The sequence below is a fragment of the Phyllobacterium sp. 01N428 genome, from assembly GCF_056399405.1.
Genome location: NZ_JBFTRH010000007.1, coordinates 1 through 113,410, shown reverse-complemented (window position 1 = coordinate 113,410; position 113,410 = coordinate 1). Strand labels below are relative to the sequence as shown.

The following is a 113,410-nucleotide window of genomic DNA, read 5'->3' as shown; positions in this document are numbered from 1 at the left end:
CAGTGGTCGGCCTCCGCGCAGCTCAGCTGGGACCGCGGCACCTCAACGGGCCTGACCACCCAGACGGATACCTATCTTCTATCGAGCGGTGTTGCCTACGCTCCCAACAAGAATGTCGAGCTGCGTGTGGGCGGCGCTGTTGGTATGCTTACCTCCGGTTCCTACGGCCCTACGGCATGCCCGGGCAATCAGACCTGCGGCACCGACGTGTCCTATGACTTCGGCGATGACCTTGTGACTGCTCTGTCCATCTCCGGCAAGGTCAAGTTCTGATCAGAACCCACGCACCCCAAAGAGCCCGGCCATGTGCCGGGCTTTTTGTTGCGCCATGTCCGCTAGGTCACTGATTTTGTGACGATTCAGCAACACTTGTCCGGCATGATCTTCCGCACGGGTTCGGGGAACAAATTTGCCCATTTTGCGCCACAAACCCAGCGCACCTCGAATGGGCGGCGGAAAAACATCGAGTAATAGTGCTGATGTTCCGCACGGGGAAATGATGGACGCATTACTTATTCCGCATGGCAGTTTTTCAGATCGTCGTCTGACGTTTCGCCATCATTTTACTGACAGCCCCAGTATTGCCGGAAATCTGTCAAATGATTGCTGGAATGATGTGCAGGATATTGAGGTTCCGGCCATGGCTGCCCTGTCAGAGCAGCGTGGCGGGGATTGGGCCCGCAAGGTTGCAATGGCGCGCATTGATGCGGCGACACAACTGATCCGGGCGAAGGAAGATTGCTGCCATGGTCATTGCTGATCGTCTTCGTGCACCCCTGATCGGGATTGGCCTTCTGATGAGCGCCATGACGGCGCCCTGCTTTGCATTCGATACACAGAATGAAGTGAAGGAGGATTCCAGTCCCTTCGCGCTCTTCAAATTCGGTTTTTCAGCCTATAAGAACGGCCACAAGGACGAGGCAGTCAAAGCGTTGCGCTTTGCGGCGGAAAAGGGCCATCAGGGCGCCAACTGGAAACTTGCCCGCATGTATGCCGAGGGCGACGGCGTCAAGGAAGACGACTACCAGGCCTACCAGATGTTCGAGCAGGTCATTCGCGAGGGCGCTGATCAGGGAACGCAGAACGAGAGCTACGTCGCTGACGCCCTTGTGGCGCTTGCAGGCTACCTGAAGCGCGGCATCCCGAATTCGCCGGTCGGCGCCAATCCAAGCGCTGCCCGCGACCTTTACATGCAGGCCGCATCCAACTTCGGTGATTCCGACGCCCAGTTCGAACTCGGCAAGATGCTGATGAAGGGCGAGGGCGGGCAGTCCAATCCCAACCAGGCTGCCCGCTGGTTCCGTCTCGCTGCGCAAAAAGGCAATGCCGGCGCGCAGGCCATGCTCGGCAATCTTCTGTTCCAGGCCGGCAAGACCGTACGCGGCCTCGCTATGATGACCGCTGCGCTCGAACATGCGAGCAAGCAGGATCGCGCCTGGATCGGCGATATACAGGAACAGGCATTCTCGATTTCCGACGAAGCCGACCGGCGGACAGCCATGGTGCTTGCCGAAGACATCATCAAGACCGGCGATTTCTAAAAACCTGCCCGCGCAAAATTGCCCGGGCAGGTCAATTCTCGCCTAAGCCGTCGCCACATTGTTGAAGGTCAGGAACGGGTCGGTAACGCTCGCGGCGCCCGTTTCGACATGACCTGCAAACCGGCGCAGATAGATGTCGTCGGACTTACCGCTTTCATTGACCAATTCCACCGTAATATCGTACCAGCCTGACCGGGTTTTGATCTCCTCGAACTGCGGGACGCAGGTCAGAAGCTTGAGCGGGCGCGTTCTCGTGGATGGGGTGCGATCGGCCGATCCGATCTTGTCATAAAGAACCGTAATTTTGAGAATCTGGTCCTTTGTTCCGGCATTGACCAACTTGAGCGTCACGTCACCATTTGTCTGATACAGGATTTCGACTTCAGGATCGACTTCGAGTTCGGCCGTCAGGGCGCCCTTGAACTGGCGCAGATAGCCGTTCGGCCCCTGGATGGCGAGGTTGTAGCCCTTGTCGGTCACATCCCACGCATCCTGCAACGGTTCACCCTTGATCACCGAATAGCGGCGCGGCTTTTGATCCTTGAGAACATAGTCGTAGGCATAGAAACAGCTTCCCGCTTTGCCCGCGTTGACGAAATCGACCACCAGCTGTTTTTTTGCAGCATCCAAATGCCCGTTGACGTGAAACTCGTAGGGGAGCGGCCGGGATCTCCGGGAGAAATCGGGATTGCTGGTATTGTCAGTGCCAAACGTCGTAACCGGGTTTTCCAGCTTTGGCATGGCATTGGTGAGCGGCACATTCGGAGGAAACTTTCCGCTCTTGTTTACGAATGGTCCGCCTTTCGGATAAGCCACGAAGGCAGCATCATTCTTGGCGAAGTCGAACGCCGAGGTAAGATCGCCGGCGATCGCCCGGCGCCAGGGCGTGATATTGCTCTCGTAGAGCGGGTTTTCCACGCCCGTCTTGTCGCTCTCCAGGCCGAAGCGCGCTTCGAGGAAGCGCAACGTGGAGGTGTGGTCAAATACTTCCGAGCACACCCAGCCGCCCTTGCTCCATGGCGAGACCACCAGCATCGGCACACGCGGTCCGAAGCCGATATATTGACCGACCCATTCATTCTCGTGGTTATACAGTTCGCGGTCGAGGCCATTCAGCAGCGAGGGCGACATCTTGCCCGGGCCCTATTCATCGACAGGCATGGGTGGCACGACGTGGTCGAACAGGCCGTCGTTCTCGTCGTAGTTGAGCAGGAAGATCGTCTTGCTCCACACCTCGGGATTGGCGACGAGAGCGCTCAGGACCTCGTTGATATAGTAAGCACCGTCGGTGACTGTCGCGGAGGGGTGTTCGCAGTTTTTATAGGGTGCCACGACCCATGAGATATTGGGCAACTGGTTGTTAAGGACATCCTCGCGCATCTGTGCGATCGAACGGTTTGTGACGCCGTTTCGGACAAGCGTCGAGAGATTGTCCAGGCTGCCCGTATATGCTTTGCCATCCTTGTAGCAGACGCCATCCACCCAGTAGCACCCCTTTACGGGCTGGTCGTTATAGGCAGCAAAATAGGCAAGGTTGTTTTCCTCGTAGCAATCGGTCGGCTCGCCAGGTTTGCCTGTGCCGCCCTGGTAGGTGCGCCAGGTAATTTTCCGTCCACGATCCGTCTGCTCTGCATTGAATTTCTCGATGCGCTCCGGATAGGTTGTCCAGTCGGAGACCACGCGCACGGCCGGCGTTCTGTCCCACGACGGCCAGATCACCTTTGGATTTTTCAAGGCAGGATTGGCAGCGGCGCCTGATACCAGAAATTGGCGGTTCGGTATCGTATCGCCATGGCAGGATACGAAGTAATGATCGCAAACGGTGAAGGCGTTGGCGAGATAGCGGTGATAGCTTACGTCCTTGTGGCGCAGGTAGCTCATCGTCAGGACATCGCCCTTTGCGGCGATCCAGTTGTCGTAGCGACCGTGATTCCAGCAGGACTGGCCGCTGTTGACGCCATGGTCAGTGCCGCGCAGGCCTTCGCCCGTCTTGTCGTAGTCGATCGGGTAGGGCAGGACTTCGCTCGTCCCCAAGGGCACGCCGCAGCGCTTGCCGTCCTTGTTGGAAAGACTGTCGGTAATCGGCTGACGGAACACGTCCTTGCCAGTAGCTGGAGAGACCACGGGCCGCGGGTCGGTAAAGCCGCGTACACCATTATAGGTTCCGAAGTAGTGATTGAACGACCGGTTCTCCTGCATCATGATCACGACATGCTCGACGTCCCTGATCGTGCCGGTCGCGTTGTTTGGCTCGATTGCCAGCGCCTGCTGGATGGCCGGTGGCAACATGCTCAGTCCCGCGACGCCGCCCGCGCTCACGCCCATCATTTCCATGAATTTGCGGCGGCTCATCTGCCTGTGCGTGCGATTATCGCTCAAGTTCAATCTCCAGTCGTCATAAAATTCAGATGCAAAATGCTTGCTTGAAATGAACGGCATAAACATTGCCGTAGTGTGCGAACCCCATACGGAACGGCACGTCAATGCGTCAATGCAACTATAGTTTATGTGGACTTGGAGACGTGCGTGATACGGCACGATTCTAAAAAAATTGTTTCAGAAATATTTCAGGATTGTTTCAGAAATATTATCCGTCTCGTTATCAATACATCAAGCTAGGCGATTGAAATCGCTACGGGGACGTGGTCGGAAGGCTTTTCCCAAGCACGCACATGCTTCTCGATGGTTGCGGATTCGAGGAGATTGGTTGCTTCCGGCGACAGCATCAGGTGATCGATGCGGATGCCGTTATTTTTTTGCCAGGCGCCGGCCTGGTAGTCCCAGAAGGTATAAATGCCCGCTTCTTCGCTGACATTGCGAACGGCATCCGTAAATCCGAGGTTTTCGAGGCGGCGGAACGCCTGACGGGTTTCCGGCTGGAACAGCGCATCGTTTACCCAGACTTCGGGGTTTTTTGCATCAATGGGTTCGGGGATGACGTTGTAGTCGCCAGCGAGGATCAGCGGCTCTTCGAGCGCCAGCCTCGCTTCGGCCCAGCGTTCAAGTCGCGCCATCCAGTTCAGCTTGTATGGGAATTTTTCCGTGTTGATGGGATTGCCGTTCGGCAGATAAAGCGACACGACGCGCAACGCGCCTCGCTCGGTCGAGAACACCGCCTCGATGAATCGGGCTTGTTCGTCGCTGTCATCGCCGGGCAGTCCGCGCGTCACTTCATCGGGCGATTTCTTGGAGAGAATCGCGACGCCGTTGAAGCCCTTCTGGCCGTGCGTTTCGACATGATAGCCGAGCGCTTCGATCTCGAAGCGTGGAAAGGAATCATCGACAGATTTGATTTCCTGCAGGCAGACGATGTCAGGATTGGATTCCTGCAGCCATGTTATCAGGACGTCGATGCGCGCCTTGGCGCCGTTGATGTTCCAGGTAACGATTTTCATGGGATCCGCTCTGGGTTGCGACGGCGGCAATGACGGGAGTTCAGATTGCGAAGCTCGTTCCGCAGCCGCAGGACGCCGTGGCGTTGGGATTGCGTATCTGGAACGACTGGCCCATGAGGTCATCAACGAAATCGATCTCAGAACCGCCGATATAGGGCAGGGAAATCGCGTCGATCAGCACCTTCGCGCCGAGCTTTTCAATGACGATATCGTCTGCATCCTGGGCATCGACCAGATCGTATTTGTAGGAGAACCCGGAGCAGCCGCCACCCTCGACCGAGATGCGCAGCGCCGTCTTCTCGGGATCGGATTTCAGGATAGCCGATATGCGCTTTGCAGCGGCATCGGATACGGAAATATTTACGGCTTCGGTCATTCGCTCAAGCTTCCTTCGCGGATTCCTCCGCACCCTGTTTGGCCGGCTCGACATTATCATGTCACACCTTGCCATTCATCATATAGCATAGCTAAGAATTGGCGACTGTGAAGTCAACGGCGCGCAGGTTCCTGCCAACTGGAAGCTGCGCGTGAGGGAAGTTCGAGAATGTCCATGCAGGGTATCGGGTTCGGTTATAGGGAAAGGGCGCCCTATGCCTGCGACCCCGAAAAGAGCCGCGGGAGGCTGGTTGCTGAAAGCGAAAGCCCGACGCGTACGGTTTTTCAGCGCGATCGCGACCGGATCATTCACTCGACGGCTTTTCGCCGGCTGAAGCACAAGACGCAGGTTTTCATCGCCCATGAGGGCGACCACTACCGCACGCGCCTGACACATACCATAGAGGTTGCGCAGATCGCGCGGGCACTGGCGCGCTCGATGCGGCTCGACGAGGATCTCGCCGAGGCGATCGCGCTGGTCCATGATTTTGGCCACACGCCGTTCGGCCACACGGGCGAAGATGCGCTGAACGAAAGGATGCGGGATTTTGGCGGCTTCGACCACAATGCCCAGTCACTGCGGATCGTGACGAACCTTGAAAAACGCTATGCCGATTTCGACGGGCTGAACCTCACTTGGGAAACCCTGGAAGGGCTGGTCAAGCACAATGGGCCGCTGACGAATACAAAGGGCGAGGGGCTTGGGCATCCTGTCCCCGCGCCGATTGTCGAGTTCAATGCAAGGTTCGACCTCGAACTTGCGAACTTCGCTTCGCTTGAGGCGCAGTGCGCGGCGATTGCCGATGATATCGCCTATAATGCCCACGACATCGATGACGGATTGCGTTCGGGCCTGCTCTCGCTCGACAGCCTGGAAGATGTTGCCATTACCGGCGGCATCCTGCGGGCGGTCCGGCAGAAATACCCATCGCTTGACGATGTGCGCACGTCGCACGAGATCGTCCGGCGTCAGATCACGATCATGGTTGAAAATGTCATTCAGGCGGCACAGGCAAACCTTGACGCGGTCAGGCCGCGCAATATTGGCGATGTCCACGCCGCGGGTCGTGCCATCGTCGGGTTCTCCGCTTCGATGCGGGAAGAGGAGAAATCGCTGAAGGCATTTCTTTACAAAAATCTCTACTTTCACGACAGCGTCATGCGGGTGCGCAAATCGGCGGACAGGATTGTACGCGAGCTTTTCGATGCCTACCTCGACGACCCGCAATCGATGCCCGAGGGCTGGCGGGAGGAGGGTGAACAGGGGGATGCGACGATGCGGGCCCGGCTCGTCGCCGATTTTCTTGCGGGCATGACCGACACCTATGCTGTGCGAGAACACCGACGCCTGTTTGACCATACGCCCGATTTAGCTTAATGCGGGCGCAAATTGCGGTAGCTAGCCGCTAGACCCTGCTAAAACCCAAACGAGTATGACGTCATGAACATCTTCGCCGATTTCGACGCGCGGATAAAAAAAGCCCTGCAAGCGCTTGAACTCAAGACTGCGCAAGGCAGCGAAATCGACCTGTCCCGCGTGGGCGTCGAGCCGCCGCGCGATCCGAGCCACGGCGATATTGCGACCAATGCCGCCATGGTTCTTTCCAAGGCGGTTGGGCAGAATCCGCGCGAACTCGCCGTGCGGATAGGCGAGGCGCTGAAGAGCGATCCCGATGTCGGCAGCGTCGATGTGGCGGGGCCGGGCTTTATCAACCTGCGATTGAAAGACTCCTATTGGCACCGGCAATTGGCGATCATGCAAGGGGCGGGCCTCAATTATGGACGCTCGCAGCTTGGCTACGGGCATCGCGTCAACGTCGAATATGTTTCGGCCAATCCGACGGGACCGATGCATGTCGGCCACTGCCGCGGCGCCGTCGTCGGGGACACCCTGGCGAATCTTCTCAAGTTTGCTGGCTATGACGTCACCAAGGAATATTACGTCAATGATGCCGGGTCGCAGATCGACGTTCTGGCAAACTCGGTGATGTTGCGCTACCGCGAAGCGCTTGGCGAGCAGATCGGCGAAATTCCCGCCGGGCTCTATCCGGGCGACTATCTCGTTCCCGTCGGCCAGGCGCTCGCCAGCGATTTCGGCACCAAACTCCTGGAAATGCCGGAAGAAGAGGCCCTTGCCATCGTCAAGAACCGGACGATTGATGCCATGATGGCGATGATCCGCGATGATCTTGCTTCGCTGAATGTGCATCACGACGTGTTTTTCTCGGAGCGGACACTGCATGCGAACAATGCGAAGCTGATCCGGTCGGCGATCAACGACCTGACGTTGAAGGGTCATGTCTACAAGGGCAAGCTGCCGCCGCCGAAGGGCCAGCTTCCGGAGGATTGGGAAGATCGCGAGCAGACGCTGTTCCGGTCGACCGATGTCGGCGATGACATCGACCGCCCGCTGGTAAAGTCTGACGGGCAGTTCACTTACTTCGCCGCCGATGTCGCTTACTTCAAGGACAAGTATGATCGTCATTTCGACGAGATGATCTATGTGCTGGGCGCTGATCATGGCGGTTATATCAAGCGGCTCGAGTCGCTGGCGCGCGCCGTTTCAGGCGGCACGGCCAAGCTTACGGTGCTCATCTGCCAGTTGGTAAAGCTCTTTCGCGATGGCGAACCTGTTCGCATGTCGAAGCGTTCCGGCGAGTTCGTGACACTGCGCGATGTCGTCGAGGAGGTGGGACGCGATCCCGTCCGCTTCATGATGCTCTACCGGAAGAACGATGCGCCGCTGGACTTCGATTTTGCCAAGGTGACAGAGCATTCGAAAGACAACCCGGTGTTCTATGTCCAGTACGCCTCGGCCCGCTGCCACTCGGTTTTCCGGCAGGCGATGGAGCAGATGAATATTGGCGAAGAAGCATTGGCGGGCAGTTCCCAGCACTTCGGTTTGCTGACCGACGAGAGCGAAATCGCGCTCATCCGCAAGCTGGCCGAGTATCCCCGGCTGATCGAGACAGCGGCGCTGCATCAGGAGCCGCACCGGCTCGCATTCTACCTTTATGACCTTGCCAGCGCGCTGCATACGCAGTGGAACAGAGGCACGGAAAATCCGGACTTACGTTTTATTAAGGTTAACGATCCAAACTTGTCAGAAGCCAGGCTAGGGCTGGTTCAGGTTGTTTCGAAAGTCTTGGCGTCCGGATTGACAATAATAGGTGCGGACGCTCCGACCGAAATGCGCTAAAAGCGGGTATAACACGGTATAAACCGCCGAAAAGCGTAGCAATTCTGACAACTTTTGCCCACATTGCGCTGGTAAGGCCAATGCGAGACGTTTGCGGACGTCCCACAGTTGAGTACAGGATTAACGCTATGGCGGACAATATTATTCAGCGTTCTCACCGGCAGGATGATTCGCGATTCGGCAATGACGATCCTTTGATGGAGCTTTCCCGCATCATGGGAACGCCCGATGAAGGTCATGATGCCGCGTCGAACGACGCCTTTGCCTTGGACCTCGAACGCGAACTCATGGGAGGCTTCGACGAGCCTGCGCCCGTGCAGTCCGCCGCGAAAGTTCCTGATCACCAGCAACTGGCTGATGACGATCGCCATGCGGTGGACGATTTTCAGGAAGCCATCGAGCGCGAACTCGCGAGCGATCCGAATTACGGCCGTCATGAAGCGGCGTCAGGACCCCTCGCGGCCTATGCCGAACCGGATTATGCCGATTACGAGCCCGACCTTTCTTATGCTGACAATGAGGCAGGTGAGGGCCGTTCGGTGGTCGATGCGCCATCGATGAGCCTCGAAGACGAACTCGAGAACCTTCTCGCTGGATCGCCGCAACCCGTGGTGCAGCGTTCGGCAACTGCTTCCTGGGGTTATGGATCGCAGGCGCAGATGACCGGCCGTGCGGAGCATCCCGCCCCGTCGATTGCCCGGGCGATGTCCTATCAGCAGCCGGCCGCTCACCAGCCAGCCCCGGAGCCTGCCGTTTACAGTGCGCCCGAACCGGTCGCCTACAGCGCGCCGGAACCAACGCGGCAGAGCTACGAAGCCACCGAGGAGCAGCCCCAGGTCGCTGAGGACGAGTTCGACTCTGAGGCATTGATGGCGGCGTTCGACGATTTCGACGTTTCGGCCGAAGCCGAGGAAGAAGTTGCCGAGAGCCAGCCGGTATTCCCGCTCTATCAGGCTGTCGAGCCGTCTGCAGAAGTGGCGCCCGTCCGCGAGCAACTCGAAGTTCCGGTAGCGATGCCGGTCGCGAGCGCTCCGAAGCTTCCCGAAGTTCACGATCTGCATGACTACGCAGATGAACTCGACCGGGCCGCATCGGCGATCGATGCTGCCCCTGACGTCGACACAATCTCGGTAACGGAAAATCGCGTCGATTTCACGGAAGCGCTCGACCTGCCGGAAGTGCATTACGAGGACGATGCTCCCGAACATCATGCGCTCGGCGAGCTCGAGAGTGAATTTGCCGAAGTCTTCGGATCGATCGAGGCCGAAGAGGTGCGTTCGAGCCAGTCAGTCGCTGAGGAACCTGCGGCGAAAGCCGAGCCCGAAGAAGACGAATACGCCGACATCTTTGCCGATGTGTTTGGCAACAAGGCCGAGCAGGGCCAGTATAGTCCGGCTGGTTATGCGGCCGCCGCTGGGGTCGCCGCCATGGGTGCGGCAGCCGCCGGTGCCCGCCAGCATCAAACGCCAGCCTATGGTCCCGAGGACGACAATGATTTCGGCTACGATCCGCGCCGCGACAATGTCGATATCGCCGCAACGCCTTACGGTGAAAAGCAGGCGAAGCGCCGCAGCAGCCTGTTCGTACCGGGTGTGGCCGCTGCCGTGGTGCTGGTTGCCGTCGCGGGCGCCGTTGCCTATAAATGGACCGGCGGCGCGGGCGGTGACCCGGTTGTGATCATGGCCGACAAGACGCCGATCAAGGTTCAACCCGAGACGACCAGTACGGCAATCGTGCCCAATCAGGACAAGGCAGTCTACGACAAGGACGCAACGGCTGCACCGACGGCGCCAAAGCAGGATCAGCTCGTGACCACTCGTGAAGATCCGGTCGATCTAGCCGCCGATGAAGATGCCGAGGATCCGGCGACCGACAAGGTCGATGCACGGGTCGATCCGGCCGAGCAGGATACCGCAGCCAACGATCAGCAGCCGGCGGCCAATACGAATACGCTGGCGCCGCGCAAGGTCCAGACCATGGTCGTCAAGCCGGACGGAACGATGGTTGCGTCGATCCCGCAGAATGATCAGGCGCTCAGCAGCGGTCCCGCCGCTGCCCCGGTCGATCGTCCGGCAGCTGCGGCCGTAGCGAGCGACGCTCCGACCGCGCCGCAGATGGCCGATACCTCGGGTGACGACGCCATTGGCGATCTGGTCGAGAGTAATGATGCACCTGCCGCCCCGGCGCAGGCCGCTGCACCGGAGCCGGCAAAGCCCGCCAAGGCGACTGTCGCTGCAAAAGTTGCGCCGAAGGCGGTCGAGACCAAGAAGATCACGCAGGAAACGGTCGCCTCCGTGTCGGCGGCGCCTCGGAATGCACCGGTTGTCGATCGCCCCGCCGATCAGCCGGTCGACATCGTCGATCGCGTGCCGCCAAAGAATGCCGCAGGACAGCAGGTCGCCTCCGCTGCCCCGGCAGCGGGCACCTACTTGATCCAGATCGCTTCGCAGCCTAACGTCGAAGGCGCACAAAAGACCTATGCATCGCTCTCGCAGAAATATGCGGGTGTGATCGGCGGTCGCGGCGTTGACATCAAGCAGGCCGAGATTGCCGGCAAGGGCACGTTCTTCCGGGTGCGCATCCCGGCAGGATCCAAGGCTGACGCGATCAATCTATGCACGAAATACAAATCTGCCGGTGGCAGTTGCTTCGTCACGCAGTGATCGGCACTACAATGAATGAGACAAGGCGGCTCCGGCCGCCTTTTCCTTTTTTGGATTGAGGAAGTAGACTTCTCGCATGAGCGAATCAAAAGCATGGATTGCCGGCACTGCCGGATTGAAACTGACCCCAGACGAAATTGCGTTTTTCCGCGATGAGCGCCCGTGGGGTTTTATTCTGTTTGCCCGCAACATCAGCGAACCGGCGCAGATCGAGGACCTTTGTGCGCACTTGCGCGATCTCGTCGATCGCGAGGATGCGCTCGTGCTGATTGACCAGGAAGGCGGGCGCGTGCAGCGCCTGCGTCCACCGCTGGCGCCCAACTATCCTTCCGGTTCGGCCCTCGGCGCGCTTTATCGCGAGAATGAGGAAGAAGGGCTGCGCGCTGCCTGGCTCTTGTCGCGCCTGCACGCCTTCGACCTTCTAAAACGCGGGATCGATGTTGACTGCCTGCCTGTACTCGATGTTCCAGTCGAGGGCGCAAACGACGTCATCGGAAGCCGTGCCTATGGCAAGGAGCCTGAGAGCGTCACGGCGATGGGCCGCGCCGCAGCGGACGGATTGATCGCCGGCGGCATGTTGCCGGTTATGAAGCACATGCCGGGCCACGGCCGCGCGTTTGCCGATACGCATCATGAGCTGCCGACGGTAACGACACCATTCGATGCGTTGGCCGAGCATGATTTCGCACCGTTCCGCGCTCTTGCGGATTTGCCGATGGCGATGAGCGCGCATGTGATCTTCGCCGCCATAGACCCGAAGAATCCGGCGACGACCTCGGGAAAGGTTGTCGAAGAGGTTATACGTGGCCATATTGGCTTCGACGGGCTGCTGATGAGCGACGACATCTCCATGAACGCACTTTCTGGGGATTATTTCGACCGCACCAAAGCAATCTTTGCCGCCGGACTCGATATCGTGCTTCATTGCCATGGCATCATGGATCAGATGCGGGCAGTTGCATCGTGTACGCCGGAGCTCGAAGGCAAGGCATTCGAGCGCGCAAAGCGGGCAATTGAATACAGGAAGCAGCCGGATGCCTCCAATGAGGAGGAACTCCGGGAAGAATTCCAGCGCTATTTCGAAGCGGTGGCATAGAAGCGTGAGAGATTTTTGGCAGCGACGGAACAGAAGCTAAACGGCAATAACGGAGCGCCCATGGAGGCGCTTTGGGAAAGTCCGTCCGATCGCGGCGTCAGTGAGCCTTTGCTTGTCATTGATATCAAGGGCTTCGAAGGCCCGCTTGATCTGTTGCTGCATCTGGCGCGCAACCAGCGCGTCGATCTTGCGCGCATTTCCGTGCTCGCACTCGTCGAACAATATCTCGTCTTCATTCGCCAGGCGCAGGCGTTGCGGCTTGAGCTTGCGGCCGATTATCTCGTCATGGCCGCCTGGCTTGCCTATCTGAAATCCAAGCTGCTGATCCCCAAGTCGCCGGGCGATGACGGCGAAAGCGGCGAGGAACTGGCTGCAACCCTGCAGTTCCGGCTGAAGCGCCTCGAAGCGATGCGCGATGCGGCGATGAAGCTCGTCAATCGCCCGCGGCTCGGGCGCGATATCTTTGCGCGCGGCATGCCCGAAGCGGTCATAGTTGACCAGACCAACACTTATGCCGCGACGCTCTATGAGCTTTTGACGGCCTATGCCTCGCAACGGCAGAAGCAGGCAGTGTCGCAGGTGCAGATCGCCCGGCGCAGTGTCTGGTCGCTGAAGGATGCCCGAGAAATCCTCATGCGCCTTGTCGGCGAAATGAAGGACTGGACTGCTCTCGACCAGTATCTCCTGGAATTTATCGTCTCGCCGGCAGAACGAGCAACCGCAATCGCGAGTTCCTTTGCGGCAAGCCTTGAAATGGTGCGCGAAGGCCATCTTGAAATTCGCCAGACCGGCGCCTTCACTCCGATCTATTTGCGCAATCGGCAGTCCAAGGCGACCGAGCCTTATTTCGAGCCGATGGAGGATGTGGTCAATGGCTGACAACATTCACGATACGCTGGAAGACGACGAAATCATGGAGCCGGGCGCGAGCTGGACAGCGCGGATCGGGATTTCCGAGGCGCTGCGCATGGTGGAAGCGATCCTGTTTGCGTCCGCTGAACCCGTTACCGAGAAGGCGTTGCAGGAACGGCTGCCATCCGGCGTCGATGTTCCAGCCCTCCTCGGCGAGCTTCAGGAGTTCTATGCAAAGCGCGGTATCAACCTGCGTCAGGTCGGCGGCGCCTGGGCGTTTCGGACCGCGGCGGATCTCGCCTTCCTGATGAACCGCGAGGCGGTGCAACAGAAGAAGCTGTCGCGAGCGGCGCTCGAAGTCTTGGCTATCATCGCATACCACCAGCCGGTGACGCGCGCCGAGCTTGAAGACATTCGCGGCGTCGAAACGTCGAAGGGAACGCTCGACGTTCTCATGGAAACAGGTTGGATAAAGTTCCGCGGCCGCAGGCGCACGCCCGGACGGCCGATAACCTACGGCACCACGGCGTCATTCCTCGATCATTTCGGCCTGCAAGAGGTGCGCGATCTGCCGGGCATCGATGAACTGCGCGGGGCAGGCTTGTTGTCGGCGCGCATGCCTGCAAATTTCGCGGTGCCCGTTCCAACCAATGATCCGGATGAGCTGACCGAGGATGAGGATCCGCTAACGGACATCGATCTTGAGGAGCTTGGTCTTTTGACGCCGCGCGTCGAACATGATTGAGACAAGCTTTGGACTTAAGGATAATGTGGCCTAAACAACCCGTCACGCAAGATTTTGCGCGGGTTTTAAACTTGGGCCTTGCGCGTCGCTTACATGAATGTGAAAGAGCAAGCAGCTCTAGTGTTTGAAAAGCACGGGGAAAAGGCATAGATCAGCCCGAACCATTGGGCGAATGTGAGGAAATTATGGGTAGTTTTTCAATCTGGCACTGGCTTATCGTGCTTGCAGTCGTGCTTCTTCTGTTCGGTCGCGGCAAAATTCCGGAACTGATGGGCGATGTTGCCAAGGGCATCAAGAACTTCAAAAGCGGCATGAGCGATGAAGACGAAGCAACGGCCGACGGCTCGAAGACGATCGACAACCAGACTGGCCAGCCGGTGAACTCGGTCAAGGAAAAGACGACCAAGTCTTGATCGGCAATGATTAGCCTCGTCATGGGCGCGGCGGATTTGCCGCGCTGGAGCATGTTGAATGTTTGAAGTCGGTTGGTCGGAAATCCTGGTTATCGTGATCGTCCTGATCGTGGTGGTCGGTCCGAAGGATTTGCCGAAGATGATACGCGCCTTTGGCAAGGCAACAGCGAAATTTCGTGCAACGGCCGGAGAATTCCGCCGCCAGTTCGACGAGGCGCTCAAGGAAGCGGAGCTTGACGATGTCCGCGACATCATCAACGACGCTAAAAGCCTCGATCCGCGCAGCGATATCCGCAAGGTCTTCGATCCGGTAAGGACGATGGGCGAGGATATTCGCTCAAGTCTCAAGGACGTGGCTGCATCAGCCAAGGATAACGTTGCCATTCCCGATCCGAGCGCGCCCGGCGCAGCTCAGCTCCAGCCGCAGGTGATGGAACCATTACCGGCAGCGACGCAGGCTGCTTCGACTGTCGCCGAGCCCAAGACTGAAGCGCCGGCAAAGAAACCGGCTGTGCGGAAGTCAAAGCCGGCGGCGCCCAAGGCAACCGAAGTGAAGGCCGCATCTGCCAAGACCGCCGCTTCCAAGGCTCCGGTAGCCAAGGCTGCCAAGGCGCCCGCAAAGACAACGGCCAAGCCGCGCGCCAAGACTGGCGATACGGGGAAACAATCTTGAACAAGTCCGACGACGAAATCGACAAGAGCTCAGCGCCTCTGATCGAGCACCTCATTGAATTGCGCCGGCGTCTGATCTGGGCGCTTGTTGCGTTCTTCGTCGCATTCCTCGGCTGTTTCCACTATGGCAAGCAGCTCTTCAATCTTCTCGTTATTCCCTATCAATGGGCCGTGGGCTGGGCGGGTTTCGATCCGGCCAAGGCCCAGCTGATCTATACGGCGCCGCAGGAATTCTTCTTCACTCAGGTGAAGATCGCCATGTTCGGTGGCATCGTGCTGGCCTTCCCGGTGATCGCCTCGCAGATCTACAAATTCGTCGCGCCTGGCCTTTACCGCAATGAGCGCATGGCATTCCTGCCTTTTCTCGTTGCGTCACCGATCCTCTTCCTCATGGGCGGGGCCCTCGTTTATTTCTTCTTCACACCGATGGTGATGTGGTTCTTCCTCGCCATGCAGCAGCAAGGCGTCGCAGGTGAAGTGCAGATCTCGCTCCTGCCGAAGGTTTCCGAGTATCTCAGCCTGATCATGACGCTGATTTTCGCGTTTGGCCTGGTGTTCCAGCTTCCGGTCGTTGCGACGTTGCTGGCCCGCGTCGGTCTCGTTGGCTATGACGGCATGAAGTCGAAGCGCAAATACGCCATCGTCATCGCCTTCATCGTTGCCGCCGTGATTACGCCGCCGGATCCGGTCAGCCAGATCGGTCTTGCGCTCCCGACGATCATTCTCTACGAGATTTCCATCTGGATGGTGCGTCTGGTCGAGAGGAAGCGTGCAGCGGCCGAAGCCGAAGCGCAATCGGGCTCAAGCGAAGTCTCCTCCTGACACTCTCCGATTTCGCCGGGTTTTCGGGCCCATTTTACCACGCATCCAAGACGGCTTTACTCCCATGCTCGACATCAAATGGATCCGCGAGAATCCGCAAGCGCTTGACGCAGCTCTGGCCAAACGAGGCAATGAGCCGGCGTCGTCCCGCCTGATCGAGCTCGACGAAAAGCGCCGCCAGCATATCGGCAAATTGCAGGAGGCGCAGGAGCGCCGCAACGCCGCGTCCAAGGAAATCGGCAAGGCCATGGGCGCCAAGGACCAGGCGACTGCGGATCGGCTGAAGGCCGAGGTCGCCGACATCAAGCTGTTCCTGCAGTCGGCCGAAGAGGAAGAGCGTCAGCTCGACCGTGCCCTGACCGATGCGCTCTCAGTACTTCCTAACATTCCGCTCGAAAGCGTGCCGGTCGGCAAGGACGAGTCCGACAATGTCGAGGTGCACCGCATCGGGCAGCTGAAGAACTTCGCCTTCGAGCCGAAGGAGCATTTCGAGATCGGCGAACAGCTCGGCTACATGGATTTTGAACGCGCCGCGCGTCTTTCCGGCAGCCGTTTCACGGTGCTGAAGAGCCAGCTTGCACGGCTCGAGCGGGCGCTCGGACAGTTCATGCTGGACCTGCACACGCAAGAGCACGGCTACATGGAAGTGAGCCCGCCGCTCCTCGTCAATGACGAGGTTCTGTACGGGACGGGCCAATTGCCGAAATTTGCCGAGGATTTGTTCCAGACGACCGAAGGCCGCTACCTCATCCCGACCGCCGAAGTGCCGCTGACAAATCTCGTACGCGAGGAAATCCTCGACATACGCGACCTGCCGCTGCGCATGACCGCACTGACCGCGTGCTTCCGTTCGGAAGCCGGGTCGGCCGGGCGCGATACCCGGGGCATGCTGCGCCAGCACCAGTTCATGAAGGTCGAGTTGGTGTCGATCACCGATGCGGAACGTTCGATCGAGGAACATGAACGCATGACATCCTGCGCCGAGGAGGTGCTAAAGCGTCTTGATCTGTCGTTCCGCACCGTGACGCTGTGCACGGGCGACATGGGCTTTGGCGCGCAGAAGACTTATGACATCGAGGTCTGGCTGCCGGGGCAGAAGAGCTACCGCGAGATTTCGAGCTGCTCTGTCTGCGGCGATTTCCAGGCCCGTCGCATGAATGCGCGCTACCGGCCGGAAGGGGAGAAGTCGACGCGCTTCGTCCATACGCTGAATGGTTCCGGTGTCGCGGTCGGCCGCGCGCTTATCGCGGTTGTCGAAAATTACCAGAATGAGGACGGCAGCGTTACGGTTCCTCAAGCACTCGTGCCCTATATGGGTGGGCTGACACGAATCGAAAGAGCCGTTTAACAGGCAAGGATAGGGCAATGCGCATACTACTGACCAACGATGATGGAATTCATGCGGAAGGTCTGAGTGTGCTCGAAGGCATTGCCCGAAGCCTCTCGGACGATATCTGGGTGATCGCGCCGGAAACCGACCAGAGCGGTCTTGCGCACTCGCTGACGCTCTCCAATCCGCTGCGCTTGCGCAGGATCGACGAGCGGCACTTTGCATTGCGCGGCACGCCGACGGATTGTGTGATCATGGGCGTGAAGCACCTGATGCCGGAGCCGCCTGACCTTATCCTCTCGGGCGTCAATGCGGGATCGAATACCGCCGATGACGTCACCTATTCGGGAACCATCGCCGGTGCCATCGAAGGCACGTTGCTCGGCATCAGGTCGATTGCGCTGTCGCAGGAATATGGCCTTGAGGGCGACGCCCGGGTGCTGCCCTGGGACGTCGTGGCAGCGCATGCGCCGGACCTGTTGAAGAAGTTGCTCGGCGTCGAATTGCCGAAGGGCGTCCTCATAAATCTCAATTTCCCGAACTGCAACGCCGGCGCCGTCGCCGGGACGCGGGTGACCGTACAGGGCAAGCTTTCGCATGGCCTCGCCATCGAAGAGCGTCATGACGGGCGTGGTCTGCCCTATTACTGGCTGCGCTACGGGCGGGGCAAGGATGTGCCCGCAGAAAACAGCGATGTCGCGGCGATCCGCAAGAATTTCATCTCGATAACGCCCCTCCAGCTCGACCTCACCGCGCACGAGACGCGTGCGGCGCTGGAGGATGCCTTCGCATGAAGCCTGCATTGTCCGAACGGGAGGGGTTTGCCGCGTTCGTTTTGCGCATGCGCTCGCTCGGCAATACCGACCAACGCCTGCTCGGTGCCTTCGAGGCGACGCCGCGCATGGCGTTCGTCAATGGCAATCTTGGTACTCTGGCCTATGGGCAGGGGATGCTGCCGATCGAGTGCGGCGAGTTCATGGAAGGGCTCGACCTTCAGGCGCAGCTGATCAAGTCGCTCGATCTCGAGCCGACGCACCGCGTGCTGGAGGTTGGTACTGGCACAGGCTTCACAGCTGCCGTCATGGCGCGTCTTGCGGGCCGTGTCCTGTCGCTGGAGCGCTACAAAACGCTTGCCGAGCTTGCCCAGCAACGGCTGCAAGCGCTGAAGATCGAGAACACCTTCGTCAAACATGCCGACGGCAGGCATGGCCTTGCCAATGACGGCCCGTTTGACCGGATCATTGTCTGGGGCTCGTTCGAGAGCCTGCCGCGCCAATTCGTCGACCTCTTGTCGTCGAACGGCGTGATGATCGCGCCGATCGGCGCGCTTGAGGGCAGGCAGGTCATGGCCCGCCTTTCCAAGATCGGCAGCCGTTTCGAGCGCCAGGACATGATGCCGGTGCGTTTCCTGCCGCTTCTCGAAGGCCTCTCCGCCGCGCTCTGATCTCCATCATCAACTACGTGCACTCGGCGCGGCTCGTAGCGCGCCCGCGTGGCTATTTATAAGCCGACGTAGGGCAACCCTCTACGGGTTTGGTGAATTTTTCGCAAATTTTATGAGCACTTTAACCGTCGGGTAACATTAACGCGATCTAATGGCGCCAATAAACTTGTATTGAGTACGGGCGGGACATGCGATGCGTTTGAGTACATTAGACAAAGCGTCACGGCGGCTGGCTCTAAATGCCGCTATTCTTACGGTTGCTGGATTGGCTGCAGGTTGCAGCTCAGGCGTGCAGCGCTTCACCAGCGCCGATTTCAGCTCCGGCTACAGCGATAACCAGCGCGCCGTCATGGCGCAGAACAACGGCCCGCAGCCCTATACGCCGCCGGTCGATTCGACGCAGACCGCTTCGGTCGGCAGCGGAAAAGTTCAGCGCGGCAACCTGCCGCCAGTTGGCGCAGCCAGTGCGTCGGCCTTGCCGCCCGTATCGTCGCAGCCCTCGCGTCCTGCGCTTGCTCCGGTTGCCAGCGCTCCGGCGCGCAGCCAGCAGATGGCATCCGCTGAACCGGTCCAGCCCATGCGGGCGGCACCGCTTGGCTCCAGCACTAACACTTTGAAGACCCCCGACGGACGTGAAGCACGCATGCCTGCCCAGCCAGCCCACAATTCTGCCAACAACGTTGCCGTAATGCCGCAAGCGCCGCAGGTAAAGGCAACGCAGCCCAACGCTTCTACGTCTGCAAAGACGCCGGCTAATAATAACGGTGCCTATACGGTGCAGAGCGGCGATACGCTGCATGCGATCTCGCGCAAGACCGGCGCCAATGTCGAGGCCATCAAGCAGGCCAACAACATGACCGACGGTACTGTCCGTATCGGCCAGTCGCTGATCATTCCGCCTTCCAGCGGTTCGCTTGCGCAGAATGTCGCCAATAACATGAAGTCGAAGGGCGCGGTCGACCAGGTCAAGACCGCATCGACGCCGCCCGCCGAACAGCCCAAGGTTGTCGCCAACGCCGCGCCGACTGCAGCAACTCCGGCCAATGCCCAGCCTGACGGCCAAGCTAAGCCGTATACGCCGCCGCAGGCAAGCGAGAAGGTGATCGACGATGCGGAGAAGGACGTGGCCGCAGCGCCATCGGCGACCGGCGTCACCGGCATGCGTTGGCCGGTGCGTGGACGTGTCGTCGCCAATTACGGCAAGGGCAGCGATGGCATCGATATCTCGGTACCCGAAGGCACGCCGATCAAGGCTGCCGAGAACGGCGTCGTCATTTACTCGGGCGACGGCTTGAAGGAGTTCGGCAATACCGTGCTCGTGCGCCACGACAACGGTCTTGTCACCGTCTACGGCAATGCCAGCAAGCTCAATGTCCAGCGCGGACAGAAGGTCAAGCGCGGCGAGGAACTCGGCAAGTCGGGCATGACCGGCAACGCCACCCAGCCGAAATTGCACTTCGAGGTGCGCAAGAACTCGACGCCGGTTGATCCGTCAAAATATCTAGAATCCTGATCAGGCTTCGACCGAGAGCTCAAAGCCGTTATGTAATTTGGCCCCTGAAAGTTGGATATCAACCTTCGGGGGTTTTGCATTTTAGATTGATGATTATGCTAGCATTCAATGCTTGCAAGCAATATATTTTAAGAGGTATTTTGATGAATAGCAGGCATAGGCGAACCCTGCTCGCTGTCTTTTCTGACCCGGTCTCTGGCTCGATAGCATGGTCGGATATGGAAAGCTTGCTGGTCAGCGTCGTGGCACGGGCGATCGAGGGCAGTGGCTCGCGTGTCAAATTTGAAAAGGATGGTGAACTGGAAAGCTTTCACAGGCCTCATCCCACCAAGGAAGCAAAGCGCTATCAAGTCCGCGCCGCCCGGGCCTTTCTGGAAAGAATTGGAATCGAACCATGAACGTCATGCACTACAAGAATTACACTGCGAGGGTAGAGTATGATGACGAAGATGAAATCTTTTTCGGCAAAATCGCCGATATAAGCGATGGCGTCGGCTTTCATGCCGATACAGTCGTCGACCTTAAAGCGGCTTTTCATGAAGCGGTGGATGACTATATCGAGGCTTGCGCCAAGATCGGCAAGGAGCCGCAGAAGCCCTACTCGGGCAAGATGATGTTTCGGGTGAAGCCCGAAGTTCATCGCCGCGCAGTCCTCGCGGCGGAACGCGCCGGGAAAAGCCTCAACCAATGGGCCGAAGAGGCTTTGGACAAGGCGGCGAGCTGACTACAGCTTCTTCCCAAGCCGCCCAGCGAGATCCTGAGTGAACTGCCAGGCGACACGCCCCGAGCGCGAGCCGCGCGTCGTTGACCATTCCAGGGCGTCGGCATGGAGCTCGCCCTTTTCGACGCCAAGGTCAAAATGCGCGGCGTAGCCATCAATCATGGCCAGGTAATCGTCCTGGCTGCACTTGTGAAATCCGAGCCATAGGCCGAAACGGTCGGAAAGGGACACTTTTTCCTCCACCGCTTCCGACGGATTGATCGCCGTAGAGCGCTCGTTTTCGATCATGTCGCGCGGCAAGAGGTGCCGCCGGTTGGATGTCGCGTAAAAGATGACATTGTCCGGCCGGCCCTCGACACCGCCTTCGAGCGCAGCTTTCAGCGACTTGTAGGACGTATCGTCATGGTCGAAGGAAAGGTCATCGCAGAACAGGATAAACCGGTAGTCGGTGTCCTTGATCGCCGCCATGAGGGCAGGGAGACTGTCAATGTCCTCACGGTGGATCTCGACAAGCTTCAGGGGCGCGCCGTTATCGCCGGCTGCAGCATTGACGGAGGCGTGCACCGCTTTGACCAGCGAGGATTTGCCCATGCCGCGCGCGCCCCACAGGAGCACATTGTTGGCCTGGAAGCCTTCGGCAAAGCGCTTTGTATTGTCGAAAAGGATATCGCGCACAGTGTCGACGCCGCGGATCAGCGAGATATCGACGCGATTGACCCTGGTCACTGGATCGAAGGAGAGATGGTCCGGATTCCAGACGAAACAGTCGGCGCCATCAAGGTCGACTGCCTGCGGCTCGGGCGGCGCCATTCGCTCCAGTACCTTAATCAAGCGGTCAAGTTTATCCGTCAGCAATTCCCGCGACATTCCCATCCAGCCTTTGCTTTACCTGCGCACCTGCAACTATCATGTTGACGATAAATCGAAAAGCCGCCCTCACGGTTTTGTACGGTTGCTTTTGTCAACGCAAACATTGTATTGCGCAGGCTCAGGTATAATCAAAATATGTCTTCTCTGGAGGTTTGTCTCAATGTTCGTAACTCCTGCATATGCACAGGCCGCCGGCGGCGCACCGGAAATGCTCATGAGCATTCTGCCATTCATCCTCATCTTCGTGATCATGTACTTCCTCATCATCCGTCCGCAGCGCACGGCGGCGAAGAAGCGCGAGGAACAGCTGAAGGCAATTCGCCGCGGCGACACGATCGTCACCGGCGGCGGTTTCATCGCCAAGGTCGTGAAGGTGTATGAGGATACGGGCGAACTCGATGTCGAGATCGGCGATGGCGTCAAGGCACGGGTGTTGCGCGGCATGGTCGCCGATGTACGGGTCAAGGGCGAACCGGTTGCCGATAACAAGAAATAAGGCATAGTTACGGGGCGGCCACTGAGCCGCCCTGTTGATTCTATGCCGAAGGTTATTGCCGAATGCTCTATTTCAGCCGCTGGAAGACCGTACTCATTTGGGCCGTTGTTCTGGCAGCCGTCATATTGGCTCTTCCCAATCTGTTCACGCAGGATCAACTGGTAAAGCTGCCGGACTGGCTGCCGAAGAAGCAGCTTGCCCTCGGGCTTGATCTCGAAGGCGGATCGCGCATCGGCCTGCAGGTCGACAAGGACCATCTCCCCGATACGGATGCGACGATGGCGGTGCTGACGCGGCGCCTGAGCGAACTCGGCTATACAAATCCGAATGTCGAGGGCCAGCGCAACGGGCGTATCCTTGTCGAAGTGCCGGGCCTCTACGATTCGCAGCTCCTCAAGGACATATTGAGCCTGACAGGCGAACTCACCTTCCAGATGGTGGATTCATCGATGCCGGCTCAGAAGGCAGTCGATGGCACACCGCCGGAAGGCGATGAGGTCGTCTATTCCTTCGACGATCCGCCGGTTCCCTATCTGGTCAAGACCGAGCCGCTCGTCTCGAACAAGAATTTTGTCGACGCGCAGGCCGGTATCGACACAGCGTCACAAGAGCCGGTGGTGACGTTCCGGCTCGACAGCATCGGCGCCGATCGCTTCTCCAAGGCGACGAAAGCCAATGTCGGGCAGTCCTTTGCTATTGTCCTCGACAATCAGGTTCTGTCCGCGCCGGTGATCAGCGAGGCCATTCCCGGCAACACCGGGCAGATTACCGGTAATTTCGACCTCTCTGGCGCGAGCAATCTTGCGCTTGTCATGCGTGCGGGCGCCTTGCCGACCGATGTTACCGTGATCGAAGAGCGCACCATCGGTACCGACCTGGGCGCTGCAGCCGTATCATCCGGCAAGATTGCGGCCCTGATCGGCGCAGCGCTCGTCATCCTATTCATGCTGCTGACCTATGGCTTCCTCGGGGTCATCGCCAGCGTTGCCCTTGTCGTCAATGTCCTCCTGATCCTTGCCGTGCTGACGCTCTTCGGCGCGCCGCTGACCCTTGCCGGTGTCGCCGGTATCGTCCTGACGATCGGCATGGCGGTGGATTCGAACGTCCTTATTTATGAACGCATCCGTGAAGACCGGCGGGCGGGCTTTTCAGTCATCCAGGCCATCGACTCCGGGTTTTCCCGGGCGCTTGCGACAATTGTCGATGCCAACGTGACCACGCTGATTGCAGCGCTCGTCCTGTTCATTCTCGGCAGCGGCCCCGTGCACGGCTTCGCACTCACGGTGACGATCGGCATCGTTACGACGCTGTTCACGACATTCACATTGACCAGGTGGCTCATATCGATCTGGGTGCAACGCTCGAAGCCAAAGGAAGTACCTGGCGCACCGCTCAAGCTCGTGCCGAACAACACCAGAATTCCGTTCATGAAACTGCGCGGCCTGACCCTCGGGTTTTCGGCGCTGTCGAGCATTGCCGCCATCGTCCTCTTTGCCGTTGTCGGCATGAATTTCGGCATCGATTTCAAGGGCGGCACGTTGGTCGAAATCCAGTCGCGGCAAGGGCCGATCGACCTCGACGATGTTTATAGCCGGCTCGATGATCTGAACATTGGCGAGGTCAAGATCGAACCGTTTAAGTCGGACGACCGCGCCTTGATAACGGTTGGAAGCCAGGGCGAGGGCGAGAATGCCGAGCAGACCGTCGGCGTCAAGATCCGCGGCGAACTGCAGGACGACTACGATTTCCGCCGTGTCGATGTCATCGGCCCGTCCGTATCGAGTGGATTGTCGCAGGCGGGTGTGCTCGCCGTGGTCCTGTCGCTCGTCGCCATCCTTGCCTATGTCTGGTTCCGCTTCGAGTGGCATTTTGCGCTCGGCGCGATCCTTGCCACGATCCACGACGTCGTGCTCATCGTCGGCATGTTCGTTATCTTCCAGATGGAATTCAATCTCTGGAGCATCGCGGCGCTTCTTGCCATCGTCGGCTACTCGCTCAACGATACGGTGGTGATTTATGATCGTGTCCGCGAAAACCTCAGGCGCCATGGCAACACCATGTCGCTGTCGGCCGTTCTCGATGCATCGATCAATCAAACCTTGTCGCGCACTATCCTGACTTCGCTTGCTACCTTCCTCGCACTCCTTATGCTTTACATCTATGGCGGCGATGACGTGCGTTCCTTTGCGCTGACGATCGCCGTCGGTATCATTGTTGCGACCTATTCGTCGATCTTCGTGGCCGGTCCGCTATTGATGTTGTTCGGGCTCAAGGGCCGCGACGTTGTTGATGACACCCCGAGGGTGGCGTCCGAGCAGAACGGAGTTTAGGGACTTGGCCAAGGGCATTGAAATCCGGGACGCCCATTTTCCGGGGCGCGCGCCGATCGATGCCTATGGCAATGGCGGATTTCGCTTTGCCGACATGTCCCATCGTGGCTCGATTCTGTGTCTTCCGTCAGGCATTCATGGCTGGGAGCCGAAAACGCCGCCAATCGTGACGGCTGCCGATTTGTCGCTCGTGATCGAGCAAGCGGATGACATCGAGATCCTCTTGGTAGGCACAGGCACGGAATTGCGCCGGCTGCCACAGGAATTGCGCGACGCCTTGCGCAAATACCGCATTTCCGCCGATCCCATGAGCACAGGCGCGGCAGTGCGCACCTATAATGTCTTGCTGGCCGAAGATCGGGCGGTGGCGGCTGCCTTGATCGCCGTCGATTAAGGCGGCATCTCGATGAACGCCAATGAAACCTACTGCATGCAGTTCCTGCGCGATGCGGACCCTGATCGCTATGTCTCGATTCTCTATGCCCCCGAGGACAAGCGCGGCGCGCTGGCGTCGATTTATGCTTTCAATGCGGAGATCGCCCGCATTCGCGACCTGATCCATGATCCGTTGCCCGGCGAGGTACGGCTGCAATGGTGGCGCGATCTGATCAACGGCACCGAACATGGCGCGGTCTCGGCGAATCCGGTGGCCGCCGCGCTCCTCAACACGATCAAGACTCACGACCTGCCGCGGCAGGCTTTCGACAATTATTGCGAAGCCCGGATTTTCGACCTTTATGACGACCCGATGCCCAGCCGCAATGATCTTGAAGGCTATTGCGGCGAGACCGCGTCGGCGTTGATCCAGCTGGCATCGCTGGTGCTCGATGAGGATGCCGCGCTGAAGCAGGCGGATACGGCGGGACATGCCGGCGTTGCGCAGGCGATTGCCGGCCTGCTGCGGCTCCTGCCCCTGCACAGGCGGCGAGGCCAGATTTATATCCCGGCCGATATCCTGACAGCGGTCGGCTGCAGCCCGCAGAACCTCCTTGATGGTTCTGATGGGGAAGCGATTGCGCGCGCTGTCGCTGCCATGATTGCGCTTGCGACGGACCATTTGGCAAAGTTTGAAGCCGGCGCGAAGGAGCTGCGCGTCAGCCTGCGTCCTGCATACCTGCCGGCGCGGCTTACGCGTATCTATCTGAAAAAGCTCAAGGCAAAGGGCGCTGATGCTGCGAACGAAGTTGCCGATATCACGCCGCTGCGCCGGCAGTGGGCGATGCTGAAGGCTTCAGTCAGTTAGCATAGAGAAGGCCGATCGCGGAAGCAGCACCCCCCGGCCTTGCCGGGCATCCCCCCGCAAGCGGAAAGATGGGCGGCCGCCCAAAGTGGTGAGCACACTTGAGGAAACGAAACTCCGATTTAAAGTAGCTTGCTACTCCGCAGCCTCGGCAATCGCCGGCAATCCGAGCCAGGTGCGACAATCGGCGAGGGCGCGGGCGCTCATGGCGCGCTTCTTGGCATTGGATTTTTCCTTGCCGCGCAGGCGTTTGCCTTCCGACTTCGGTGCCTCGATAGGCGGGAAGAGCCCGTAATTGACGTTCATCGGCTGGAAGGAGCGCTTCCCCGGTTCCTCATCGGTGACGATATGGCCGCCGGTAATGTGGCCGAGGAGCGCCCCGAATGCCGACGTGGCCGGCGGCGGCGTAACGGCTTGGCCCAGTCGTTCGGCGGCGGCAAACCGGCCGGCGAGGAGACCGATGGCCGCCGATTCTACATATCCCTCGCAGCCGGTGATCTGACCGGCAAAGCGCAGGCCTGGCCGGCTTTTCAATTGCAGCGTCGGGTCGAGGAGGGTGGGCGAATTCAGGTAGGTATTGCGGTGCAGGCCGCCGAGGCGCGCGAACTCGGCGTTTTCGAGCCCGGGGATCATGCGGAATATTTCGGTCTGCGCCCCATATTTCAGCTTCGTCTGGAAGCCCACCATGTTGTAGAGCGTGCCAAGCGCATTATCCTGGCGCAGCTGCACGACTGCATAGGCCTTGACTGTGGGATTGTGCGCATTGGTGAGCCCCATGGGCTTCATCGGACCGTGGCGCAGCGTCTCCGGCCCGCGTTCCGCCATGATCTCGATGGGGAGGCAGCCGTCGAAATAGGGCGTGCCTTCCCACTGCTTGAATTCCGTCTTGTCGCCGGCAATCAGGGCCTGCACGAAGGCCTCGTATTGCTCCTTGGTCATCGGGCAGTTGATGTAATCCTTGCCGGTGCCGCCCGGTCCAACCTTGTCGTAGCGCGACTGGAACCAGCAGACGTTCATGTCGATCGAATCGAAATGCACGATCGGAGCAATCGCATCGAAAAAGGCGAGGGCGTCGGCGCTGGTCTCACGGCCGATGGCCTCGGCAAGCGAAGGAGCCGTCAGCGGTCCGGTCGCTATGATGGCTTTGTCCCAGTCTGCTGGCGGCAGGCCGGTGATCTCTTCGCGCACGATCGTGATGAGGGGATGCGCATAGAGGATTGCGGTGACCTTATCGGAAAAACCGTCGCGGTCGACAGCAAGGGCGCTGCCGGCCGGCACCTGGTGGGCGTCTGCCGCAGCCATGATCAGCGAATTGGCAAGCCGCATTTCGGCGTGAAGCACGCCGACCGCATTGGTTTCGGCATCGTCGGAACGGAACGAATTGGAGCAGACCAACTCGGCCAGTCCTTCGGTCTTATGGGCATCCGTGCCGCGCACGGGGCGCATTTCATGCAGGATGACAGGCACACCGGCTTGCGCCAGTTGCCATGAGGCTTCGGAACCGGCGAGACCGCCGCCAATGATGTGTACAGGTTTAATGGACATGGCTTTCCAATAAACGCTTTGACCGCCCGCATCAATGTGCAAAAGCCGCCGCACGGTGCAATGCGGCGGCTTTCGATCCAAGCGATCAGGCGCTGGCCTTGTCGAGTTGGGTAACGTCTTCGGCACTCAGGTTGATCGAAGCCGCCTTGATCAGGCTGTCCAACTGTTCAAGGGACGTCGCGCTGGCAATCGGGGCGGTCACGCCTTCGCGCTGCATAATCCAGGCGAGGGCGATTTCCGCGGGCTTCGCCTTGTGCTTGGCGGCAATATCGTCAAGCGCGGCAAGAATGCGGAATCCACGCGGATTGAGATAATCGTTGATGCCGCCGCCGCGCGCGCTTTTGCCAAGGTCGGCTTCGCTGCGATACTTGCCGGACAGAAAGCCGCGCGCGAGGCTGAAATAGGTAATGACGCCGATATCTTCGGCCATGCAGAGGTCCCGCAGTGCACCGTCATAACTCTTGCGGTCGTAGAGATTATACTCCGGCTGGAGCACATCGTAGCGCGGCAGGCCAGTTTCCCTGGATACGTCGAGTGCGGCACGCAGTTGCTGGGCATCGAGATTGGATGCGCCGATTGACTTGACCTTGCCCGCCTTCAGGAGTTGCGCGTGCGCGCCGAGGGTCTCCTCGTAGGGTGTTTCCGGATCCGGCCAGTGCGAAAGATAGAGATCGATCGCATCAACCTGCAGCCGGCGCAAGGAAGCCTCGGCGGCCTTGGCGATATGGGCAGCCGAAAGGTCCTTCTTGCCCTGTCCCATGTCGGAGCCGACTTTGGTGATAATGACAATTTTGTCGCGATTTTTGCGCGATTTCATCCATTCGCCGATGATGGTTTCGGATTCGCCGCCTTCATTGCCGGACACCCAGCGCGAATAGGCATCGGCCGTATCGACTGCGTTGAAGCCGGCATCGACGAAGCGATCAAGCAGGTCGAAGGATGTCTTCTTGTCTGCGGTCCAGCCAAAGACATTCCCGCCAAAGACGAGCGGGGCGATGGAAAGGCCGGTTCGGCCGAGACGGCGTTGTTGCATGATCATTCTCCGATTGGGTGAGGTGCGCCAGGGGTGATTTAGGGTGCGGCGCCGGCGGTTGCCATGTGAGGATTTCCGGGAGCAACCATATTATGCAAATCTGTTGGGCTTCGGTGAAAACAATTGTTAGTGTTGGCGCATGCAAACAAAAGTTTTAAATAAACTCGTCTTCTGTTTTCTTTTTCTCATTCTTTGCAGTCCCGCATCCATCGCCACGGCGCAGACCTTCAGTGTTTGCCACGGTTATGGCTGCTATTTTAAGACCAATGTGACGCTGACCACCACCGATCGTTCCCGCATAGCCTCCATCATGGCGTCCGGCCGCAAATCGCCAGAGGGCGAGCGCGCGGCGGTTCGCCGGGCGGTTCAAGTATTCGAACAACGCAATACGCAGGTGATTGGCGTCGTCGACCGGCCGAAAATGGATTTTGGCAAGGGACGCGAGCGCGGCCAGATGGATTGCGTGGACGAATCCACGAATACCGATCACTTCCTGCGCTATCTGCAGGGTGCAGGCCTGTTGCAGTTCCACACCGTTGCCCGGCGGGATTCGCGCGGAAGCTTTTTCGACGGGCGCTATCCACACTTCACTGCTGTTCTGAAGGACCGCAGCGGTACGCTTTGGGCAGTCGATTCCTGGTACGAGCCGGGAGGCGGCGCTCCAGACGTCATGACGCTCGCAGAATGGAAAAGCAGGGGATATGGCGGCGTCCGCTAAGGCTCAATAGGCTGGAGGCGGCCTGAAACAACAACACCCACCGCGGGAGGAGGTGCGGTGGGTGTCGTTTGATAAAGGCCGATCAGGGAGGAGGAGTATCGGCCTTTGATCGCGGGGGCTTCGGGAGGAGGATAAGCCCCGGCGATATTCTCTATGCGATTAGCGAATTGCGGACTTCTTGGCGACGTACGGGATGTCCGAACGGGCAATGCCGAGATCGCTGAGTTCGCGGGACGACAGGCGGTTCAATTCGGAAACCGTGTCGCGATAACGACGCCAGTTGCTGTAGGAGCGGATAAGGTTCATTTCAATCACCACTTCGGTTGTTGTTTGCTTGATCACTCTTGATCGTTGAGTGGAAGATAGTGCACGGCCCCTGAAAGTTGCAGAGCCAAGTTTGCAGATCAGCTATGCAATTGCTGCATTGCAACATTAATCGATGTTAATTGTTGCGGCGCACAAATGTCGCGATTGTGGCGCTGCGAGCACGCAGGGATCGCCATAGGAGGATGACCGCCACCTCGCTATACTAAAGACTCGTTGCAGCGATTCAGGAGCAGACCTTGGCGATAACTATTGGCGTGAAGAAACACATTGCGCGCTGGCAGCGGGATGGTCTGATCGATGAGACGACAGCCGAACGCTTGCGCAAGGACATGGACGGCAGGGGACACGGTCTCGGGCTTGGCGGCGTCCTTGCAGTTCTCGGCGCCGTTTTGCTGGGCGCTGCCATCGTTTCCCTCGTCGCGGCCAACTGGGAACTCATGCCGCGCCTTGTTCGGCTCGGACTTATCATATCGGTGATCGGCGCCGGCTATATCGGCGGCGCATGGCGGGCAAGCCTGGGCGACAGGATATTCAGCGAAGCGCTCTACCTGATCGCCGCCATCACATTCGGTGCCGGTATCGGTCTCGTTGGCCAAATGTACCACCTCTCGGGAGACACAACCGATGCGGCGCTTCTTTGGGTAACGGGCACGATGGTGGCGGCCCTCCTGCTGCGATCAAAGGTACTGACGTCCACCAGCGTCGCAATTGCCGGCTTCTACCTGTTCGCTTCGCTCGAACCATCGACTCCAGACCACTGGAACTACATTTGGCTGGTGCCTGTGCTTGCGATCACCTGCGCGGGACTGGTCTGGTGGACGAAGGCGAAGCAGGCGCGACATTTCATTGCCATTCTCCTTATCGCCTATGTCTTTGTGGTCCGGTTCGATCTGGACGACCAGGCGATCCTGTGGATCGCGGCCGTTCTCGGCGCGGCACTCTTCCTCGCGGATGCACTGCGGAGCAGGGCGACCCAGCAGCTGACCGGCTGGAGCGAGGCCATCGGAGGATATGGCTTTATCATGCTGGTCATCGCCCTCATCTTCTTCCAGTTCGACGAATTCAGCGAAGGGGTTACCAATCAGGTTGTCATCGGCTTTGCGATTTTGGGATGCTCAGTCGCGGGCCTTGCCCTTTCGGGGCACCGGAACCTTGCGGTGCGCTGGGTTTCCTACACGGTCTTCTCGCTGGAGGTGCTGTACCTGGCGTTCAAGACGATCGGTACATTGATAGGCACCGCGGGCTTCTTCTTGACTGCCGGCATCCTCGTCTTGTTGCTGGCAGCCTTCGTTGTCAGAATGGAGCGAAGACTTCAAAGAAAGAATCCGAAAAAGGAAGCAACGGCATGATCCTGAAGGTAAATCGCCTGATCCTGCTCGGCGCCGTTGTGGCAATTTTACAGTCCGGAGCCCTCTACGCCATGGTCGCACAGCGGGCGTCGATCCTGCGCAGCGGCACCAATATCACGCTCCTTACCGAGCCGGTCGATCCACATGATTTCCTGCGCGGCGACTATGTCACACTTGGTTACGGCATCGCGACGATCGAGGCCAACAAGGTGACTGGGACGCCGCCGACGTCAACCGGGTTCGCCGATATCTATGTAGCGTTGAAGCAGGCGGATGACGGTGCTTGGGGCATAAGCAGCGCCTCGTGGCAAAAGCGCGAGGATCTGGCGCCCGGTGAAATACAGCTGCGCGGCCGCACCTCCGGTTACGCCAATGCCGCGATCTATCACGATCTTCACATCCAATACGGGATCGAGCGCTATTATGTGCCGGAGGGGGAAGGACGCGTGATCGAAGACCAGCAGCGAGGACGCAGGATTGAGGCTGTCATCGCGGTTTCGCCGTCGGGAGATGCGCAAATTCGCGCTTTGAAAAACAACGGAGAAGTTCTCTACGAGGAGCCGATCTACTGACGATGGCGACCGTGCGTCAAGCGCCATGGTGCGGATGGAGGGACTCGAACCCCCACGGTCTCCCGCCAGAACCTAAATCTGGTGCGTCTACCAATTTCGCCACATCCGCAGATGGAGGCGTCACCGCACCCCAAGCGCCGGTCTCTATAGCATCGTGATTTCTGCCGTCAAAGGAAAAAGGGTTGTTCCAACGAAGATTGGCGAACCGGCCACACGCGAGGCGCGGCCGCTGATGCGGGACTCGGATAGACAGGGTAGGTACGCGCCTACTTGGCGGATGGCCGGCTCTTCGTAATCGAAAAAGCCCCCTTGGAGCGCTTCAAGACGTCCGACAAGCGTTCAGGGTTGAATTTTGGCTTTGGCGTCGCCTGCCGAATCGTATCGATGAGATGATCAGAAGCAGTTGGCATCCTGCGCACGAAATGCTGATTGGACGTTCCGCCCACGGTGGTGCTCCTTTTGATTGGTCCCTTAATTATACAACGTCTAAGGGGTATCGTTGGTTGCACCAGTTCGCAGGCCAGGATCACATTCTCTACCTTATGGAAAAGGGGAATGTGCGCGCTTCCGTCTAGCGCTCCTTGACCGCCTTGTGACCGGTCGTTTCGGTTATGGCGATGCGGAAGTAAACCGGGTCAAGCGGGCGTTCCTGTTCGCGAATGACTGTCTTCACGTAGCCGGGCTCCCACCATTCGGCCTTCTTGTTCAAGAGATCATGGGCCATGTTGCGCTCATCGCCGTGTTCCTTGGTGATCTCCTCGAACCTGCCGCTAACGACCACGCTCTTCCAGCTATTGGTCGCATCGATTTCGTCGAACTCGACGCAGACCTTGTTGTTCTCGCGCATCCACTCGATTTTCCGCCCAACAGTGGTGAAGGAATAGAGATAGACGGAATTATAGACGAAGCGAAGCGGGACGATGTAGGGCTGATCATCCTTGGCGCAGGCGAGCCGGCCGATGCTGGCCCGGGTCAGCAGTTCCTTGATTTCCTGCCGCGACATTTCGGTAATGATCATCTCTCGCTCCGCATGAATGATAAGTCAGCGCGCACCAGCATGATGCCCGCCGACCCTTAACGCAAGCCGGTAATGAAGCGGGACTAGAAGCCCCGCGCCGGGGCCTCCACCGCCGGTTTGCGCTTGCGCCCGAATGAACGGAGCGCAACGTAGAAGACCGGCGTCAGGAACAGCCCGAAGAACGTGACGCCGAGCATGCCCGAGAACACGGCCGTTCCCAGCGACTGGCGCATTTCCGCGCCGGGGCCGGTTGCGATCATTAGCGGAACCACGCCGAAGATGAATGCAAATGCGGTCATCAGGATCGGGCGCAGGCGCAAACGGCTTGCCTCGATTGCGGCTTCGACGGGTGTCGCGCCGTCGTCCTGGTGTTGTCGCGCAAACTCGACGATCAGAATCGCGTTCTTCGCCGCAAGGCCGATCAACACCACAAGCCCGATCTGGGTAAGGATGTTGTTGTCCATGCCACGCAGGTGCACGCCGATCAGCGCGGCGAGCACGGCGAGCGGGACGATCAGGATGATGGCAAGGGGGAGGATCCAGCTTTCATACTGGGCGGAAAGCGCCAGGAAGACGAAAATGACCGACAGGGCGAAGATGTAGATCGCCGTATTGCCGGTGCTGCGCTCCTGGAATGCGAGTTCTGTCCAGTTGAACGTCGTTCCCACCGGCAGCGTCTGCGCCGCCAGTTGTTCCATCTTGTCGAGTGCATCACCAGTCGAAATGCCCGGCGCGGGGTTGCCCTGCAAGGGCACCGAAACATACATGTTGTAGCGCTGCACCAGCGAGGGCCCGGTTGTGTCCCTTATCTCGATCAGGGTGCCGAGCGGCACCAATGCTCCCGTCGCCGAGCGCACCTTCAGCGCCAGAATGTCGGCCCGGTCCATGCGATATTGCTGGTCCGCCTGCGCCCGTACTTGATAAACGCGGCCGAATGCATTGAAATCGTTGACATAAGAGGTGCCGAGGTTGATCGACAGCGTCTCGAAGATGTTGGGGATCGGTACGTTCAATGCCCGCGCCTTGTCGCGGTCGATCTCAAGGAAATATTGCGGGCTCGACGCCGAGAAGGTCGTGAAGACCCCGGTGAGTCCCGGCGTCTTGTTGGCTTCACCCATCATCTGATAGGCAAGAGGCAGGATGCGGCGCATGTCCGGATTGTCGCGGTCGAGAATCTGCATCTTGAAGCCGCCGGAATTGCCGATGCCGCGGATCGATGGCGGCGGCACGGCGATGATGAAGGCCTCCTGGATGCTCTGCATCTTGGTGAAGAGCTGGCCGATGATCGCCTGCGCCGTCTCGCCCTTTGGCAGTCGCTCCTCGAAGGAATTGAACGGCGCGAACACCACGCCTGCATTCGACGCATTGGTAAAGGTGGCGCCGCTGAAGCCAGCAAACGCCACGGCATGGCTTACACCGGGAACGCTGCGGACGATGTCCGAGGCACGCCTGATCACCGCATCGGTGCGCTCCAGCGACGCGCCATCGGGCAATTGGACGACGACGATGGCATAGCCCTGGTCCATTGTTGGAATGAAGCCGCGCGGTACGATATTGGCCATGTACCATGTCCCGGCGAGGAGACCCACGAAGACGAGCAGCGAGGCCAGAAGGCCGACAGCTGAGCCGACAAGATGGCGAATGATCCACGAATAGCCATGTGCCATTCGGTCGAAGCCGGTGTTAAAGCCGTTGGCGAGGAAGCGGCCGGCGCGCGCAAGCGGGTTTCGCGATTGCGAATGCCCGTGCGGGCGCAAGACGATTGCCGCAAGGGCCGGGGAGAGCGTCAATGAATTCAGCGCCGAGATCGCGGTGGCGACGGCGATGGTGATTGCAAATTGCAGATAGAACTGGCCGGAAATGCCGGGGATGAAGGCAGTCGGCACGAACACGGCAATGAGTACGAGCGAGATGGCGACGACCGCCGTTCCGACCTCATCCATGGTGACGTGGGCCGCTTGCTTCGGCGTCATGCCGGACGAAAGATTGCGCTCGACGTTTTCGACGACGACGATCGCGTCATCGACGACGATGCCGATGGCGAGGACGAGGCCGAACAGTGTCAACATGTTCAGCGAGAAGCCGAAGGCAAGGAGTATGGCGAGCGTTCCGATCAACGACACCGGAATGGCGACAATGGGTATAATGGCGGTGCGCCAGGACTGCAGGAATACGAGCACGACGAGAGCCACCAGAATGACGGCCTCGATGATGGTCTTGTAGACCTCGTTGATCGATTCGGAGATGAACTCGGTCGGGTTGTAGACAATGTTGTAGGTCAGTCCGTCCGGGAAATCCTTGGCGAGTTCCTTCATCGTCTCCTGAATGGTTTCGGAGGTTGCCAAGGCATTGGTGCCGGGCCGGCTGAAAATGCCGAGCGCCACGGCGGGACTACCGTCGAGGTAACTGTTGGTCACATAGTCCTTGGCGCCGAGCTCGATGCGCGCCACATCCTGCAACTGGACGAGGCGGCCGGTATCTGAAGCTTTGACAATGACATAGCGGAATTGCCTCGCGTCGCTGAAACGCCCTTCCGTCGTGACAGTGTACTGGAATGCACTGTTGCCCGACGTCGGCGGTCCCCCGATCGATCCGCCCGAAACCTGCACGTTCTGATCGCGCAGCGACTGGACGACGTCGCTCGCCGTCATGCCGTAGGCAGCAAGCTTCTGCGGGTCGAGCCAGATGCGCAGCGAATATTCGCGTTCTCCGAAGATGGTCAGATCGCCAACGCCGTCGAGCCGCAGGAGGACGTCGCGGATGCGGGTGCGTGCGTAGTTGGACGCATAGAGCTGGTCATAACGGTTGTTCGGCGAAAGCACGTGGATGACCATCATCAGGTCGGGCGAGCTTTTCGTCGTGGTCACGCCGAGACGCCGCACCTCCTCAGGCAGGCGCGGTTCGGCAATGGAGACGCGGTTCTGGACCAGCACCTGCGCCTGGTCGAGGTCGGTGCCGAGCTTGAAGGTAATCGTCAGCGCCATTGACCCGTCTGCGGTCGAATAGGAGGACATGTAGAGCATGTTCTCGACGCCGTTGACTTCCTGCTCGATCGGCGTCGCCACCGTGTCGGCAATGGTTTGCGCATCCGCGCCGGGATAGGAGGTGCGCACCACGATCGTCGGCGGCGCGATTTCCGGATATTGGGCGACAGGAAGCTGCGTGTAGGCAATGCCGCCCACGATCAACAGCACGATCGACAGGACGGATGCAAAGATCGGCCTGTCGACAAAGAAATGCGCGAATCTCATTGGCCGACCCCCGTCGCCTTGGCTTCGGGTGGCAGGGTTATGAGTTCCGGCTTGACCTTGACGCCCGGACGGATGCGCATCAATCCATTGACGACGATGGTTTCGTCGCCAGTTAGACCCTCGCGAATGATGCGATAGCCGTATTGCTTGGGCCCAAGCCGCACCGGCTTCGGCGTAACCGTGCCGTCTTCGCTGACTGTGTAGACGATGCGCTCGTTCTGGTCCGCGCCAACGGCATCATCCGGGACGAGGATGCCCTTATAGGTGTTCGAGGCGGAGACTTCGACGCGCCCGAACAGGCCGGGCTGCAAGACGAAATCCGGATTGGCGAAGCGGGCTCGCACCCGCATCGTGCCTGTCTGGGCATCGAGCCGGTTTTCGGAGAAGTCGAGCTTGCCCTTGACCGGTGGTTCCTTCGAGTCCGTCAGCCGAACCGTAACATCCAGCCCGCCACCGCCTTCCTGAAGGTCGCTGCCCCGCTCGCGCGCCGAACGGGCATAGGAAAGCAGGTTGCGCTCATCGACATCGAAATAGAAGTCGATGGGATCGAGCGAGACGATCGTCGTCAGGATCGTGTCATTGGCATTGACGAGGTTGCCAACGGAAATCAGCCTGCGATCGATGCGTCCGTCCTGCGGTGCGGTGATTTCGGTGTACATCATGTCGAGCTTCGCCTGAGCGACCGCGGCTTCCGCGCCACGCACGCTCGCCTGGCCGGCGAGATAGGCGCGGCGCTGGTCGTCGAGCGTCGATACCGACAGGGTGCCGCTCCCCGTCAGCGATTCCGTGCGCTTGTACTGGGCTTCGGCGTAGGTAAGGGTGGTCTTTGCGACCTCTAGCGCCGCCTGCGCCTGATCGAGAGCAGTCTGAAACGGTCTCTGGTCGATCGTGAACAGCGGATCGCCCTTCTTGACGAGCGCACCGTCCTTGAAATGGACCGTATCGAGATAGCCCGACACACGCGAGCGCACAGCGACCTGATCGACGGCGTCGAACCGGCCGATGAACTCATCAGCGTCGATCACATCGCGAACAATGGGTTTTGCAACCGATACTGGTGGTGGAGGCGGGGCGGCAGCCTCCTGCGCCAAAGCTGAAGTTGCGGTCATAATAGCGGCTGCAAGGCCGAGCTTAACGGCGGAAATGAACGTTCGTGACAAGGGCAGGCCTCCAAGACAATCGGACACCGAACGGCCACGCGGGATGAATTCCAGGACAAATCAACCGGATGGAGCGGCTGACACTGCAAATCATCGGACGATCGGGTCTAGTTACGCAAAGTCAGAATTCAACGCTCAGGCGGAGTAATTCAACCAGATACGCTCGTGCGCCCAGCCGGGCGACGCGGATACAACCTGTCTCAAAACCCCACGAATCCAGACTTGCATAGTTCGAATTGGTTGTCACCTTGCAATCGCGAGTGGTATTTGAAGGTTAAACGCCTTGCAAAACGGGCATTTTTCTCGAAGCAGCAACCGGGCTGCGCCATTGATTTTTGCCCGCAAGGCAAGTAAAGGGAGCGACCAGTCGGTGAGGGTGCAATCTCTTTCGCAACTTTGTGCCACATTCTGTGCTAGAATTCGTGTCGCAAATCGAGAGTTGCACTGGAATTAGGCAATAAAATCAACGTGGATGGTGAGTAAAGCTCTTCGTCCGCACCGGAAGCCGCAAGGGCAGGCAGTTTTCTCCCGCAATTTTAGGCCAACGAGCCGGCAACGGCGGGACAAATGTTAAAAAAGTGAAGGTTTGGACATGCAGGTTACTGAAACGCTCAATCAAGGGCTGAAGCGCGAGATCAAGGTCGTCGTTCCGGCCAAGGATCTGGAAGCAAAGCTTTCCGAACGCCTCAAGGGCGCCAGCGCCAAGGCGCGCATCAATGGCTTCCGTCCTGGCAAAGTGCCGATGACCCATCTGCGCAAGATGTATGGCAAGTCGTTCATGGCTGAAGTCGTCAACGAGATTTTGAGCGATTCCTCGCGGTCCATTCTTGCCGACCGCAACGAAAAGTCCGCTACCCAGCCGGAAGTCGTCATGACCGAGGACGAGAAGGAAGCGGAAAAGGTTCTGAGCGGCGAAGCCGATTTCGAATTCTCGCTCAACTACGAAGTTCTTCCTGCCATCGAGATCAAGGACGCGTCGAACATCAGCGTAACCCGCGAAGTCGTCGATGTCAGCGATGAGGAAGTCGAAGAGCAGGTTAAGCGCGTTGCCAGCTCCGCCCAGACCTTCGAGACGAAGAAGGGCAAGGCCGAGAGCGGCGATCGCGTGACGATGGACTACCTCGGCAAAGTCGACGGCGTTCCGTTTGATGGCGGCGCCGACACCGACGCGACGCTCGTCCTCGGTTCCGGCCAGTTCATCCCCGGCTTCGAGGATCAGCTCATCGGCGTCAAGGCTGGCGACGAGAAGCAGATCAACGTGACGTTCCCGGCTGAATATGGTGCTGCGCACCTTGCCGGCAAGGACGCAACCTTCGATGTCACGGTCAAGGAAGTCGCCAAGCCCGGCGAACTCGAAATCAACGACGAGACCGCAAAGAAGCTCGGCATCGAAAGCGCCGACCGCCTGCGCCAGGTCATCCGCGAACAGATCGAGAGCCAGTACGGCACGTTTACGCGCCAGAAGGTCAAGCGCCAGATTCTCGACGCGCTCGACGGCGAATACAAGTTCGAATCGCCGGAGCGCCTGATCGACGCCGAGTTCAACAACATCTGGGCACAGATCGGTCACGACCTCCAGGAAGCCGGCAAGACCTTCGAAGATGAAGACACGACGGAAGAAGAAGCGCGCGAAGAATATCGCAAGCTTGCCGAACGCCGCGTCCGCCTCGGCCTCGTCCTTTCCGAAATCGGCAACAAGGCCGGCATCGAGGTAACGGAAGAAGAGCTGCAGCGCGCCGTCTACGACCAGGTTCGCCGCTATCCGGGCCAGGAGCAGCAGATTTACGAATTCTTCCGCAAGACGCCGGAAGCCGTAAACAACCTGCGCGCGCCGATCTTCGAGGAGAAGGTGGTCGACCATCTCCTTTCGAACATCAAGGTCACCGACAAGAAGGTGACGAAGGAAGAGCTGATGGCCGACGATGAGGCGGATGCCAAGTCGGAAGAGACCAAGAAGCCTGCGAAGAAGGCAGCGCCGAAGGCCGCCAAGAAGAAGACTGACGACGAGGCATAAGCCTCAGCATCGATTCGGCAAGGGCGGCGTCAGCCGCCCTTTTCATTTGCGGTGCCGAGAAGCGTATCGCCGCCATGCGCCAGGACCACCGCAGCACGGATCAGGTCGGCATTGTCCTCGGCTTCCTTGCCTTCGGGAAGGAGCTTGCCGTCCTCGAGGCCAATGCGCCCATCATAGCCGCGCGCAATCGCCAGGTTGAACATCGGCCATACACTCGCTTCATCGCCGTGCAGCAGAATGGGAAGCTCGAATTTCGCCTGTTCCAGCACTGATATGATCCCAGTTGCCACCGCCATTGCCTCATCAAAATCCTGTTCATTGACTTCAATGAGCACTCTCAGGCACTTCTTGGCATCAGGAAGGGCGATGAAGCGCTCGGCGTCGCTTATCGACCATAGGCCGGCTTCGACGCCCATGCCCTTGTCCCAGACAAGCGCCATGATCTCGGCAGCATCCTCTTCGATCAGATTGACCGATACATAGTCGGGAAGCTCCTGCCATTCCGCGATCGGTGCCTGGCGGGCCTTGCCGCCGGGTGGGATGCGCCAATGTGTCGAAACGCCGATCAGCACCTCCGGAACGCTTTCGCGTATGGCGCGGATCGCAGCGCTGAGATCAGAGGCGGCAAGGCTTTCGTTACCATCCAAATCCCGCGGATGTATGTGAAGCTCGCCAGCGCCTGCCGCCACGACGAGCGCGGCGTCGCGGGCAAGCTCGTCTGCCGTAAAGGGAACGGCAGCGTGAAAATCGCGGTTACGACCGCCGTTGAGGCAGGCTTGCAGCATGTGTCAGCTCCCATCTTGCCAAGGCGGCTGATCTTAGCAAACCTGCTAACAGCCATCTGTCAGCAATAACGGTTGGAGCGGCGCATGGTTGCGGCGGCCCGGCTGCCGCTGGCGCACCAATGAAAACGATCAGGACTTCACAGGTATCCAGATCTCGAGCCCGCCATTTCCGGTTCTCGGATCGAATTGCGGCCCATAGCGCTCGAAATTGGGAGCATCGGCGACCTCATGGCCAGACTCCGGAAGATAGTTGCCCCAGATGGTCATGAACGTGCTTCGGATCGTCGAAATATGATCCTCGTGCCTGAAAACGAGGTACTTCTGGGACGGAATACGGAGGCGGCTAAATGTGTCGGGAATTTCGGAGAAATCCCTGACCTCGACGCCGGCGATGTAATCGAAGTTATTCTCATCGTCGCTATTGCAGCAAACGCCATACGCAATGTCGCCGACCTGACCTGCAATATGCCCGATATGGGGTGCAAAGCGCTGCCATTGAGACGGGATCGCCTTGCTGCTCTCGCAATTGTAGCGCGCGCCCAACCCTGCGACGAGAAGAGGCTTGCCGGAACGACACGCGGTTCTTCCAGATTTACGACCAATGTTTCGTCCATTTTGATAGCCTCCACCAAGGGGATGTTGTCGACATGGCCTTGCGCACGAACCTGTTCCGGCGTCATGCCGAACTGATCGCGGAAGGCGCGGGTGAATGCTTCATGGGAATTGTAACCGGCCCCGAGCGCAACGCAGAGAATATCGGGAGCACCTTCGCCGAGAAGCCGGGCGGCCGAGCTGAGGCGGCGGCCCCGGATGTAGCCGCTGACCGAACAGCCAGTCACGGCCGCAAAGGCACGTGACATGTAAAAGCGCGACAGGCCTGCCGAAGCGGCGATGTCGTCCAGGGTTATATCCTCGGAGAAATGCCCTTCAATGTACCAGATCGCTTTTTCGACCGTGTTCATTCAAAACTCCATTCAAGCACGATACCTGAATAGGACTTTTCAGAATGGTTCATTTGATCGGGTTTGCTGTCGAACAGGATATTGCCCGGCAATTCTCAGAAAAGTTGCAATCCCTTGAGACTGGCATGGCTGTTCTTGCCGACGATAATGTGGTCGTGGACGACAATGCCCATCTGCGCGCCGATATTGGCGATGGTCCGTGTCATCTCGATGTCCGCCTTGGAAGGCGTCGGGTCTCCGGACGGATGGTTGTGGACGAGAATGATTGCGCTGGCGGAAAGGTGCAGGGCCCGTGCGATCACCTCCCGCGGGTAAACAGGTGTGTGGTCGACAGTGCCGACCTGCTGTACCTCGTCGGCAATCAACGCGTTTTTCTTGTCGAGGAACAGGATGCGCAACTGCTCGCGGGGTTCGTGGGCCATCGCGGCGATACAATATTCGATGACCTTGTTCCACGATGTCAGCAACGCCTTCTCTCGAATATCGCTGCGGATAACACGATGCGAAAGCGCGGATACCAGCTTGAGGTCGAAAGTGACGGCAGGGCCGCAGCCCTTTACTTCGCGCAGCAGGTGCTCGGGCGCCCCCAAGACTTCCCCCAGTGAACCGAAACGGGCAATGAGCGCCTTGGCAAGCGGCTTGGTGTCGTTCTGTCGGATAGAGCGGTAGAGCAGCATCTCAAGCATTTCATAGTCGGCGAAACCATCGTGGCCGACCTTCTCGAAGCGCTCCTTCATGCGATCGCGATGACCGACATAATGCGGCGTGTCATTGCCCGACGGCTTCGGCTGCGCGTTGTGCGAAGCACCGTAATGCTCAACGACTGGTTGTTTAGGGGTGGATTTTGCGGAGGGTACGTTGAGGAAGAAAGTCGGTTCCGGCTTCTCTTCGCTCATTGCCAACCCTATCCGAGGTTCAGTCCGGGCGCGAACAGGCCGGCCGGCGAGAGAGTGAATATCTCACAGCCCGTGCTGGTGACGCCGACAGTGTGTTCGTATTGCGCGGTCAGCGAGCGGTCACGTGTCACCGCCGTCCAGCCATCTGCAAGCACCTTCACATGCGGCCGGCCGAGATTGATCATCGGTTCGATGGTGAAGATCATTCCCTCGCGCAGTTCGATACCCTCATTCGGCGTGCCATAGTGAAGGATGTTAGGTGCGTCGTGGAAGAGCTGGCCAACACCGTGGCCACAGAAGTCGCGCACGACCGAGCAACGCTCGGCTTCGGCATAGGTCTGGATGGCAGCGCCAATGGCACCGGTGCGCACACCCGGCCGAACGGCGGCAATGCCGCGCATCAGGCTTTCAAGCGTGACTTCCATCAGGCGTTCAGCGGCGCGCTTGATTTGCCCGACGGGATACATGCGGCTTGAATCGCCGTGCCAGCCATCGAGGATATAAGTGACGTCGACATTGACGATATCGCCTTCGCGCAGCGGCTTGTCATCAGGGATGCCATGGCAAACCACATGGTTGATCGACGTGCAGCTCGATTTGGTGTAGCCGCGATAGTTGAGCGTCGCGGGCAGGGCGCCGTGGTCGGCTCCGAACTCGAACACGAACCGGTCGATCGTATTGGTCGTGACGCCCGGCGCCACGATCGATGCGAGCTCATCCAGGCAGCGGGCGGTCAGCTGGCAAGCCTTGCGCATTGCCTCGAACCCTTCCGGGCCGTGCAGCCGGATCTGGCCGGTATTCTTAAGAGGCGCGTTCTGTGCGTCGAGATAGGTGACCATAGTTAAGTCCGGTTGGCATCAATCGATAATTGGCATCGTGCTTATTGCAGCAATGCCCGTGGGCGTGATGTGGCATTTTACAGCGTATGCTTCAACCCCGCGCTTCATTGCCCGATCAAAAGCCATAGCGTAGACCGGGTCAAGATCGCCGCAGATCCTCAGTTGTTCGCAATCCCCGCGCTGGACGACATAAAGCATGACGCCGCGAAAACCATTCTCAACCATGTTTCCGAGCTCGTCCAGATGTTTTGCGCCGCGCGCCGTTGGCGAATCGGGGAATTCGGCAAGGCCGGCTTTTCGGGAGAAATGGACGTTCTTGACCTCGACATAGGCCGGCTGACGACCGGGGCCGCGCAAAAGGATATCGATACGTGAGTTCGCGCCATATTTCTGCTCGCGCCTCAGCTCGGCATAGCCCGAGAGCGAGGGTATCATCCCGGCAAGGATTGCTTCTTCCGCGATCCGGTTGGGCAAGCCGGTATTGATGCCGACCATCGTGCCGCCAACTTCGACCATCTGCAGCGTGTGCGGATATTTGCGTTTCGCGCCGTCGGAGAGCGAGAGCCAGACCGGAATGCCGGGATCGGTGAGGCCAAGCATCGACCCGGTATTGGGAACCGAACTCGTGATCGCAGCGCCGCCGACGTCGAGAATGATATCGGCGAGAAAGCGCTTGTAGCGCTGGACCAGCCTGCCGGTAATGAGGGGTGAAGCGAAATTCATGATTTGGGTTTAGCCGAAGCGCAAAAAGACGGCAATCAGCGTGAACGGTCCCAGTGACAACCGATGCCGCATAAAAAAACCTGCCTCTAAAGGCAGGTTAGTTTGCTCTGGGGTGGGAGAATCGGGTCCGAGTGGAGGTAAACCGAACCCTACTGCCGGCAAATGAGTCCCGGCAGTAAGCAGATGATAGGTCAGCCGCCGATATCGGTCTCATAACTTTGTCTAACAGAGCGTGATAAAGCTTGAAAATGCCGGGGTGTTCGAACCGCTGTCGCTGACCCATTCTATGTATGGGGACGAAACAAACAGGAGAGAACATGATGAACTTCAAGTTTTTGTTACCCGTCGCAGCCGTCGCCGCGCTCACTTTGGCCGCATGCGACAACAAGCCGAAAGAGGGTGAAACCAGCGCGCCTGCCACGACATCCGAGCCGACCACACCGGCTCCGGCGCCAGCGACACCTGCTCCCGAGCCAGCAAAGCCTGCGCCATCCAACTGAGTCGTTTAAGCGCCAAATCGTGCGGCCAGCTCGCGGAGGGCTGGCCGTTTGCATGGGATACGCGCCACAAAAGCAAATGAGCTTTGCGCTGGTCATTTTTAATCTGCAGTGTGCTGGCATTCCCGGAAATATCACGATGCGAAGGTCGAATGAAAAATTATAGGCGCTATCACAAGCTAGCGACTTTTTAACACTGTATCGAATCGTGGCCGTACGGGCGGCATTCTTCACATTGTTGCTAGTGGTGAAAGCATTTTTCTAGGCGGCTTTAGTACTGCTTGCGTGTGCGAAAACCGCTGACAATCCAACCGATCATCCACCCCAAAATTAGGAGCACTATGGGAGGGATAAGTGCAAGCGCTATCCCGCTTTGCAAATCCGCCCAACGCTGACTTTCCCTTTTGGTGGTGTACTCTTCTTCCATATGGCCGCGTAACGTCTGTAATCGGGCGTCAACGGTTGATTGATCGTCTGAAGGTGGTCCGTAGAGTTCGATAGTCCAACCGGTGCCCTTAAGGTCTTTCCGTTTCACTATGCCTTTGTCGGCCCAATCCTGTACCTTGTAGTAGTTCTCGTTATCGTAATCGAGGAGTTGAACGCCGCCAGCATTCCCATAATACCGTTGTGTTCCGAGATAGGGGCGGGGGTCCGTGACATACCCATAAAAGAATGTACTTACTACCAACACCCAAAGAACCGAAAGTGCGATCCAGATGCGCAGAAACCCCTGACGCCAATTCATAATGTTATGTCCCCGTGCCCCTTACTGATCGATGCTATCCACCTTTACCAAGGTTACAAGTGTGCAGCGCCGCTCAGTCCAAAAATGGCGTGGTTTGAATTGGACAAGAATTGGACAAGCCACCTGCGAGGCGGCGTCCGCTATCACTATTTCATAACGATTTCAGTGATTTAAGTTGGTACGCCCAAGGGGAATCGAACCCCTGTTTCCGCCGTGAAAGGGCGGCGTCCTAGACCGCTAGACGATGGGCGCCCCGCAGGTAAGCGGCTTATAGTGAATCAGTTTTTGCGCCGCAACCCCATTGAGCATTCTTTTTTCAAAAAAATGAAGATTGTTCAACTTGCGCGTTAGCCGACACAGGACAGCGTGTAAGGACGAGGCGGTTTTCGCGGTGCGGCTAGCCACGGCCACGCGAGCAGCGCCAGTTCCAGTCGCGGGTCGGTCCGATATCCACATGGACCGATTCGGTGTGACAATAAGTTCCAACGCCGCCACGGCCCGGCATGGAGCGAGCAAAATTGGCCAGTACCCACTTGGAAACGCCCGGCACCTGAATATCAGCGGCGGCGCATGACATGTGGAGCGAGGCCTTGGCGCCATTCACCAGGCGGTTGTAGGGCGGGCTGCGATAGCCGGAGGTGACGATTACCGCCTTGCCGAAGCGGCGCTCGATCGACTTGAGGAAGCCGACGAGCTGCGGCTTGAGACATGCGACCTGCACATTCTCGCGCTGCACCTTCAAGCCGTTCGGGGCGAGACGCGCGAGGCCCGCAGCCGAGGCGAGAATCACCTGTGCCGGCGCGGCCTCGACGTCATCGTCTTCGTAAAGGCTGTCGCGCTGCATGATCTGAATGCCGGCATTCGGGCGAACGCCGGGCAAGGACGACAGGTGTTCGGTCTTGCCTTCGAATGATTCGGCCGAGGGAAGCGCGGCCGATGCCGTCTTTACCGGAGGCTCGGCCGAGCGAAGCTGCGGTTGGGATCTTGGCTGGATGATGGCAACCTGGCGGCTCGCCGCTGGCCTGTTCTGGCTGTTGCCGAAAAGGCGAAGGAGAAGACCACTGTCCTTGTTCGGGGCGGTGGCAGCCGCCGCCTTGGTCTCGGCAGGCTTGACGTCTGCGCTGGCTGCAGCCTCGTCGGGCTTCGCCGTCTCGGTGCTGGCCGGCGCTTCCTCGGCTTCGGCAGGCTTCGGCGCAGCCTTTTGCGGCGCCGGTGCGCCTTCACCGCGCATGCTGTTGCCGAAGAGCGAAGTCTTGGCCGGAGCTGCCGCTGCTGCGGCGCTGGCGACATCTACGGTGCCTTCCGGCTTTGCCGGCGCGCTCGAACCGAAGAGCGAGGTTTTCTGCTGCGGAGCCGCTTCGGCCGGTGCGGCGGCCGCTGCCTGCTGTTCTGTCGACGCGACTGCCGCAGCGGCCTTGGCGTCGGCTGGCTTGGTTGCATCCTTCACGGCTTGCAGGGCATTGGCTTCGGTGCTGCCGGCAAGCGCAAGCGCTTCGGGCGATACTGTCGCCGTGCCGGTGGAGGGCATACCGTGTTCTGAGGTGGACTTGGCTTCGGCAGTCTGTGTCGATTCGGCAGCGCTGGTCAGTGCGGAGGTCACGCTGGGACTGGTGCCAGTGGTGCACGAGGTTGCTGCGAACGCGGAGAGCGCAACGACGCATGCGACGGTACTCGCCCGCAAGGCAGAAACTGAGGCTGGCAGTATTTTCAACGATTCCCCCGTCTCGTCTTTCGCGATTTCCGTGGATCGTGGAGACCGCTTTTATAAGAGCAGAAAGCTCGCGAAGTTTTGTCTAAGTGCAAAAACACCGGCGTAGAGTCGCCAGAGTTAAAGACTTTTAGGTATCTGCACAAGTCGTCCAGTATAGATAGAATGAGGCGAAAACGTGATTGGCCGCTTTTTTGCCATTGTCTTCACCTGTGCTTTGGCGGGTGCCGCCGGTTCGAATCAACTCTTTCCTACACCCTGACGCGAACATAGGTTCCTGGTGCTTCGGCCAGAATTTCAACGTTCTGTTCGCCGGGTTTGCGTGCGGAAACGCGCTCTGGAGCCTGTGATTCGACCCATTTTTCCCAGTGGTTCCACCAAGAACCCGGGTGCTCCCGGGTTTTGGCGACCCAGTCATCAAAATTGCCTACGGGAGCGCCGCCCGTCCAATATTGGTATTTGTTCCTGGCCGGCGGATTGACGACGCCGGCAATATGGCCCGAACCCGCGAGGACGTAGGTGACATCCCCACCAAAAAACTTGCACCCGGTAAATACCGAGAGAGCGGGAGCGATGTGGTCTTCCTTGGCCGCAAGGTTGTAGATCGGAATCTTGACATCGGCGAGGGAGAGATTTTCGCCGGCGAGTTGCATCATGCCGCGCACCAAATTGTTGTCGAGATAGCAATTGCGCAGATAGTAGGAATGGTTGGCAGCGCTCATGCGCGTTGCGTCGGCGTTCCAATAGAGAAGGTCAAAGGGCAAGGGATCGCGGCCGCGCATGTAGTTGTTGACGACATAGGGCCAGATAAGGTCGCCGGAGCGCAGCATGTTGAAGGCCGTCGCCATGCGCGTGCCTTCAAGGTAGCCCTCGGCGGACATCGCCTTCTCCAATGCACTGATCTGGTCTTCATCGACGAAAACCTTCAGATCGCCGGCATAGGTGAAATCCACCTGTGTGGTGAAGAGCGTCGCGCTCTTGATGCGGTCCTCGCCCTCTCTGGCAAAAAGCGCAAGCGCCGCACTCAGCAGCGTACCGCCGACGCAATAGCCGATGGCATTGACGCCTTTTTCGCCCGTGGCTTTTTCGATGGTGTCGAGGCCAAAGCGCAGCCCTTCATTGATATAGGCCGTCCAGTCCTTATGGGCATGGCGCTCGTCTGGATTGACCCAGGAGATGACGAAAACCGTATGGCCCCGGTCAACTGCCCATTTGATGAATGATTTTTCCGGGTTGAGATCGAGAATGTAAAATTTATTGATCCAGGGGGGGCAGATGAGAAGCGGGCGCTTGAGCACCTTTTCCGTTGTCGGCTCATACTGGATGATCTCGGCGACTTCGCTGCGCGCGATGACCTTGCCCGGCGTGGTGGCTACATTCTCGCCAAGCGAGAATTTCGTCGTGTCGGACTGGCGGAGCCTGAGGTCACCGCCGCCGGCGGCGATATCTTCTGCAAGCATCTTCATGCCGCGGACAAGGTTTTCCGCGTTGCTGGCGACTGTTTCCTTATAGAGTTCGGGATTGGTCATGAGGAAATTGCTCGGCGAGGCCGCAGTCGTAATCTGCTTCACGTAGAAGGAGGCCTTATGCCGCGTATGCTCGTCGAGCCCTTCGGTGTTTTCGACGAGTTCGGCGGCCCAGCGGGACGTGACGAGATAGGCCTGCTTGAGAAAATCGAAAAAGGCGTACTTGCCCCAATCCTCGTCGGCAAAGCGTTTGTCGCCTTTGTCGGGCGTGACAACGTCCTCCACGTCTTCGCCGCTCATGCGGCGGATGGAGTTCGACCAGATCGCCATATAGCTGGTGAACAGCCTTGTCTGGGCCTCCAGCGCCCGCGCCGGTTCGGCGAGCCAATATTCGGAAACCTTGGAGAGGGTCTTGACAACATCGGTCACGGGGTCGGCAAGCGTATCGCGCTTCAGGCCCTTTTCGCGCGGCTCAACCCAGGCGGACGCGGCCTTGCCGGCCTGCTCGATCATGTGGGCGACATTGCGGGCAAACGCCTCTGGATCCTTGATGACATAATTATCAAGGTTCGGCGCTTTGCCTGTCTTGTCCCCTTGATTGTCCATGCAGGCACTTCCTCCCATGTCGCACAATATTGACATCATATCATAAATTGGTGCTATCCCTCTAACGTGCAATTGTTATCGTCATTATGAATTCGTTTTTCGCAATCGGGACATAAAATGAACTTGCCGGTCAAAAACCTTATGCGCCTGTCATTCGGCGCCGTTCTGATTTCGGGGCTCGGCGCCTGCGCAAACAACTCGGCGCAGCCGGTCATGGCGAATTCGCCGCTGACCGGACCCGTCAATACCGGCACCTATCCGCATTTTACGCCGGACCCCAAAGGCGAGACGACGCAATTTACCCCGGAAGAGAAGCAGGCGCTGATCGCCAGGACGACGGCGGCGAAGACAGCCGCGCAATCCGGTCCCTCGGCCGATCCGGCGGCGGCTGCCAAGAAGCAGGCGGATTTGCAGAAGCTGATCAAGCAGCAGCAGGACGATTTGACGGCGATCGAAGGCAAGAAGACAACGCCCTAGTTTTCGCCGCATCTTTCCCACAATGAGGTGGGAGGCTGTCGGCGATCGCCGGCGCAAATGCCCGCAATGATTGCTCGACCGCTGTAGCGTTTCGTTGTATAGCGCGACGCGCATATTAAACCCTTTTAACCGGACCCAGCCTATGGAAGAATTTCATAAAGTTCGCCGCCTCCCGCCTTACGTTTTCGAACAGGTGAATCGCCTGAAGGCGAGCGCGCGAGCGGCGGGTGCGGATATTGTCGATCTCGGCATGGGCAACCCCGACCTGCCGACGCCCCAGGGCATTGTCGACAAGCTGTGCGAGGCCGTTCAGGACCCGCGCACGCATCGCTATTCGGCATCGAAAGGCATCCCTGGTTTGCGTCGGGCGCAGGCTGCCTATTATGAGCGGCGCTTCGGCGTGAAGCTCAATCCTGACACGCAGGTCGTCGCGACCCTTGGCTCGAAAGAAGGCTTCGCCAACATGGCGCAGGCGATTACCGCTCCGGGCGACGTCGTGCTTTGCCCCGATCCGACCTATCCGATCCATGCTTTCGGCTTCATCATGTCGGGCGGCGTCATCCGCTCGATTCCGGCAAAGCCCGACGATCAGTTCATTCCGGCGTTGGAACGCGGAATTCGCCACTCCATTCCAAAGCCGCTCGCACTTATTCTGAATTATCCGTCCAATCCGACCGCCCATGTGGCGTCGCTCGATTTCTACAAGGATGTCGTCGCCTTCGCCCGCAAGAACGAGATCATCATTCTATCGGATCTCGCCTATTCGGAGATCTATTTTGACGGCGCGCCGCCTCCCTCCGTTTTGCAGGTGCCGGGCGCGATCGATGTCGCGGTCGAGTTCACCTCGATGTCGAAGACCTTCTCGATGCCCGGATGGCGCATGGGCTTTGCCGTCGGCAATGAGCGGCTGATCGCGGCGCTGACCCGGGTCAAATCATACCTCGATTACGGCGCGTTCACGCCTATCCAGGTTGCGGCGGCCGCTGCACTCAACGGCGACGGCTCCGACATCGCGGAAGTGCGCGGCATCTACAAGCGCCGTCGTGACGTTCTCGTCGACAGCTTCGGCCGGGCAGGCTGGGATGTGCCGCCACCGGCTGCGACCATGTTCGCCTGGGCGCCGATCCCGGAAAAATTCCGCAGCCTCGGATCGCTCGAATTCTCCAAGCTGCTGATCGAGCATGCTGATGTTGCGGTCGCCCCCGGCATCGGTTTCGGCGAGCATGGCGACGACTACATCCGTATCGCTCTCGTCGAGAACGAGCACCGGATACGTCAGGCCGCACGCAGTCTGAAGCGGTTTCTTGCCACGGCCGACGAAAAACTGCACAACGTCATCCCGTTGAACGTTCGTCGTTGACCTGACCGCGTTCGCAGTAAAATCGACGGCGCCATCCGGCGCCGTTTCAGCAAAATTTCAGGGAATTGCATGATGAGTGAAGCGCTGCGCGTGGGTATCGCCGGACTGGGTACTGTTGGTGCCTCCGTTCTGAAAATATTGCGTGACCGGGGCGAAATGCTCACTCGCCAGTGCGGCAAGGAAATCGTGGTTACCGCCGTTTCGGCGCGTGACCGCAAGCGCGATCGTGGCGTCGACTTTTCCTCAGCGAGCTGGTTCGAAGACCCGGTTGCCCTTGCCAAATCAAACGACATCGACGTTTTCATCGAATTGATCGGCGGTGACGAAGGGCCGGCGCGTGCCGCCGTGGAGGCTGCGCTGAAATCCGGCCGGCACGTCATCACCGCCAATAAGGCGCTGCTTGCCAAGCATGGCGTCGCCTTGGCAAAGATCGCGGAGGATAAGGGCGTTCTGCTCAACTTCGAGGCAGCGGTCGCCGGTGGCATCCCGGTTATCAAGGCGCTGCGCGAGTCGCTCACCGGCAATACTGTTTCGCGCGTCTATGGCATCATGAACGGCACCTGCAACTATATCCTCACGCGCATGTGGGAAGAGGGTATCTCGTTCGATGCCTGTCTCGCCGATGCGCAGCGTCTCGGCTATGCGGAAGCGGACCCGACCTTCGACATCGAGGGCAATGATACGGCACACAAGCTCGCAATCCTGACGAGCCTTGCATTCGGCACCCAGATTTCCGCAGACGACATCTATCTCGAGGGTATCAGCAACATCTCGCTCGCCGATATCAAGGCGGCCGACGAACTCGGCTATCGCATCAAGTTGCTGGGCGTAGCCCTGAAAACCGACAGCGGCATCGAGCAGCGCGTCCATCCGACCATGGTGCCGGTCGAATCGGTTATTGCGCAGGTCCACGGCGTCACGAATGCGGTCGCGATTGAAACCGATCTTCTCGGAGAACTGCTGTTGTCCGGACCTGGCGCCGGCGGCGCGGCGACGGCCTCGGCCGTCATCGGCGACCTTGCCGATATTGCCAAAAGCCGGCCGGGTTTCCAGCACGGTCCTGTGTTCGGTACGCCGGCAAAGGCGCTGGCGCCTTACAAGCGGGCGCGGATGCGCTCGCACGAGGGCGGATACTTCATCCGCCTGACGGTGCACGACCGCGCCGGCGTGTTTGCCGCCATCGCCAAGCGCATGGCCGACAACGATATCTCGCTCGAATCCATCGTCCAGCGCCAGAGCGCCGACAACCAGCCGGAAGCGACGAAGACAGTTATTCTTGTCACGCACGAGACCACTGAAGCTGCGGTGAAGAAGGCGCTCGAGGGGATCGTCAAGGACGGCCACGCGACCGACAAACCGCAGATGATCCGTATCGAACGGGCGGGTTGAGACCGCCTCGCGCGGCCGCAACCACTGGAAGAAACTGCGCCTAGGGCGTTTAATCGATTAGCTTTTTTACGAGCCCTTGCCGCATCGGTGCGACTTTGACAAAAGGTTTGCATACCGATGCTAAGGAGAGCTGTGGCGATCCGAAAATACGGCGTCGCCACACCAACGCAGGAAAAACTATGCTGAAAACCTCCGAACAAAATGGTCTCGATCGCATCCTTACCCTCGAATTGGTGCGCGTAACCGAGCGGGCAGCGGTGGCTGCCGCACGCCTGCGTGGCCGGGGTGACGAGATGGCGGCCGATCAGGCGGCTGTCGACGCGATGCGTCAGGAGCTCAACCGGCTCCCCATTGCCGGAACCGTGGTGATCGGCGAGGGTGAGCGCGATGAGGCGCCGATGCTCTACATCGGCGAAGAAGTCGGCACGCGGAACGGTCCCGCCGTCGATATCGCCCTCGACCCGCTTGAAGGGACGACGATCTGCGCCAAGAACCTGCCCAACTCCCTCGCGGTCATTGCGATAGCCGAGAAGGGCAATCTTCTCTATGCGCCCGACGTCTACATGGAAAAGATCGCCGTTGGTCCGGGTTATCCGGCCGGAATCATTAATCTCGACGCGCCTGCCATCGAGAATATCACCGCCGTTGCGAAGGCAAAGGGCGTGCCGCTCAATGAAATCACCGCCTGCATCATGGACCGCCCGCGGCATGCGCGCCTGATCGAGGAAGTGCGTGCGACTGGCGCTGCAATTCGCCTGATCGGTGATGGCGACGTTGCCGGCGTCATCCATACGACGGATCCGGACGAGACCGGTATCGACATCTATCTCGGCATTGGCGGCGCCCCCGAGGGCGTGCTTGCCGCGGCGGCGCTGCGCTGCATCGGCGGCCAGATGCAGGGGCGTTTGCAGCTCAACAGCGACGACAAGATCGCTCGGGCCGCCAAGATGGGCATCTCCGATCCCAAGAAGGTCTATACGATGGAAGAAATGGCGAAGGGCGACGTGCTCTTTGCCGCCACGGGCGTGACCGACGGCAACATGCTCAGCGGCGTCAAGTTTGCCCGCGACTATATCCAGACCCATACGGTCGTCATGCGTTCGCATTCGCAGACGGTGCGCGAGATCAAGGCCAAGCATCAGGACATGGCCAAGTTTCAGTAACGAAGCGCACGCCATCACATAAAGCTGCCGGTCTCGTTCGTGACCGGCAGCTTTTTTTACGATAATTACTGCTGATTTCACTCTACCCTATTGGGATCACGTGTTTTTTGGTATTTTGTCATATGAGTACCTCTTGGCGACGGGTCAGGCATGAATATCCATTACGGAATTGTCTGCAATATATTGTCGATACTTTTGGTTTTAGTGCCGTTTTCTCCGCTTCACGCGCAGGAAACGGACCTGGATCTCATTCAAGGCTACCGTTCGCGCGATATCCTCGTCGGTCTGCCTGATACCTCGGGCCCCTTCACCGTCATCAGCCGCAATGCCGATCCGCAGACTTTCAGCGCGACTGTCGAATATGGCGGCGTGGATGCGCGAGCGATCGTCTCGGTCAACGGGGTCCGTGCCAGCAATGTCGCCGGCATGTACCCGGTCAAGGACGGCCCTGATGATCCCGTGGTGCGCAGCTTGCTCGACCAGGCATTCCAATACCATTCGAGCCAGCCCAATCAGGTGGCGCAGCGGACCAATATAAGCTACGGCAACCGCGCCATGGCCTGTGTCAGCTCTGATGATCCCCAGAAGAAGGACGATTTTCTCGTCTGCGCCACAGGCGTGCTCGGGCGCTACATGCTGATTCAGCCCGTAATGAATTATCGCCTCAGTTCCAAAGAGGTCGTCGACCGGCAACTTGCCGATTTTGCCTCCGCCATGGCCTCCGCCATCAGCGAACTTGCGCTGCCTCCTGCCAGCAACTGACACCCATTGTCGTGATTGGCGTTGGATAGGCCTTTCGAAGCATTGCTTTCGCAGTCGGCGGGTGATTGAACGATGCAATGACATCGGCACGGCTCTTCCTCGGCGTTGAAAAATCGGCAACCGGCCTGAAATGGGTGGACCGGCTCGCCCAGCGCGAGGCGAACATCGCGCTCGCTATGGCGCAGAACCATGGTTTTCCGGATATTGTGACCCGCGTGCTGGCCGGCAGGGGTGTCGGGCTCGACGAGGCGGTTGCCTTCATGGACCCGACGCTGAAAAGCCTTATGCCCGATCCAACATCGCTGACAGATATGGAAATTGCCGCGGCACGCATCGCAAGGGCAATTGCAGGGGGCGAAAAGGTCGCCATCTTCGGCGACTACGACGTTGACGGGGCGGCCTCCTCGGCGATCCTGTCAAGGTTCCTCAGCCATTTTGGCATCGCCAACCGCATTTACATTCCTGACCGGATTTTCGAAGGCTACGGTCCCAATCCTGCGGCGATGCAGGAACTCGCGCAGCAAGCGAGCCTGATCGTAACGGTCGACTGCGGAACCAACAGCGCGGCCGCCATCGAGGCGGCGAAGGTTGCGGGCGCCGATGTCGTTGTGCTCGACCATCATCAGCTTGGCGGCGCGTTGCCGGCTGCCGCGCTTGCCGTGGTCAACCCCAATCGCGAGGACGATCTTTCGGGGCAGGGCCACCTTTGTGCTGCAGGCGTCGTGTTCCTGACGCTCGTGCAGACGTTGCGCGCGATGCGCGAACAGGGTGTCGGTACGAACGCGCCCTCGTTCGACCTCCTGTCATTGCTCGACCTTGCCGCGCTTGCGACCGTTTGCGATGTCGTGCCGCTGCGGGGACTCAACCGTGCCTTCGTCGTCAAGGGCATCCTTGTCGCGCGGGCCCAGCAAAATGTCGGCCTCGCGGCCCTCGCGCGTGTTGCGCGGATCGGTGAACCGCTCAATGCCTTTCATTTTGCCTATCTGATCGGCCCCCGCATCAATGCCGGCGGGCGTATCGGCGATGCCGGCCTCGGCGCGCGTCTCTTGACGCTGGACGATCCAAACGAAGCGCTGCGCATTGCCGAGGAACTCAACCGCCTCAATCAGGAACGCCAGGCGATGGAAACCGCCATGCTGGAACAAGCTGAAGCGGAGGCAATGACCGAACTTTCAGCGGCCGCCGGCCCCGCCATCGTCGTCACCGCGAATGACGACTGGCATCCGGGGATCGTCGGGCTGATCGCGGCCCGGCTGAAAGAAAAAACCCGGCGTCCGGCTTTTGCCATCGCGTTCAATGCCAATGGCACCGGCGCGGGCTCCGGCCGCTCCATCCACGGGTTCGACCTCGGCAGGCTGGTACGTGGCGCGGTCGAACAAGGCTTTCTCGTCAAGGGCGGCGGGCATGCCATGGCAGCCGGCATAACCGTGGAACGCGGCAAGCTCGGCGCCTTGCGGGCCTTTTTCGAAGAAAATGCAGCGGCCATGGTCGGGGAATTGCGCGGCAATGAATCGCTCGAAATCGATGGAGCGCTCAGCGCCGCCGGCGCCACCGTGGCCTTGCACGACCTGATGGAGCGGGCTGGACCCTACGGTTCGGGGCATCCACAACCCGTGCTTGTACTGCCGCATCACCGTCTTACCGATGCGCGGGAAGTGGGAAGCGGCCACGTGCGCGTAACACTCGTCAGTGCCGATGGATCGCGGATCAATGCCATGGCGTTTCGCGCTGTCGGAAGCCCGCTCGGCGATTTCCTGTTCAAAAATCTCGGCCAAACCATCCACGTAGCGGGCAATCTCTCCCTCAACCACTGGAATGGTTCGACAACCACGCAGTTTCGCATTCTCGATGCGGCACGTGCTGCCTGACCGGAGCTTCTCTTCTTCGCAATTTCCAAGATTGCTGTTTTAATTCCGGAGCAAATGTTCTATTTTTGTTCTCAATGTGAGAGCCCCGGAACATGCGCAAGCCGACCCATCCTGAAAAGCTATATCTGGATTTTGACAGTTTCTTTGCGAGCGCCGAGCAGCAACTCAATCCGGCGCTGCAGGGTAGGCCAATAGCGGTCGTTCCGCTCGATTCTCCCTATACCAGCGTGATCGCTGCAAGCCGCGAAGCCAAGCCATTCGGCATTAAGACGGGCACTTCGGTACGTGAGGCGCGGGAGAAATGCCCGGACATCGTGTTCATCGAGGCGCGGCCTGATGTATACGTGCGCCTGCACAACCGCATTCTTGAAATCATCGAGCGGTGCGTTCCGATCGCTGCAGTGCGCTCGATCGACGAACTGGCCTGTACGCTGCTCGAATCCGAAGCGCGGCAGGCAGCAGAGCTCTCGTCGCGCATCAAGCGATCGTTGCGCGACGAGTTTGGTCCGGTGCTCACCTGTTCGATCGGCATCTCGTTCAATGAACTGCTCGCCAAGATTGCGGCGGAGATGGAAAAGCCGGATGGCTTCGTCGTTCTCGACCATGCGGATCTGCCGGGGAAATTGCTGGGTCTTGCCTTGCGCGATCTGCCGGGTATCTCGAAGGGCATGGAGACGCGCCTCACAGAGGCAGGCGTCACCGATATTGCCGGCCTTTGGGCACTTGCCCCCAAGCATGCGCGGGCGATCTGGAACAGCGTCGAAGGCGAACGTTTCGTTGCCGCCTTGCACGGCTACTCCGTCGAAAAGCCGGAAACGATCAAGCGCATGTTCGGCCATGGGCGCAATTTGCCCCCGGACTGGCGGGCCCCGCAAAAGGTGCTGCAATGTGCGCGTCTGTTGACAATGAGCGCGGCACGAAGGCTGTGCCGTTCGCATCATCGCGCCGGGGCGCTGACCTACACGGTGGGTACGCGCCGCGAAAGCCGTACAAGTATGGACAAGCGATTCAGGCCGGCGCGTGACGATCATACTTTTCTCAATGCACTCAATGAATTGCACGAGAAATTTGTGATGTCAGGCGAAATGAACAATATCAGTTCGGTACCGTCGTCCTGCATGAGCTTTCCGAGGAGCAGGAAGCCAGTCGCGACCTGTTCGATACCCGTGACAGCCGTAAAGCGCAGAGTCAGTGGGAGCGGGTGTCGGATGTTCTCGACACGATCAGGGTAAGACACGGATCCAGGGCGCTGAACCTTGGTCCGGCGAATGGGCCCGGAAACTACATAGGGTCGAAGATCGCATTTGGGCGGATACCTGCCGCCGAGGATTTTTGAGGGATGCTTCGTTACGTCTGCGGTGGTTGCGAGATCGAGTGGCGGATCTGCTCCTGGAGGCGCAGAAGCGGGCCGGGGCTCATTGCTGCGGGCGGACTGTAGGGGTTGGAGAAGGCATAAATGAGAAACAGGATAATGCCGGTATAGGCGCCGAACATGGAGATGAGAACGATATTTCGTCGCTGCGGCGGATAGGAATAATAGGCGAGCGCGATGAACACGACGCCAGAGAGAGCCGCGAACCAGAAAATGCCGCTCATCGAGTCGGCGACATTGCTTTCCCGCTTGGTCCGGCTTTCGGCCACTGTGTAGAGACGCTCAAGCATGTGGTTGCGCAGGCTTTCCTCGCGCTTGTTCGTCGGTTCGAGATCAAGTACGGCCGCATAGGCTGCGTCCCACTTCGCCCAGGCCTCCGGCGTCAGGCGGTCGGTGGCGCCGAGGATCGCCCACTCCTTGTCGACCACCACGCTGATATATTCGCTGAGCGGCGTCTGGATCGCCCCGGCATGGCCGCCGCCATAGCGGCCCGCGTCGAAGTAGATATCGGCAATGGCGTTGGATTCGGTCGCGGTTTCATTGCGAAGCTGCTGGTAGTCGATCATCTCCTGCGCAAAGACGAGAGCCAGGATTAATCCGTGCAAGGCCGATACGCGGAAGATGATCGAACTTGCCAGATCACGTTCCTGGCCATCGGGATCGCCGCCCGTAATGATGCGCATCAGGAAATAGGCGATGAGCGTCAGGGTTATCGTTCCGCCAACGAACAGCACCGCGACAAGAAGCTCAAATGCCATGTATTCCCCCGGAACAAGCGCAATTGCCCGGTTAATCTACTGTGTTTCCGGAAAAAGGACAGGAGATGAGGTTTGGTCAGGCTGACTGTCGGGAAAAGGCCAGGATGAAGCTGATCAATGCCGCTACGCTGGTGAGCGTGCGGACATGGTTCCACGGCAGCCATTCGGCAAGGTAACGCGTCCAGAGCACTGCGCTCTCGGGGCTCGCGGGGTTGGCGGTGGCAAGCACATCATTCAGCGGCACGTTGAAGATCATCGTCACGGCGATCGTGCCGATCAGGAAGAGCAGGCTTCCCGCAACCAGCCACATCGATCCCGGTTCGGACCAGAGAAATCCGACCACGCCAAGTCCAAGACACAGAATGGCTGTTCCGAAGAAGGCGACGCCAAAGCTGACGTTGAGAATGGTCACATTGATCGAGTTCATGGCGGCAATGCCTTGATCGGCGGGAAGGCGTGCGAGCGCCGTCATGATAAAGCTCGAGAACGCGAAGAATAAGCCGGCCATCAGACCGCTGCCAAGGGCGGCAAGAAGGGTGAGGATTGGAATGAGAGCAATCATTTCGCGTGCTCCCATACGCCGGCCGCAGCGCCTGCTTGGGCGAATTCGGCAAAATCCCGCGGTGCCCGGCCGAGTGCCCGCTGCACGCCATCGGTGAGATATTCATTGCGCCCATCCAGGACCGAGCGGAAAAGCTCATCGATCAACGCGGCGACATCATCAGGAACGCCATCGGCCGCCAGCCCCTGCATGAAGACGTCGTGAGGAATCGGCGTGAAGTGGATATCGCGGCGGGTCGCCTTGGCGATTTCCGCGGTCGCCTCGGCAAATGTGATCAGGCGCGGCCCGGTGACCTCGTAAAGCTCGCCGATGTGCCTCGTATCCGTCAGGGCGGCGACGACGATATCGGCGATGTCATCGGCATGGATGAAGGGTTCGCGCACGCCTTGCACCGGCAGCGCAAGATCACCGGCAAGGATCGGTTCGCGAAAGAAGCTCTCGCTGAAGTTCTCCGCAAACCAGCTCGCGCGTATGATCGTCCAGTCCGCCCCCGACGCCTGCAAGGCCCGCTCAGCGCGTTGCGCTTCCGGCTCTCCGCGTCCTGAAAGGAGAACGAGACGCTTCACGCCCTTGCGAACGGCAAGGCGGGCTAGCTCACCGACGGCATCCGCGGCGCCCGACACGGCGAGATCCGGGTAGTAGGTGATGTAGGCCGCCGACACACCCTCCAGTGCCACAGCCCACGTGTCGGGATTTTCCCAATCGAAGGCCGGAGTGCCTTGGCGCGAGCCAATGCGGACGGGAAGGCCGAGAGCGGCAAGGCGCTTGGCCACGCGTCGGCCGGTCTTGCCCGTGCCGCCAACGATTAGAACAGGAAATTTCGAACTATGGAATGTTGTCATTTTCAGCTCCATTAAATATGAGGAAGTCTCATATTTGCAAATGTGATAAATCCTCATATTATAGGAGTCAAGAAAAATGTGAGGAATACTCATGAATGACACTGGCATCGTGGCAACAGAGACGGGGACGCGGCGCGAACCCACCCAGAAACGCAGCCGCGAACGGGTTGAGCGCATATTGGCGTGCGCCTCGGCGCTCATTGAAAAAAGCGGCAGCGATGCCATGCGCATGAGCGATGTCGCCGAAATGGCAGGCATATCGATCGGTTCGCTCTACCAGTATTTCCCCGACAAGGCGGCAATCATTTGGACGCTGGCGGAGCGCTATAATGTGGCCGGCCAGCAATGCATTGCCGAAGGACTGGAAGGGGTTAGCGACAAGGTGGGTTTGCGCCGGGCGTTCGGCGAATTGATCGACATTTATTATGCTATGTTCCTGGCCGAGCCGGTAATGCGCGATATCTGGTCCGGCATGCAGGCCGACAAGGCGCTGCGCGATATCGATCTTGCCGATAGCCGCATCAATGGCGCGGTACTGGCGAGCGCCCGTGCACGCGTCAATCCCGTTGCCGACCGGACCGAACTCGAGCGGTCGAGTTTTCTCATCATGCAGCTTGGCGAAGCAACGATGCGCCTCGCCATCTCGGTCGAGCGGGTGGAGGGCGATGCCTTGGTTGAGCACTTCAAGAACATGGTCTTGCGGGAGATGGATCAAGAATGAGCAAGCCGACGATCGATACCTGCGCCGAAATCTTCCTCAACGGCGAGGCGCTTATCGAGACTATTCCCGATACATACGTTGCAAAAAGCGGGCTGCAGGGGCAGGGGCTTTTCACCAGCCGTGCCTGGGCGAGGGACGAGGTACTTTGTGTCCTTGATGGTCAGTTGGTGGAAGCGAAGCGTTACCCGGTCTTGCTGACGGAAATGGAATGGAATGCGCTGCCGGGCGAGATGCTGCTGGTTCGTCCCTTGCGCACGAGCTACGGCTTTATCAACCACAGTTTCAATCCCAATATCGATATTGGCGCCGACTATCGCACCATGCGGGCAATACGCGCCATCACCGCAGGCGAAGAACTGACGCTCGACTATGCGGCGCAGCCGGTACCCGACGGCTACATGCAACGGGACGACACGACGTTCATGCAGGACGACGACTAGATAAAGCCGATCCAGCGTCCCGCAATGACGGCGCATATCCAGACGGTTAACGATATGAGCGCGGCGATGCGCGCTCCGCCGGACACTTGCTTTTCGAACCGCCAGGAACGGCTGCAGCCGAGCAGCAATGCATTGCCCAGACCCAGCGCGATCAGGGCAAGTTTGGCAAGGAAGGCCGGGTTGTTGACGTATGCCACCGGCCGCACGGAGAACAGGATGAATCCCGTCAGCATGGCAAGCGCGACGCCCGTTGCCGCTACGCGGATGAGAGGCGGCGCAAGCATGTTCACAGGGTACTGCTTGAACAGTCCGAGAATACGAAGATCAAGCGTGACGATGGCGCCGATTAGCAGGCCGACGGATATGATATGCACGGCATTAGTGATCAGATAGGCAATCTGATAGCGCCGCAGCAGCACGGCGACCGGCCATTCGGAGAGTCCCTGCAGAAGCTCGACGAAACCGCTGTTCACTGCGTTTTTATACGCTCGGGATAAAGATCGTAGGTCTTGCCCGCGACCGAAATCCGCACCGCTTTCATGCGCTTCTCTTGCGGGTCAGTGGAACGGTTGCCGAGCGCGATGATTTCATCACCCTCTTTTGCCGACCCCTCAACGAATCCGGCGCGCGTGGTCTGGTTATGATTGGCGAGTTCGATGCGCCAAAGCCCATCGCTCGCGGTTTCGACATCAAGGGTCGGGTGCGGCGGCCCAATATAGATTTCCCGGATAATGCCGCGAAGTTCGATCTGGTCGGCTTCAGCCCAGGACCAGCCGTGGTGTGCGAGTGCGCCCGTGGCGAATATCGCTGCAACGGCGGCACCACTGAAAATTCGGCCTAGCAACGCCTGCATGGCTGCCTCCCTTTTCAATTGCCTGACAGGTCAAACTATCCCACCGATAAGCGGGAAGGCCAAACAACAGTCTTGTGAAGGCCGGGCAGCCTCACTCGGGCAGCCCGGCCTTGCGGTATCCTTCGACAAACAATTGCCGCGTCTCCGGATCACGGAATGGCTGCGATTCCGCCCACTTTCCGATGGAGAAGTTGGGGTTGTTGGCCATGAAGAGCGCTGCCTCCTGGCGGGCTTCGTTGAGATTTCCAGCCTGCGCAAGACTTGCCGCAAGAATGCGTCGGGCTCCAGTGCGATATGCGGGGCCGCCGCGCACGGTTTCGATCGCTTTTTCAAATTGCCCGGCGACGTAATATACGAGGCTCTGTTCCCAATAATAGGAGGCGGTCGGATGCGGATTTAACCTGAACGCCTGTTCCATGACGTCCATGGCTTCGCTCGCTCGTCCGGCAAAGGCAAGAAGCTCTGCACGAAAGATCAGCGCGTCCGCCGAGTTCCGATCCATTGCGATCGCTGCATCGAACGCCGCGTCCGATTCCGACCATCGCCCTTCATAGGCAAGGAGATAACCCAATATCCATCGACTTTGAGCGTCATTGGCATCGAGGGCCACTGCCTTTTTAGCCATTTCAAGCGACAGTCTGCGGTTGTCCCCGGTAGCATCCATGGCATTTGCCCAGGTGGACCACAGATTGAATGCCAACCAGCCATGGGCTTCGGCGTAGGATGGATCGATTGCGATCGCCTGCTGCAGCAGAACGATTGATTCGTAGATGGCTTCAGGGGATCCGGCTGAATTCCAGCCAAGCGAGCGTGCGCGCACGCAAAGATCATAGGCTTCCATGCTCTTTGGGCGATTGCGCATGGGCGGGACGATAAGTCGTCCAACAAGCGCCTCCACGATCCTTGCGGCCACGTCGTCCTGAACCGCAAAAATATCCTCGATCTCACGGTCGTATCGCTCGGCCCACAGATAGCCGCCGCCGAGCGTGTCTACGAGTTGAACGTTGACGCGCACTCTCTCAGCGGAGCGGCGGGCGCTTCCTTCGAGCAGGTAGCGTACGCCAAGCTCGGTGGCGATCTGGCGGACGTCCACCGGTTTTCCCTTGTAGGCAAAGGCTGAATGCTGGGCGATGACGAAAAGGCCGGGCGTGCGCGAAAGCTCGGTAATGAGGTCTTCGGTAAGCCCATCGGCGAAGGCGCCATGCTCGGCATTGGCGCCCATCGTATTGAAAGGCAGTACCGCAATGGACGGCCGTGGCGGCAGCGACAATGGCGTGGACTGGCCGCCATCCGCTTCTGGCGGCTGCTGCGGACACGGCCGGACGCGGTAGGCATGAACCGACTTGGCGAAATTCTTCATCGAAACCGGCCCGAGATCGTCATACTCCGCAACGACCTCACGACAGACCTGATCGAATACGTTGGACGAGATCGTTATGTCGCCGGCATTGCCATGACTTTCGAGCCTTACGGCAAGATTGACGCCGTTGCCGTAGAGGTCCTTGCCCTCGACGATGACATCGCCAAGGCTGATACCGATGCGCAGCACATACTGGCGGGTCTCGGGCAGTCCTTCATTGGCCGCGGCCATGTCCCGTTGCAGTTCAACGGCGCAGCGAACCGCGCTTGCGGCGCTGGCAAATTCCGCAAGAATTCCATCGCCGAGAATTTTAACGAGGCGCCCCTCGTGGCGGAGCAGCAGCGGGTCGAGAACATCGCGGCGCCGGGCCTTCAGACGGGAGAGGGTGCCTGCCTCATCCTGCTCCATATGGCGCGTATAGCCGACCACGTCCGCGACGAAAATCGCAGCGAGTCGTCGTTTGACACGTTCATCTGCCATATCAGGTGTCGCCCCCGATCCCATCTGACGTACTCAGTTAATCACGGTGTTTGGCATGCGCCAAGTCGGTGTATTACTGCGTGTCTGCCCCGCTTGCTATTGCATCAGAGGGATTAGGGCTTGGCTTTCAGCCTTTCGCATATGAGAAACACTTGCCTGACCGAGCGGATTGCACTAGCCAATAGAACACACGAATGAGCCAGGAATGACAGGCAGCATGACTTTAGTTGATACCCGTACGCCCGACCCAAAGCGTTTCATATCCGGCGCCACAGGCGATTGGGAAATCGTTGTCGGCATGGAGGTCCATGCCCAGGTAACCTCCAACTCGAAGCTGTTCTCCGGTGCGTCGACCGAGTTCGGCGCCGAGCCGAATGCCAACGTGTCGCTGGTCGATGCGGCGATGCCGGGCATGCTGCCGGTGATCAATGAGTGGTGCGTGCGCCAGGCGATCCGGACAGGTCTCGGACTCAAGGCGCAAATCAATCTCAAGTCGGTGTTCGACCGCAAGAACTACTTCTACCCCGACCTGCCGCAGGGCTATCAGATCTCGCAGTACAAGCAGCCCATCGTCGGCGAGGGCACGATGATCATCTCGGTTGGGCCTGACCGAAAAGGCGACTTCGAAGATATCGAGATCGGCATCGAGCGGCTGCACCTCGAACAGGATGCGGGCAAATCGCTGCACGACCAGAACCCGACCATGTCCTATGTCGATCTCAACCGGTCCGGCGTCGCCCTGATGGAGATCGTATCGAAGCCCGATTTGCGTTCCTCGGACGAGGCGAAGGCCTATCTGACGAAGCTGCGCACTATTGTGCGCTATCTCGGCACTTGCGACGGGAACATGGACGAAGGCTCGATGCGCGCCGACGTCAACGTGTCGGTGCGCCGTCCGGGCGGTGAATTCGGTACGCGGTGCGAGATCAAGAACGTCAACTCGATCCGCTTTGTCGGACAGGCCATCGAATATGAGGCCCGCCGCCAGATCGGTGTCCTCGAGGATGGCGGCGCCATAGACCAGGAAACGCGGCTTTTCGATCCAGTCAAGGGTGAGACCCGCTCCATGCGCTCGAAGGAAGAGGCGCATGATTACCGTTATTTCCCGGACCCGGACCTTTTGCCGCTCGAGTTCGAACAGGCTTATGTCGATACGTTGAAGGCCGATCTGCCCGAGCTTCCGGACGACAAGAAGTTGCGCCTTGTGAATGAGCAGGGATTGTCGGTCTATGACGCGTCGATCCTCGTTACCGAAAAAGCCATTGCCGACTATTACGAGGCCGTAGCCAAGGGCCGCGACGGCAAGCTTTCCGCCAACTGGGTGATCAATGATCTCCTCGGGGCGTTGAACAAGGCGGGCAAGGGCATCGAGGAATCACCGGTATCGCCGGAGCAGCTCGGCGCTGTCCTAGACCTTATCAAGGAAGGCACGATTTCCGGCAAGATCGCCAAGGACCTCTTCGAGATTATCTGGACCGAAGGCGGCAACCCGCGCGAACTGGTTGAAAGCCGGGGCATGAAGCAGGTGACGGACACCGGCGCGATCGAAAAGGCTGTCGATGACGTCATTGCCGCCAACCCGGACAAGGTGGAACAGGCAAAGGCGAAACCGACGCTCGCCGGATGGTTTGTCGGCCAGGTGATGAAATCAACCGGTGGCAAGGCCAACCCGCAAGCGGTCAGCGATCTCGTCAAGGCGAAATTGGGGATTGTCGAGTAAATGTGGGTTCGCAGCGCCACGAAAGAGGATCTCGACGCCGTCCACGAAATGCTGGTTACAACCTGGCACGCAACATATGACGACGTATATGGAGCCGAGAAGGTTAAGGCGATCACCGGCCGCTATCATTCTCTGGACGCGTTGAAGAAGCAGTTGGCCAAGCCATATTCGGAATTCATCATCGCCGATGATGGTGCCGATATTCTCGGCATGGCCTATGCCTCGCAGAAGGATCACAGGCTGTCGATCCTCAACCAGCTCTACGTTCACCCCGAGCGCCAGAAGCAGGGCGTCGGCTCGCTGCTGCTGGCCGAAGTCGAAAGCGCGTTTCCCGGCGTCTTCTCGATGCAGCTTGAAGTTATCGAGGCAAATCAGAAAGCTATCCGCTTTTATGAAAGCAGGGGGTTCGAGCGGACAAATAACCGGATCGACAATTGGGGCGAGCCGAATTCAGGCATCTCGGTCGTTGTCTTTGAAAAATCGCTGACCGGTTACGAGCTGGCGCCGTGAACGTCGAGACGGATGTTACCTTCCGGGAAGCGACGCGCGCCGACCTTCCCGCGCTGATCGCGCTGTTTGCCGACGACGCAATCGGCGGCCATGGCGATACGACCGATCCTGCAGCGTTGCCTAACTATGAGCGGGCCTTCGCCGCTATCGAGGCCAGTCCCAATGATTTGCTCTTCGTCGGCATTCTGGGCGGCGAGGTGGTCGCCACGGCGCAGGTTACGTTCATAACATCGCTGACTGGCCGTGGTATCCGACGAATGGCGATCGAGGCGGTGCAGACCCGCTCCGACATGCGCGGCAAGGGCATCGGTGCAAGGCTGATCGAACATTGTCTCGATGTTGCGCGCGAGCGCGATATCGCGCTCGTGCAACTCACCTCGAATGCCAAGCGCCCGGACGCCCACCGCTTTTACGAGCGGCTCGGATTCGAGAAGAGCCATGCCGGGTTCAAATTGCGGCTGGCACCCGCTCACGCGGCAACTTGACCCTTGCCATTCCTTGGTGATACCGCCATAAACCCTTGAGTTGCCAAAGGCTGAACGAGATCGTTCGAGGATTGCCATGAAGACTTTCATCACCCAATTTTTCACCTGGTGGAACGGGCAGACGCTCGGGACCCGGTTCTTTACCTGGCGCAAGGGTACGAAGGTCGGCGAGGATGAACTCGGCAATATTTATTACGAGGGCCTCAGCACATTCGATTCGGAAGGGCGCAAGCGCCGCTGGGTCGTCTATAACGGCTATGCGGAAGCCTCGGCGATTCCGGCTGGATGGCACGGCTGGATGCACCACCGGGTCGACACGCCCCCGTCGCAGGAAAACTATAAGCCGTATGGCTGGGAAAAGAGCCACCAGCCCAATTTGACCGGTTCACCAGCCGCTTATCGCCCCAAGGGCTCCATTGCCCATGGCGACAATCGCCCGACCGTCACCGGCGATTACGATGCCTGGACGCCTGGTGCCTGATCCGATCTTCTTCTGCCACAATTGATCATTATCGACTGGCTGGAATCGAAATCCCCGACACCGCTAACCCCGGAAGTGCAATGATCCGCTCGACCCTGACTGTTCCCTTTCGCGCCAGGTTTGCACGGATGATTGGAGTGATGGCCATAGCCACTGCTGTTGCGGCCACCGCGATTGCTCCGGTGCGGGCGGATGAAAAGATCACCAATCCGATTGCTGTCTTTTCAGGGCTCGACAAGATTACCGGCCGCATCACCACATTCGACGTCTATATCGGTGAAACCGTGCAGTTCGGCGCGCTGCAGCTGACACCGCGCGTCTGCTATACGCGCCCGGATACCGAGGCACCGAAAACGGATACGTTTGTCGAGGTCGACGAAATCACCCTCGACCGCAAGATCAGGCGCATCTTCTCAGGCTGGATGTTTGCCGACAGCCCTGGTCTCAACGCCGTCGAGCATCCGGTTTACGATGTGTGGCTGAAGAGCTGCAAGCAGAAGTCGGATGTGCCGGCGCCGGCAAAGAGCTGAATTCGCTATAGCGCGCCCGGCCGACACCACCGTGCCGGCCGGTCCGATCCGATCAGTTACATCGGCTTCGGGCAGTTGACGATCCAGGGTGTCCCGTATTTGTCGGTAAACATCGCAAAGCGCTGAGCCCAGGAGGTTTCGCCGAGCGGCATCAGCACGTGTTGCGCGTCTTGTGACAGGGCAGAGAATATGCGCTCCGCTTCCGCAGGCGTGTCGACGTTGATGGCGACCGTCATGCCCTGCGCCTTCTGGAAATAGGGCGGCGGTGCATCTGATGCCATCAGCACATTGTCGCCGATATGCAATGTCGCGTGCATGATATTCTTGGCAAGTTCCTTCGGCATGTCGTTGCCTTCAGGCATTTCGTCGAAACGAATCATCGCGACGATCTCGCCGCCGAGTACGCCGGCATAGAAGTTGAAAGCCTCTTCGCACTTTCCATCAAAGTTCAGATAAGCATTGATCTTCACGACAATTCTCCTTGTTTGTCGGGTTATTCCCTCCCTAAGACGAACGAGTGCGCACCGGGTCGACATTTTCTTTTAGAAAAAATTGCGCAGCACCCGCCGGAAAAAACATACACCGACAATGTGGAAGCGGGATGTCGCCGTTCAGAATTCCGCGGACTGTGCCAGCGCGTTTTCCAGCATCTTCTGGTACTGGCGGCGCGGCACCTCGACCGCACCGAAGCTCTCGAGATGGTTCGTGGTGAACTGCGTGTCGAGGAGCGTAAAGCCCTTCTCGATCAGGTGGCCAACGAGATGGACGAGGCAGACCTTGGAGGCGTCGCGCTCGCGCGAAAACATGCTTTCCCCGAAGAACGCCGACCCGAGGGCGATACCGTAGAGCCCACCGACGAGGCGGCCGTCAAGCCAGGCTTCCACGGTATGGCAGTAACCGAGTTCAAACAGCTTGCCATAGGCCTCGCGGATCGGCTGGTTGATCCAGGTGCGGGAACGCTCGCCCGACCCGCTGGCGCATCCGGCGATGACGCCGGCGAAATCGCTGTCGAGCCGGATGGAGAAGCGACCTTGGCGCACGGTCTTACGCAGGCTGCGCGAGACGTGAAAATTCTCAAACGGGATAATGCCGCGCTTTTCCGGGCGCACCCAGAATATTTCCGGATTGTCGGCCTCTTCGGCCATCGGAAAGACCCCGGTCGCGTAGGCACGCAACAGCAACGCGGGGTCGATTTTGAAAGGTTCTACCGGGTTCTTGCCCGTCATGCCTCTTCTTCTGCAGTATCTCCGGCCAGATATTTCTCCAGCCAGTGAATGTCATAATCGCCATTGGCGATATCAGGATTGTTGATCAGATCCTGGAAGAGGGGAAGAGTGGTCTTTATGCCGTCGACGACGAATTCATCGAGTGCCCGGCGCAGGCGCATCATGCATTCGACGCGGTTGCGGCCGTGCACGATGAGCTTGCCGATGAGGCTGTCATAATAGGGCGGGATCTTGTAGCCGGAATAGACGCCCGAATCGACGCGAATGCCAAGGCCGCCGGGTGTGTGAAAATGCGTGATCTTGCCCGGTGACGGCGTGAAGGTGCGCGGGTCTTCGGCGTTGATGCGGCATTCTATGGCGTGGCCGGAGAAGCGGATCTCCTCCTGGGTTACCGAAAGCCCGCCGCCCGAGGCGACACGAATCTGTTCATGTACAAGATCGATGCCGGTAATCGCCTCGGTCACCGGATGCTCGACCTGAAGACGCGTGTTCATTTCTATGAAATAGAACTCGCCGTTTTCGTAGAGGAACTCGATCGTGCCGGCCCCGCGATAGCCCATGTCGGCCATGGCGTTCGCACAGATCATACCGATGCGCTCGCGCTCGTCGGAGTTCAGGGCTGGCGAATTGGCCTCTTCCCAGACCTTCTGGTGCCGGCGCTGCAAGGAACAGTCGCGTTCGCCAAGGTGTACCGCCTTGCCATTTCCATCGCCCATGACCTGGACTTCGATGTGGCGGGGCTTTTGCAGGTATTTTTCTATGTAGACGGCATCGTCGCCGAAGGCGGCGCCGGCTTCCGTGCGCGCCGTGGACAGCGCGATCGACAGTTCGTCCTCGTTGAGCGCCACCTTCATGCCGCGGCCGCCGCCGCCGGCGGAGGCTTTGATGATAACCGGATAACCGATCTCCGCCGCAATGCGCGCAGCTTCCTTGTCGTCGGTGACGCCGCCATCGGAACCCGGTACAACCGGAATACCGAGGCGCTTCGCCGTACGCTTGGCTTCGATCTTGTCGCCCATGACGCGGATATGCGCGGCGGTAGGTCCGATAAAGGTGATATTGTGCGCCTCGAGGATCTCGGCGAACTTGGCATTTTCCGACAGGAAGCCGTAACCGGGGTGAATGGCGTCCGCGCCGGTGATTTCGCAGGCGGCAACGATCTGATGAATATTCAGATAGCTTTCGCGCGAGGGCGGCGGTCCAATGCAGACGCTTTCGTCGGCGAGCCGTACATGCATGGCATCGGCGTCGGCGGTCGAATGGACAGCCACCGTCTGGATGCCGAGTTCCTTGCAGGCCCGCAGGACGCGCAGGGCGATTTCACCGCGGTTGGCTATGAGAATTTTCTGAAACATCACGCTCTCGATTCACCCACGGAGTCCGGCATCACTCAATCACGACCAGCAGCTCGCCATATTCGACGGGCTGGGAATCCGCTACGAGGATTGCGGTGACCGTGCCGGCGCGCGGCGAGGGGATCTGGTTCATGGTCTTCATCGCTTCGATGATCAGAAGCGTCTGGCCTTCCTTCACCTGGGTACCGACCTGGATGAAGTCTCGTGCTCCGGGTGCGGGCGCAAGATAGACGGTCCCGACCATTGGTGAGGGGATGGCATTCTTCGAAGGATCGGCAGCGGGCGCTGCCGCTGGCGCAGACGCTGCGGGCGATGCTGCCGGAGCGGGACCTGCCGCGGGCGCCTGCGCATAGAACGGCTGCGGGGCTGCCGCCTGTACGGTGACCTGGCGCGAAACGCGGATGCGAAGGTCGCCCTGCTCGATTTCGATGTCGGTGAGGTCCGTATCGTTCAGGATTTCCGCAAGATCGCGGATCATGACCTTGTCGATCCCGGTGGTTCTGTTAGCCATGCTTTTTCAAGCCCCTTATTCTGATTGGCACTGCCAGCTACTGCGGCGTTGCCAGCTTGATGAGTGCGCGCAAGCCCATCAGGTAGCCGTCGGCCCCGAAGCCACATATCACCCCTTTGGCCAAAGAGGAAACGTAGGAGTGGTGGCGGAACGACTCGCGTGCGTGGATGTTGGAAAGGTGAACTTCCACCAGCGTTACCGATGCCGCCCTTATGGCGTCATGCAGCGCGATGGAGGTATGCGTATAGGCGGCGGGATTGATCAACACCAATGCCTTCTGCTCGCCTGCCTCCTGTATCCAGCTGACCAGATCACCCTCATGATTGGACTGGCGGAAATCAATCTCGCAGCCGAGTGCCTCGGCTTCGGTCCGGCACATGGCTTCGATGTCGTCCAGAGTCACGGCGCCATAGATACCCGGCTCACGCTTGCCAAGCATGTTGAGGTTTGGGCCGTTGAGGACAAAGATCGTTTGCTTCATGATTACCGGACGGTTCGAAAATGCTGGTCCCATATAGACGGCTTATCGGCAAGCGAAAAGCCTGCAAAGTCACGTTATTGCTTGTCCACAACGGGTTTTCGCAGTCAGAAGTAAATATTCAGACCTATTTGTTGCGAATATGGCTGATCCGCTCGGCCAATGCGTCCGCACCGAGGGCGCCGGGCACTACTTCAGTTCCGACGACATAGGATGGAGTGCCGGTGATGCTGAGGTTATTTGCGAGGTCATAGGTTTCCTGGAAGCTCTTTGTGATCTCAGGCGAATTCATCTTTTCGCGGATCTGCGCTTCATTGGCGCCGAGCTTGACGGCGATCCCCATGGCCGAAGCTTCGGTCGCCCGTCCTTCGCCGCCGAGAAGGTCGCGGTGGAATTCGAGATATTTTTCGGGCATGACCGCCTTGAATGCCTTGGCGACAATATGCGCCCGCGTTGAATCGGCGCCGAGGATCGGGAATTCCTTCATGACGAAGCGCAGGTTCGGATCGCTCTTCAGCAATGCGTCCATGTCGGGGAGCGCCTTCTTGCAGTAGCCGCAATTGTAGTCGAAGAACTCCACGATGGTGACATCGCCCGTGGGATTGCCGAAAACAGCGTCATTGGCGGATTGGAATATCTTGTCCTTGTTTTCGCCGATAACCTGCGTCGAGGCTTCCTTCTGCGCCGCTTCCTGCTTGGTATTGAGCGCGGTCTGAACTTCGAGCATGACCTCGGGATTGTTGATCAGATAGTTGCGCACGATGCCCTCGATCTCGGTGCGATCGGTGGTCGAAGCGGTGACCGCGGTCTTGTCCGGTGCGGAGGCCATGAGATCGGTCTGGCCCGCGTGATAGCCGAGCGCCAATGCGGCGATGCTGACGAGGCCTGCGGCTGCGCCAATCAGAGCGACTTTTGCCATTATGGAGTATCCTTTTTCAAAAACTATGTCCCCTGAGGGATTGCCGCATCTTACTTGCGCTTGGCGCTGATAATGTCCTGAGCCTGTATCCACTCGGGCGAGCCGCTTTTCAAGCCACGTTGTGCACGGGTCGCGAAGATTTGAGCGTCCTGGATCTTGCCCGAATAGAATTTTTCGTTCGCGCTGGCGAGATCGGAGAGCGCCATGTCACCCATCTGCCCATAGGCCTGGGCCAGATAGGCGTAGCCCGCCGGGGACTCGCGGTCGCGGCCTATGCTCGTCTTGAGTTCGTCGACGGCAATCTTGAGGTTCGCCGGCGTTCCCGTCAGCATCAAGGCGCGGCCGTAGTTCATACGGATCAGGCCCGACTTGCGCGGATCGAGTGAACTTGCTTTCTCGAAGGCGTTGGCAGCATCCTGCACCTTGTTCTGCTTTAGCAGCATTTCGCCGCGCATCTCGTAGAAATACGGGTTTTTCGGTTGCTCCTTGATCAGCGGATCAAGCTTCGTCAAGGCCGATTGCGCCGAGCCATTGAGATAGGTGGCGATCGCATCGCCGTAACGGGCGCCGATATTTTGCGGATCCTTGCGGAAGGTTTGCAGGACGCTGGCGCCCCCGCCGGTATAGGCGGCGATCTTGCCGCGCATCAGATCATGGCGCTGCTGCAGGGCAGGGCTGTCCTTCTTGTCGAAATAAGGGCTTGCCCGGGCCAACGTCTCGAGGTTGGCAATGCGCTCACGCGGCAGCGGGTGACTGATACGGTAGGGATCCATGCGCGTGCCCGTCAGCGACAGGGCGTTGGAGAATCGCTCGAACGTCGTGAGCATGCCCTTGGCCGATTGTTGGGTTGCGGCAAGGTAGGTTATGGCTGAACGATCCGCCGCCATCTCTTCCGTGCGCTGATAATTGAGCAGGCTGCGCATCGCGACTTCCGGCGCGCCCATCGCGATACCGGCTCCTGCCTTCGACAGGCCGCTAGCGCCCGCAGCGGCGCCGCCGACGATAGCGCCGACGCCGAGAAGACCCGCTACCACGGCCATTGTCTTGGCGTTGGCCAATTGCTCGCGCAGCTTGAATTGGTGGCCTCCGGCAAGATGGCCGGTTTCGTGGGCGATGACGCCGATGATTTCGTTGGGCGTTTCGGCTTGCAGCAACGCGCCGGTGTTGATGAAGATGCGGCGCCCGTCAACGAAAGCGTTGAAACTGCTGTTGTTAACGAGGACCACCTTGATCGCACGCTTGCCGAGGCCAGCCGCATTGATGATCGGCGTTGCGTAGTCGGTAACCAGCGCCTCGATCTCGGCATCGCGGACGATCGGCAATGATTGGGACTGGGCAAGAGCGACTGCACCTTGGGCGACTACCAGCGCGCCCGCGGTCAGGGCGATGAGGACGGGGCGCATCAGGGAGGCGAGCGAGCGGCATGAACGGCGAATTGTCATCATGGTCCCATTGGTATCGAAATCGAACTTCGAATGAAAGGGAGCCCAAGCTCCTCCCCACCTTGTGAAATCTGCCCAATTCGGCAAATCTGCGGCGCCACAAGCCAAATCCCGGTTTTCATAAAGAAAAACCGGCACGAATGCCGGTTCTTCTTGTCTTCAATTCAATCGACCGCGGCTCAGAAGAAACCCTTCTTCTGCCACCAGCCACGCTTCGGTTGCGCTTCACCTTCGCTCTTCTTTTCCGTAGCAACGGTAGATGTAACGACCGGCTCGCTCGGAACTTTCTCTTGCTTCGGTTCGGCAGCGACCGGCTGCGCTTGCGCAGGCGCCTCGGCTTCGACCGCTTCGGGCTGCGGCGCAGGCGATTCCTCGGCAGTAACCGCCTCTTCGACAACAGCCTTCTTCGTTGACTTGCGCGGTGCACGCTTCGGCTTGGCCGGAGCTTCGGCGACGGTTTCCACTGGCTCGGCAGCGGCCTCCACCGGTTCGGCGGCAGCCTTTGCGCGCGACTTGCGCTTGGCCGGCTTCTTGGCGGGCGCTTCTTCGATGACCGCAATCACTCCCTCGGCCACTGGCTCGACCGCAGGTGTCTCGACGGGAGCGACGACGAAGGCAGCTTCGGCCTCGTCGGCGACCGTCTCGATCGTCTTTGCCTTGGCAAAGTCCGGAAGCGGTATGGTTACGAACACCGGTTCCGCGTCCGGGACGGCTTTCGCAGCGATGTAGTTATCGCCGTCATCGCCGTCGCGACGGTTCTTGCGGCCGCCACGGCGACCACGGCGACGCTTCTTGCGCCGTTCGTTCTCATCTTCGCGTGCTTTCTTCGCGGCGGCATCCTCGCCTGGAACGGGCGGTTGATCAGCATCGTCCGCATCGTCGTCGCTGCGAACCGATTGACCGGGCTCGCCCGCGGCAACTTCCTGACGGTCACGTCCGCCACGCCGCCGCCGCTTGCGCCGGCGCTTGCGCGAACCGTCGTCGCCGTCGACGCGGGCCGTATCAGCAGCCTGAACGTCTTCGACTTCATCAGCGTCTTCGACCGGAATGTCGGCATCCTCGAAATCATCGGCGATGCCGAGTGTCGGGGTCTCCGCCAGCGGAACGATGGGACCGAGTGCGATCGAACCCTTGTCGATGGCGAAGTGCTGCGCACCAACGCTGTCATCGGCCTCGATGCTGATCGTCAGACCAAAACGAGCCTCGAGATCGGCAAGATTCTGGCGCTTGTGATTGAGCACGTAGAGCGCCGTCGGAACGGTGGTGCGAACAATGATATTGTTCTGCGAATGGCGCAGCAGGTATTCCTCGATCGAACGCATGACGTGCAGCGCAATCGATGAGGCCGAACGTACGTGTCCGGTGCCGCCGCACATGGCGCAGACCTGCGTCGTGCTTTCGAGCACGCTGGCGCGGATGCGCTGACGCGACATTTCGAGCAGACCGAAATGTGAAATTCGTCCAACCTGGATGCGCGCGCGGTCGTCCTTGAGGCAATCCTTCAGCCGCTTCTCAACCGCACGGTTGTTGCGGTTCTCCTCCATATCGATGAAATCGATGACGATGAGGCCGGCAAGGTCGCGCAACCGCAACTGCCGCGCAACTTCGTCAGCCGCCTCGAGGTTGGTCTGCAGCGCGGTGTCTTCGATCGAGTGTTCGCGGGTCGAACGACCCGAGTTGACGTCGATGGCGACAAGCGCTTCGGTCTGATTGATGATGATGTAGCCGCCGGACTTCAGCGTCACCTGCGGCTGCAACATACGGTCGAGCTGCGCCTCGATGCCGTTGCGGGCAAAGATCGGGGTCAATTCACGATAGGGCTGCACGACCTTGGCATGGCTCGGCATGAGCATGCGCATGAAGTCCTTGGCCTCGCGGTAGCCGTTCTCGCCAGCGACGAGGATCTCGGTGATGTCCTTGTTATAGAGGTCGCGGATCGATCGCTTGATGAGGCTGCCTTCCTCATAGACCAGCGTCGGCGCAGTAGAGGCGAGGGTGAGGCTTCGAACGTTCTCCCACAACCGCATCAGATATTCGTAGTCTCGCTTGACCTCGGGCTTCGTGCGGTTGGCACCGGCGGTGCGAAGGATGACGCCCATTCCTTTCGGAACTTCGAGATCCTTGACGATGTCCTTGAGGCGCTTGCGGTCCTGTACGCTGGTGATCTTGCGCGAAATGCCGCCGCCACGGGCAGTGTTCGGCATCAACACGGAATAGCGTCCAGCGAGCGAAAGGTACGTCGTCAGCGCTGCACCCTTGTTGCCGCGCTCTTCCTTGACGACCTGAACGAGCAGGATCTGCCGGCGCTTGATGACGTCCTGGATATTGTATTGGCGGCGCTGAAAGCGCTGGTGCGTCGGCACCTCTTCCATCGCATCCTCGGCACCGACCGATTCGACTTCATCGAGTTCGTCGTGCGCATCATCCTTGTCGTCGCCAGAGCGGCGACCGGACTTTTTCGAACGCGGCGTCTCGTTGTCCTCTGTGTCTTCCGGGTCGCCGTCGACGACGACAGCTTCGGAAATCACGTCGGCATCGATCGAAGCCGCGCGGGTCTGGCTGCCCGATTCGTCAGACTGGGATTCGCTCGCCTCTTCGGCGGCGACTTCCACGACGGCTTCGTCCTCAGACGATTCGTCCGTGACGGCACTCTCCTCGGCGTTCTCTTCCGAAGAGGAATCGAGCTTCGACGATTCTTCGCCCGAACGCGGGCCACGCCGGCCGCGCCGGCGATTGCGCGAGCTGCGATCATTGCGATCGCGGCTGCGCTGCTCGCTTGCATGTTCCTCGTGATCTTCGTCCTGGCTTGCCGCTTCCGCTTCCGCTTCGATCAGCGCCTGACGGTCAGCAACCGGGATCTGATAGTAATCAGGATGAATTTCGCTGAATGCGAGGAAGCCATGGCGATTACCGCCATACTCGACGAAAGCAGCCTGGAGGGATGGTTCTACGCGTGTGACACGCGCCAGATAGATATTGCCTTTGATCTGTTTCTTGTGTTCCGACTCAAAGTCAAATTCTTCAATCCGGTTGCCGCGAACCACGACAACCCGTGTTTCCTCCTGGTGGGAGGCGTCGATTAGCATCTTGTCCGACATTATAATTCTTCTCCCCGGCTGCAACGCTAACAACGCGAGACAGCCCGGATACCCTCAAGGTATCTGGAGCCGCGTCTTCACATCTGCCGGATATATTAAAGTTCGCAGAAACAGACAGACGCGGCAACGCGCGGACCTGCCTTGAGGCAGCCGCGGCTTGTAAGCCGGTTATGGTCACATCTGTACCAAACATTGTTGTTCCTGACGAAACGACCTCACGAATGGCACGCTTTTCAGCTGTGCCGCCACTGTTATCACCCCGCTAGGGGCTGGCCCGATGCGCCTTGTCTGCGCGATCTGCCGTTCACAAAGCGCTGCCGACAATCCCTGTCCGCGCGCGCCAAATCCTTTTGTCGGTTACCTACAGCGAAGCTTCGCCATCGCGCCGCCATGTCTGTGCTCCGCTTGTCTTTCCGGCATTTGCGGTGACATCGAAGAGCTGATTCCGGAGGGCGGAAAGTAACTCACCTTTGCTTTTAGGAGGTGTGTCGCTTAATGACAAGGCCTTCTTCATAATCGTGTCATCAACGGCTGCAACGAAATAACCTTGAATAAGAGATTATTAACCATGGCTCCTTACCTAATAGTCATAGATAATAGGCCCTGAGCAGACTTCCAGTGCGTGTTTGGTCGGTCGAGGTGCTTGCGGGGATTGCCTGCCCGCTCAGTTTCAAAGGTGTGAATGTGTTCCGTCGGATAATCATGGCTGCATTTCTTGGCCTTGTTGTCTCATTGCAGGGCGGCGCTGTCGCGCATGCGGCGGGCGATCTCGCCGCTTTGACCTATCAGGCAGCCGGCGACGAACTGCGCACACGCGTCGTCATCAATTTCGACCAGGAGCCGGACATTTCGACAATGCTGCTCGGCGATCCGCATCGCCTGGCGATCGACATGCCAAAGACGGTTTTTGGCTTCGACAAGAAATCGACCGAGGCGCGGGGTCTCATCACCGATGTGCGCTATGGGATGATCGACGCAACGCGCTCGCGGCTCATCTTTACTTTGAAGGGACCATTTTCGGTCGAACGGATCGACGTCCTCAAGAACGATAACAGTCCCGGCTACCGGCTCGTCGCCGATCTCGTCGCGTCGTCCGATCGTGCCTTTGCGGAAGCATTGAAGACGCAGAACCAGACGACTGCCTCGACCACATCGACGCCGACCGGTGATCGATTGGCATCTGCCGCTCCCGGCGAAGCAAGCCAGGCGCCGAAACCGTTCACCGTGGTCGTCGATGCCGGCCATGGCGGGATCGACAGCGGCGCGGAGAGTGCCGGCGGAAGCCTGGAAAAGAATGTGACGCTGATGTTCGCGCAGCAGTTGCGGGACGAATTGCAGAAGATCTCCGGCATCCGTGTCGAGATGACACGCAACGACGATACGTTCCTGCGCCTGTCCGAGCGCGTGCGTATCGCCCGCCAGTACGAGGCCGACCTGTTCGTCTCGATCCATGCCGACACGATCAATCGCGGCAATATCCGCGGTGCAACGGTCTACACCGTTTCCGACCGGGCTTCTGATGCGGATTCCCGCGCCATGGCCGACCGCGAAAACCGTGCCGACGCTGTGGCCGGCATCGCCTTTGATAATGAGGCGCCGGAAATCGCCGACATATTGATGGACCTGACGCGCCGGGAGACACACAACTTCTCGCTGAGTTTCGCCAAGACCGTGGTGAAGTCGCTCAAGAAAGACGTCAACATGATCAACAACCCGCACCGCTTTGCCGGCTTTCAGGTGCTGCGCGCGCCGGATGTGCCGTCCGTGCTGGTTGAAATCGGATATCTCTCCAATCAGGAAGACGAAAAGCTCATGCTCGATCCGGCATGGCGGAGCCATGTCGCCGAAAGGCTTGCCACGGCGGTCGGCGAATTTGCCGGAATGAAGACGGCTGGCGCGCTCAACTAGGAGTTATGCACGGTAGGGTTGTATTGAAAATTCTCACGCCCGTGCGTTGCCGAAACTACACATTTGGTATTTAAATTGTTAAGGGAAACGGGTTTTCCTTGCCTTTGTCACATTTGTCGATCAATGGCATCGACGAGCTTTCGGCGTCGCTCCTGGCACATGCCGAACTTGGGCTGGCTTTCACTGTGGCCATTCCTGCATCGCAATCTGCATGAATCGAAAGCTCGCTTTGATTTTACGTGCCAATTGGTGAAACGGGTTCCGGATACTTATGATACGCTTGATCGGATATTTTTTCGGAATCGGCACGGTTATGGCGCTGATCGCCGCTGCTGGCGCGGCCCTTTACGTCGTCAGCATCTCTAAGGATCTGCCGGACTACGAAGTTCTGGCCAAGTACGAACCACCGGTCATGACCCGCGTTCATGCATCCGACGGGCAGCTTATGGCGGAATTTGCGCGCGAGCGCCGGCTTTATTTGCCGATCCAGGCGGTTCCTGACCGGGTCAAAGCTGCCTTCATTTCGGCCGAAGACAAGAATTTCTATCAGCATCCGGGTGTCGACATTAGTGGACTGTTTCGCGCTGTCCTTACCAATATCCAGAACTACGGCACGCGCCGGCCTGTCGGCGCATCGACCATCACGCAGCAGGTCGCCAAGAACTTTCTCCTGAGCAATGACCAGACCATCGGCCGCAAAGTCAAGGAAGCGATCCTCTCGTTCCGCATCGAGCAGGCCTATTCGAAAGACCGCATTCTCGAACTTTACCTCAATGAGATTTTCTTCGGCCTCAACTCCTACGGCATTGCAGGCGCCGCGCTGACATATTTCAACAAGTCGGTGAACGAATTGACCGTGGCGGAGGCTGCCTATCTCGCGGCCCTTCCGAAGGGACCTTCCAACTACCATCCGTTCCGCCAGCCGGAGCGTGCGATCGAGCGGCGCAACTGGGTCATCGATCGCATGGCCGAGAACGGCTATGTGACGGCGGAAGAAGCTACGGAAGCGAAAGCCGAGCCGCTCGGCGTTACGCCGCGGCACACCGGCAACTATCTTTTTGCGTCAGAGTATTTCAGCGAAGAGGTTCGCCGCCAGATCATCGCCAAATATGGCGAGAACGCGCTCTATGAGGGCGGTCTTTCGGTACGTACCACGCTCGACCCCAAGCTGCAGGTCATGGCGCGCAAGGCGCTGCAGCACGGGCTCTTCAAATATGACGAGGCGCGCGGCTATCGCGGCGCCTACAAGACCATTTCAACCAATGGCGACTGGGGCATTCCGCTGTCCGAGATCAAGGCGTTCTCCGACGTGCCGGAGTGGCAGCTCGCCGTCGTGCTCGAGGTAACGCCGCAGCAGGCGACGATCGGTCTGCAGCCCGACCGCGAGACTTCCGGCAAGGTCGTCAGCGAGCGCAAGCAGGGCACGATCGACGCGGCCGACGCAAAATGGGCCTTGAAGCTGCTCATCGACGGCAAGCGCTCGTCGGCAAAGTCACTCGAGGGCGTGCTCAATGTCGGCGACGTGGTCTTTGTTGAGAAGAAGGAGGGCAGCAACGATGCCTTCCAGCTGCGCCAGGTGCCGAAGATCGCCGGCGGCGCTGTTGCGATGGACCCGCATACGGGACGCGTTCTTGCCATGGTCGGCGGCTTCTCCTTTGCCGAATCCGAATTCAATCGCGCGACGCAGGCGATGCGCCAGCCAGGTTCCTCGTTCAAGCCGTTCGTCTACTCCGCCGCGCTCGATAATGGCTATACGCCAGCCTCGGTTGTGCTTGATGGTCCGATATCTATCGACCAGGGCGGCAGCCTCGGCATATGGGCGCCGAAGAACTATGGCGGAAAGTTTGCCGGCCCATCGACGCTGCGCTACGGCATCGAACAGTCGCGCAACCTGATGACGGTCCGCCTGGCGCAGGACATGGGCATGAAGCTCGTTGCCGAATATGCCGAGCGTTTCGGCATCTATGACAAGATGCTGCCGGTTCTTGCCATGGCGCTCGGCTCGGGCGAAACGACGGTGCTGCGCATGGTGACCGGCTATTCGATCATCGCCAATGGCGGCCGCAAGATTACGCCATCGATGATCGACCGCATTCAGGATCGCTACGGCAAGACGGTGTTCAAGCATGACGAGCGCAAGTGCGAAAACTGCACGGCCACCGAATGGAAGGACCAGCCGGAGCCGGATCTGATTGACGACCGCGATCAGGTGCTGGACCCGATGACCGCTTATCAGATCACCTCGATGATGGAAGGCGTCGTGCAGCGCGGTACGGCGACGATCCTCAAGAGCCTCAATCGTCCGATCGCCGGCAAGACCGGAACGACCAATGACGAGAAGGATGCCTGGTTCATCGGCTTCACGCCCGACCTCGTCTTCGGCCTCTATCTCGGCTACGACACGCCATCGCCGATGGGCCATGGCTTTACCGGCAGCGGCCTTGCCGCACCGGTATTCAAGGAATTCGCCGAAGCTGCCCTGCAGGGGCAGCGCTCTGTCGATTTCCGTGTGCCCGAGGGCATGACGGTCATCCCGATCGACCGCAAGACGGGCATGCGCGCCTCGCCGGACGGCCCGAATGTCATCATGGAAGCGTTCAAGCCCGGCACCGGTCCTGCTGACACCTATTCGGTCATCGGCATGGATACGTTCTCGGAAGGCTCACCTGTCGAGGTGCAATCGCCAAACGTGAACCGGGCCATTCAGGGCGGTGGCGGCGGTCTTTTCTGACCGCCTGGCCCGCACTATTTCAGGTAGAGCTGAACACTTTACATCGCGCGGACCAGTCAATATGGTCCGCCGAAATTCGAGCATAGAGAAGGAACGGACAGCCAATGCGCGCCGAAATCGAGACGCTGGTCGACGAGATCAAGCAGGCCATAAGCCTGCTGAGGAGGCATCTTTGACTGGGATGCTTCAATCAAACGCCTGGGCTATCTGAACCAGCTTGCCGAAGATCCGTCGCTGTGGAATGACGCGCAGGAAGCACAAAAGCTTATGCGCGAGCGCCAGCAGCTGGAAGACGGCATCAACTCGATCCGCACCTTAAGCCAATCCCTGGACGACAATGTCGAACTCATCGCCATGGGCGAAGAGGAGGGCGATGCGTCGATCGTGGCGGAGGCGGAAGCCGCGATCCGGGCCATCAAGCAGGACGTGGATCGCCGCCAGATCGACACGCTGCTTTCGGGCGAAGCCGATGCCAACGACTGTTACCTCGAAGTCCATTCGGGTGCAGGTGGCACCGAGAGCCAGGACTGGGCCAATATGCTCCTGCGCATGTATACCCGCTGGGCGGAACGCAAGGGCATGAAGGTAGAGCTTCTCGAAGTTCACTATGGCGAAGAAGCCGGTATCAAGTCCGCTACAATCCTCGTCAAGGGCCACAATGCCTACGGCCTTCTGAAGACGGAATCCGGTGTTCATCGCCTGGTGCGCATTTCACCCTATGACTCGAATGCGCGCCGCCATACGTCGTTTTCCAGCATCTGGGTCTACCCGGTCGTTGACGACAATATCGCCATCGATGTCAACGAATCCGACGTTCGCATCGATACCTACCGCGCGTCGGGCGCAGGCGGACAGCACGTCAACACGACCGATTCAGCGGTGCGTATCACGCATATCGCGACCGGCATCGTCGTACAGTGCCAGGCTGAACGTTCACAGCACAAGAATCGTGCGACCGCATGGTCCATGCTGCGGGCTCGCCTTTACGAGGCCGAGCTTGAAAAGCGCGAAGAAGCCGCAAACGCGATTTCCGCATCGAAGACCGACATCGGCTGGGGCCATCAGATCCGTTCCTACGTCCTCCAGCCATACCAGTTGGTAAAGGATCTGCGCACCGGTGTCGAAAGCACCAGCCCGCAGGATGTGCTTGACGGCGAAGTGGACGAGTTCATGGAAGCAGCCTTGGCGCACCGCGTTCATGGATCGGACGTGGTCGTCGAGGATATCGCCTAAAGCCGCATTCTCAGAGGTCGGCAGCGATCTGCCGGCCGATGGCGAGGAAGGTCGTCGGATCGACGGCGTTGCCGTTTCTGCGCACTTCGTAATGGAGGTGCGGGCCGGTTGAGCGTCCTGTGCTCCCGACCTTGCCGAGAACGTCGCCGAGCTTGACGCGCTGGCCCGTCTTGACGAGGATCTGGCTCATATGGCCGTAACGCGTGACGAGCCCGTTGCCGTGGTCGACCTCGACCATATTGCCGTAACCGCCGGCATATTCGGCAGCAGTCACGGTTCCGTTGGCCGTTGCAAGAACCGAGGTTCCCGCTATTGCGCGGAAATCCATGCCCGAGTGAAAAGCCATCATGCCGATGAGCGGGTCTCTGCGCACGCCAAAGGAACTTGATACCGGCATTCCGGGCGCCGGGTTGGCGATGGGGACGGCCTTTGCCAGCTTCTTTGCGCCTTCAAGACGATGCAGCGCATCATTCAAATCGGCGAGTTTCGTGTCGAATGGCGCGGTTGGGTTAAAGCTTGCCAGAATCAGCGGCCCACCAGCGCCGGCAGTCTCACCGCCCGCTGCCCGTTTGATTCCCGTCGCTGCAAGCGCATCCATGATTTTGTCGGCGGCTTCATAGGCTGTATTGGACAGCGTCTGCATCTGGCGGGACTGCTTGGTTTCGATCGCGGCGAGCGAATGGTCGACGGAATCGAGCAGTCCGGCCTTGTTGACCTTGGCTTTCGCCTTGTCGTCACGCGGCGCGGGCTTTTGCGTCGTCGACGTTGGTCCGGTAATGATCGGATCGATTCCATAGAAGGCATCGGCGTCCTCGGACCTGACAATATTGTCGGCATCGCTGTCCATCGCGAGGTGTGGAGCAACGTCAGCCGGCAAGCTATTGCCGGCGCGTTTGAGCATGGGCGCGAGCTTCTGGTGCTGCTCGGTCAGGCGCTTCTGGCGCTGAACAAGTTCTGCAACCTTGCCCTCGACCAGTTTTCGGTCGAGAAGCTGGCGACTGGTGACGCGGTCGAGCTGGGTGCGGAGCGCGGCGATGCGATCCTCGTAGGCGCGCTCGATCTGCGCCTGCCGGGCGACGCTTCCGGTTATGAGCTGATCGCGGAAAACGAGGTAGGATGTCGCAAGGATGTAGGTTCCGGCAAAGCCCACGGCCAGCGACCCGCCGAGGAGCGCGGCCCAGGGCTTCACGCTGAAATGGCGGATCGTTTCACCGCGCGCAATGATGATTGTATGCGGTTCCTTGATCGTGCCGAAGATGCTGGAGCTCTTGACCTTTTTCATGGCTGTGTGTTCGTCGATCCGCAGCTGAATTCCTGCAAATCACTACACTCTGTTAGGGTTAATAAATCCTGACAGAGCCGGGCATTCTCATTGAATTCGCAATGAAAAAGCGAAGAAATCAGCTTTTGAGCGCCCGCGTCGCCTCGAGAACCTCCGCGGCGTGGCCGGGAACCTTGACCTTGTTCCACACCCGGGCAATTTTTCCACTCGCATCGATGAGGAAAGTCGTGCGTTCTACGCCCATATATTTGCGGCCGTACATGCTCTTTTCGACCCAAAGCCCGTAGGCCTCGATGATCTTCCTGTCCTCGTCCGCAACGAGATCGACCTTCAGATCATGCTTTGTCTTGAATTTGTCGTGCTTTTTCACGGCGTCAGGAGACATGCCGATAACCGTGGCGCCGAGCGCTTCGAATTGCGGCTTGAGGCCGGAAAATTCGATCGCCTCCTGGGTACAGCCGCTGGTATCATCCTTCGGGTAGAAATAGAGCACGACCGGTTTGCCGCGCAGCGCGGACAGTGTGATGTCGCCGCCGCCATCGCGGGGCAGGGTGAAGTCCGGAGCGATGCTTCCAGTGTCCAGAACTGTCATATGAATGCCTTTCTTTTGATTATTGAATGCCCGCCTCAGTTACGCAACTACAGAGGCAAGGGAATCGTCTACGGTTTCCCATATGATTCCTCAATTGGCTTGGGAATTTGACAGAGAAACCGGAAAAAGTCCGCTTCACGAAGCGCGACTTCACAAAACTTCATCGCTACCCGTCAGCTCATAAGCGCGGCAGGGCTCCCGTTGCGACGCCGCGGCGTCGTTCGCGTTTACATATTGCAACGAACGCCTGCTTTTCGTTCATCATTCTTGTCGCCATTCTTGGAGGCATGGCCTTTACTGTTCTGCGGGTCGGCATAGGCGGCGAAGCCCTGACCCGGCGCACGCAGGCGGCCTTGAAATCGGTTGTCGGCCCGGAGACAGCAGCAACCATCCAGTCGGCGCAGATTTCACTCGACCAGCGCCATCACCTCGCCCTCGAGGCAAGGGACGTCAACATTTCCGACGCGAAGCGCGGCATCGAAATAAACAATGTCCGTTCCGTGCGGATCGGTCTGGCGACGCTGCCGCTGCTGCAAGGTAACGTCAAGGTCGAGCGCCTCGAACTTGACGGTGCCGAGATCAAGGTTACCTCGAAGGTACCCTTCGATTTCATGACCCTCGTTCCCTGGGACGCGCAGGGTCTCGTCGATCTCGATGGCGCCCAACGCGTGATCTTTTCGGGACTTGAAAGCGCGGTGTCGCTGCTCGATCAGCGCGAGACCCGCGACATTACCATCACCGACACATCGTTTGATTTCACCATTGCGGGTGCACCGGAGCGACTGCGGATCGTCAATCTCGATCTATCAGAGACTGGCGGGCCTGTCGCCATCAACGGAACGGTCGAGTGGCGAGGCAAGCAAATCGCGATTGCAGCACAGGCAAAGCGCTCGGCCGTCGGCGCGAAAATCGAGGCGTTTTCGCTCGACATCAGCAAAATTCCTCTCCAAGGCACTTTTGGCAATGCGCCTGCGCCCGATATCGACGGCATCAAGCCTGACGGCGCCTATCTTGCCTATGGCAATCTCGCCGAAATCAAGCTCGATGGTCTTGCCGGGTCGGCGAGCGAGCCGGCCCGCGTCTGGGGTGCGCTCAACATAGGCGAGGGCCCGGTTTCAATCGGTAATGTCGACGATATGTCTGTCGCGGCGCAGATCAATTTCGAGCACGCTGCCGGGTCGAAGGCCATCGATCTCAAGCCTTCGATGCTGAATTTTGGTGCATTCAAAGGAACCGTCACGGGCGCGATTACCCCGGACGCGGCAAATCCGGCTGAACCTGCTTATCGGTTCGAACTCGGTACCAACCAGGCAACGTCTTCGCCGCAGGACTCGAGCGAACCGGCGCTGGCATTCGATGCCGGCTTGTCGGGACGATACGTGCCGTCGCAAAAATTGCTCGATATCCCGAAGATTTCCGTACGTGCCGGCGAAGACAGCGCGTTGACAGGTTTTGCCAAGGCGACGTTTGGCAATGGCACGCCGGCCATGCAAATGTCGCTGCAGATTCCACAGATGCCCGTCGCCCATGCGAAACAGTTATGGCCCGTCTGGGTCGCTACCGGCGCGCGGCGGTGGGTTCTCGAAAATCTCTCCGGCGGAACGACCAGTGACAGCAGGATCGACTTGAATTTCGCGGCCGGCCGGTTCAACGGCCCCGGCAAGCCGCCGCCGCTCGAAGCCGATGAACTGCAGGCGGATTTTGCCGTTCAGGGGTCGCACTTCAATATCGTCGGTGAACTGCCGCCGGTCAGCAATGCCGACGGGAAGATCAGCGTGCGCGGCGCGCGCACGACGATCTCCCTGGAGAACGGCGTTGCGATCACCCCGAACAACCGCGAAGCGCATATTGTCGGCGGCACGCTGGTCATCCCGTGGGGACCGCAACGGCCGGTGCTTGCCGATCTCGACCTTAATCTTGCGGGCGACGCTTCGGCCGTCGCCGAAATCATCGGCTACAAGCCCATAAACGCCGTAAAAAACCTGCCATTCACGCCCGATGACATCAAGGGCAACGTCAAGGCACACGTGCTCGTCTCATTTCCGATTACGCGGCGCGCGCCCCCGGGTAGCCTCACATATACCGCCGAGATGGCGCTCTCCAACATCGACCTCGCCAAGAAGATCGACGGACAGTTGATCACGGATGCAAGTGGTTCGCTTTCGGTCACCCGCGAGGGGGCGAGCCTTGATGCTGAAGTCAAACTAAACGGCATTCCCGCCGATGTGGAACTGTTCGAGCCCCTGGGCGGCAACACGGCGAAGCGCGAGCAGAACGTCACCTTGCGGCTCGACGACAAGACACGCAACGCGCTGTTTCCTGCGCTCGACCCGCTGCTGTCCGGCCCGATATCGGTCGATATTTCAAAGGGTGCCGATGGCGCGCGTGTTGCAACGGCGGACTTGACGAAGGCCGAGATAAAACTGGCGCAAATCGGCTGGACCAAGGGCGCCGGCGTGAAGGCCACCGCAAAATTCGCCCTGCAGCAGGACGGCGATACGGCAATCATCAAGGATCTCGATATTGCGGGCGACACGTTCCGCATCCAGGGCGACGTCAAGGTCGTCGGCGGCGATTTGAGCTCGGCAGATTTCAATAACGTCAAGCTCAATCGCGGCGACGACATCACGGTCAAGGTGGCGCGGACGCAATATGGCTTCCGCGTCGATGTGAAGGGCAATGCGTTCGATGCGCGGCCCTTGCTCAACCAGATCACGGACAAGAAGCAAAAGAACAGCGAGGCAGGTGGCAAGCAGAGAGTGCTGATCAATGCCGACATCGATAATGTCGTCGGATTTTATCAGGAAACCTTCAGCAATGTCTCGCTTTCCTACGAGGGCGTCGGCTCAAATGTTTCGGGTCTCGCCTTCAACGCGATCAGCAAATCCGGCCAGAAGGTGATTGCGACGGATAGTTCCGGGAGCGGCGCCCGCTCTATCAACCTTCAGTCGCGCGAAGCCGGCGCGGTGCTGCGTTTCTTCGGATTCTACGAGAAGATGCAAGGCGGCAGCATCAGCGTTGCGCTCGACTCCAAAGGCGACGGGCCGTTGCGCGGGCAGGTCGACGCCCAGAACTTCACGCTCGTGAACGAGCCGCGGCTCGCCAAATTGGTGTCAACCTCGCCAAACGGTACAAGCCTCAACGATGCCGTGCAGAAGAACATCGACGTGTCGCGCGTGACGTTCGATCGCGGCTTCTCGCAGATCGAGAAAGGCTCGAACTACATCAATCTTGCAAATGGGGTGATCCGTGGGCCGACGATCGGCACGACGTTTCAGGGCGTTCTCAGCGATCCTGCAGGGAACATGAACCTGACCGGAACATTCATGCCGGCCTACGGCATCAATCGTATCTTCGGCGAGTTGCCGATCCTCGGCATGTTCCTCGGCAATGGCCGCGACCGCGGCCTTATCGGCATAACCTACCGGCTGCAGGGACCGCTGAAGCAACCACAGATCATCGTCAACCCGATATCCGTGATTGCTCCTGGCATCTTTCGTTCGATCTTCGAGTTCCAGTAGGAACTTGATCAGACCGGGCGAATGAGGATGTGCTTCTTCTTGCCGAGCGAGAGCTTGATGACGCCATCGCCAGTCACCTCCGAAGCGCCGATCTGAGCCCGCTCATCCGATATGCTGGCGTCATTGATACGAACCGCGCCTCCCTGGATATGGCGGCGCGCTTCGCCGTTGGAAGTGGCGAGCCCGGCCTTGACAATAAGGGTCAAGATACCAATTCCGGGCTCAAGTTCGCTTGCGGCGATCTCGATTGTCGGCAGGCTGGTGGCAAGCGCGCCTTCCTCGAAAGTCTTGCGCGCGGTCTCGGCTGCTTCTTCGGCAGCCTTCCGGCCATGCAGCAGGCTCGTCACTTCGGTGGCGAGGACCTTCTTGGTCTCGTTGATCTCCGCACCGCCCAATGCGCTAAGCCGGGCAATCTCATCCAGCGGCAGTGTCGTGTAGAGCTTCAGGAAGCGCTCCACATCGGCGTCTTCGGTATTGCGCCAGTATTGCCAGAAATCGTAGGGGCTCAAGAGTTCGGCGTTGAGCCATACGGCGCCGTTCATCGACTTGCCCATCTTCGCACCTGAAGATGTGGTCAGCAGCGGCGAGGTGAGGGCGTAGAGCTGCGGCGTTCCCAGGCGATGGCCGAGGTCGATGCCGTTGACGATGTTGCCCCACTGGTCGGAGCCCCCCATTTGCAGGCGCAGGCCATAGCGCTTGTTGAGTTCGACGAAATCATAGGCCTGGAGGATCATGTAGTTGAATTCGAGGAACGACAACGATTGCTCGCGATCGAGCCGCTGCTTGACCGAATCAAATGACAGCATGCGGTTGACCGAAAAGTGCTGGCCGACATCGCGCAGGAATTCGAGGTAGTTGAGCGGCAGGAGCCATTCGGCGTTGTTGACCATTAGCGCATCGCGGGGACCATCGCCAAAGGTGAGATAATTGGTGAATACGCGCTTGATGCCATCGATGTTGGACTGAATTGTCTCGGGCGTCATCAGCTTGCGTGCCTCGTCCTTGAACGAGGGGTCGCCGACCATGCCGGTACCGCCGCCCATCAGGGCGACGGGGCGATGGCCGGTTTTCTGCATCCAGTAAAGCATCATGATCTGTATCAGGCCGCCCGCATGAAGGCTCGATGCCGTCGGATCAAAGCCGATATAGGCAGACACGGTTTCCTTGGCGAAGAGCGCATCCAGACCCGCATCGTCGGAGGTCTGATGGATGAAGCCGCGCGTGGAAAGCGTGTGCAGAAACTCGGATTTGAAGGCAGACATTTCGGGTTTTCCTGATTGAATCAAACGGCACAAAGCATGTGCCTTAACAGACGCTGCCGTTTAACATCATTCTCAATCGAATCACAAGAAAGGCAGTGTCTTGGCGGCAATACGGCGTGCAATCGGGCTGATGAGCGGAACGTCGATGGACGGCATCGATATCGCGCTCGTCGAAACTGATGGCGGCGGCGATGTCGTGCGGGGACCGTCCGGCTTCACGCCTTACGAGACCGCATTCCGTCGCCGCATTGAAGCCTCGCTCAGCGAGGCGAAGGCCATCCAGCGGCGCAATGAGCGGCCGGGAACGCTCGCGCAGATCGAAGAAGAGCTGACGCGGCGGCACGGCGATGCCGTGAAGCAGTTTCTGTCCAATCATAACATCGAAGCGAAAGACATTGATATTATTGGGTTTCATGGCCAGACCGTTTTGCATCGACCAGGCGAAGGTTTGACTGTCCAACTGGGCGACGGAGAACTTCTTGCCAAAGTGACTGGCATTCCCGTCGTTTACGACATGCGTGCCAACGATATGGTGCATGGCGGTCAGGGTGCGCCGCTGGTGCCGGCCTATCACAGGGCGCTCGCGCGGCATGTTCCCGCTGAACTCAGCCACGGCCGGCCGGTGGTCTTCGTCAACATCGGCGGTATTTCCAATGTGACGATCGTGCCTTCGAAGGGCGATCCGATCGCTTTCGATACGGGACCGGGCAATACGCTGATCGATCAGTGGGTCGAGGACCGCGCCGGGATTGCCTATGATGCCGGCGGCGCCATTGCGAGCGAGGGCGAGATCGTGGGCGCGGCGGTTACACGCTATCTGACGAAACCGTTCTTCGATTTGCGGCCGCCGAAATCGCTCGACCGCAATGATTTTACCCTGGAGGAACTCGGAAATGCCGAGCTTGCCGATGGGGCGCGAACGCTGGCGAGAGTGACGGCCGACGCCATCTTGAAGGCAGGCGCCTATGCACCTGAAACGCCATCGCTGTGGATCATATGCGGCGGCGGGCGCAAGAACGCAACGATCCTCAAGGATCTGTCGGAAGGCGCGGGGCTTTCGGGCGCAAAGGTCATCGTGGCCGAAGATTTGGGTTTCAATGGGGATTCGATGGAGGCGGAGGCCTGGGCCTACCTCGCCGTTCGTGCCCTCGACGGGCTGCCATTGACCTGGCCGACGACGACGGGTTGCAAAGCGCCGGTGTCAGGCGGGGTGATTGCCGGTCGAAGGTAGATCCGGCTCGCCAAGATCCTCGGCCTGTCCCGAGGATCCGCAGTCTTGGAGCCTGTTATCGCAGCCGTTTCGGCTTGGCTTCAACCAACTCACCGTTCAGGCGACGGTCCAGATAGTCCGAACATTCGGCAATGACTTCATCGGTCATGCCGGAGAAGAAATGGTTGGCGCCGACCATGGTCTTTTGCGTGATCGTAATGCCCTTCTGGGTTTTCAGCTTGTCGACCAGACCTTGAACGTCCTTGGGCGGTGCCACCTTGTCCTGATCGCCGTGAAGGATCAGGCCGGACGAGGGGCAGGGCGCGAGGAACGAGAAATCATAGGTGTTGGGCTGCGGCGCGACGGAGATGAAGCCCTCGATCTCCGGTCGGCGCATCAGGAGCTGCATGCCAATCCACGCCCCGAACGAGTAGCCTGCCACCCAGCAGGTCTTCGAATCCGGATGCAGCGACTGCACCCAGTCGAGCGCACCGGCTGCGTCCGACAATTCGCCCGAACCATGATCGAATTCGCCCTGGCTGCGACCGATGCCGCGGAAGTTGAAGCGCAGGGTCGTGAAGCCGCGCTGCTGGAACATGTAGAACAGATCGTAGACGATCTTGTTGTTCATCGTGCCGCCGAATTGTGGATGAGGGTGGAGGACAATCGCGATCGGCGCGTTTTTTTCCGTCGAAGGCTGATATCTGCCCTCGAGACGGCCCGCTGGTCCATTGAAAATTACTTCAGGCATGTATACTCCACTCTTTGCCACAGGCGGTTGTAGTTGACCGGACTTGACGGCAACCAACTGCGCCCATAAAACCAGTTTAGAACCGTTCAAAACTGGTATAGAATTTTTGCTCGAAGCGGCTTAATAGGCTGTTCCGAGGCAAAAATTCAAGGAAATTGCGCTTTGTGCAGCGCGGTGTTCATAAAGAACAGGATCAAGGACCACCCATGGCCGGCAATCGCGCCTATTTGGACTACAACGCAAGCGCGCCGCTGATCCCGGCGGCTCGCGATGCTGTCGTCCAGGCGCTCATGCAGACGGGTAACCCATCGTCCGTTCACCAGGAAGGCCGGGCGGCAAAAGCCATTTTGGAAACCGCCCGCCGGAATGTCGCCGCGCTTGTCGCCGCAAAGCCCGACCACGTGTTCTTTACATCGGGCGCAACCGAGGCAGCTTCAACCCTCCTGACCCCGCATTTCATGATGGGACGGGCGCCGATGCGCCTTTCGCACCTCTATGCAGGCGCGAGCGAGCATCCGTGCATTCTCGCAGGCGGACAGTTTCCCGCGGATCAGATCACTATTATTCCTGTCGATGCCAACGGCATCCTTGATATCGATTTCCTGCGCGGCGCCCTTGAGGCCCACGATAGGAGCGCGGGGCTGCCGCTGGTGGCCGTCCAGGCTGCGAACAACGAGACCGGTGTTATCCAGCCAACTGCCGAGATCGGCAAGGTCGTGAAAGCGTCCGGGGGCTTGTTCGTAGTTGACGCCGTTCAGGCGGCTGGACGGATTCCACTCAATATATCCGATACTTCGGCAGACTATCTCATCCTGTCTTCACACAAGATCGGTGGTCCAAAGGGCGTCGGCGCCATTGTGGCCGTGTCCGATCTGGTCATGCCGCGTGCGCTTGTGCGCGGTGGCGGCCAGGAAAAGGGTCATCGGGCCGGCACTGAAGCCCTGCCGGTCATTGCAGGTTTTGGCGCGGCGGCAGAAGTTGCGACCAAGCGTCTGAATGCCGGAGGCTGGTCCCTTAAAACACGCGACGCCATCGAGCAGGGTATCAAGTCCATCGCGCCGGATGCGATCATCCATGGCGAGGGGGCCAACCGCTTGCCGAATACGACCTTCTTTTCGCTGAGCGACATGAAGGCGGAAACCGTGCAGATCGCTTTCGATCTTGCGGGAATCGCGCTATCGGCGGGGTCCGCCTGTTCTTCGGGCAAGGTCGGCCCCAGCCATGTGCTTGCCGCCATGGGTTTTGGTGGCGGCACCGGTGCCCTCAGAGTTTCGACAGCTTCCGACACGGATGAAAGCGACGTTGCGTCGTTTCTCCACGCATTGGCCAAAATCGTCGCACGCCGCGACCGTTCGAAACCTGTTGCCGTGGATGCGGCCTAGAAATTCCGGCTATCGACCTCTGTTTACGGTCGATAGCCGAAAAAATCCGGCGTTAGCCGGGTGTTAAATCGCGCAATTGCGCACTACATACGGAGCAAATATTCAAGACGACATACGCCTTGACGTTTGCAACTGCGGGACCTTGAACCCCGCGTGGATGGAGAACGCCAATGCCTGCCGTGCAGGAAACTATTGATCGGGTCCGCACCCTCGACGTGGACCAGTACAAATATGGCTTTGAAACCCTTATCGAAATGGATAAGGCGCCGAAGGGTCTTAACGAAGATATCATTCGCTTTATCTCTGCCAAGAAGAACGAGCCTGAATGGATGCTGGAATGGCGTCTCAAGGCTTATGAGCGCTGGCTGACGATGGAAGAGCCCACATGGGCGCGCGTCAACTATCCGAAGATCGACTTCCAGGACATGGTGTACTTCGCCGGGCCGAAGAACCAGACCGGCCCAACGTCGCTTGCCGAAGTCGATCCCGAACTCCTGCGTACCTATGAGAAGCTTGGCATTCCACTGAAAGAGCAGGAAATCCTTGCGGGCGTGCGCAAGCAGGGCGAACCGAGTAATTCGGACGACGAAGAGGTCAGCGACAACGTCTACAAGTCAGGCCGTGTCGCGGTCGACGCCGTGTTCGACAGCGTTTCTGTCGTGACGACGTTCCGAGCTGAGCTTGCCAAGGCCGGCGTCATCTTCTGTTCGATCTCGGAGGCGATCCGCGAATATCCCGAACTCGTCCAGAAGTATCTCGCATCGGTGGTTCCGGTCTCCGACAATTTCTATGCGACGCTGAATTCGGCGGTATTTACCGACGGTTCTTTCGTCTATGTGCCGAAGGGCGTGCGCTGCCCAATGGAGCTTTCCACTTATTTCCGCATCAATGAGCGGGATACCGGACAGTTCGAGCGGACGCTGATCATCGCCGAGGAAGGCGCTTACGTCTCCTATCTCGAAGGCTGCACCGCACCGCAGCGTGACGAAAACCAGTTGCACGCTGCAGTCGTCGAGCTCATTGCCCTCGACAACGCCGAAATCAAGTATTCGACGGTCCAGAACTGGTTCCCAGGCGATGCGGAAGGCAAGGGCGGCATCTACAATTTCGTCACCAAGCGTGGCGATTGCCGTGGCGTCAACTCCAAGATTTCCTGGACGCAGGTCGAAACCGGATCGGCGATCACGTGGAAATATCCGTCCGTGATCTTGCGCGGCGACAATTCGCGCGGCGAGTTTTATTCGATTGCCGTTTCCAACGGCCATCAGCAGATCGACAGCGGTACGAAAATGCTGCATCTCGGCAAGAACACGTCGAGCCGCATCATTTCGAAGGGTATTTCCGCGGGCAAGTCGAACAATACCTATCGCGGCCAGGTGTCGGCGCACCGCAAGGCCGAGAATGCACGCAACTTCACCCAGTGCGATTCACTGCTGATCGGCAATGATTGCGGCGCCCACACCGTGCCCTACATCGAGGCAAAGAACGCCACGGCGCAGTTCGAGCACGAAGCGACCACCTCGAAGATCTCCGAAGACGCGCTGTTCTACGTGATGCAACGCGGCATTCCGGAGGAAGAGGCGATCGCGCTCATCGTCAATGGCTTCGTCAAGGAAGTCATCCAGGAACTGCCAATGGAGTTTGCCGTGGAAGCGCAGAAGCTTATCGGCATCAGCCTTGAGGGGAGCGTCGGTTAATGGTCATCGCCACGAAGGAAGAGCTCGACAGGTTGCGCCGGCGCTATGAAGAGCTTGGCGAAGTCATCGAGGAATTGACGGATACGCTGGCGCGCTCGTCCACGGCGACCGAACGTGTGCTTGAACCTGAACTGATCCGGGCCCGCAAGGAGCTTGCTTCCGTGGTCGAGCGCCTGAAAAGCCTGAGCGGCGATAATTCGAATTGAGGGATGGCGATAGGCCATCCATGCTGGAAATGAAATTGAGCGGAGGATCGCCTGTTTGCTGGTCCCGCTGGAATACGAAGGAACTATGAAATGCTGGAAATCAGAAACCTGCACGCACGCATCGCCGAAGATGGCACCGAGATCATCCGCGGCCTGAACCTCACCGTCAAGGCGGGGGAAGTTGCCGCCATCATGGGCCCCAACGGCTCGGGCAAGTCTACACTCTCCTATATTCTTGCTGGCCGCGAGGACTATGAGGTGACGGAAGGCGACATCCTCTACAATGGCGAGTCGATCCTCGATCTCGACCCGTCCGAGCGTGCGGCAAAGGGAATTTTCCTCGCATTCCAGTATCCGATGGAGATACCGGGCGTAGCCACGATGGAATTCCTCAAGGTGGCGATGAATTCGCAGCGCAAGGCGCGCGGCGAAGAACCGCTGAAAATCCCGGAGTTCCTCGGCCGCGTCAAGACCGCCGCCGCATCGCTCGACATGGACATCGGCATGCTCAAGCGTCCCCTCAATGTCGGTTTTTCCGGCGGCGAAAAGAAGCGTGCCGAAATCCTGCAGATGAAACTGCTCGAGCCCAAGCTTTGCGTACTCGATGAGACGGATTCGGGTCTCGATATCGATGCCCTGAAGATCGTTGCCGACGGCGTCAATGCGCTGCGCTCGCCGGATCGCGCCGTAATCGTCATCACGCACTACCAGCGCCTGCTCGACTATATCGTTCCGGACACGGTGCATGTCCTCTACAAGGGCCAGGTCATCAAGTCGGGGGGCAAGGAACTTGCCCTGCACCTCGAAGAAAACGGCTATGCCGATATTATCGGCGAGGCAGCCTGAGGAGCGTCATGATGAATGTTCACGCAAGACGCCAGCCCACGGCCGCGGAAGCCGCGCTGGTCGACGCCTTTGTCGACCGGATGGGCGAACTGCCGGGCGATGGCGAGATCTCCAGCGCCCGCGACAATGCAATTGAGGCGCTGAAGGAGCAGGGCCTGCCCTCGCGCCGTGTCGAAGCCTGGCACTATACCGATTTGCGCACGCTGCTGCGCAGCGTTGCGCCCTATGACAGCGCTGCTGGCACCAATGCATTGCTGCCGATTATCTCCGGCTCTGCCATTGCCGCGGTTTCGAACGGCGTCAGCCTGGTTGCGCCCAGAGTTGATGGCGTCGAATTCCAGAAGTTCAGCGAGAAGCTGTCGGAGGGATCGGTCATCGGCGATCTTGCCATCCGTGATGGCGATGACACGATCGGCCAGATCAACGCAGCCTATGTTACCGATGGCTGGGCTGTGTCGGTTGCCGAAGGCGCCGAACTTGGTGCGCCGCTCGAACTCCAGAACATTCAAACGCGCGGCCAGGGCCATGTCCGGTTTCCGGTCAAATTCGGCAAGGGCGCCAAGGCTACGGTCATCGAGCGCCAGGCAGGCGGCGAGGGCGACGGTTTCTCGACGAGCATCAGCAATGTCACTGTGGCTGACGATTGCGAAATTACCTGGATCATCCTGCGCGAGCATGGCGAACAGTCGACCCAACTCGCTCAGTTCATTGCCACCATCGGCAAGAACGCCAAGCTCAACCTCTATGTCGTCAATGCCGGCGGCAAGCTCATTCGTCAGGAAGTGCATGTGCTTGCCCAGGGCGAGGGCGGCGACTTCCAGCTGCGTGGCGTCAATCTCCTCGGCGGCGACAGCCATACGGATGTGACGATGACGCTCGGCCACCTCGTCGAAAACACGACGTCGGTGGAAATCGTCCGCAACGTCGTCACTGACCGGGCGCGCGGCGTCTTTCAGGGCCAGATCAAGGTCAACAAGATCGCCCAGAAGACCGATGCGCGCATGGCCTGCAACACGCTCCTGCTTTCGGACGACGGCGAATTCGACGCCAAGCCGGAACTTGAGATTTTTGCCGACGACGTTGCGTGCGGTCATGGCGCGACGGTTGCCGAAATCGACGGGAACCATCTGTTCTATCTGCAGGCACGCGGCATTCCCGAAAGCGAGGCACGCGGGCTGCTGATCAAGGCATTCGTGGCCGAGGTCGTCGAAGAGCTTGAAGACGAGGAATTGGTCGAAGCGCTGGAAGGCATCCTCGACAAGTGGTTGGCCGCTCACGTCTGAGCGGTCGTCCAAAGTCAACTGAAAAACGGGATAACGCGGCTATCATGGACTCCAAGATCATTCCGAGCAGCTACGACGTAGAGGCGATCCGTCGCGATTTCCCCATCCTGTCGCGCGAAGTCTATGGCAAGCCGCTTGTCTACCTCGACAATGGCGCATCGGCGCAGAAGCCGCAGGCTGTCATCGACGCGATCACGCATACCTATTCCAACGAGTACGCCAATGTGCATCGCGGCCTGCATTTCCTTTCAAATGCTGCGACCGATGCCTACGAAAAGGCGCGCGAAAATGTCCGGCGCTTTCTCAATGCGGCTTCCGTCGACGAGATCGTCTTCACCAAGTCAGCGACGGAGGCAATCAACACCGTCGCCTATGGCTATGGTATGCCGAATATCGGCGAGGGCGACGAAATCGTGCTGTCGATCATGGAGCATCATTCCAACATCGTGCCGTGGCATTTCATTCGCGAGCGCCAGGGCGCCAAGCTCGTATGGGTACCGGTCGACGATCAAGGCGCGTTTCACATCGAGGAATTCGAGAAGCGGCTGACGGAGCGCACTAAACTCGTCGCTATCACGCATATGTCGAACGTGCTTGGCACAGTGACGCCGATCAAGGATATCGTCCGTATCGCCCATGCTCGCGGCATTCCGGTGCTGGTAGATGGCAGCCAGGGTGCGGTGCACCTGCCCGTGGATGTCCAGGATCTTGGATGCGACTGGTACATTTTCACCGGGCACAAGATATATGGGCCGTCGGGCATTGGCGTTCTTTACGGGCGCAAGGAAAAGCTTGAAGCGATGCGTCCCTTCCAGGGCGGCGGCGAGATGATCGAAGAGGTGACGGAGGACATCGTCACCTACAACCATCCACCGCACCGGTTCGAAGCGGGTACGCCACCGATCGCCCAGGCGATCGGCCTTGGTGCGGCGATCGAATATGTCGAGAAGATCGGCCGCGCCGCCATTCTGGCGCATGAGGAGGATCTGCGCGACTATGCGCACGAACGCCTACGGCAGATCAATTCGCTGCGCATTTTCGGTGACGCCAAGGGCAAGGGCGCGATCATTTCATTCGAGCTCGAAGGCATTCACGCCCATGACGTGTCGATGGTGATCGACAGGGCCGGCGTTGCGGTGCGTGCCGGTACGCATTGTGCGCAGCCGCTTCTGAAGCGCTTTGGCGTAACATCGACATGCCGTGCCTCATTTGCCATGTATAATACGCGAAACGAAATCGATGTTCTTGCCGATGCGCTGGAGAAGGCGCGGAAATTCTTTGGGTGATGATAATGGCCGATAAAGTCGAAACGCTTGAAAAGCAGGATACGGTTGCAGCCGATGCCGCGCACACGCCGGTTGGCACGGCATCGGCGTCCGCTATTCCCGCCGATGAACTGGCGCGGATGACGGATGACATCATCAGTGCGCTGAAAACCGTCTATGATCCGGAAATTCCCGCCGATATCTATGAGCTCGGGCTCGTCTACAAGGTCGATATCGAAGATGATCGCTCGGTCAAGATCGAGATGACGCTTACGGCGCCGGGCTGCCCGGTAGCCGGAGAAATGCCGGGATGGGTGCAGGATGCAGTCAGCGCCGTCGAAGGCGTCAGCTTCGTCGATGTCACGATGACCTTCGATCCGCCGTGGACGCCTGACCGAATGTCGGAAGAGGCGCAGGTTGCGGTCGGCTGGTATTAAGCCGTTCCTTGTTTGGATAGCGTGCCGCAAGCCCTCGGGCTTCGGCTCCGTCCGATGAATTGGTCAGGGCGCCTCGCAGCCCTCAGGAACGCTTTCTTCGAGCGGCTTGTTGGATTTCTCCAGCGTTCCGTCGAGGATCGACATAGGGACGTAGGGCACGCCCTGGATGGCCGGATTGGCGAGCCGTAAACGATAGCAGCCGTTGAAGACTTCGGTCTTGCCATCCTTGCCGGTCGATTCGATGGCAACGGGCTTGCTCCAATAGGCGGAACCTGCGGCGCCTTCTCCCTCGGCCTTGCCGAAGAGTACTTTTACCGAGGCCGTGGTCTCATAGCCCTTCTGAAACTCGGCAAAAGGCTTGGGCGGATTGTCTGGAGCATAATAGCTGTAGGCGCGGGCATATTCCTGCCGGTTGATGGCATTGTAGTAGGATCGGATCAGGGTTTCCGGCGTGCTGCGATTGTCGAGATACTCGGGCGGGGTCTGGTTTTGCCCTTCGGCGGCGGGTTCGGCGGGTTTTGCCGGAGTTTGCTCCTGATCCTGCGTTTGTTCCGGCTGCTTCGTTTCCTGCGCTGAGGCGAAGGCCGGCGCGAGGAAGGCGAATGCGATGCTGCAGTAGAGAAGTTTGCGATGGTTCATGGGCTCTCCGCCTCTCAATCGTTGGCCGGGACAGTTTGAACACTTGCGGTGACGGTTGTGTAACATTAACTATGGTATTGTGTGATCGTTCCGCGATCTCAAAGAAGAGAGATGAGAAATGGGTCGTTTTTCTGTCATGACGTTGACTGATGCTGCAGCCAACCGCGTCCGCGAGATTGTCGCGACGCGCGAGAATGCGCTCGGAATTCGTGTCGGCATCAAGAAGGGCGGCTGCGCGGGGATGGAATACATGATCGATCTCGTTACCGAGGCAAAGCCGGGTGACGATGTCGTCGAGAAGGACGGCATCAAGGTCTACGTTGCACCGGAAGCCGTGCTTTATCTCCTCGGCACGCAGATGGATTTCGAAGTGACGACGCTGCGCACGGGCTTTGTGTTCAACAATCCCAACCAGACGTCGGCCTGCGGCTGCGGCGAATCAGTCGAGTTGACGCCGGCAAAGCCGGAGGCGCTGGCTGCTGCCGCGTCTTAAGATTGCTCCTGTCAAATCGGGCGTGACGCGCCGTGCTTGTCCTGCAATAGTTCGGGCATGGACAATGATGCGATTCACGATCTTTTCTCCGGTCTCGGGCCCGTCACCATTAAGCGGATGTTCGGCGGCAAAGGCATCTATTTCAATGGCTTGATCATTGCGCTTGAAGTGGATGACGAGATTCTGCTCAAGGCTGATACAGTTTCGGCACCGGCGTTCAGTGCCGCCGGCTGCCGGCAATGGAGCTATAGCGGCAAGAACAAGCCCGTCGACATGCCCTACTGGTCGATCCCCGAGGAGGCGATAGACGATCCCGATATAATGGCGGAGTGGGCGCGGCGCGCCTATGAGGCATCCTTGCGCGCCAAGAAATAGTTACCGAGGCAGGATTTATCTAAACGGCCGCTTGGTCGCGCAACAGGTGGATGGCATGGAGCGTCGGCATCGTCACCTTTTCCGGCAGCTCTCCGAGCGGAAACCAGCCAATGCCGCCGTGCTTTTCAGGCTCGAGCAGCCGGGCCTCGCCGCTATAGGTCTTTGCGAGATACAGGATGCCGAGCCAATGCTGTTGCTCTTCGTGGAAGAGCTGTTCGCTCAAGCCCAGCAAGCTGACAATACCGGCTTCAAGACCAGTCTCCTCAAGAGCTTCGCGTCGTATGGCCTGTTCGGCGGTTTCGAGGAAATCCACTTTGCCGCCGGGAATACCCCAGGCTCCGGCCTCGGGGCTTTTCTTGCGTTGCAGAAGGAGAATGCGGCCGCGATCCAAAAAGACCATGCCGCAACCGACGCCCGGAGTGTGCACGAGAAGCCCCTTCTGTCCGAACCGAATCCCGGTCCTGAGCTTTGCTCACGGGCAAGGGATTCGGCAAGACTGCCTGGGTTCAGATTTTGGTGTCGATAAGCATGAATGCGGGGATTTCGTCGCCGAAGCCCACCGGTGCCGAGCCCATGTCGTCGCGCTCACGCCGATGATCACGGCGCGGCTCGGCTTGTGAAGGCTTGCCGCGGCGCTGTTCATTGTCGGCCTTGATGGCTGCCCTGTGCGGCTTGTCGGCGTTGCGCGGCGCTACCGCGACCTCGGCCACGACTGGCGCTTCTTCGGCGTCCTTTGCCTTGTCGGCGGCAGCGAGAATATCGATTTCCGACTGGGGCCGTTCGCGCTCGCGGCCTTCATTGCGCGGCCGGCGCTTGGGTTCAGCCTTGCGGCGGCCCCGGCGTGGCGCCTCTTCGGGTTCCGTCGAAACGGGCAGGGTGGAGAGGTCGCCATCGAGCCAGCTGATATCTTCGCCGATCAGCTTTTCAATCGACGAAAGGTGCTTTACGTCAGCGGGCGTCACCAGGGTGAAGGCCTTGCCGGAACGTCCGGCGCGGCCCGTGCGCCCGATACGGTGTACATAGTCTTCCGAGTGGATCGGCACGTCGAAGTTGAACACGTGGCTGACATCCGGAATATCGAGGCCGCGGGCGGCGACGTCGGAGGCCACGAGAATCTTCAGCTTGCCGTCCTTGAAGTTCGCAAGCATCGTCGTACGGGCGCGCTGATCCATGTCGCCATGCAGCGCACCGGCATCGAACTCATGCTTGACGAGCGAGCGGAAGAGTTCCGACACATCCTTCTTGCGATTGCAGAAGATGATCGCATTCTTGAGGCCTTCGTCTTCAGCGCGGATCAGGTCGCGCAGCACGGCGCGCTTTTCCCAATCCTTCTTGCCGGACTTCACCAGCTTTTGCTCGACGGTCTTGGCCGTGGTCGCTGCCTTCGCGACTTCGACGCGGGCCGGCGAATGCAGGAACTGTTCGGTGAGCTTGGTGATTTCCGGCGGCATCGTCGCCGAGAAGAACAGCGTCTGCCGGGTGAAGGGGATCAACTTGCAGATGCGCTCAATATCAGGAATGAAGCCCATGTCGAGCATGCGGTCGGCCTCGTCGATGACGAGAATGTCGACGGCGCTGAGCAGCAGCTTGCCGCGTTCGAAATGGTCGAGCAGGCGGCCCGGCGTTGCGATCAGCACGTCAGCGCCGCGCTCAAGCTTGCGCAACTGGTCGTCGAACGAAACACCGCCAATGAGCAGGGCAACATTCAGCCGGTGGTTCTTGCCGTACTTGACGAAGTTCTCCTCGACCTGCGCCGCGAGTTCGCGCGTCGGTTCGAGAATGAGCGTGCGTGGCATGCGGGCGCGGGCGCGGCCCTGCTCGAGCAGGGTGAGCATCGGCAGCACGAAGGAAGCGGTTTTGCCCGTTCCGGTCTGGGCGATGCCGAGCACGTCCTTACGCTGCAGCGCATGCGGAATGGCGCCAGCCTGGATCGGTGTCGGAATTGTATATCCTGCTGCTTCTACAGCATTGAGCACTTTGGGTGAAAGGCCCAGATCGGCAAAGGTGGTCAACGGAGGTTTAACTTTCTATCTGCAGTCGGTGCTGCGCCTGTCCATAATCCGACCAGGATTGCCTTGGTCTTTGGAATTGCACAGCGTTTTGCTTGAATGGCGTTACGGCGCAGGGGAGCAAAAGTCAACTCTTGGCGCAGGTCACATTTAAGAGTTTGTTACAATTGTGCGCGAATTTATTCCAATGTTGTCAATAAAGGAACTGTTCCTTGAGAATTCGCTCGTTCCAGGAATGGTTCTTGTCAAACAGAATGGTCGCGCGCATCTGCAAAGCTTCTTCAACCGTGACCGACAAGACGGACTTTACTTCCGTATGATCGGCGACAGCATTGACGGGCCGCTTTTCGGGTTCGAGGATATCGAAGCGCACGGTCACACGGTTTGGGAGAAGGGCACCGCGCCAGCGTCGCGGGCGGAAGGCCGAGACCGGCGTGAGCGCTAGGAGGCGCGCATCGAGCGGGATGATCGGCCCCTGGGCCGAGAGATTGTAGGCAGTCGAGCCGGCCGGCGTCGCAACCATGACACCGTCGCAGATCAGTTCCTCGAGCCGCACCTGCCCATCGACGCTGATCCGGATCTTGGCCGCCTGGTAGGATTGGCGCAGCAGCGACACCTCATTGAGGGCAAAGGCTGTGAAGTTCTCGCCATCCGCCGTCTCCGTCACCATTTTGAGCGGGCGGATGGTTTCGGCTTGTGCGGCCTCGATCCGCTCCTTAAGTCCCTCTTCCTTATACTCGTTCATGAGAAAGCCGACCGAACCGCGGTTCATGCCGTAGATCATCTTGCCCTGGTTCATGTAGTTCTGCAGCGTGGCGAGCATGAAACCGTCGCCGCCAAGCGCAACGATGACGTCGGCGTTGCGCGCTTCGGTCTGGCCATAGATCCGGGCAAGCTCGCTTATCGCCTCGTCGGAATCGGGTGTCCCTGAGGAAACGAAGGCAAATGTTTCGATTTTTCGGTTCATTTCCGCTTGCTCATCCTCGGTCCGTCCTCGTTGCGCGCTGTTTAACTGGCAAGGTGCTCGCGATAGCCCTCGCTCCAGCCAGTCGATGTTATCCCACGCGGCTATCCGCGTAGCACGGCAGGGCTGATCTGGCAAAACCGCCGGCGCCTAAAAAAGTCGACGAAATCGCTTCACCGCCGATTTTTTAATTTTACAGGAACGAGCTTTATGCTAAGCGGACGCCGCTGCCCTTGTAGCTCAGTTGGTAGAGCATCTGATTTGTAATCAGAGGGTCGGGAGTTCGAGTCTCTCCGGGGGCACCATTAAAACTTGTCAGGACGTTATACAGCATCCGCAGCGCGAAACCGTGCCGTTTTCCCTGAACAAAGCAGTGCCCCATGTCACGTCTGAAAATACTGCAGATTGCCCTGGTCGTGTTCGGTGTCGCATTCTGCCTCCTCTATCCGCTTGCGATTGTCTGGCCGTCAGGGTGGGCGTGGCATGACGGCCCACCGACCGCTTCGCACTATTTCATGATGATCGTGGGCATCTATGCGACGCTTGGAGTATTTCTGGTTCGAGCGGCGCGAAACCCCATGGCACATCGGTCGCTCATCGACTTTACGATCTGGTCGAGTGTCGTGCACGCGCTGATCATGGCGATCCAATCCTACGGCCCCGGTGCGCATTCCGGTCATATGCTCGGCGACGTGCCCGCGCTATTGTTGGTCGCCGCGGTGCTCGGTGGATTGACCTATTCCGGCGGCGAAACCAAGGAGCGCTAGAACGAAGTCTCACCCGGTCGAGATTTGCTGCCGCCGCGCTACAACCGGTCTTCTGCACCTCATTATCGAACTATCTGCGTTCGAAAAGTGCATTACCAGCCGTGCCGGACTACGCTACCATGTGGCGGCAAAGCCATTCGAACATGTAAAGCGGTTTTCGGAGGTCCTATGAGTGGAACCAAGCTCTTTTCGCCCGTGTCGATCGGCGATCTAAGTCTCAGCAACCGCATCGTCATTGCGCCGATGTGCCAATATTCCGCGCAGGACGGGCAGATGAGCGATTGGCACCTCATTCATCTCGGCACCCTTGCCAATTCCGGCGCGGGCTTCCTTACGATCGAGGCGACCGCAGTTACGCCGGAGGGGCGCATCTCCTACGGTGATGTCGGCCTTTACGACGATGCCTGCGAAGCGGCGATGCGCCGCGTCCTCGATGGCATTCGCCGCTGGTCGGACATGCCGATCGGCATCCAGCTCGGTCACGCTGGCCGCAAGGCTTCGAGCGAATTGCCGTGGAAGGGCGGCAGCCAGCTACCACCGGACAATGCCAACGGCTGGAAGACGGTTGCACCCAGCGCCGTTCCCTTCAAGGACAGCTACGACGTTCCGACAGCGCTTGACAGCGACGGGCTGGCGCGATTGCGCAAGGCGTTTGCCGACGCCACGGCGCGGGCGGCGCGGCTCGACCTTGCGGCGGTCCAGATCCACGGCGCGCATGGCTATCTCCTGCATCAGTTTTTGTCGCCGCTTTCCAACAAACGGACCGACGCCTATGGCGGGTCGCTCGAAAACCGCATGCGCTTTCCGCTCGAAATCTTCGAGACCGTCCGTGCCGCCTTTCCGGCGGGGAAGCCAGTCACGATGCGCGTGTCGGCAACAGACTGGGCCGAAGGCGGCTGGAATATCGAAGAGACGGTCGCCTTCGCCCATGCCCTCGAAGAGCGTGGCTGCGATGCCATCCATGTTTCGAGCGGCGGGCTCGCATTCAACCAAGAGATCGCAATTGGTCCCAATTACCAGGTGCCATTTGCGCGAGCCGTCAAGGCGGCGACGCATATGCCGGTCATCGCAGTCGGCCTCATCACCGAGTTCGAACAGGCCGAAGCGATCCTTGTGACCGGTGATGCCGACCTCATCGCGATTGCCAGGGCGGCGCTATATGATCCGCGCTGGCCATGGCATGCGGCGGCACATTTTGGCGAGACGGTTTCCGCACCAAGCCAGTATCTGCGGTCGCAGCCACGGCAGTACCGTACTCTGTTCGACGGAAACGCCGCCCAAAAATAGCGGCGAATAGCCGGTGAGGCGGTACGTCCCGTCTCAACGCTTCAAACTATCGGCGAGCGCCGGCCACTCCTTCAGGAATGCGGCGCGGGCACGAATCCCCGGCGATGTCGCTTGGCGGCTTTCGTCCTGCGTGAGCCGTGCGAACACCAGAGTGTCGTCGCCTTTGCGTGCCCAGCCGACATACCAGCCGAGGCCGCGGCTCCTGTCGAAGGCGCCGTCGGGTTTGCGCGGGTAGGCGCCTCCCGTCTTGCCGGAGATGGTCCAGCCGCCCGGCACCTCGCTGCTTTCAACGATCCTGTTGGTCATCTCATAGGCGCGCGGATCCACTGGCAACTTCTGGCTTGCGATCTTTTCGAGAAAGCGCACCTGTTCCAGTGGCGAGATTTTCAGTGAGGAACTGATCCACGCCCGCTCGAGCGCATTGTTCTTGCCCGGATCGCCGGAAAAATCAGCATTGCCGTAGCCGAAAGCGGTCGCATATTGACGCAGTCGCTCGACCCCGAGCGCCTGCGTGATCTGCTGCGAGTACCAAACGACAGAGTATTTCATCCAGCGGGTCGGATCGGTCGGCTGTCTCCAGTCCTCGCCTTGCCAATCCGGATAGCCTTCGCGAAATGGCAGCCTTGGCGTGTGGGCATCCTTGAGAAATCCGGAATCATAACCCATGACGCTCAGGGCGATCTTGAATGTCGATGCTGGCGTCACCCGGCTTTGGCAATCGCCGTTTTCCACGAGGATTTTGCCATTGGATGCATTGGCAACGATGGTGCAGATGGTCTTCGCCTGCGACACGCCAGTTTGAAAGCCGAGCGCCAGAAGGGCGAGCCCCGCAAGATTGAGCTTCTGCAAATTATTCTCCGCTTCTTTAAATTATTCGGTCCGGGTGCAAGATGCCAAGCTAAGCAACGGACATTGCATATAAGTTACCACCACGATGTGGACCCCGCCCAAGTTCGGCTTTCAGGTACGTTTTACCAGCGCGATGAGCCCTATTGCGGGGCGGCAAATCATGTGTCATTTCAATCCTTAGTATAATATGGGGGCCGGGAATATTGCCGGGCATCTGCAAAAAATGAATTTGCTTCTTGCGACCGATCCGATTCGTCTGCGTCCGTGGCTCGGCTACGCAACTGCGATCGTGCTCGTTACCGTTTCGCTCGTTTGCAGAGCCTGGCTCGGGCTTTATGTCGGCGGCATCAATTTTCTGCTTTTCTATCCGGCGATTCTCCTTGCGAGCCTGCTCGGCCGATGGGGGCCAGGGGTTCTTGCAACGGCGCTTTCGGCGTTCCTGGCGCAATATTTCTTTGTCGATCCGGTGTACTCCGTCCTGCCGGAAACCCCGGATCAATGGGCTGCACTCATCGGCTTTCTCTGCAACGGGTTGATCATCGTTGCGCTGATGGAACGGGTTACGGCTGCCCATGCGCAGCAGATGGTCCTGCAGAAGCAACTGGAGGACGCCGCGAAGACGCTGGAGTCGAAAGTGGAGCGCCGCACCGCCCAGCTGCGATCTGAAATGGACGAGCGCGTCGCGGCACAGGAAAAAGTCCGGCAGCTGCAGAAGATGGAATCGATCGGCCAACTCACTGGCGGCGTCGCCCACGATTTCAACAATATGCTGGCGATCATTATCGGCAGCCTCGACATGGCGACGCGCCGGCTCACCGGCTCCGAAGATCCGCGCCTGGCAAAATCGATCCAGAACGCCAAGGAAGGGGCCCAACGCGCCGCGACCTTGACGGCCCGCCTCCTGGCATTCTCGCGCCAGCAACCGTTGAAGCCCGAGACCGTCGACGGCAACAAGCTCGTCGGTGGCATGTCCGAACTGCTGCGCCGCACGATCGGGGAGCATATCCAGATCGAAACCGTGCTGGCGGGCGGCCTTTGGAAGGCCCATGCGGATATCGGCCAATTGGAAAACGCGATCATCAACCTTTGCATCAATGCGCGCGACGCCATGCCCGGTGGCGGCAAGCTGACCATCGAAACGGCCAATGCAGAACTTGATGATCGCTACGCGCGGCTGCATGACGAGGTTAAGCCCGGCCAATATGTGATGCTCAGCATTACCGATACTGGTACCGGCATGTCCAAGGAGGTCATCGAGCGAGCGTTCGATCCATTCTACACGACGAAGGGCGCCGGGAAGGGGACCGGTCTCGGCCTCAGCCAGGTCTACGGCTATATCAAGCAGACTGGCGGACATATCAAAATCTATTCCGAAATCGATCGTGGTACGACAGTCAAAATCTACCTGCCGCGCCATCACGGCGAAGCGGATGTCGCAGCACCGGGAGATGCGCTGGAAACGGCGCTGCCTCTTGTCGATGGCACCAGAATTGTCCTCGTGGTGGAGGATGAGGAGCAGGTTCGGCACATGACGGTCGATGCCCTGCGTGAGTTGGGCTATACCGTCGTCCAGGCAAGCACGCCGAAAGAGGCCCTGCAGCAAATCGAGTTGCTGCCGCATATCGACCTTCTGTTCACGGATATCGTGCTGCCCGAAACCAACGGCCGACAACTGGCGGATATGGTCCGGCAGAAACGGCCGGACGTGAAAGTGTTGTTCACGACCGGCTATACCCGTAACGCAATCGTTCACAATGGCGTCCTTGACCATGGCGTCAATTTGCTGCCAAAACCGTTCACGATCGATCAACTGGCGTTGAAACTGAAAGACGTTCTTGGATAAGAATAGTGAGATCGTGACAGTGGGGAAAGTTAGACGGTGAACAAAGGGGCAAGAATTCTCGTTGTCGAGGACGAAGGTCTGCTCGCCATGATGATCCAGGAGATGCTGGAAGATCTGGGCTTTGAAGTGCCGGACGTTGCTTCTACCTTAAGCGAAGGCATAAGCCTTGTTGAAACCGGTTCATATGAAGCTGCGATCCTCGACGTCTCGCTGCACGGTGAAAACTCATTTCCCATCGCCAGCTTGCTTGCCGATAAGGGCATTCCCTTTGCATTTTCATCCGGTTTTTCGCTCGAAGATATCGCACCGGAATTTGCCGATCGGCCGCTGCTGCGCAAACCCTACCAATTCAATGAGCTGGAAGGTATTCTGGCCGCGTTCTAGAAATCGCATGTCGGCGATTTTAATTTCCGTTATGTAACCCCTTGAGTGAGCAAATGGCTCGAACTTGCAACCTGCAATTCGGCCTCCGCCAACGCAATGGAAATGAGCGTCACGACTGACGACCAGCCGTCGGCCGCTGCGATTGTTTTCAATCGCTCGAGCTCGATCCTGATTTTGTTAGCCACCTCAAGTCGTTCAAAATTTTCATTGCGTGCCGTTGCCATATGTTCTCCCGAGTTGCAGCTTTCATGACCCACAACTAAGCACATTGCGCGCCTTGGCGCTCTTGGCAATTGGTCGAATACGGCTCAGTGGAAGTCGGAGCCGTTGAAGCGATCTGATTGCCTATTGTGCTTTCCAGACACTTGCTGCTTTACCAGATCACTTACCTCGATGTAGGCCATTTCTATCAGATACGAGAGGAACGGCAATTTCTGATCTTTGGCGAGATCCGCCAGTTCCTGAAGCAAAGAGGCAATATATTCGAGACTTTCTTTACGCGTGGCGTTCATTGGTGATTGCTCATCTGTGCATTGAGGAAGAGGGCGGGCGAGGGATTGAGTTGCATGATCACCGGGTCGGGACGATCACCAGCTTTGCCCAGGCGTTTGCGGGCGATGTCCGAAATCTCGAACATGCCGGCATGAGTGAGGATGCCGCCAAAGTATGTAGGGACGCCGACGGAACGCGGTGCCCAGTTGGCGCGCCGAAAAATGCGCGCCATGCGGGCGTCGTAGACCGAAACCACGGTGTCCAGCCCGGCAAAGAGGCCCACCTCCACAACACCGCAAAAAAGCTCGGTCGTGACGCTGTTCAGCCGGCCGTCGAGCGGGGCGGCAAGGTCAGGGTCGATGCAGAAGCGGGAACTTTCCCAAATAAGCGGGCTTTCGATGAACTCGCCATCGGGCAGGAGCGCGCCGAAGACGTCACGCAACATGTTTGGGCCCGTGGTTGGCAGCAACCGCAGCGATCCCTGCAGCCGTCCGGTCTGTTCATTGACCGAGGTCAAGTAGAGCGGATCAAATGTGTCGAACCGATCGATCTCGCGACCGTTCTGCACTTGCACGTCCCAGTTCAAGCGGTCCTTGAATACTCTGGCGCGAAGGCGAAACATCTGGTCGAGGAAATGGTTATGCGAAATATAGTCATCGGCGCCAATCACATAAATCATGGGAAATACCCCGTTAATACGGCGCCAGTCTAGACGACGGCAAAGGCCGCGCTATACCGGAGAACTCGGGTATTTTGATCGTCAGAGTAAATCGAGCGAATAGAGCTTGGCGACCGCGTGGGTAAGGTTTTTTGCATCAAGCTTGCGCCGGGCAAGATCTTGATAAAAGCGCACTGTTTTTTCACTCAAGGAGAGAATGGTCCCGATTTCACCTGCAGACTTTCCGGCGGCCGACCATTTCAAGCACTCCAGCTCGCGTGGCGACAGTTTTATCTTTGGGTCGCGGTGGCCTTCGGCACGCAGCACCATCTGGTGAATGTGAAAAGCGAGGATCTGGAAATCGCGGGTCCAGAACGGCATGAAGCGGATCCATTTTCCGAGCGGCATATTGCTGGAAACAGAAAGCAGAGCTTTTTCGCCATATCTGCCACGAACCGGAAAGCTGAGCCCGTGCCTTCCAACGCCGAACTCCACTGCCTCGCCGAAGAAACGGCGCAATGGCGGCTTGGTCACGTCGAACTTACCCCAATCGATAGGTAGTATCGATGAGAAGCCTTGCTTCAGGACCGGGTCCAGCTGCCAGTAGTTCTGATCGTTATAGCGATTGATCCAATCCGGCAAAAATGTCGTGGAGACATAGCGATTTCCGCCAGCGGGTCCGGGAAGATTGACGCCGACATAGGCAACGGAACTCAGCTCGTAGATTGTCGCGAGGCGGCCGATCAATTCGTGGACCTGCGGGTGATGACGAACCGACGTTGCCTCCTCGATCAGATTGAGGAAGTTTCGATCGAGGTTCATAGAATGCGCTGTAGCGGAGGTCACGCGCTCTTATCCTTCATTCGCCTGCGCCACCTTTAATACAGTTCGTTTATGGCAAACTGTATTGAACGATAGTCTAAGACGCGCGTGATAATGGGAGCAGAAGCAGGTCTGTCAGCAGGGCACGACTATCCGTCCACGGCATTCTTCGAATGCAACGGCAGACATACGCTTCGTTGGTGTGAAGAAGTGGACCCGCTAGCGCTGCGGCGGACGTCCGGTACTGACAAAGTAGAGCATCCCGTAGGTAAGGGCGAATGACACCAAACATGGGAGTAGGTAGTCAACAATTGTGCTCATATCATCCTAACTAGATCGGAGGCCAAAAGTTCCATTGCAGTATAGCATAAGTGGAAAAGGTTGGGGGAGGGTTTACGCCGTCTCGCTCCACATAAATAGTTTGTTTGGGTTGCACGGGGCAAAATTAGGTGCAAGCGGCCTGGAGGCGATCCGAATCGGGTCCCGTTTGCCCTTGGGGAGATCAGTATGGCGTATGATGCGGATGTCATCGTAATCGGGGCGGGGCTTGCAGGTTTGGTGGCGGCAACCGAGTTGGCCGATGCCGGCAAGCGCGTCATCATCGTCGATCAGGAACCGGAACAAACCCTTGGCGGCCAGGCCTGGCGCTCGTTCGGCGGTCTCTTTTTCGTGAATTCGCCGGAACAGCGTCGCCTTCGCATCAAGGATTCGCGTGAACTGGCGCTGCAGGATTGGCTGGGCTCTGCCGGTTTCGACCGCCGCGACGACCATTGGCCCCGCCAGTGGGCCGAAGCCTATATCGACTTTGCTGCTGGCGAAAAACGTTCGTGGCTGCACGCCCAGGGCATGCGCTGGTTTCCGATTGTGGGCTGGGCGGAGCGGGGCGGGTCACTCGCCACGGGTCACGGCAATTCAGTGCCGCGCTTTCACATCACCTGGGGCACCGGCCTCGGCGTCGTCGAACCTTTCATCCGCCGGGCGCGGGAGGCCGAGCGCAGCGGCTTAGTCTCCTTTCGCTTCAGGCACCGGGTGACGTCGCTGTCGTCGGGCGCCGGAACGATCGACGGCGTCGAGGGCGAAGTGCTCGTGCCCAGCGACGTGAAGCGCAGCGAGCCGAGTTCCCGCGCGGTCTCGACATCGTTTTCGCTAAAGGCAGGGGCGGTGATCGTCGCAAGCGGCGGCATAGGCGGTAATCATCACCTGGTGCGCCGTAATTGGCCAAGGCGCCTCGGCACGCCAAAACATCTTATCAGCGGCGTGCCCGACCATGTCGACGGGCTTATGCTCGGGATTGCCGAGCGCGCCGGCGCACACCTGATCAACAGCGACCGGATGTGGCACTACGTGGAAGGCGTGCACAATTGGGACCCGATCTGGACCAACCATGCCATCAGAATATTGCCGGGCCCATCCTCGCTATGGTTCGATGCCGAAGGCAGACGCCTGCCGGCTCCGTGCCTGCCCGGCTTCGACACGTTGTCGACGCTCGACCACATCATGAAAAGCGGTTTCGACTATTCCTGGTTCGTCCTCAATCATACGATCGTCAAGAAGGAATTCACGCTGTCGGGATCGGAGCAGAACCCTGATTTCACCGCCAAGAGCTGGCGGCAGGTGTTGAAGCGGGCGCTTGGAGGCGTGCCGGCACCGGTACAGGCCTTCCTCGACAATGGCGAGGATTTCATCGTCGAGAAGGATCTTGGCAATCTGGTGCGCCGGATGAACGCCCTGACCGGCGACAATCTCATCGATGAAGCGAAACTGCGCGGCGAGATCGAAGCGCGCGACCGCGAGGTTGACAATCCCTTCACGAAGGACGTGCAGATCACGGCAATACGGGGCGCGCGCAACTATATCGGCGATCGCCTCGTGCGCGTGGTGCCGCCACACAAGATTCTCGACCCGAAGCATGGTCCGCTGATTGCGGTGCGGCTTAACATCCTCACGCGCAAATCGCTTGGCGGCATCGAGACCGATCTTGGCGCGAGAGCGCTCAAGGCGGATGGCGAGGTACTCGCAGGCGTCTACGCGGCCGGCGAGGCGGCTGGCTTTGGCGGTGGTGGCATGCACGGCTACAATTCGCTCGAGGGGACCTTCCTCGGCGGCTGCATATTCTCCGGCCGCACCGCCGGCCGGGCCGCGGCAAAGGCGGTGTAACGAGCGCGTTCGTTCCGTCAGGAACGCTGTCCGCGTATCGTCATGTCGAACTGGACGACGTTCGAATAAATCGGCGTACCGACATCCATGCCATAGCGAGACCGCAGCAGCTTGCCCTGCACGTGGAAGGTGATGGTGTTCTTGCCGTGATCGGCGAGACTTGCCTGGAAATTCGCCGGACTGCTCTTGCCGCGCGCCGTCAGGATCCCCGATATCTGGGCGGTATCGGAACTGGTCTGGGTGATCTGGGTCGATTTGAAGGTGATGGTCGGGAAATTTGCCGAATCGAAAACCGCGTCGGATTTGAGGAAGCTTTCAACCCGTGCCTCGCCGGTCGAAACGCTCTCCGGATACAACGTGAAGTCGATCTCTGATCGCTTTATATCGGAACTGTTCAAGGCAAAGACGCCCGAGAATTTCTTGAAGTCGCCGGTGATGCCGCCGCCGCCAACCTGCGAAACCGTAAAGCCCACGCGTGAGGAGGGCTGAATACGGTAGCGTCCGGCAACGTCGGAGAGCGTGTCGGCAGTCACGAACGTTGGAGTGAGGGCGACGATCGCGGCAATGCTTGCGCCGGAGATCGCCGAAAGAATCGCATGTTTCGTTTCCATGATTGTTGATCCTGTCATGTTGCGTGCCGGCCGCCGTTTCGCACGGCCCCTGGAGCCAGCATGCGCAGCAAGATTGTGTCCCTCTTCCAGAAGTGATGGTGGAGCGCCGCGAGAATATGCAGCATGGCAACGGCCGCCGAGAGGTAGGCAAGCCAGGCATGGCTCGCCGACCAGAATGCCTCGGCGCTATCCGAAATCGCGAGTGGCAAGGACGGGATGACGACGAGATCGAACATGAATGTCGGTATCCGCAGGGGCGAACTCGAGGCTATCGCCCAGCCCGTCAGCGGCACGACGAAGAGGCTGAGATAGAGAATGACGTGTGCGCCATGCGCGGCCATGCGCTCCAGCGGGCTCAGCGTTGCGGGATCACGCGGACGTTGATTGGCCGATTTCCACAGCAGACGGAGGACAGACAGTCCAAGAACGAGGAAACCGAAGGATTTGTGCCATTGGTAGAGATTGAATTGGAGGGTGAAATCGCTCACCCGCACCATCAGATAGCCGAGAGCGATCTGGCCGATGAAGATGAGGCCGATGATCCAGTGAAACAGGATCGATATCAGGCCAAATGATTCTTTGCTGTTGCGCAGCATGGGCGTGCTCCATTCCAGCCCTCCGAACTTGGGACGGCTGGAGCAGGATGAACACTGCTGACCCGGATTATATTCGAATGCGGCTTTTTATCTAAGCGGAATCGCCGGCAAGGAAGCGTTGCGCGGCGTAAAGCGAGATCGCGGCGGCATTGGAAACGTTGAGCGACTTGATCGCGCCCGGCATGTCCAGCCGGGCGAGGTGAGTTACCGTCTCGCGCGTCTTTTGCCTCAGCCCCTTGCCCTCAGCCCCGAGAACGAGGGCAATTCGACCCTGCTGCATCGTGCGTTCGAGTTCAAGCGGACCTTCCGAATCGAGCCCTATGGTCGTGAAGCCGAGCTCGTGCAACTCGCCAATCGCTTCCGCAAGATTGCGGACCTCGATATGCGGAATGAGTTCCAGCGCTCCCGACGCCGCCTTGGCGAGGACGCCGGATTCCTGCGGGCTGTGACGCGCGGTGGTGATGATGGCGCCGGCCCCGAAAGCAACGGCTGAGCGCATGATCGCGCCGACATTGTGCGGATCGGTCACCTGGTCGAGAATCAACAGCAGCGAACTCTCCTGCAGCGCTTTCAAGGATTGTGCCTTGAGCGGCTTCGCCTCGATCATCACGCCCTGGTGCACCGCCTCAGAGCCAATCTCGCGGTCGATGGCGCGCGGATCGACGATTTCGACGTCGAAAGGCAGCGCGGACGAATCGCCGATCTCTAGGCGATCCAGAGCGTTCTTCGTAACGAGCATGCGCTTGATTTGCCGGGCGGGATTGTCGAGGGCCGCGCGCACCGTATGCAGCCCGTAGAGCCGCACCAGGCCCTCAGGCGCTTGCGAACCTTCCGCCGCGGGACGCCGGCTGCGCTGCGGTTGCGGCGCGCCGCCTGCCTTCTGGTCGCGAAACTGGCGACGCAGCGTCGCATAGTGGGAATCTTTGGGCGTTCGGGATGGTTTTTGCTCGGTCATGGCCGGACATATACCCTTTTGACAATGGGTGCGATACAGACATCTCGGCAAAAAATCGCGGGCATTGCTGGCATGATAGGCAGATTTCTTCAGCTTGTTTCAACAAGCCATTCATTTTCTGCCGTGACCTGTTGACACCACGTAGGCTAGTCGGCATAAGGCCCTCCGCAAGCAGCGGCCAGGGCAAACGCAGGCAGGCTGCTTGAGAGAGTGCTTATGGTGTGGTTCCATCGGCGATGACCGGAGGGGTGCCCGAGTGGTTAAAGGGGACGGACTGTAAATCCGTTGGCTTGGCCTACGTTGGTTCGAATCCAACCCCCTCCACCATCCGCCGGGACCAACACCATGATGTGCGGGTATAGCTCAGTGGTAGAGCAGCAGCCTTCCAAGCTGAATATGCGGGTTCGATTCCCGCTACCCGCTCCAGTTTCAGGGGGCACCACATGTGCGTGAAAACGCGCAGAGGTGCTCTTCGATTTTTGTCTTGAGCATTGTACTTCGCTCATGTGTTTTCCATATGAACGAGCAAGCTTGGACAGAACCCGGTCGATCGCCCTGCGATTGAGCGGGTGAATGTGCTGACGGACGGCTTGCTGTCTCGTCTGAGCTACAAACATGGTACCGGCGCAAGGCCGGTTGTGATGACGAGAGAACGACAGCTATGGCTAAGAGCAAGTTTGAACGTAACAAGCCGCACGTCAACATTGGCACGATTGGTCACGTTGACCATGGCAAGACGTCGTTGACGGCAGCGATTACGAAGTATTTTGGTGAGTACAAGGCGTACGACCAGATCGACGCAGCGCCGGA

107 protein-coding genes, 5 tRNA genes and 4 pseudogenes (1 of these 116 cut by a window edge) are annotated in these 113,410 nt (G+C 59.0%); 64 read left to right on the top strand and 52 right to left on the bottom strand.

The window, feature by feature from the left end; all coding sequences use genetic code 11:
- The 3 genes from AC1DNI_RS17450 to AC1DNI_RS17440 form a co-directional block, all read left to right on the top strand.
- Window positions 1-273, top strand: the 3' portion of a protein-coding gene (locus tag AC1DNI_RS17450) for an OmpP1/FadL family transporter (RefSeq protein WP_036814316.1). 1,032 nt of this gene lie to the left of the window's left edge; the window shows 273 of its 1,305 coding nt (coding positions 1,033-1,305); the start codon falls outside the window, past its left edge; it ends in the stop codon at window positions 271-273.
- Window positions 274-409: 136 nt separating this feature from the next.
- The gene (locus AC1DNI_RS17445; RefSeq protein ID WP_477692742.1) at window positions 410-760 is read left to right on the top strand and encodes a hypothetical protein; all 351 of its coding nucleotides are present in this window, start codon (window positions 410-412) and stop codon (window positions 758-760) included.
- The gene (locus tag AC1DNI_RS17440; RefSeq protein ID WP_036814315.1) at window positions 747-1,541 is read left to right on the top strand and encodes a tetratricopeptide repeat protein; all 795 of its coding nucleotides are present in this window, start codon (window positions 747-749) and stop codon (window positions 1,539-1,541) included. The genes AC1DNI_RS17445 and AC1DNI_RS17440 overlap by 14 nt, the downstream gene beginning before the upstream one ends.
- A 42-nt stretch (window positions 1,542-1,583) precedes the next feature.
- On the opposite strand, the gene AC1DNI_RS17435 is transcribed toward AC1DNI_RS17440, so the two are convergent.
- The 4 genes and pseudogenes from AC1DNI_RS17435 to erpA all read right to left on the bottom strand — a co-directional run bounded on the left by AC1DNI_RS17435 (window position 1,584) and on the right by erpA (window position 5,312).
- On the bottom strand, window positions 1,584-2,282 hold the full coding sequence (locus tag AC1DNI_RS17435) for a phospholipase domain-containing protein (RefSeq protein WP_477692891.1): 699 nt from the start codon (window positions 2,280-2,282) through the stop codon (window positions 1,584-1,586).
- A 255-nt stretch (window positions 2,283-2,537) separates the two neighbouring features.
- Window positions 2,538-3,740 (bottom strand): annotated as a pseudogene (locus tag AC1DNI_RS17430) (alkaline phosphatase family protein); the annotation flags it as partial.
- A gap of 416 nt (window positions 3,741-4,156) precedes the next feature.
- Entirely contained in the window at window positions 4,157-4,936 is a 780-nt protein-coding gene (xth, locus tag AC1DNI_RS17425) for an exodeoxyribonuclease III (RefSeq protein ID WP_477692741.1), read from the bottom strand.
- 40 nt (window positions 4,937-4,976) lie between these two features.
- On the bottom strand, window positions 4,977-5,312 hold the full coding sequence (gene erpA, locus AC1DNI_RS17420; RefSeq protein WP_027231485.1) for an iron-sulfur cluster insertion protein ErpA: 336 nt from the start codon (window positions 5,310-5,312) through the stop codon (window positions 4,977-4,979).
- 168 nt (window positions 5,313-5,480) lie between these two features.
- Between erpA and AC1DNI_RS17415 the strand changes: the two genes are divergently transcribed.
- The 15 genes from AC1DNI_RS17415 (at window position 5,481) to AC1DNI_RS17345 (ending at window position 20,784) form a co-directional block, all read left to right on the top strand.
- Entirely contained in the window at window positions 5,481-6,689 is a 1,209-nt protein-coding gene (locus AC1DNI_RS17415) for a deoxyguanosinetriphosphate triphosphohydrolase (RefSeq protein WP_477692740.1), read from the top strand.
- Between the two features lie 63 nt (window positions 6,690-6,752).
- Window positions 6,753-8,510 (top strand): arginine--tRNA ligase, encoded by a 1,758-nt coding sequence (argS, locus tag AC1DNI_RS17410; RefSeq protein ID WP_477692739.1) that lies wholly within the window; start codon window positions 6,753-6,755, stop codon window positions 8,508-8,510.
- Window positions 8,511-8,638: 128 nt separating this feature from the next.
- Entirely contained in the window at window positions 8,639-11,173 is a 2,535-nt protein-coding gene (locus AC1DNI_RS17405; RefSeq protein WP_477692738.1) for an SPOR domain-containing protein, read from the top strand.
- Between the two features lie 76 nt (window positions 11,174-11,249).
- Window positions 11,250-12,269 (top strand): beta-N-acetylhexosaminidase, encoded by a 1,020-nt coding sequence (nagZ, locus tag AC1DNI_RS17400; RefSeq protein ID WP_477692737.1) that lies wholly within the window; start codon window positions 11,250-11,252, stop codon window positions 12,267-12,269.
- A gap of 15 nt (window positions 12,270-12,284) precedes the next feature.
- A complete protein-coding gene (locus tag AC1DNI_RS17395; protein ID WP_477692736.1) occupies window positions 12,285-13,148 on the top strand; it encodes a segregation and condensation protein A in 864 nt (287 codons plus the stop codon).
- A 34-nt stretch (window positions 13,149-13,182) separates the two neighbouring features.
- Window positions 13,183-13,866: an SMC-Scp complex subunit ScpB gene (gene scpB / locus AC1DNI_RS17390; RefSeq protein ID WP_477692890.1), complete on the top strand. Its 684-nt coding sequence runs from the start codon at window positions 13,183-13,185 to the stop codon at window positions 13,864-13,866.
- 185 nt (window positions 13,867-14,051) lie between these two features.
- Window positions 14,052-14,279 carry a twin-arginine translocase TatA/TatE family subunit gene (locus AC1DNI_RS17385; RefSeq protein WP_027231478.1) on the top strand — a complete coding sequence of 76 codons (228 nt, stop codon included), beginning with the start codon at window positions 14,052-14,054 and terminating at the stop codon, window positions 14,277-14,279.
- 58 nt (window positions 14,280-14,337) lie between these two features.
- A complete protein-coding gene (gene tatB, locus AC1DNI_RS17380; protein WP_477692735.1) occupies window positions 14,338-14,952 on the top strand; it encodes a Sec-independent protein translocase protein TatB in 615 nt (204 codons plus the stop codon).
- On the top strand, window positions 14,949-15,773 hold the full coding sequence (gene tatC, locus AC1DNI_RS17375) for a twin-arginine translocase subunit TatC (protein ID WP_113280711.1): 825 nt from the start codon (window positions 14,949-14,951) through the stop codon (window positions 15,771-15,773). The genes tatB and tatC overlap by 4 nt, the downstream gene beginning before the upstream one ends.
- A 64-nt stretch (window positions 15,774-15,837) precedes the next feature.
- Entirely contained in the window at window positions 15,838-17,121 is a 1,284-nt protein-coding gene (gene serS / locus AC1DNI_RS17370) for a serine--tRNA ligase (protein WP_477692734.1), read from the top strand.
- 17 nt (window positions 17,122-17,138) lie between these two features.
- The gene (gene surE, locus AC1DNI_RS17365) at window positions 17,139-17,897 is read left to right on the top strand and encodes a 5'/3'-nucleotidase SurE (RefSeq protein ID WP_091945896.1); all 759 of its coding nucleotides are present in this window, start codon (window positions 17,139-17,141) and stop codon (window positions 17,895-17,897) included.
- Window positions 17,894-18,547 (top strand): protein-L-isoaspartate(D-aspartate) O-methyltransferase, encoded by a 654-nt coding sequence (locus AC1DNI_RS17360; protein WP_027231473.1) that lies wholly within the window; start codon window positions 17,894-17,896, stop codon window positions 18,545-18,547. Before surE ends, AC1DNI_RS17360 begins: the two co-directional genes overlap by 4 nt.
- Before the next feature lie 193 nt (window positions 18,548-18,740).
- A complete protein-coding gene (locus AC1DNI_RS17355) occupies window positions 18,741-20,060 on the top strand; it encodes a peptidoglycan DD-metalloendopeptidase family protein (protein WP_477692733.1) in 1,320 nt (439 codons plus the stop codon).
- Window positions 20,061-20,149: 89 nt separating this feature from the next.
- Complete coding sequence (locus AC1DNI_RS17350; protein ID WP_477692889.1) at window positions 20,150-20,458, top strand: type II toxin-antitoxin system HicA family toxin; 309 nt, start codon at window positions 20,150-20,152, stop codon at window positions 20,456-20,458.
- Entirely contained in the window at window positions 20,455-20,784 is a 330-nt protein-coding gene (locus AC1DNI_RS17345) for a type II toxin-antitoxin system HicB family antitoxin (protein WP_091921725.1), read from the top strand. The genes AC1DNI_RS17350 and AC1DNI_RS17345 overlap by 4 nt, the downstream gene beginning before the upstream one ends.
- Here the strand turns inward: AC1DNI_RS17345 and AC1DNI_RS17340 are convergent, their stop codons facing one another.
- Entirely contained in the window at window positions 20,785-21,648 is an 864-nt protein-coding gene (locus tag AC1DNI_RS17340; protein WP_027231469.1) for an ATP-binding protein, read from the bottom strand.
- Between the two features lie 163 nt (window positions 21,649-21,811).
- On the opposite strand from AC1DNI_RS17340, the gene yajC reads away from it, so the two are divergent.
- The 4 genes from yajC to AC1DNI_RS17320 all read left to right on the top strand — a co-directional run bounded on the left by yajC (window position 21,812) and on the right by AC1DNI_RS17320 (window position 25,720).
- Window positions 21,812-22,147 (top strand): preprotein translocase subunit YajC, encoded by a 336-nt coding sequence (gene yajC / locus AC1DNI_RS17335; RefSeq protein WP_091921723.1) that lies wholly within the window; start codon window positions 21,812-21,814, stop codon window positions 22,145-22,147.
- Window positions 22,148-22,209: 62 nt separating this feature from the next.
- Complete coding sequence (gene secD / locus AC1DNI_RS17330; RefSeq protein WP_477692732.1) at window positions 22,210-24,477, top strand: protein translocase subunit SecD; 2,268 nt, start codon at window positions 22,210-22,212, stop codon at window positions 24,475-24,477.
- A 4-nt stretch (window positions 24,478-24,481) separates the two neighbouring features.
- Window positions 24,482-24,871, top strand: coding sequence for an Mth938-like domain-containing protein (locus tag AC1DNI_RS17325; protein ID WP_477692731.1), 390 nt, complete (start codon window positions 24,482-24,484; stop codon window positions 24,869-24,871).
- A 12-nt stretch (window positions 24,872-24,883) separates the two neighbouring features.
- Window positions 24,884-25,720: a phytoene/squalene synthase family protein gene (locus tag AC1DNI_RS17320; RefSeq protein WP_477692730.1), complete on the top strand. Its 837-nt coding sequence runs from the start codon at window positions 24,884-24,886 to the stop codon at window positions 25,718-25,720.
- Between the two features lie 132 nt (window positions 25,721-25,852).
- On the opposite strand, the gene trmFO is transcribed toward AC1DNI_RS17320, so the two are convergent.
- Together trmFO and AC1DNI_RS17310 are read right to left on the bottom strand one after the other, a co-directional pair.
- On the bottom strand, window positions 25,853-27,262 hold the full coding sequence (trmFO, locus tag AC1DNI_RS17315) for a methylenetetrahydrofolate--tRNA-(uracil(54)-C(5))-methyltransferase (FADH(2)-oxidizing) TrmFO (protein WP_477692729.1): 1,410 nt from the start codon (window positions 27,260-27,262) through the stop codon (window positions 25,853-25,855).
- Window positions 27,263-27,347: 85 nt separating this feature from the next.
- A complete protein-coding gene (locus AC1DNI_RS17310; RefSeq protein WP_477692728.1) occupies window positions 27,348-28,295 on the bottom strand; it encodes an aldo/keto reductase in 948 nt (315 codons plus the stop codon).
- Window positions 28,296-28,434: 139 nt separating this feature from the next.
- Here AC1DNI_RS17310 and AC1DNI_RS17305 point away from each other — a divergent pair, with 139 nt between their 5' ends.
- Window positions 28,435-29,013, top strand: a complete 579-nt coding sequence (locus tag AC1DNI_RS17305) for a hypothetical protein (RefSeq protein WP_477692727.1) — start codon at window positions 28,435-28,437, stop codon at window positions 29,011-29,013.
- 159 nt (window positions 29,014-29,172) lie between these two features.
- Here AC1DNI_RS17305 and AC1DNI_RS17300 read toward each other — a convergent pair whose 3' ends face one another.
- Window positions 29,173-29,319: a DUF1127 domain-containing protein gene (locus AC1DNI_RS17300; RefSeq protein WP_081815883.1), complete on the bottom strand. Its 147-nt coding sequence runs from the start codon at window positions 29,317-29,319 to the stop codon at window positions 29,173-29,175.
- A gap of 257 nt (window positions 29,320-29,576) precedes the next feature.
- Here AC1DNI_RS17300 and AC1DNI_RS17295 point away from each other — a divergent pair, with 257 nt between their 5' ends.
- Both AC1DNI_RS17295 and AC1DNI_RS17290 read left to right on the top strand, forming a co-directional pair.
- Window positions 29,577-30,689 (top strand): DUF2157 domain-containing protein, encoded by a 1,113-nt coding sequence (locus AC1DNI_RS17295; RefSeq protein ID WP_477692726.1) that lies wholly within the window; start codon window positions 29,577-29,579, stop codon window positions 30,687-30,689.
- Window positions 30,686-31,261, top strand: coding sequence for a GDYXXLXY domain-containing protein (locus AC1DNI_RS17290; protein WP_477692725.1), 576 nt, complete (start codon window positions 30,686-30,688; stop codon window positions 31,259-31,261). Before AC1DNI_RS17295 ends, AC1DNI_RS17290 begins: the two co-directional genes overlap by 4 nt.
- Before the next feature lie 26 nt (window positions 31,262-31,287).
- Here the strand turns inward: AC1DNI_RS17290 and AC1DNI_RS17285 are convergent.
- The 4 genes from AC1DNI_RS17285 to AC1DNI_RS17270 form a co-directional block, all read right to left on the bottom strand.
- Window positions 31,288-31,370, bottom strand: a tRNA-Leu gene (locus AC1DNI_RS17285).
- A 462-nt stretch (window positions 31,371-31,832) separates the two neighbouring features.
- Window positions 31,833-32,279 carry a pyridoxamine 5'-phosphate oxidase family protein gene (locus AC1DNI_RS17280; protein ID WP_477692724.1) on the bottom strand — a complete coding sequence of 149 codons (447 nt, stop codon included), beginning with the start codon at window positions 32,277-32,279 and terminating at the stop codon, window positions 31,833-31,835.
- A gap of 83 nt (window positions 32,280-32,362) precedes the next feature.
- Window positions 32,363-35,530 carry an efflux RND transporter permease subunit gene (locus AC1DNI_RS17275; protein WP_091921707.1) on the bottom strand — a complete coding sequence of 1,056 codons (3,168 nt, stop codon included), beginning with the start codon at window positions 35,528-35,530 and terminating at the stop codon, window positions 32,363-32,365.
- Window positions 35,527-36,639 (bottom strand): efflux RND transporter periplasmic adaptor subunit, encoded by a 1,113-nt coding sequence (locus AC1DNI_RS17270; RefSeq protein ID WP_051614995.1) that lies wholly within the window; start codon window positions 36,637-36,639, stop codon window positions 35,527-35,529. The genes AC1DNI_RS17275 and AC1DNI_RS17270 overlap by 4 nt, the downstream gene beginning before the upstream one ends.
- Before the next feature lie 643 nt (window positions 36,640-37,282).
- On the opposite strand from AC1DNI_RS17270, the gene tig reads away from it, so the two are divergent.
- Window positions 37,283-38,704 (top strand): trigger factor, encoded by a 1,422-nt coding sequence (gene tig / locus AC1DNI_RS17265; protein ID WP_477692723.1) that lies wholly within the window; start codon window positions 37,283-37,285, stop codon window positions 38,702-38,704.
- 29 nt (window positions 38,705-38,733) lie between these two features.
- On the opposite strand, the gene AC1DNI_RS17260 is transcribed toward tig, so the two are convergent.
- The 5 genes and pseudogenes from AC1DNI_RS17260 to sfsA form a co-directional block, all read right to left on the bottom strand.
- Entirely contained in the window at window positions 38,734-39,489 is a 756-nt protein-coding gene (locus AC1DNI_RS17260) for a 3-keto-5-aminohexanoate cleavage protein (RefSeq protein ID WP_477692722.1), read from the bottom strand.
- A 129-nt stretch (window positions 39,490-39,618) separates the two neighbouring features.
- Window positions 39,619-40,451: pseudogene (locus tag AC1DNI_RS17255) on the bottom strand (AraC family transcriptional regulator).
- 95 nt (window positions 40,452-40,546) lie between these two features.
- Window positions 40,547-41,347, bottom strand: coding sequence for a RadC family protein (gene radC / locus AC1DNI_RS17250; RefSeq protein ID WP_477692721.1), 801 nt, complete (start codon window positions 41,345-41,347; stop codon window positions 40,547-40,549).
- Window positions 41,348-41,355: 8 nt separating this feature from the next.
- Window positions 41,356-42,186, bottom strand: coding sequence for a type I methionyl aminopeptidase (map, locus tag AC1DNI_RS17245; RefSeq protein WP_027231454.1), 831 nt, complete (start codon window positions 42,184-42,186; stop codon window positions 41,356-41,358).
- Between the two features lie 18 nt (window positions 42,187-42,204).
- A complete protein-coding gene (sfsA, locus tag AC1DNI_RS17240; protein WP_477692720.1) occupies window positions 42,205-42,909 on the bottom strand; it encodes a DNA/RNA nuclease SfsA in 705 nt (234 codons plus the stop codon).
- 317 nt (window positions 42,910-43,226) lie between these two features.
- Here sfsA and AC1DNI_RS17235 point away from each other — a divergent pair, with 317 nt between their 5' ends.
- Window positions 43,227-43,409, top strand: a complete 183-nt coding sequence (locus tag AC1DNI_RS17235; protein WP_477692719.1) for a hypothetical protein — start codon at window positions 43,227-43,229, stop codon at window positions 43,407-43,409.
- 268 nt (window positions 43,410-43,677) lie between these two features.
- Here the strand turns inward: AC1DNI_RS17235 and AC1DNI_RS17230 are convergent, their stop codons facing one another.
- The 4 genes from AC1DNI_RS17230 to AC1DNI_RS17215 form a co-directional block, all read right to left on the bottom strand.
- Window positions 43,678-44,151, bottom strand: coding sequence for a hypothetical protein (locus tag AC1DNI_RS17230; RefSeq protein ID WP_477692718.1), 474 nt, complete (start codon window positions 44,149-44,151; stop codon window positions 43,678-43,680).
- A 176-nt stretch (window positions 44,152-44,327) separates the two neighbouring features.
- Window positions 44,328-44,403 (bottom strand) — tRNA-Glu (locus AC1DNI_RS17225).
- A 145-nt stretch (window positions 44,404-44,548) separates the two neighbouring features.
- Window positions 44,549-45,751, bottom strand: coding sequence for a YcbK family protein (locus AC1DNI_RS17220; RefSeq protein ID WP_477692717.1), 1,203 nt, complete (start codon window positions 45,749-45,751; stop codon window positions 44,549-44,551).
- A 359-nt stretch (window positions 45,752-46,110) separates the two neighbouring features.
- Window positions 46,111-47,931 carry a PHA/PHB synthase family protein gene (locus tag AC1DNI_RS17215; RefSeq protein ID WP_477692716.1) on the bottom strand — a complete coding sequence of 607 codons (1,821 nt, stop codon included), beginning with the start codon at window positions 47,929-47,931 and terminating at the stop codon, window positions 46,111-46,113.
- 117 nt (window positions 47,932-48,048) lie between these two features.
- Between AC1DNI_RS17215 and AC1DNI_RS17210 the strand changes: the two genes are divergently transcribed.
- The 7 genes from AC1DNI_RS17210 to AC1DNI_RS17180 all read left to right on the top strand — a co-directional run bounded on the left by AC1DNI_RS17210 (window position 48,049) and on the right by AC1DNI_RS17180 (window position 56,182).
- Complete coding sequence (locus AC1DNI_RS17210; protein WP_036814269.1) at window positions 48,049-48,408, top strand: hypothetical protein; 360 nt, start codon at window positions 48,049-48,051, stop codon at window positions 48,406-48,408.
- A gap of 142 nt (window positions 48,409-48,550) precedes the next feature.
- Complete coding sequence (locus AC1DNI_RS17205; RefSeq protein WP_027231449.1) at window positions 48,551-49,768, top strand: LL-diaminopimelate aminotransferase; 1,218 nt, start codon at window positions 48,551-48,553, stop codon at window positions 49,766-49,768.
- Window positions 49,769-49,840: 72 nt separating this feature from the next.
- Window positions 49,841-51,157: a homoserine dehydrogenase gene (locus AC1DNI_RS17200; RefSeq protein WP_027231448.1), complete on the top strand. Its 1,317-nt coding sequence runs from the start codon at window positions 49,841-49,843 to the stop codon at window positions 51,155-51,157.
- A 179-nt stretch (window positions 51,158-51,336) separates the two neighbouring features.
- Window positions 51,337-52,320 (top strand): class II fructose-bisphosphatase, encoded by a 984-nt coding sequence (gene glpX, locus AC1DNI_RS17195; protein ID WP_027231447.1) that lies wholly within the window; start codon window positions 51,337-51,339, stop codon window positions 52,318-52,320.
- Between the two features lie 150 nt (window positions 52,321-52,470).
- Window positions 52,471-53,082 (top strand): hypothetical protein, encoded by a 612-nt coding sequence (locus tag AC1DNI_RS17190; RefSeq protein ID WP_477692715.1) that lies wholly within the window; start codon window positions 52,471-52,473, stop codon window positions 53,080-53,082.
- A gap of 77 nt (window positions 53,083-53,159) precedes the next feature.
- Window positions 53,160-54,950, top strand: a complete 1,791-nt coding sequence (gene recJ / locus AC1DNI_RS17185; protein ID WP_477692714.1) for a single-stranded-DNA-specific exonuclease RecJ — start codon at window positions 53,160-53,162, stop codon at window positions 54,948-54,950.
- Window positions 54,951-55,042: 92 nt separating this feature from the next.
- Window positions 55,043-56,182, top strand: a complete 1,140-nt coding sequence (locus tag AC1DNI_RS17180) for a Y-family DNA polymerase (protein WP_477692713.1) — start codon at window positions 55,043-55,045, stop codon at window positions 56,180-56,182.
- A 115-nt stretch (window positions 56,183-56,297) separates the two neighbouring features.
- Here the strand turns inward: AC1DNI_RS17180 and AC1DNI_RS17175 are convergent, their stop codons facing one another.
- The 3 genes from AC1DNI_RS17175 to AC1DNI_RS17165 form a co-directional block, all read right to left on the bottom strand.
- Window positions 56,298-57,080 carry a bestrophin-like domain gene (locus AC1DNI_RS17175; RefSeq protein WP_477692712.1) on the bottom strand — a complete coding sequence of 261 codons (783 nt, stop codon included), beginning with the start codon at window positions 57,078-57,080 and terminating at the stop codon, window positions 56,298-56,300.
- 76 nt (window positions 57,081-57,156) lie between these two features.
- A complete protein-coding gene (locus tag AC1DNI_RS17170) occupies window positions 57,157-57,642 on the bottom strand; it encodes an anthrone oxygenase family protein (RefSeq protein WP_477692711.1) in 486 nt (161 codons plus the stop codon).
- Entirely contained in the window at window positions 57,639-58,484 is an 846-nt protein-coding gene (locus AC1DNI_RS17165) for an NAD(P)H-binding protein (protein ID WP_477692710.1), read from the bottom strand. The genes AC1DNI_RS17170 and AC1DNI_RS17165 overlap by 4 nt, the downstream gene beginning before the upstream one ends.
- Window positions 58,485-58,575: 91 nt before the next feature.
- Between AC1DNI_RS17165 and AC1DNI_RS17160 the strand changes: the two genes are divergently transcribed.
- Window positions 58,576-59,205, top strand: coding sequence for a TetR/AcrR family transcriptional regulator (locus tag AC1DNI_RS17160; protein ID WP_477692709.1), 630 nt, complete (start codon window positions 58,576-58,578; stop codon window positions 59,203-59,205).
- On the top strand, window positions 59,202-59,645 hold the full coding sequence (locus tag AC1DNI_RS17155; RefSeq protein ID WP_477692708.1) for an SET domain-containing protein-lysine N-methyltransferase: 444 nt from the start codon (window positions 59,202-59,204) through the stop codon (window positions 59,643-59,645). Before AC1DNI_RS17160 ends, AC1DNI_RS17155 begins: the two co-directional genes overlap by 4 nt.
- Here AC1DNI_RS17155 and AC1DNI_RS17150 read toward each other — a convergent pair.
- From AC1DNI_RS17150 to AC1DNI_RS17140, 3 genes are all read right to left on the bottom strand, one after another.
- The gene (locus AC1DNI_RS17150; RefSeq protein WP_477692707.1) at window positions 59,642-60,118 is read right to left on the bottom strand and encodes a DUF2214 domain-containing protein; all 477 of its coding nucleotides are present in this window, start codon (window positions 60,116-60,118) and stop codon (window positions 59,642-59,644) included. The genes AC1DNI_RS17155 and AC1DNI_RS17150 overlap by 4 nt on opposite strands.
- Window positions 60,115-60,498, bottom strand: a complete 384-nt coding sequence (locus tag AC1DNI_RS17145; RefSeq protein WP_477692706.1) for a DUF6152 family protein — start codon at window positions 60,496-60,498, stop codon at window positions 60,115-60,117. Before AC1DNI_RS17145 ends, AC1DNI_RS17150 begins: the two co-directional genes overlap by 4 nt.
- Window positions 60,499-60,589: 91 nt before the next feature.
- A complete protein-coding gene (locus AC1DNI_RS17140) occupies window positions 60,590-62,338 on the bottom strand; it encodes an adenylate/guanylate cyclase domain-containing protein (protein ID WP_477692705.1) in 1,749 nt (582 codons plus the stop codon).
- Between the two features lie 217 nt (window positions 62,339-62,555).
- On the opposite strand from AC1DNI_RS17140, the gene gatB reads away from it, so the two are divergent.
- The 5 genes from gatB (at window position 62,556) to AC1DNI_RS17115 (ending at window position 66,064) form a co-directional block, all read left to right on the top strand.
- Entirely contained in the window at window positions 62,556-64,058 is a 1,503-nt protein-coding gene (gene gatB / locus AC1DNI_RS17135) for an Asp-tRNA(Asn)/Glu-tRNA(Gln) amidotransferase subunit GatB (RefSeq protein ID WP_477692704.1), read from the top strand.
- Entirely contained in the window at window positions 64,059-64,568 is a 510-nt protein-coding gene (locus AC1DNI_RS17130; RefSeq protein ID WP_477692703.1) for an N-acetyltransferase family protein, read from the top strand. It abuts the gene before it with no gap.
- A complete protein-coding gene (locus AC1DNI_RS17125; RefSeq protein ID WP_477692702.1) occupies window positions 64,565-65,053 on the top strand; it encodes an N-acetyltransferase family protein in 489 nt (162 codons plus the stop codon). Before AC1DNI_RS17130 ends, AC1DNI_RS17125 begins: the two co-directional genes overlap by 4 nt.
- 76 nt (window positions 65,054-65,129) lie before the next feature.
- The gene (locus AC1DNI_RS17120; protein WP_027231432.1) at window positions 65,130-65,534 is read left to right on the top strand and encodes an NADH:ubiquinone oxidoreductase subunit NDUFA12; all 405 of its coding nucleotides are present in this window, start codon (window positions 65,130-65,132) and stop codon (window positions 65,532-65,534) included.
- Window positions 65,535-65,674: 140 nt separating this feature from the next.
- Entirely contained in the window at window positions 65,675-66,064 is a 390-nt protein-coding gene (locus tag AC1DNI_RS17115; RefSeq protein ID WP_477692888.1) for a DUF2155 domain-containing protein, read from the top strand.
- 56 nt (window positions 66,065-66,120) lie between these two features.
- Here AC1DNI_RS17115 and AC1DNI_RS17110 read toward each other — a convergent pair whose 3' ends face one another.
- The 8 genes from AC1DNI_RS17110 to AC1DNI_RS17075 form a co-directional block, all read right to left on the bottom strand.
- Complete coding sequence (locus AC1DNI_RS17110) at window positions 66,121-66,534, bottom strand: VOC family protein (RefSeq protein WP_027231430.1); 414 nt, start codon at window positions 66,532-66,534, stop codon at window positions 66,121-66,123.
- 141 nt (window positions 66,535-66,675) lie between these two features.
- Window positions 66,676-67,245, bottom strand: a complete 570-nt coding sequence (aat, locus tag AC1DNI_RS17105; RefSeq protein ID WP_477692887.1) for a leucyl/phenylalanyl-tRNA--protein transferase — start codon at window positions 67,243-67,245, stop codon at window positions 66,676-66,678.
- Window positions 67,246-67,286: 41 nt separating this feature from the next.
- A complete protein-coding gene (gene accC, locus AC1DNI_RS17100) occupies window positions 67,287-68,645 on the bottom strand; it encodes an acetyl-CoA carboxylase biotin carboxylase subunit (protein WP_027231428.1) in 1,359 nt (452 codons plus the stop codon).
- Window positions 68,646-68,676: 31 nt separating this feature from the next.
- Window positions 68,677-69,156 carry an acetyl-CoA carboxylase biotin carboxyl carrier protein gene (gene accB / locus AC1DNI_RS17095; RefSeq protein WP_153669350.1) on the bottom strand — a complete coding sequence of 160 codons (480 nt, stop codon included), beginning with the start codon at window positions 69,154-69,156 and terminating at the stop codon, window positions 68,677-68,679.
- 37 nt (window positions 69,157-69,193) lie between these two features.
- The gene (aroQ, locus tag AC1DNI_RS17090; protein WP_027231426.1) at window positions 69,194-69,637 is read right to left on the bottom strand and encodes a type II 3-dehydroquinate dehydratase; all 444 of its coding nucleotides are present in this window, start codon (window positions 69,635-69,637) and stop codon (window positions 69,194-69,196) included.
- Window positions 69,638-69,761: 124 nt separating this feature from the next.
- Window positions 69,762-70,553, bottom strand: a complete 792-nt coding sequence (locus tag AC1DNI_RS17085; protein ID WP_477692701.1) for a DsbA family protein — start codon at window positions 70,551-70,553, stop codon at window positions 69,762-69,764.
- Window positions 70,554-70,603: 50 nt separating this feature from the next.
- Window positions 70,604-71,995: a M48 family metalloprotease gene (locus AC1DNI_RS17080; RefSeq protein ID WP_370645490.1), complete on the bottom strand. Its 1,392-nt coding sequence runs from the start codon at window positions 71,993-71,995 to the stop codon at window positions 70,604-70,606.
- A gap of 179 nt (window positions 71,996-72,174) precedes the next feature.
- Complete coding sequence (locus AC1DNI_RS17075; protein WP_477692700.1) at window positions 72,175-75,093, bottom strand: Rne/Rng family ribonuclease; 2,919 nt, start codon at window positions 75,091-75,093, stop codon at window positions 72,175-72,177.
- A 702-nt stretch (window positions 75,094-75,795) separates the two neighbouring features.
- Between AC1DNI_RS17075 and AC1DNI_RS17070 the strand changes: the two genes are divergently transcribed.
- The 3 genes from AC1DNI_RS17070 (at window position 75,796) to prfB (ending at window position 80,965) form a co-directional block, all read left to right on the top strand.
- On the top strand, window positions 75,796-77,001 hold the full coding sequence (locus AC1DNI_RS17070; protein ID WP_477692699.1) for an N-acetylmuramoyl-L-alanine amidase: 1,206 nt from the start codon (window positions 75,796-75,798) through the stop codon (window positions 76,999-77,001).
- A gap of 271 nt (window positions 77,002-77,272) precedes the next feature.
- Window positions 77,273-79,732 (top strand): penicillin-binding protein 1A, encoded by a 2,460-nt coding sequence (locus AC1DNI_RS17065; RefSeq protein ID WP_091921653.1) that lies wholly within the window; start codon window positions 77,273-77,275, stop codon window positions 79,730-79,732.
- A gap of 104 nt (window positions 79,733-79,836) precedes the next feature.
- Window positions 79,837-80,965 (top strand): peptide chain release factor 2 gene (prfB, locus tag AC1DNI_RS17060; RefSeq protein WP_477692698.1). Its coding sequence is split into 2 segments (ribosomal slippage): window positions 79,837-79,905 and window positions 79,907-80,965, totalling 1,128 coding nucleotides; the frame shifts between segments, so codons are not numbered across the junction.
- A 10-nt stretch (window positions 80,966-80,975) separates the two neighbouring features.
- Here the strand turns inward: prfB and AC1DNI_RS17055 are convergent.
- Together AC1DNI_RS17055 and AC1DNI_RS17050 are read right to left on the bottom strand one after the other, a co-directional pair.
- Complete coding sequence (locus AC1DNI_RS17055; protein WP_477692697.1) at window positions 80,976-82,247, bottom strand: M23 family metallopeptidase; 1,272 nt, start codon at window positions 82,245-82,247, stop codon at window positions 80,976-80,978.
- Between the two features lie 118 nt (window positions 82,248-82,365).
- Window positions 82,366-82,839 (bottom strand): peroxiredoxin, encoded by a 474-nt coding sequence (locus AC1DNI_RS17050; RefSeq protein ID WP_228018256.1) that lies wholly within the window; start codon window positions 82,837-82,839, stop codon window positions 82,366-82,368.
- Window positions 82,840-83,126: 287 nt separating this feature from the next.
- On the opposite strand from AC1DNI_RS17050, the gene AC1DNI_RS17045 reads away from it, so the two are divergent.
- Window positions 83,127-86,360 carry an RNA-binding protein gene (locus AC1DNI_RS17045; RefSeq protein ID WP_477692696.1) on the top strand — a complete coding sequence of 1,078 codons (3,234 nt, stop codon included), beginning with the start codon at window positions 83,127-83,129 and terminating at the stop codon, window positions 86,358-86,360.
- Window positions 86,361-86,368: 8 nt separating this feature from the next.
- Here the strand turns inward: AC1DNI_RS17045 and tyrS are convergent, their stop codons facing one another.
- Complete coding sequence (tyrS, locus tag AC1DNI_RS17040; RefSeq protein ID WP_477692695.1) at window positions 86,369-87,622, bottom strand: tyrosine--tRNA ligase; 1,254 nt, start codon at window positions 87,620-87,622, stop codon at window positions 86,369-86,371.
- 100 nt (window positions 87,623-87,722) lie between these two features.
- On the opposite strand from tyrS, the gene AC1DNI_RS17035 reads away from it, so the two are divergent.
- Complete coding sequence (locus AC1DNI_RS17035; RefSeq protein WP_477692694.1) at window positions 87,723-88,853, top strand: anhydro-N-acetylmuramic acid kinase; 1,131 nt, start codon at window positions 87,723-87,725, stop codon at window positions 88,851-88,853.
- 55 nt (window positions 88,854-88,908) lie between these two features.
- Here AC1DNI_RS17035 and AC1DNI_RS17030 read toward each other — a convergent pair whose 3' ends face one another.
- Window positions 88,909-89,583, bottom strand: a complete 675-nt coding sequence (locus tag AC1DNI_RS17030; protein WP_027231414.1) for an alpha/beta hydrolase — start codon at window positions 89,581-89,583, stop codon at window positions 88,909-88,911.
- A gap of 206 nt (window positions 89,584-89,789) precedes the next feature.
- Here AC1DNI_RS17030 and AC1DNI_RS17025 point away from each other — a divergent pair, with 206 nt between their 5' ends.
- The 7 genes from AC1DNI_RS17025 to AC1DNI_RS16995 all read left to right on the top strand — a co-directional run bounded on the left by AC1DNI_RS17025 (window position 89,790) and on the right by AC1DNI_RS16995 (window position 96,699).
- Window positions 89,790-90,965, top strand: coding sequence for a cysteine desulfurase family protein (locus AC1DNI_RS17025; protein ID WP_477692693.1), 1,176 nt, complete (start codon window positions 89,790-89,792; stop codon window positions 90,963-90,965).
- Window positions 90,966-91,135: 170 nt separating this feature from the next.
- Window positions 91,136-92,662: a Fe-S cluster assembly protein SufB gene (sufB, locus tag AC1DNI_RS17020; protein WP_153669373.1), complete on the top strand. Its 1,527-nt coding sequence runs from the start codon at window positions 91,136-91,138 to the stop codon at window positions 92,660-92,662.
- Window positions 92,662-92,868 (top strand): hypothetical protein, encoded by a 207-nt coding sequence (locus tag AC1DNI_RS17015; RefSeq protein WP_027231411.1) that lies wholly within the window; start codon window positions 92,662-92,664, stop codon window positions 92,866-92,868. The genes sufB and AC1DNI_RS17015 overlap by 1 nt, the downstream gene beginning before the upstream one ends.
- Window positions 92,869-92,958: 90 nt before the next feature.
- Window positions 92,959-93,714 carry a Fe-S cluster assembly ATPase SufC gene (gene sufC, locus AC1DNI_RS17010; RefSeq protein ID WP_027231410.1) on the top strand — a complete coding sequence of 252 codons (756 nt, stop codon included), beginning with the start codon at window positions 92,959-92,961 and terminating at the stop codon, window positions 93,712-93,714.
- Window positions 93,715-93,725: 11 nt separating this feature from the next.
- Window positions 93,726-94,997 (top strand): Fe-S cluster assembly protein SufD, encoded by a 1,272-nt coding sequence (gene sufD, locus AC1DNI_RS17005; RefSeq protein WP_477692886.1) that lies wholly within the window; start codon window positions 93,726-93,728, stop codon window positions 94,995-94,997.
- A gap of 44 nt (window positions 94,998-95,041) precedes the next feature.
- Window positions 95,042-96,283, top strand: coding sequence for a cysteine desulfurase (locus tag AC1DNI_RS17000; RefSeq protein ID WP_477692692.1), 1,242 nt, complete (start codon window positions 95,042-95,044; stop codon window positions 96,281-96,283).
- Window positions 96,280-96,699, top strand: coding sequence for an SUF system Fe-S cluster assembly protein (locus AC1DNI_RS16995; RefSeq protein WP_477692691.1), 420 nt, complete (start codon window positions 96,280-96,282; stop codon window positions 96,697-96,699). Before AC1DNI_RS17000 ends, AC1DNI_RS16995 begins: the two co-directional genes overlap by 4 nt.
- Window positions 96,700-96,762: 63 nt before the next feature.
- Here AC1DNI_RS16995 and AC1DNI_RS16990 read toward each other — a convergent pair whose 3' ends face one another.
- Window positions 96,763-97,338 (bottom strand): Cif family virulence factor, encoded by a 576-nt coding sequence (locus tag AC1DNI_RS16990; RefSeq protein WP_477692690.1) that lies wholly within the window; start codon window positions 97,336-97,338, stop codon window positions 96,763-96,765.
- Between the two features lie 118 nt (window positions 97,339-97,456).
- Here AC1DNI_RS16990 and sufA point away from each other — a divergent pair, with 118 nt between their 5' ends.
- Window positions 97,457-97,831, top strand: a complete 375-nt coding sequence (gene sufA, locus AC1DNI_RS16985) for a Fe-S cluster assembly scaffold SufA (protein WP_091921634.1) — start codon at window positions 97,457-97,459, stop codon at window positions 97,829-97,831.
- Between the two features lie 57 nt (window positions 97,832-97,888).
- The gene (locus AC1DNI_RS16980) at window positions 97,889-98,206 is read left to right on the top strand and encodes a TfoX/Sxy family protein (RefSeq protein ID WP_477692689.1); all 318 of its coding nucleotides are present in this window, start codon (window positions 97,889-97,891) and stop codon (window positions 98,204-98,206) included.
- A gap of 19 nt (window positions 98,207-98,225) precedes the next feature.
- Here the strand turns inward: AC1DNI_RS16980 and AC1DNI_RS16975 are convergent, their stop codons facing one another.
- The 4 genes and pseudogenes from AC1DNI_RS16975 to AC1DNI_RS16960 form a co-directional block, all read right to left on the bottom strand.
- Entirely contained in the window at window positions 98,226-98,633 is a 408-nt protein-coding gene (locus tag AC1DNI_RS16975) for an NUDIX domain-containing protein (protein WP_477692688.1), read from the bottom strand.
- Between the two features lie 79 nt (window positions 98,634-98,712).
- A pseudogene (locus tag AC1DNI_RS16970) lies at window positions 98,713-98,871 on the bottom strand (DEAD/DEAH box helicase); the annotation flags it as partial.
- Window positions 98,872-99,035: 164 nt separating this feature from the next.
- Window positions 99,036-100,218 (bottom strand): annotated as a pseudogene (locus AC1DNI_RS16965) (DEAD/DEAH box helicase); the annotation flags it as partial.
- Window positions 100,219-100,408: 190 nt separating this feature from the next.
- On the bottom strand, window positions 100,409-101,182 hold the full coding sequence (locus AC1DNI_RS16960) for an NAD kinase (RefSeq protein WP_027231401.1): 774 nt from the start codon (window positions 101,180-101,182) through the stop codon (window positions 100,409-100,411).
- 226 nt (window positions 101,183-101,408) lie between these two features.
- On the opposite strand from AC1DNI_RS16960, the gene AC1DNI_RS16955 reads away from it, so the two are divergent.
- The 3 genes from AC1DNI_RS16955 (at window position 101,409) to AC1DNI_RS16945 (ending at window position 103,233) form a co-directional block, all read left to right on the top strand.
- Window positions 101,409-101,484: transfer RNA gene (locus AC1DNI_RS16955), tRNA-Thr, on the top strand.
- A 75-nt stretch (window positions 101,485-101,559) separates the two neighbouring features.
- On the top strand, window positions 101,560-101,946 hold the full coding sequence (locus AC1DNI_RS16950) for a DUF6632 domain-containing protein (RefSeq protein ID WP_091921626.1): 387 nt from the start codon (window positions 101,560-101,562) through the stop codon (window positions 101,944-101,946).
- A 168-nt stretch (window positions 101,947-102,114) separates the two neighbouring features.
- The gene (locus AC1DNI_RS16945; RefSeq protein ID WP_477692687.1) at window positions 102,115-103,233 is read left to right on the top strand and encodes an NADH:flavin oxidoreductase/NADH oxidase; all 1,119 of its coding nucleotides are present in this window, start codon (window positions 102,115-102,117) and stop codon (window positions 103,231-103,233) included.
- A gap of 33 nt (window positions 103,234-103,266) precedes the next feature.
- Here AC1DNI_RS16945 and blaOXA read toward each other — a convergent pair whose 3' ends face one another.
- Window positions 103,267-104,082 carry a class D beta-lactamase gene (blaOXA, locus tag AC1DNI_RS16940; protein WP_477692686.1) on the bottom strand — a complete coding sequence of 272 codons (816 nt, stop codon included), beginning with the start codon at window positions 104,080-104,082 and terminating at the stop codon, window positions 103,267-103,269.
- Window positions 104,083-104,305: 223 nt separating this feature from the next.
- Here blaOXA and AC1DNI_RS16935 point away from each other — a divergent pair, with 223 nt between their 5' ends.
- The gene (locus AC1DNI_RS16935) at window positions 104,306-105,925 is read left to right on the top strand and encodes an ATP-binding protein (RefSeq protein WP_477692685.1); all 1,620 of its coding nucleotides are present in this window, start codon (window positions 104,306-104,308) and stop codon (window positions 105,923-105,925) included.
- Window positions 105,926-105,961: 36 nt separating this feature from the next.
- A complete protein-coding gene (locus AC1DNI_RS16930; RefSeq protein WP_477692684.1) occupies window positions 105,962-106,309 on the top strand; it encodes a response regulator in 348 nt (115 codons plus the stop codon).
- Window positions 106,310-106,338: 29 nt separating this feature from the next.
- On the opposite strand, the gene AC1DNI_RS16925 is transcribed toward AC1DNI_RS16930, so the two are convergent.
- The 4 genes from AC1DNI_RS16925 to AC1DNI_RS16910 form a co-directional block, all read right to left on the bottom strand.
- Complete coding sequence (locus tag AC1DNI_RS16925) at window positions 106,339-106,533, bottom strand: hypothetical protein (RefSeq protein ID WP_477692683.1); 195 nt, start codon at window positions 106,531-106,533, stop codon at window positions 106,339-106,341.
- 84 nt (window positions 106,534-106,617) lie between these two features.
- Complete coding sequence (locus AC1DNI_RS16920) at window positions 106,618-106,821, bottom strand: hypothetical protein (protein WP_153669396.1); 204 nt, start codon at window positions 106,819-106,821, stop codon at window positions 106,618-106,620.
- Entirely contained in the window at window positions 106,818-107,480 is a 663-nt protein-coding gene (locus AC1DNI_RS16915) for an acyl-homoserine-lactone synthase (protein ID WP_477692682.1), read from the bottom strand. Before AC1DNI_RS16915 ends, AC1DNI_RS16920 begins: the two co-directional genes overlap by 4 nt.
- An 81-nt stretch (window positions 107,481-107,561) precedes the next feature.
- The gene (locus AC1DNI_RS16910; RefSeq protein WP_477692681.1) at window positions 107,562-108,305 is read right to left on the bottom strand and encodes a LuxR family transcriptional regulator; all 744 of its coding nucleotides are present in this window, start codon (window positions 108,303-108,305) and stop codon (window positions 107,562-107,564) included.
- Between the two features lie 483 nt (window positions 108,306-108,788).
- On the opposite strand from AC1DNI_RS16910, the gene AC1DNI_RS16905 reads away from it, so the two are divergent.
- Window positions 108,789-110,438, top strand: coding sequence for an FAD-binding dehydrogenase (locus AC1DNI_RS16905; RefSeq protein ID WP_477692680.1), 1,650 nt, complete (start codon window positions 108,789-108,791; stop codon window positions 110,436-110,438).
- Window positions 110,439-110,455: 17 nt separating this feature from the next.
- Here AC1DNI_RS16905 and AC1DNI_RS16900 read toward each other — a convergent pair whose 3' ends face one another.
- From AC1DNI_RS16900 to rlmB, 3 genes are all read right to left on the bottom strand, one after another.
- Window positions 110,456-111,049 (bottom strand): YceI family protein, encoded by a 594-nt coding sequence (locus AC1DNI_RS16900; protein WP_091921615.1) that lies wholly within the window; start codon window positions 111,047-111,049, stop codon window positions 110,456-110,458.
- 14 nt (window positions 111,050-111,063) lie between these two features.
- The gene (locus AC1DNI_RS16895) at window positions 111,064-111,645 is read right to left on the bottom strand and encodes a cytochrome b (protein ID WP_477692679.1); all 582 of its coding nucleotides are present in this window, start codon (window positions 111,643-111,645) and stop codon (window positions 111,064-111,066) included.
- A gap of 91 nt (window positions 111,646-111,736) precedes the next feature.
- Window positions 111,737-112,600, bottom strand: coding sequence for a 23S rRNA (guanosine(2251)-2'-O)-methyltransferase RlmB (gene rlmB / locus AC1DNI_RS16890; protein WP_477692678.1), 864 nt, complete (start codon window positions 112,598-112,600; stop codon window positions 111,737-111,739).
- Window positions 112,601-112,842: 242 nt separating this feature from the next.
- Between rlmB and AC1DNI_RS16885 the strand changes: the two genes are divergently transcribed.
- The 3 genes from AC1DNI_RS16885 to AC1DNI_RS16875 form a co-directional block, all read left to right on the top strand.
- A tRNA-Tyr gene (locus tag AC1DNI_RS16885) sits at window positions 112,843-112,927 on the top strand.
- 25 nt (window positions 112,928-112,952) lie between these two features.
- A tRNA-Gly gene (locus tag AC1DNI_RS16880) sits at window positions 112,953-113,026 on the top strand.
- A 235-nt stretch (window positions 113,027-113,261) separates the two neighbouring features.
- The coding region (locus AC1DNI_RS16875) for a GTP-binding protein (protein WP_421363080.1) at window positions 113,262-113,410 on the top strand (149 nt) is incomplete at its 3' end.

Bases quoted from the DNA above. Each gene is read 5' to 3' on its own strand.
- AC1DNI_RS17415 (WP_477692740.1), top strand. From the start codon at position 5,481: ATGTCCATGCAGGGTATCGGGTTCGGTTATAGGGAAAGGGCGCCCTAT.
- tig (WP_477692723.1), top strand. From the start codon at position 37,283: ATGCAGGTTACTGAAACGCTCAATCAAGGGCTGAAGCGCGAGATCAAG.
- tyrS (WP_477692695.1), bottom strand. From the start codon at position 87,622: ATGTCTGCCTTCAAATCCGAGTTTCTGCACACGCTTTCCACGCGCGGC.
- AC1DNI_RS16990 (WP_477692690.1), bottom strand. From the start codon at position 97,338: ATGAACCATCGCAAACTTCTCTACTGCAGCATCGCATTCGCCTTCCTC.
- AC1DNI_RS17290 (WP_477692725.1), top strand. From the start codon at position 30,686: ATGATCCTGAAGGTAAATCGCCTGATCCTGCTCGGCGCCGTTGTGGCA.
- AC1DNI_RS16935 (WP_477692685.1), top strand. From the start codon at position 104,306: ATGAATTTGCTTCTTGCGACCGATCCGATTCGTCTGCGTCCGTGGCTC.
- AC1DNI_RS17015 (WP_027231411.1), top strand. From the start codon at position 92,662: ATGGTCATCGCCACGAAGGAAGAGCTCGACAGGTTGCGCCGGCGCTAT.
- AC1DNI_RS16920 (WP_153669396.1), bottom strand. From the start codon at position 106,821: ATGAACGCCACGCGTAAAGAAAGTCTCGAATATATTGCCTCTTTGCTT.
- AC1DNI_RS17215 (WP_477692716.1), bottom strand. From the start codon at position 47,931: ATGGACAATCAAGGGGACAAGACAGGCAAAGCGCCGAACCTTGATAAT.
- AC1DNI_RS17050 (WP_228018256.1), bottom strand. From the start codon at position 82,839: ATGACAGTTCTGGACACTGGAAGCATCGCTCCGGACTTCACCCTGCCC.
- AC1DNI_RS17210 (WP_036814269.1), top strand. From the start codon at position 48,049: ATGAACTTGCCGGTCAAAAACCTTATGCGCCTGTCATTCGGCGCCGTT.
- sufB (WP_153669373.1), top strand. From the start codon at position 91,136: ATGCCTGCCGTGCAGGAAACTATTGATCGGGTCCGCACCCTCGACGTG.
- AC1DNI_RS16980 (WP_477692689.1), top strand. From the start codon at position 97,889: ATGGACAATGATGCGATTCACGATCTTTTCTCCGGTCTCGGGCCCGTC.
- AC1DNI_RS16895 (WP_477692679.1), bottom strand. From the start codon at position 111,645: ATGCTGCGCAACAGCAAAGAATCATTTGGCCTGATATCGATCCTGTTT.
- AC1DNI_RS17065 (WP_091921653.1), top strand. From the start codon at position 77,273: ATGATACGCTTGATCGGATATTTTTTCGGAATCGGCACGGTTATGGCG.
- AC1DNI_RS17070 (WP_477692699.1), top strand. From the start codon at position 75,796: ATGGCTGCATTTCTTGGCCTTGTTGTCTCATTGCAGGGCGGCGCTGTC.
- AC1DNI_RS16960 (WP_027231401.1), bottom strand. From the start codon at position 101,182: ATGAACCGAAAAATCGAAACATTTGCCTTCGTTTCCTCAGGGACACCC.
- AC1DNI_RS17355 (WP_477692733.1), top strand. From the start codon at position 18,741: ATGCGTTTGAGTACATTAGACAAAGCGTCACGGCGGCTGGCTCTAAAT.
- AC1DNI_RS17175 (WP_477692712.1), bottom strand. From the start codon at position 57,080: ATGGCATTTGAGCTTCTTGTCGCGGTGCTGTTCGTTGGCGGAACGATA.
- AC1DNI_RS17385 (WP_027231478.1), top strand. From the start codon at position 14,052: ATGGGTAGTTTTTCAATCTGGCACTGGCTTATCGTGCTTGCAGTCGTG.
- AC1DNI_RS17310 (WP_477692728.1), bottom strand. From the start codon at position 28,295: ATGCAACAACGCCGTCTCGGCCGAACCGGCCTTTCCATCGCCCCGCTC.
- AC1DNI_RS17140 (WP_477692705.1), bottom strand. From the start codon at position 62,338: ATGGCAGATGAACGTGTCAAACGACGACTCGCTGCGATTTTCGTCGCG.
- AC1DNI_RS17030 (WP_027231414.1), bottom strand. From the start codon at position 89,583: ATGCCTGAAGTAATTTTCAATGGACCAGCGGGCCGTCTCGAGGGCAGA.
- AC1DNI_RS17045 (WP_477692696.1), top strand. From the start codon at position 83,127: ATGGCCTTTACTGTTCTGCGGGTCGGCATAGGCGGCGAAGCCCTGACC.
- AC1DNI_RS17055 (WP_477692697.1), bottom strand. From the start codon at position 82,247: ATGAAAAAGGTCAAGAGCTCCAGCATCTTCGGCACGATCAAGGAACCG.
- AC1DNI_RS16950 (WP_091921626.1), top strand. From the start codon at position 101,560: ATGTCACGTCTGAAAATACTGCAGATTGCCCTGGTCGTGTTCGGTGTC.
- AC1DNI_RS17305 (WP_477692727.1), top strand. From the start codon at position 28,435: ATGCAAACAAAAGTTTTAAATAAACTCGTCTTCTGTTTTCTTTTTCTC.
- AC1DNI_RS17260 (WP_477692722.1), bottom strand. From the start codon at position 39,489: ATGCTGCAAGCCTGCCTCAACGGCGGTCGTAACCGCGATTTTCACGCT.
- AC1DNI_RS17300 (WP_081815883.1), bottom strand. From the start codon at position 29,319: ATGAACCTTATCCGCTCCTACAGCAACTGGCGTCGTTATCGCGACACG.
- AC1DNI_RS17345 (WP_091921725.1), top strand. From the start codon at position 20,455: ATGAACGTCATGCACTACAAGAATTACACTGCGAGGGTAGAGTATGAT.
- surE (WP_091945896.1), top strand. From the start codon at position 17,139: ATGCGCATACTACTGACCAACGATGATGGAATTCATGCGGAAGGTCTG.
- glpX (WP_027231447.1), top strand. From the start codon at position 51,337: ATGCTGAAAACCTCCGAACAAAATGGTCTCGATCGCATCCTTACCCTC.
- AC1DNI_RS17270 (WP_051614995.1), bottom strand. From the start codon at position 36,639: ATGACCGCAACTTCAGCTTTGGCGCAGGAGGCTGCCGCCCCGCCTCCA.
- AC1DNI_RS16915 (WP_477692682.1), bottom strand. From the start codon at position 107,480: ATGATTTATGTGATTGGCGCCGATGACTATATTTCGCATAACCATTTC.
- AC1DNI_RS17340 (WP_027231469.1), bottom strand. From the start codon at position 21,648: ATGTCGCGGGAATTGCTGACGGATAAACTTGACCGCTTGATTAAGGTA.
- AC1DNI_RS17120 (WP_027231432.1), top strand. From the start codon at position 65,130: ATGAAGACTTTCATCACCCAATTTTTCACCTGGTGGAACGGGCAGACG.
- trmFO (WP_477692729.1), bottom strand. From the start codon at position 27,262: ATGTCCATTAAACCTGTACACATCATTGGCGGCGGTCTCGCCGGTTCC.
- AC1DNI_RS17000 (WP_477692692.1), top strand. From the start codon at position 95,042: ATGGACTCCAAGATCATTCCGAGCAGCTACGACGTAGAGGCGATCCGT.
- AC1DNI_RS17435 (WP_477692891.1), bottom strand. From the start codon at position 2,282: ATGCCAAAGCTGGAAAACCCGGTTACGACGTTTGGCACTGACAATACC.
- AC1DNI_RS17085 (WP_477692701.1), bottom strand. From the start codon at position 70,553: ATGGCAAAAGTCGCTCTGATTGGCGCAGCCGCAGGCCTCGTCAGCATC.
- AC1DNI_RS17205 (WP_027231449.1), top strand. From the start codon at position 48,551: ATGGAAGAATTTCATAAAGTTCGCCGCCTCCCGCCTTACGTTTTCGAA.
- sfsA (WP_477692720.1), bottom strand. From the start codon at position 42,909: ATGAATTTCGCTTCACCCCTCATTACCGGCAGGCTGGTCCAGCGCTAC.
- AC1DNI_RS17130 (WP_477692703.1), top strand. From the start codon at position 64,059: ATGTGGGTTCGCAGCGCCACGAAAGAGGATCTCGACGCCGTCCACGAA.
- AC1DNI_RS17230 (WP_477692718.1), bottom strand. From the start codon at position 44,151: ATGAATTGGCGTCAGGGGTTTCTGCGCATCTGGATCGCACTTTCGGTT.
- tatB (WP_477692735.1), top strand. From the start codon at position 14,338: ATGTTTGAAGTCGGTTGGTCGGAAATCCTGGTTATCGTGATCGTCCTG.
- AC1DNI_RS17170 (WP_477692711.1), bottom strand. From the start codon at position 57,642: ATGATTGCTCTCATTCCAATCCTCACCCTTCTTGCCGCCCTTGGCAGC.
- serS (WP_477692734.1), top strand. From the start codon at position 15,838: ATGCTCGACATCAAATGGATCCGCGAGAATCCGCAAGCGCTTGACGCA.
- secD (WP_477692732.1), top strand. From the start codon at position 22,210: ATGCTCTATTTCAGCCGCTGGAAGACCGTACTCATTTGGGCCGTTGTT.
- AC1DNI_RS17200 (WP_027231448.1), top strand. From the start codon at position 49,841: ATGAGTGAAGCGCTGCGCGTGGGTATCGCCGGACTGGGTACTGTTGGT.
- gatB (WP_477692704.1), top strand. From the start codon at position 62,556: ATGACTTTAGTTGATACCCGTACGCCCGACCCAAAGCGTTTCATATCC.
- AC1DNI_RS17115 (WP_477692888.1), top strand. From the start codon at position 65,675: ATGGCCATAGCCACTGCTGTTGCGGCCACCGCGATTGCTCCGGTGCGG.
- yajC (WP_091921723.1), top strand. From the start codon at position 21,812: ATGTTCGTAACTCCTGCATATGCACAGGCCGCCGGCGGCGCACCGGAA.
- AC1DNI_RS16900 (WP_091921615.1), bottom strand. From the start codon at position 111,049: ATGGAAACGAAACATGCGATTCTTTCGGCGATCTCCGGCGCAAGCATT.
- sufD (WP_477692886.1), top strand. From the start codon at position 93,726: ATGAATGTTCACGCAAGACGCCAGCCCACGGCCGCGGAAGCCGCGCTG.
- AC1DNI_RS17360 (WP_027231473.1), top strand. From the start codon at position 17,894: ATGAAGCCTGCATTGTCCGAACGGGAGGGGTTTGCCGCGTTCGTTTTG.
- AC1DNI_RS17145 (WP_477692706.1), bottom strand. From the start codon at position 60,498: ATGCAGGCGTTGCTAGGCCGAATTTTCAGTGGTGCCGCCGTTGCAGCG.
- AC1DNI_RS16905 (WP_477692680.1), top strand. From the start codon at position 108,789: ATGGCGTATGATGCGGATGTCATCGTAATCGGGGCGGGGCTTGCAGGT.
- AC1DNI_RS17405 (WP_477692738.1), top strand. From the start codon at position 8,639: ATGGCGGACAATATTATTCAGCGTTCTCACCGGCAGGATGATTCGCGA.
- AC1DNI_RS17165 (WP_477692710.1), bottom strand. From the start codon at position 58,484: ATGACAACATTCCATAGTTCGAAATTTCCTGTTCTAATCGTTGGCGGC.
- scpB (WP_477692890.1), top strand. From the start codon at position 13,183: ATGGAGCCGGGCGCGAGCTGGACAGCGCGGATCGGGATTTCCGAGGCG.
- accC (WP_027231428.1), bottom strand. From the start codon at position 68,645: ATGTTTCAGAAAATTCTCATAGCCAACCGCGGTGAAATCGCCCTGCGC.
- AC1DNI_RS17440 (WP_036814315.1), top strand. From the start codon at position 747: ATGGTCATTGCTGATCGTCTTCGTGCACCCCTGATCGGGATTGGCCTT.
- AC1DNI_RS17080 (WP_370645490.1), bottom strand. From the start codon at position 71,995: ATGACAATTCGCCGTTCATGCCGCTCGCTCGCCTCCCTGATGCGCCCC.
- AC1DNI_RS17190 (WP_477692715.1), top strand. From the start codon at position 52,471: ATGAATATCCATTACGGAATTGTCTGCAATATATTGTCGATACTTTTG.
- AC1DNI_RS17235 (WP_477692719.1), top strand. From the start codon at position 43,227: ATGATGAACTTCAAGTTTTTGTTACCCGTCGCAGCCGTCGCCGCGCTC.
- AC1DNI_RS17350 (WP_477692889.1), top strand. From the start codon at position 20,150: ATGATTATGCTAGCATTCAATGCTTGCAAGCAATATATTTTAAGAGGT.
- argS (WP_477692739.1), top strand. From the start codon at position 6,753: ATGAACATCTTCGCCGATTTCGACGCGCGGATAAAAAAAGCCCTGCAA.
- radC (WP_477692721.1), bottom strand. From the start codon at position 41,347: ATGAGCGAAGAGAAGCCGGAACCGACTTTCTTCCTCAACGTACCCTCC.
- AC1DNI_RS17180 (WP_477692713.1), top strand. From the start codon at position 55,043: ATGCGCAAGCCGACCCATCCTGAAAAGCTATATCTGGATTTTGACAGT.
- AC1DNI_RS16925 (WP_477692683.1), bottom strand. From the start codon at position 106,533: ATGGCAACGGCACGCAATGAAAATTTTGAACGACTTGAGGTGGCTAAC.
- rlmB (WP_477692678.1), bottom strand. From the start codon at position 112,600: ATGACCGAGCAAAAACCATCCCGAACGCCCAAAGATTCCCACTATGCG.
- AC1DNI_RS17025 (WP_477692693.1), top strand. From the start codon at position 89,790: ATGGCCGGCAATCGCGCCTATTTGGACTACAACGCAAGCGCGCCGCTG.
- AC1DNI_RS17320 (WP_477692730.1), top strand. From the start codon at position 24,884: ATGAACGCCAATGAAACCTACTGCATGCAGTTCCTGCGCGATGCGGAC.
- AC1DNI_RS17155 (WP_477692708.1), top strand. From the start codon at position 59,202: ATGAGCAAGCCGACGATCGATACCTGCGCCGAAATCTTCCTCAACGGC.
- AC1DNI_RS16945 (WP_477692687.1), top strand. From the start codon at position 102,115: ATGAGTGGAACCAAGCTCTTTTCGCCCGTGTCGATCGGCGATCTAAGT.
- AC1DNI_RS17280 (WP_477692724.1), bottom strand. From the start codon at position 32,279: ATGATCATTACCGAAATGTCGCGGCAGGAAATCAAGGAACTGCTGACC.
- sufC (WP_027231410.1), top strand. From the start codon at position 92,959: ATGCTGGAAATCAGAAACCTGCACGCACGCATCGCCGAAGATGGCACC.
- sufA (WP_091921634.1), top strand. From the start codon at position 97,457: ATGGGTCGTTTTTCTGTCATGACGTTGACTGATGCTGCAGCCAACCGC.
- aroQ (WP_027231426.1), bottom strand. From the start codon at position 69,637: ATGAAGCAAACGATCTTTGTCCTCAACGGCCCAAACCTCAACATGCTT.
- recJ (WP_477692714.1), top strand. From the start codon at position 53,160: ATGACATCGGCACGGCTCTTCCTCGGCGTTGAAAAATCGGCAACCGGC.
- AC1DNI_RS17275 (WP_091921707.1), bottom strand. From the start codon at position 35,530: ATGAGATTCGCGCATTTCTTTGTCGACAGGCCGATCTTTGCATCCGTC.
- accB (WP_153669350.1), bottom strand. From the start codon at position 69,156: ATGGCTAACAGAACCACCGGGATCGACAAGGTCATGATCCGCGATCTT.
- nagZ (WP_477692737.1), top strand. From the start codon at position 11,250: ATGAGCGAATCAAAAGCATGGATTGCCGGCACTGCCGGATTGAAACTG.
- AC1DNI_RS17160 (WP_477692709.1), top strand. From the start codon at position 58,576: ATGAATGACACTGGCATCGTGGCAACAGAGACGGGGACGCGGCGCGAA.
- map (WP_027231454.1), bottom strand. From the start codon at position 42,186: ATGGTCACCTATCTCGACGCACAGAACGCGCCTCTTAAGAATACCGGC.
- AC1DNI_RS17075 (WP_477692700.1), bottom strand. From the start codon at position 75,093: ATGTCGGACAAGATGCTAATCGACGCCTCCCACCAGGAGGAAACACGG.
- erpA (WP_027231485.1), bottom strand. From the start codon at position 5,312: ATGACCGAAGCCGTAAATATTTCCGTATCCGATGCCGCTGCAAAGCGC.
- xth (WP_477692741.1), bottom strand. From the start codon at position 4,936: ATGAAAATCGTTACCTGGAACATCAACGGCGCCAAGGCGCGCATCGAC.